We start from the raw sequence: 113136 nt of genomic DNA on the forward strand, positions 1-113136 counted from the left end.
ACGCCCGGTTACATTCCGAACCCGGAAGCTAAGCCTTTCAGCGCCGATGGTACTGCATGGGGGACCGTGTGGGAGAGTAGGACGCCGCCGAACAATATTTCAAGGACCCTTGGTCCCAGCGTTCACGCTGGGACCAAGGGTCCTTTTTGTTTTTTCCGAAGCGCGCCGGTCGACCGGTTGCGCGAGAATGACTGCGGTACCTGAAGACAGGAGTCACGTCGATGTCCACCAACTCTCCCGACGATCGATCGGGTAGCGACCGGGGCGGCTTCCGCCGCGACGACCGGCCGGCGTACCGGCGTGACGACCGTGGTGACGACCGCCGGGGTCCGCGCCGTGAAGGCGACCGTGGTGGACGTCCCAGCGGCGGTGGCTTCCGCCGTGACGACCGTGGTGGCAACGACCGCCCGCGCGGCCCCCGTCGTGACGACGACCGCGGTGGTTTCCGCGGCGGGCGTGACGACCGTGGTGGCCGTCCCGCCGGCGGTGGCTTCCGCCGTGACGACCGCCCCTCCTTCCCGCGTGACGACCGCGCGCCCCGTCGTGACGACGAGCGCGGCGGTTTCCGTCGTGACGAGCGTCGCGATGACCGTCCGTCGTTCCGTCGCGACGACCGTGCCCCGCGCCGTGACGACGACCGTGGTGGCTTCCGTCGCGATGACCGTCGTGACGACCGTCCGTCGTTCCGTCGCGATGACCGCGCGCCCCGTCGTGACGACGAGCGCGGTGGCTTCCGTCGTGACGAGCGTCGTGACGACCGTCCGTCGTTCCGCCGCGACGACGACCGGGGTCCCCGTCGCGATGACGACCGCGGTGGTTTCCGCGGTGGCCGTGACGACCGTGGTGGCCGTCCCGCCGGCGGTGGCTTCCGCCGTGACGACCGCCCCTCCTTCCGTCGTGATGACGACCGCGGCCCCCGTCGTGATGACGACCGTGGTGGCTTCCGTCGCGATGACCGTCGTGACGACCGTCCGTCGTTCCGTCGCGACGAGCGCGCGCCCCGTCGTGACGACGAGCGCGGTCCCCGTCGTGATGACGACCGTGGCGGTTTCCGTCGTGACGAGCGTCGTGACGACCGTCCGTCCTTCCGCCGCGACGAGCGCCGTGACGACCGTGGCCCGCGCCGTGATGACGACCGTGGTGGCTTCCGCCGTGACGAGCGCCGCGATGACCGTGGCCCGCGCCGTGATGACGACCGTGGTGGCTTCCGTCGTGACGAGCGTCGCGATGACCGTCCGTCCTTCCGCCGCGACGAGCGCCGTGACGACCGTGGCCCGCGCCGTGATGACGACCGTGGTCCCCGTCGTGACGACGACCGCGGTGGCTACCGTGGTGGCCGCGATGACCGTGGTGGTCGTCCGGGCGGTGGCGGCTACGGGCGTCGTGACGACCGGCAGGGTGGCGGCGGCTACCGCGGTGGGCGCGACGAGCGCTCCGGTGGGTACGGCCGCCGTGACGACCGGCGTGACGACCGGGACCGCGACCGCGAGCCCGTGAAGCGTCTGCCGATCCCCGACGACGTGACCGGCGACGAGATCGACAAGGACGTCAAGCAGGAGCTCATGAGCCTGCCGAAGGGCCTTGCCGAGGAGGTCGCGCGCAATCTCGTCATGGTGGCGAACCTGCTGGACGAGGACCCGGAGCAGGCGTACGCCTACTCCCGGATCGCTCTGCGCCTCGCGTCCCGCGTCGCCGCCGTGCGTGAGGCCGCCGGCTTCGCCGCGTACGGCACGGGCAAGTACACCGAGGCGCTGGCCGAGTTCCGCGCCGCGCGCCGGATGACCGGTTCCGTCGAGCTGTGGCCCGTGATGGCCGACTGCGAGCGCGGCATGGGCCGCCCCGAGCGCGCGCTGGCCATGGCCGGCGAGCCCGAGGTGCAGAAGCTGGACAAGGCCGGCCAGGTCGAGATGCGCCTCGTCGCCGCCGGTGCCCGCAAGGACATGGGCCAGGCGGACGCGGCGGTCGTGACGCTGCAGAGCCCCGAGCTCGCGTCGAACTCGATCCAGCCGTGGACCGCCCGCCTGCGCTACGCCTACGCCGACGCGCTGCTCGCCGTAGGCCGCGAGGATGAGGCCCGCGAGTGGTTCGCCAAGGCCCTCGAGGCGGACCAGGGCGGCATGACGGACGCCTCCGACCGGCTCGCGGAGCTGGACGGCGTCGAGTTCACGGACGCGCTGGTCGAGGCGGACGAGGACGAGGAGACCCCGGCGGCCGACACCGCCGAGGTGGCCGAGGCCACGGACGTCGTCGAGCAGACCGCCGAAACCCCGGCCGCGGCCCCGCAGTTCGTGGAGCCCGTCATGCCCGAGGAGCCCACCGAGGCCCCCGAGCCCGCCGCGGAGAAGCCGGCCGAGGACAAGGCGTCCGACGACAAGAGCTGACCGCTCGCGCGTCGGCGCACATGACGAAGGGCGGAACCCCCACCGGGGGTTCCGCCCTTCGGCGTTGCGGTGGGCGTCAGTTCAGCGCCAGGCTGCGCAGCACCAGCCCCGTGGCCGGCTTGGGGCCGAACGAGGTGGATTTGCGCGGCATGGTGACGCCCTGTTCCGCCAACTCCCGTACGACGTCCTCGCGGACCGGGTGCATCAGGACCGCCGTGCCGCCGTGCCTTTCGGCCTGTTTGACCGCGGCCGCCGTCTCGTGGATGTAGCCGATGTGCTCGGGGTCGTCCGGGACGTGCCAGATGTGTTCCAGCAGGACCGAGTGCAGGACCGTCGCGTCGAGCGTGCGCCAGGCCTCCGGGCGGTCGCCGGGGACCGTGCGGGCGAGGAGGGCGGGGTCGGGGTTGTCGAGGAGGTGGAAGCGGCGGTCTCCCGCGAGCACGAAGGCGTTGCCGTCCTTGTCAGCCGCCTCCGCGAGCGCCTCCAGGGCCTCCGGGAGGGAGCCTTCGAGGGTGCGTACGCGGAAGGAGGTGCCGACGGCGGCCAGCGCCTCCGCGACCGGCAGGCGGTGCAGCAGGCGGTGGATGGCCCGTACGCGCAGGGGGTAGCGGGCGGTGTCGACGAGGAGGACCAGGCCGAAGTCCCAGGGGCTGTCGGCGGGTTGTTCCGCGCGCAGCCGGAGGTAGGTGGCCCAGCGGTGGTGGCCGTCGGCGATGAGGGCCTGCTGCCGGGAGAGATCCTCGGCGACGAGGCCCAGGTCGGCCGGGTCGGTGATGGACCACAGCCGGTGGGCGTAGCCGTCGTCGGTGGTGGTGGACAGCAGGGGTGCGGTGCGGGTCACCCGCTCGATGACGCCCGCCGCGCCGCCCTCGCCGGCGTCCCCGCGGTAGGAGAAGAGCAGCGGCTCCAGGTTGGCGCCCGTGCCGCGCATCAGGGCCGCGCGGTCCTCGACGATGTGCGGCATAACGTCCTCGTGGGGGAGCACGACGCCCTCCTCGCGGGGGCTGAGGCGCAGGGCCCCGATGAGGCCGCGTTGCAGTATTCCGTCGCCCCGCTGCTCGTAGACGTAGAGCGCGGGCTCGGGGTCGGCGGCGAGGATGCGCTCGTCCTGCCAGCGGCGCAGCGTTTCGGCGGCCTGCCGGTGGCGGTCGGCGGCCGTGGCGGCCTGGGGGAGGATGAGCCGGACGATGTTGTGCGGGTCCGCGGTCTCCAGGTGGCGCAGGCCGTCGGGCCGCACGACGACGTCGTACGGTGGTGACGTCACGGCCGCGAGGCTGCCGACCCGTTCCGGGACATAGCGCAGCCCTCGGAACGGCGCGAGTTCGAGACCCTGCCTTGTATCCCCTGTCCGGCCTGGAGTGCTCATTGGGAAATGTTATGTCTCATGGCCGGATGAGCAATGATCGGGGAAGAGACGTACAGCACAAGGAGTGAGCGCACGATGAACCAGACCGCCCGGATCCGGCCCGACGGCAGCCGCGAGCCGCTGAGCGCGGCCTACGACACGGCGCTGCTGGACCTCGACGGCGTGGTGTACGCGGGCGGCGAGGCCATCGCGTACGCCGTCGAGTCGCTGGGGGCGGCGCGGGACGGCGGGATGCACCTGGCCTATGTGACGAACAACGCGGCGCGTACGCCCGAGGCGGTCGCCACGCACCTGACGGAGCTGGGCGTGCCTGCCGAGCCCTCCGACGTGATCACTTCGGCGCAGGCCGTGGCCCGGCTGATCGCCGATCAGATCCCGTCCGGATCGCGGGTGTTGGTGATCGGTGCGGAGGGGCTGCGGGTCGCGCTGGAGGAGCGCGGGCTGGTGCCCGTGGACTCGGCGGACGACGACCCGGCCGCGGTGGCGCAGGGCTACGGCGGGCCGGACATGCCGTGGTCGCGGCTGGCGGAGGCGTCGTACGCGGTGGCGCGGGGCGTGCCGTGGTTCGCCTCCAACACGGATCTGACGATTCCGAGCGCCCGGGGGATCGCGCCGGGCAACGGCGCGGCCGTGCAGGCCGTGCGGATCGCGACGGGCGCCGAGCCGCAGGTGGCGGGGAAGCCGCTGCCGCCGATGCACCGGGAGACGGTGCTGCGTACGGGCGCGGAGCGGCCGCTGGTCGTCGGTGACCGGCTCGACACGGACATCGAGGGCGCGCATGTGGGGGGTGTGGACTCGCTGCTCGTCCTGACCGGTGTGACCACGGCCGCGCAGCTGCTCGCCGCGCCGCCGGAGCACCGGCCGACGTATGTGGCGGAGGACCTGCGGGGGCTGCTCCAGGCGCAGCCGGAGGTCGGCGACGACTTCCGGTGCGGTGGGTGGACGGCGTCCGCGGAGGGCGGGGAGCTGACCCTGACGGGTTCGGGGGAGCCGGTCGACGGTCTGCGGGCGCTGTGCGGGGCCGCCTGGTCGGCGGCGGGCCAGGGCCGGTGCGAGCTGGACGCGGGGAAGGCGCTGGCCCGGCTGGGGTTCTGAGTCGCGTCCGGGCCCCCGCCCGGGGGCCCGGACGTGTTCTCAGGACAGCGCCGCGAGGAGCTCCTCCTCGGAGGCGCCCCGGCGCCAGTAGCCGGTGAAGGTCACCGCGCGGCGGTCGAAGCCGCGGTCGCCGACCAGGTGGCGGCGGACCGTGCGGACCATGCCGGATTCGCCGGCGATCCAGGCGTAGGGGGTGCCTGCGGGCAGCTCTGCCGCGCGCACCGCGTCGGCCAGTGGGCTCGCGTGGCCGGTGCCCCGTACGAGCCAGGTGATCTCCGCCTCTGCGGCGGTCGGCAGGTCCTGGACGTCGTCGGCGTGCGGCACCTCGATCCAGACCTTCGCCCGGGTGCCCGCGGGCAGCCACGCGAGGATGCCGGCGACGGCGGGCAGGGCGGTCTCGTCGGCGGCGACGAGGACCCAGTCGGTGCCGGCGGGGGGCTGGAAGTCGACGCCGCCGTTGTCCTGCGCGACGGGGCCGAGGATGGCGACGCGGTCGCCGGGGCGGGCGGCCTGCGCCCAGTTGGTGGCCGGTCCGCCGTGGCCGTTCGCGTCGCCGTGGACGGCGAAGTCGACGTCGAGCTCGGCGGGGTCCTCGCGCAGGTCGCGGACGGTGTACGAGCGCATGACGGCGCGTCGGGCCGGGTCCTGGGCGCGCCACCGCGCGTACCAGCCCTCGCCGAGGTCCTCGGGGAGGACGAGGGAGTCCTGGCCGGGCTGCGGCAGGAACAGCTTGAAGCGCTGGTCGCGGCCGCCGCTGACGGCGGCCGCGAGGTCGTCCCCGCCGAAGGTGACGCGGATCATGGCGGGGCTGATCCGGACCGTCCGCAGGACGTGCAGGTCGAAGAAGCGGTACGGGGCGGCTGTGGAGGTGGTGGTCATGCGGGGCGTGATCCTTTCGGCTGGCGCGACGGACACGGCGGTCGGCGGGGCCGACGTGAGGGGCCGTCAGCTGACCTTCTTGGCCTTCTCGACCGCGGCGGCGAGGCTCTCGACGAGCGGGGCGCAGCCGGCGTAGGAGTAGCGCGGTTCGCTGAGCCAGGGGGTGATCTGGCCGGCCTTGACGGCGGGCAGGCCCGCCCAGGTGGGCTTGGCGGCGAGGTCCTTGGGCTGGAGCGTGGCGCTGCGGTTGTCGAGGAGGATCAGGTCGGCGCCGTACTTGCCGGCGTTCTCCCAGCTGAGGCTCTCGAAGAAGCCGCCGGTGACCTTGTCGGGGACGACGAGTTCGACGCCGAGCTGCTTGAAGTAGGTGAGGTCGGCGTAGACGGAGGGGTCGGAGACGTAGAACATGTCGGCGGCGCCGGAGGCGGCGAGGACCTTGAGGCCCTTGTTGTCGCGGGCGGCCTTGCGGAGGGTCTCGGACGCCTTCTCGAAGCGCTGCTTGGCGTCGGTGACGGGCTTCGCCCCGAGGTCGGCGCCGAGGGACTTCGCGAGCTCGGCGTAGCGCCCGATGACGTCGGTGAGCGACTTCTTGGAGGTGCTGATGCCGACGCAGGGGGCGAGGCCGAGGATCTTCTTCTTGCTGTCGTCGGGGACGTACCAGAGTTCCTGACCCTGGATCATGTTGGTGACGAGCAGCTCGGGGCCCATGGCGGCGTACTTCTCGACGTTGAACTCGCCCCAGGTGTTGCCCAGGATCGTCACCTTGTCGACGTCGAGGTCGCCGGCCTGGGGGTCGGGCTTGCCGTCCTTGAGCTTGGTGGGGCCGAAGACGCCGGCGCAGTCGATGCCGAAGTCGTGGAGGGCGGCGGCGGAGCCGGTGAAGGCGACGACCTTCTTCGGCGTCCTGCCCGCCTTGGCCGTCTCGCCGCGGTCGTCCTCGAAGGTCCAGGAGCCGCCGGAGGAGCCCGAGTCCGAGCCTCCCGAGGATTTCCCGCTCCCGCAGGCGCTGAGGAGGGCGCCGGCGCCGAGCGCGCCACCCGCCGTCAGGAGGCCACGACGGGACAGGGAGCTGATGCCTGGGATGCGGGGGGTGCTCATGGATGCGCTTCTCTCGGTACTCACTCGAAGGGACGCTGTCAGGGTAGGCTAACCTAACCGGGTGTTGGTCGACAGTCTCCCCGAATCCCCGGCGGCACCGCCCCGGCCCGCGCCGCCCGGCCGCAACGCGGCCCGCGCCGCAGGACTGTTCGCCGCGCTGGGAGCCCTGCTCCTTGTCGCTGTCGCGAGCGTCGCCGTCGGTGCCCGAGCGATCCCCCTCGACCAGGTGTGGGACGCGCTGTTCCACTCCGCGTCCGGCGCCGACGCCGTGGTCGTCCGCGAAGTGCGCCTGCCCAGGACGCTCCTGGGCATCCTGGTCGGCGCCGCGCTCGGACTCGCGGGCGCGGTGATGCAGGCACTCACCCGCAATCCGCTCGCCGAACCCGGCATCCTCGGCGTCAACGCCGGGGCCGCGGCCGCCGTCGTCTCCGCCATCACCTTCCTCGGCATCGGCACGATCAGCGGCTACATGTGGTTCGCCTTCCTCGGCGCGGCCGTCGTCGCCGTGGCCGTGCACTTCCTCGGCGGCAGCCGCAGCGCGACACCGGTACGCCTCGCGCTCGCGGGCACGGCCGTCACGTACGCGCTGTACGGCTACGTCTATTCCGTCCAGCTGATGGACTCCGCCGCGCTCGACCGGATGCGCTTCTGGACGGTCGGCTCGCTCGCCTCCGCCGACATGGGGACCGTCGGCCGGATCGCGCCCTTCATCGGCCTCGGCGTCGTGCTGGCCCTCGCGCTCGCCCGGCCGCTCAACGCGATGGCCCTCGGCGACGACACCGCCCTCGCGCTCGGCTCCCGGCCCACGCTCACCCGCGTCCTGGCGATGGCCGCCGTCACGCTGCTGTGCGGCGCGGCCACCGCCGCCTGCGGGCCGATCGTCTTCGTCGGCCTGATCGTCCCGCACGTGGTCCGCGCCGTCACCGGCCCGGACCTGCGCTGGATCCTGCCGTACGCGGCGGTCCTCGCGCCGGTGCTGCTGCTCGGCGCCGACGTGCTCGGACGGGTCGTCACCCGGCCCGGCGAGCTCCAGGTCGGCATCGTCACCGCGCTGATCGGCGGGCCCGTCTTCATCCACCTCGTACGCCGCCGGAGGGTGGTCCAGCAGTGAGTGTGTCGTCACCTCCCGAGCCCCGGCGGGCCGCGCCCAGGGTGGTCCGCACCCGCGGCGGCCTCTCGCTGCGCGTGGACACCCGGTCCGTCCTCGTCGTCGCCGCGCTGCTCCTCCTCGCCGCGGCCGCCGCCGTCGCCCTCATCGGCACCGGCGACTTCCCGATGTCACCGGCGGAGGTCGTACGCACCCTCACCGGCGGCGGCACGCCCGCGCAGGAGTTCGTCGTCCAGGACCTGCGGCTGCCGCGGGTGCTCGTCGGGCTGCTCGCCGGGGCCTGTCTGGGGCTGGCCGGCGCGGTGTTCCAGTCGGTCTCCCGCAACCCCCTCGGCAGCCCCGACGTCATCGGTTTCGGCCAGGGCTCGGCGGCCGGGGCGCTCGTCGTCATCGTCCTCTTCCACGGCGACCCCTTCGCCGTCGCGGCCGGAGCCGTGGCCGGCGGGATCGTCACGGGCATCGCCGTCTACCTGCTGGCGTGGAAGAAGGGCGTCCACGGCTACCGCCTCGTCCTCGTGGGCATCGGCGCGGCCGCCGTGCTCACCGGCGTCCGCGACTACCTGATGACCCGGGCCGACCTCGTCGACGCGACCCGCTCGCTGGTCTGGATGGTCGGCTCGCTCAACGGCCGCGACTGGAGCCAGGTATGGCCGCTGCTCTGCGTGGCGGCCGTGCTCTTCCCCGTGGTCATCGGCCACGGACGGGCCCTGCGCATGCTGGAGATGGGCGACGACGCGGCGTACGCGCTGGGCGTACGGGCCGAGCGCACCCGGATCGTGGTGATGGGCGCCGCCGTCCTGCTGACCGCCGCCGCGACCGCCGCCGTCGGCCCCGTCAGCTTCGTCGCCCTCGCCGCGCCGCAGCTCGCCCGGCGGCTGACCCGGGCCCCGGGCCCCAACCTGCCGGCCTCCGCGTGCATGGGCGCCGTCCTGCTCGTCACCGCCGACTGGGCCTCGCAACGGCTCTTCGGCTCCGACCAGCTGCCCGTCGGCGCGGTGACCGGCATGCTCGGCGGCTGCTATCTGCTGTGGCTGCTCTTCACCGAGCGCAAGGCAGGCCGGATATGACGCCGCACACCCTGAACGAACAAGGAGAGACCACCGTGAGCGACGTACGCGAGGCCACCGTGCCCTCGGCGGCCGGGGTGACAGATCAGGCCCGGGAGAGCCGGCTGACCGCCGAGTCCGTGACCCTCGCCTACGACCAGCGGGTCATCGCGGAGAACCTCTCCGTCGCCGTCCCCGACCGCTCCTTCACCGTGATCGTCGGGCCCAACGCCTGCGGCAAGTCCACCCTCCTGCGGGCCCTGTCCCGCATGCTCAAGCCCACCTCCGGAGCCGTGCTGCTCGACGGCGCGGCCATCGACTCGTACCCCGCCAAGCAGGTCGCCCGCACGCTCGGGCTGCTCCCGCAGTCCTCCGTCGCCCCGGACGGGATCACCGTCGCCGACCTCGTCGCCCGCGGCCGCTACCCGCACCAGGGGCTGCTGCGGCAGTGGTCGCGCGAGGACGAGCGGATCGTCGTGGAGTCGATGACCGCGACCGGCGTCGACGGCCTCGCCGACCGCCACGTCGACGAGCTCTCCGGCGGCCAGCGCCAGCGCGTCTGGATCGCCATGGCCCTCGCCCAGCAGACCCCGCTGCTGCTCCTGGACGAGCCGACCACCTACCTCGACATCCAGCACCAGATCGACGTCCTCGACCTGTGCGCCCAGCTGCACGAGGAACAGGGCCGCACCCTCGTCGCCGTCCTCCACGACCTCAACCACGCCGCCCGCTACGCCACCCACCTCATCGCCATGCGCGACGGGCGGGTCGTCGCCGAGGGCGAGCCGCGGGAGGTCGTCACCGCCGAGCTGGTCGAGAAGGTCTTCGGGCTGCGCTGCCAGGTCATCGACGACCCCGAGACGGGCACGCCGCTGGTGGTGCCGGCGGCGCGGCGGCGCCGCTAGGCCGTGGCCGGGCGCTGCGCGGGGACGAGCCCGGCCGTGCACCGCCGACCGTGAGCCGACCGTGAGCCGGGAGACGAGGCCGGGTGGTCGCTACAGCAGGGACCGCAGCCGCAGGACGTCCCGGAGGCTCGCCTGCACCCTGACCCGGCCGGCCGCCCACGCCTTCGCGAAGTTCAGCCGCCCGTCGACCAGGGCCACCAGGTCGTCACCCGACATCGTCAGGGCGATCTCCGCCCGCCGCTCGGGAGTGCCCGGCTGGGTCCGCACGTCCTGGATGCGGCCGCCCGCCAGGTGGCCCGTGAAGGTGACGTCGAGATCGGAGAGGTGGCAGCTGAGCGAGCGGTCGGGCGCGGCGGCGTCCCGCAGGTCGCCGCTCGCCCCCGCGAGATTCCCCGCCAGCCGGTCGAGTGCCTCCCGGCACTCCTCGATGGTCGCCATGGGGAGGGACGCTACCCCAGAGGATCGCGTACGCCGGTCAGGCGCCGGAACGGGGTAGCGTCAAGGACATGACCGACCCGATGACCGGCGCACCGCAGGACGAGCGGGAGGCCGGGCCCCTGCCGCTCGGCGTGGACCGCGAACCCACCGGCGACCCCGCCGTCGACGGCCTGCTGGCCCGGCTGGCCGACGCCGACCACCTCGCCGCGACCGGTCACCTTCAGGTGTACGAGGATGTACACCGGGGCCTGCGCGACGCGCTCACCGCGCTCGACCGGCACCCCGGGCCGACGGCGCCCTCCGGCGCGCCCGCTTCGCACGACAACAGGAGCTGAACCACCCGTGGCAGTGACCCGCCCGCGCCGCAGCCGACTCGACGCCGAGCTGGTGCGCCGGAAACTCGCCCGCTCCCGCGAGCACGCGAGCCAGCTCATCGCGGCGGGCCGGGTGACCGTCGGCGGCGCGACCGCGACCAAGGCGGCCACGCAGGTGGAGATCAGCGCCGCCGTCGTCGTCACGAACGACGAGAACGACCCGGACTACGTCTCCCGCGGCGGCCACAAGCTCGCCGGGGCACTCGCCGCCTTCGTGCCCCGCGGGCTGAAGGTCGAGGGCCGCCGCGCGCTCGACGCGGGCGCCTCCACCGGCGGCTTCACCGACGTCCTGCTGCGCGCGGGCGCCGCCCACGTCGTCGCCGTCGACGTCGGCTACGGCCAGCTCGCCTGGTCGCTCCAGAGCGACGAACGCGTCACCGTCAAGGACCGCACCAACGTCCGCGAGCTGACGCTGGAGCAGATCGACGGCAAGCCCGCCGACATCGTCGTCGGCGACCTGTCCTTCATCCCCCTCGGCCTGGTGCTGCCCGCGCTCGTGCGCTGCTCCGCCCCCGACGCGGACCTCGTCCTCATGGTCAAGCCGCAGTTCGAGGTCGGCAAGGAGCGGCTCGGCAGCGGCGGCGTCGTACGCAGCACCCAGCTGCGGGCCGAAGCGGTCCGCACGGTCGCGGCCCAGGCGGCCGGGCTCGGGCTCGGTGTGCTGGGCGTGACGGCCAGCCCGCTGCCCGGACCCTCGGGCAACGTCGAGTACTTTCTGTGGCTGCGCGCCGGAGCGCCTGAACTGGACCCGGCGGACGTTGACCGTGCAGTGGCGGAGGGGCCCCGTTGACCACTTCAGAAGCAGCATCGACAGCAGTATCCGCACAGACCAGGGCGGCAGCCGAGGGGGAGAGGACGGCGGCCGGCGGCCGCAGGGTCTTCCTGCTCGCCCACACCGGCAGGCCCGCGGCCATCCGCAGCGCCGAACTCGTCGTCCAGGGCCTGCTGCGCTGCGGCATCGGCGTGCGCGTGCTGGCCGAGGAGGCCGCCGACCTGCCGCTGCCGCCCTCGGCCGAGCTCGTCGAGGCCGGACCGGACCGGCCGGACGTCCTGGAGGGCTGCGAGCTGCTGATCGTGCTCGGCGGCGACGGCACGCTGCTGCGCGGCGCGGAGTTCGCCCGGCGCTCCGGGGTGCCGATGCTGGGCGTCAACCTCGGCCGGGTCGGCTTCCTCGCCGAGGCCGAGCGCGACGACCTCGACAAGGTCGTGGACCGGGTGGTGACCCGGGAGTACGAGGTCGAGGAGCGGATGACCCTCGACGTGCTCGTCCGCGCCGACGGACACATCGTGCACACCGACTGGGCGCTGAACGAGGCGTCCGTGGAGAAGGCCGCGCGCGAGCGGCTGCTGGAGGTCGTCACCGAGGTCGACGGCCGGCCCGTCTCCCGCTTCGGTGGCGACGGCGTCGTCTGCGCGACCCCCACCGGCTCGACGGCCTACGCGTTCTCCGCCGGCGGCCCGGTGGTCTGGCCGGAGGTCGAGGCCCTGCTGATGGTCCCCATCAGCGCCCACGCCCTCTTCGCCAAGCCGCTGGTCACCGCGCCGGATTCCGTGCTCGCCGTGGAGGTGCAGCCGGAGACGCCGAACGGGGTGCTCTGGTGTGACGGGCGGCGCACGGTCGAACTGTCGGCGGGGGCGCGGGTGGAGGTGCGGCGGGGGGCTGTGCCGGTGCGGTTGGCTCGGCTGCACCATGCGTCGTTCACGGACCGGTTGGTGGCGAAGTTCGCGCTGCCGGTGGCTGGGTGGCGGGGGGCTCCGCATTAAGTGAGCCGGGGTCGGGTGCGGGTGCGTTGCCGCCTGCGGCGGAGAGCGCCCTGCGGGCGCGTCCTCAAACGCCGGACGGGCTGATTGTGCTGGCTACGGTCCGCACAATCAGCCCGTCCGGCGTTTGAGGACTAACGCGGCGAAGCCGTGTTGTGGGGGTCTGGGGGCTTGCCCCCAGTTTCGGGAAGGGGCGGGTAGGGGAAAAAGCCCGCCGCAGGCGCGACATCAGCCGGAACCCAGCCGCGCAAGCGCCTCCCGCAGCGCCACCTCCGGCCGGACAACGACGTTCGGGGGAATCCCCGCCCCGTCATACGTCGTGCGCCCATCCACCCCGCTCAAGAACTCCTCGTTGGGGAGCCAGAACTGCCAGCCGTTGGGGAGGGTCCGCTCCAGGCGGTCCGAGAAGAGGCCCTGCGTGTTCTCGCCGATGAGCAAAGGCTTCGGGCCCCGCCCGAGCAGCGCCTGGGTGAGGGTCTCGCCCGCGCTCATCGTCAGCCGGCTGGTGAGGACGGCCAGCGGGCCGGTGTAGACGGGGCCGTGCGGGAGGGCGCGTACCGGCTCGGCGGGGGTGAACCGCCGCGGGTCGTCGGCGTCGTCGCGCGCGTGCTTGAGATAGGCCGTGTACGGCCGCCCGGTCAGCCGCTCGGCCACGTCCAGGGAGAGCCGGTCCGAGCCGCCGCCGTTGAGCCGCAGGTCGAGGACCAGGCCGCGCAGGGCGTCCGGGCCGCTCGTGCGGGTGGCGGTGAAGACCTCGTCGAGGGCCTTGCCGAGGGTGGCCGCGTCGGCCTCGTAGCTGTTGCCCTTCGCGTAGCCCAGGAACGTGGTGATGCGGAGGAAGCCGATCCGGCCCGGCAGCTCCGCGTAGGTGATCTTCCCGCCCGCCCAGGACCGTTCGTCCTTGCCGCCGGCCGCCCTGACGCTCTCGGCGGCGGCCCGGTCCATGCGGTTCCGCTCCTGCTCGTCGGGGATGACGGTGTCCTCGCGGTGCCCGGCGAAGTAGCCCTCGGGGTGCTGCGGGTCGACCAGGCCGGTGTGCCCGTCGTGGAGCGGCCGGACCATCTCCGACAGGACCGAGAACAGCTCGTCCGGGCTGGTGGTCGCCGTGACCCGGGGCCGGTAGCGGTCCCGTACGGCGTTCCAGTCGATGCCCCGCGCGGCGAAGAAGGGGTAGTTCTCCGCGTACGTGTGCCAGTAGGTGTCGAAGACCTCCCGCGGGTCCGCCTTCGGGTCCGGGCCGGTCTCGCCGCGGCAGTTCGCGGGCAGTGCGGCGGTCCGGCGCAGTGTGCGGTGCCCCACGTTGTCCCCGAACGCCAGCTCCGCCCGGTCGCGCCCCCGCTGCGTCACCGTGACGGGTGCCTCGCCGTCCGGCCGGAAGGGACCGCCGGCGTCGGAGCGGGTCGCGGTCAGCCCGCCGGGCAGACAGCTGACGGCCGTGGTCTCGTACGTCCGCAGCTTCCTGCCCCCGTCCGCCACGGTGACGACCGTGCCGTAACCGTCCACGCGCCACGTGCCGTCCAGCGCCGCACCGCCCGGCCCGTGGGCCAGCGCGGTCCCGGAGCCGGCGGCGGTGGTCAGGGCGACGGCCGTCGTCAGCAGCAGCGCCGCGATGCGGGGGGTACGGGTGCGTACGGTCATGGGGACCTCATGGGGGGAGCGTTCCGGCGGGACGGGACCAGCCTCTTCGGTAAGGGGCGCGGAGGCCATGGAGGGATCACCCCGACCCGTGGTGGGGTTCTCCCCAGGGCGGCCGATGGGGGTGGCCGTCGCGAGGGGGCCCCGGAACCTCGTATGGTCGTATCCGTGTTGGAGGAGATGCGGATCCGGTCCTTGGGCGTCATCGATGACGCGGTGGTCGAGCTGGCACCCGGTTTTACCGCGGTGACCGGCGAGACCGGCGCGGGCAAGACCATGGTCGTCACCAGCCTCGGTCTGCTGCTCGGCGGGCGGGCCGACCCCGCGCTGGTGCGGACGGGCGCCAAGAGCGCGGTGGTCGAGGGGAGGATCACTGTCGACCGCCGGTCGCCCGCGGCCGTCCGCGCGGAGGAGGCGGGCGCCGAACTCGACGACGGCACCCTGCTCATCAGCCGCACTCTCTCCGCCGAGGGCCGCTCGCGCGCCCATGTGGGCGGCCGGAGCGTGCCCGTCGGCCTGCTCGCCGAGCTCGCCGACGACCTCGTGGCCGTGCACGGGCAGACCGACCAGCAGGGGCTGCTCAGACCCGCCCGGCAGCGGCAGGCGCTCGACCGGTACGCGGGCGACGCCGTGTCCGTGCCGCTCGCCAAATACGCCGGTGCCTACCGCAGGCTGCGGGCCGTCGCCGCCGAGCTGGCCGAGCTGACCACCCGGGCCCGTGAGCGGGCGCAGGAGGCGGACCTGCTGCGCTTCGGCCTGGAGGAGGTCGCCGCAGTCGAGCCGCTGCCCGGCGAGGACACCGAACTGGCCGCCGAGGCCTCCCGCCTGGGCCACGCCGAGGCCCTCGCCTCCGCCGCCACCGTCGCCCACGCCGCGCTCGCCGGGAACCCCGAGGACCCCGAGGGCATCGACGCCGCCACCCTGGTCGCGGGCGCGCAGCGCGCCGTGGAGGCCGTACGCTCCCACGACCCGGCCCTCGCCGGCCTCGCGGACCGGATCGGCGAGATCGGCATCCTGCTGTCCGACGTGGCGGGGGAGCTCGCGGGCTACGCCTCCGACCTGGACGCGGACCCGCGCAGGCTCGCGGCCGTCGAGGAGCGGCGGGCGGCCCTGACGCACCTGACGCGCAAATACGGCGAGGACATCGCGGGCGTCCTGGCCTGGGCGGAGGAGGGCGCGGCCCGCCTCGCCGAGCTGGAGGGCGACGACGACCGCATCGGCGAACTGACCGCCGAACGCGACGCGCTGCGCGCCGAACTGGGCGAGCTCGCCCAGGCGCTGACCGACGCGCGGACGGAGGCGGCCGAGCGGTTCGCCGAGGCCGTCACCGAGGAGCTCGCCTCGCTGGCGATGCCGCACGCGCGCGTGTCCTTCGCGATCCGGCAGACCGAGGTCGCCGAGGCGGAGGTCGACCACGGCATCGAGGTGGGCGGGCGCGCGGTCGCCTACGGCCCGCACGGCGCCGACGAGGTCGAGCTCTACCTCGCCCCGCACCCCGGCGCCCAGCCGCGGCCCATCGCCAAGGGCGCCTCCGGCGGTGAGCTGTCGCGGGTGATGCTCGCCGTCGAGGTGGTCTTCGCGGGCTCCGACCCCGTGCCGACGTATCTCTTCGACGAGGTCGACGCCGGCATCGGCGGCAAGGCCGCCGTCGAGGTCGGCCGCCGGCTGGCGCGCCTCGCGCAGACCGCGCAGGTCGTGGTGGTCACCCACCTTCCGCAGGTGGCCGCCTTCGCCGACCGCCACCTGGTGGTCGAGAAGACCCACGAGGGCTCGGTGACCCGCAGCGGCGTCCAGGCGATGGAGGGGGAGGACCGGGTGCGGGAGCTGTCCCGCATGCTGGCGGGCCAGTCGGATTCCCACCTGGCCCGGGCCCACGCGGAGGAACTGCTGGCGGCGGCGCGCGCACCGCTCCCTCGGGCGTGAGGCCGGCGCGGCGGTGTTCCGCGGGGCGTCGGCGCATTCGATAGCGCATCGCACCGCGGTCGTGTGGGTGGTGGCCAAGAATCACCTATGTGAGTGAATCCGCGGATACGTGGGCGAGGTAAGGCGGCCAACCCGCGAGACGGTGGTGCCGGGATGTCGGTGGAGGCTGGCATTCTGGGCGCGGCACCGCAGCGCCGTCCGTCCCCGCCCGACGCCGAATCAGGAGCTTCACCCGCGTGAGCAGCACACCCGTCTCGCCGCACGGGCGCCCACCCCTGCACGCCGTGCAAGTGCTGGGCGGCGGCGGTTCCGGCAGCGGACCGCACGTGCGGTCGCTGGCCGCCGGGCTGGTGGCGCGCGGGCTGCGGGTGACGGTGTGCGCACCGCGGCGCACGGGCGAAGGGTACGGCTTCACGGGTGCCGGGGCCGTCGGCGGCGCCTCGTTCACGCCGCTGCGGACGGGCCCGGACGCCCTGGCCGTCGCCGGGATCCGGGCCGCGAGCACGGGCGCGGACGTGGTCCACGCGCACGGCCTGCGGTCGGGGGTGCTCGCGGCGCTCGCGCTGCGCGGCCGGCGTACGCCCCTGGTCGTCACCTGGCACACGAGGGCGCGCGCGGCGGGAGCGCGTGCCCAGCTCGTACGGCTGATGGAGCGGCAGGCGGCCCGCGCGGCCGCCGTCGTGCTCGGGGTGACCTCGGAGCTCGTCGACCGGGCGCGCCAGCGCGGCGCCCGGGACGCCCGGCTGGCCCCCGTCGGGGTGCCCGCGCCGCGGCCCGCCCCCGAGGACGACGAACCGGCGCGCAACAAGGCCCGGGCCGAACTCGGCGCCGTCGCCCGCCCCTTGCTCGTCACCGTCGGCAGGCTGGAGGCCGGCCAGGGCCACGGCCCGCTCCTCGACGCGGCCCGCGCCTGGCGCGAACTCGACCCGGAGCCCCTCCTCGTCGTGGCCGGCGAGGGCCGCGAACGGCCCGCCATCCAGCGCAGGATCGAGACGGAGGGCCTGCCGGTCCTCCTGGTGGGGCACCGCGACGACGTACCGGACCTGCTGGCCACGGCCGATGTGGCGATCCTCTCCAGCCGGTGGGAGGCCCGCTCCGTGCTCGCGCAGGAGGCGCTGCACGCGGGCGTCCCCCTGGTGGCGACCGCCGTCGGCGGCGTGCCGGACCTGGTCGGTACGGCGGCCGAGCTTGTCCCGTACGGCGACGCGGCCGCGCTGGCCGCGGTGGTGAGCCGGCTGCTCGCCGATCCGGTCCGGCGGGCGGAGCTCTCTGTGGCGGGCCGGGAGCAGGCGGCGACGTGGCCTACGGAGGATGACACGGTGGCTCATGTGCTCAGCGTCTACGACGAGTTGAGCCGACGGGTTCGGTGAGTGGGTTCGTGCTTCCCTGATGGGTGCGGGTCCGTTGGCGCCTGCGGCGGGCTTTTTTCTCCCCTACCCCGCCCCTTCCCGAACTGGGGCGCTGCCCCAGACCCCGACGTGCGGGCCGGTTCGCCGCCTGCGGCGGAGAGCGGCCTGCGGCCGCGTCCTCAAACGCCGGACGGGCTGAAAAACAAAAGCATGGCGTGCCCCCAAACCCGATGTTGCTCTCCGGTGGGAGGGGGTGGAGTCGGAGGGTGGGGTTCTGGAACGCGGTGCGTCGTTACGGCAATCAATACGGGGCACGGTGCCCGCACCGCGTTCCAGGTCCTCAGCCCGGAGGCGCCGCCCCCGCACCCGCCACAACCCAAGCCCGGCCGGCGTTTGAGGCCGCTCGCCGCAGGCGCACACGACCAGCACCCACCCCCGCAACTACCCCACATGCCGCCGTGCCCGCAGGGCCAGGTTCAGGGAGAGTGCCGTGTGCGGGTCCTCCAGGTCCGTGCCCAGGAGGCGGGCTATGCGGGCCAGGCGGTCGTAGAGCGTCTGGCGGTTGAGGTGCAGTTCGCGTGCCGTCTCCGCTTTGCGGCCCGCGTGGGCCAGATAGGTCTCCAGCGTCGGCAGCAGCGCCTGGCGGGACGCGCGGTCGTGGGCGATGAGCGGTCCGATCACCCGGTCGACGAACGCCGCCAGGCCGCCCTGCGAGCGCAGCCGCCACAGCAGCACGTCCACGTCCAGCTGCCGGACGTCGTGCCAGAGCCGGTCCGGCAGGCCGCGGGCCGCCGTCGCGGCCTCCGCGGCGTGCCGCAGGCCCGCCCCCGCCGCGCCCCACCCGGTCGGCGCGCCCGCCACCACCACGGGCCGGCGCTGCCCCGACCGCTCGGTCCCGGCCCGCAGCGCCCCGGCCACCCGGTCCGCGACGGCGGCGCGCTCCGCCTCCTCCCGCAGCCCCACCAGCAGCGGTATCCGGCCCTCCGGCAGCCGTACGCCCAGCAGCACCGGTGCTCCCACCGCGGCCAGCTCCTCCTGCACCGCGCACACCAGCGCGGCCCAGCTGTCGGGCGGTACGAGATCGGTGGAAAGCCGCAGCACCATCGGCAGCAGCGGGCCCGGCCCCGGCCGGAAGCCGAGCACCCGGGCCTGGGCGGGGGCGTCGGCCGGGTCGACGCGGCCGTCCGCGAGGCCGGAGAGGAAGTCGCCCCGGCCGCGCGCGGCCAGCTCCTCCTCCTGCCGGGCCTGGAGTAGGACGACGGCCAGCAGCCCGGCCGTACGCTCGGCGGCGATCCGGTGCACGGGCGCCAGCGGCGCGTTCACCGGCAGCACGGTCAGCCGGGCCCGGACCGCGCCGGGGCCCGGACCCTGGCCGGGGATGTCGGTGGTCAGCGCGCCCGCGAGGCCCGCGTCGCGCAGCCCTTCCCACACCTGGAGCGGATCGGCGCCCGCCCGGCCCGCGGGCCCCGCCGCGTACAGCAGCCGCCCGTCCGGCGTCTGGAGGAAGACGGGGTTGCCGGTGAAGCCCGCGAACAGCCCCAGCACCTCGGGCACCCCGCCCCCGCCCAGCAGCACCTCCGTGCACTGCCGGTGGACCTCCTCGGCCCGCCGCAGCAGGGCGTAGTGCTCGTTCACCAGCTCGGTGTGGATCTCCTCGGTCACCGCGACGAACGGCACCTCCCGGTGCAGCTGGACCAGCGGCAGGCCCAGTGAGCGGGCCGTGTCCACGACCGCGGCCGGCAGCGTCGCGAACCGCGCGCCCAGCTCCACCACCAGCGCCGCGATGCCCCGCTCGGCCAGGCCCCGGACGAAGCCGCGCTGTTCGGCCGGGCGGCTGCCCAGCCCCAGCCCGGTGGTCAGCAGCAGTTCGCCGCCCTTGAGGAGGGTGGCGATGTGCGGTGCCTCGCCCGCGTGCACCCAGCGCACCGGGCGGTCGAGCCGGTCGCCCGCGGCCAGCACCTCGGGCAGGCCCTTGCGCAGCGCGGGCAGATCGAGCGCCCGCGCCACGGTGATCGTCCCTTGCGGGCCTTGCGCTTCCATGACCGGGAACGCTACTCGGCCCACCCCCGTACGGACCACCGCCGCCGGACCGGCCGGACCTGGTCACGGCCGGTGCCGGGGCGCGCGGGCCGCCCCTACGCTGTCGCGCATGACCGCAGTCCCCGAGTCGGCTTCCGACTCCGCCGACATATCCGGCATATCTCCGGCAGGCGAACGCGCCGCCGTCCAGCGGCACACCGTCAGGGTCCTGATGTCGGCTCAGGTGGCCGCCGGGATCGGGATGGGCTCGATGATCTCCTCCGGGGGAATCCTGATCGAGCGCCTCACCGGCTCCGAGGCCGTCGCGGGCTTCGGCACCACGCTCACGACCCTCGGTGCCGCCCTGCTGTCCGTCCCCCTCGCCACGCTCTCCCGGGCCCGCGGCCGCCGGGCCGGGCTCGGCACCGGCTGGCTGGTCGCGGCCGCCGGGGCGCTGACGGTGCTGCTGGCGGCGGGCGCGGACCTGCCGCCCCTGGTGCTGCTCGGGATGCTGCTCATCGGGGCGGGCACGGCGTCCAACCTCCAGTCCCGCTACGCGGCCACCGACCTCGCCGCACCGCGCACCCGGGCCCGCGCGCTCTCGCTCGTCGTCTGGTCCACCACCGTGGGCAGCGTCCTCGGCCCCAACCTCAGCGGCCCCGGCGCCGTGCTCGGCCGCGCGCTGGGCGTGCCGGAGGCCGCGGGCACCTTCGTCTTCTCCCTCGTCGCCTTCTGCACGGGCGCCGCGATCGTGCACGTACGGCTGCGCCCCGACCCCCTCCTGACAGCCGTCCAGGATGCCGCGAATGCCGCGGGAGACGTCACCGGCCGGGCCCGTTTCCGTACCCGAATGAGCGGAGCCCTGCGTCACGTCTCGGCTTCACCCTCGGCGCTGACCGGGCTGACCGCGCTGGTGCTCGGGCATGCCGTGATGGTGTCGGTGATGACGATGACGCCCATTCACCTCGCCCACCACGGCGCCTCGTTGAGTCTCGTGGGCCTCACGATCAGCCTGCACATCGCGGGGATGTACGGCCTCTCGCCACTGGTGGGGCGGCTCACCGACCGGATCGGCCGGGTGCCGGTGATCCTGCTCGGGCAGGTGGTCTACGTCGCCGCGACGCTGCTCGCGGGCACCGCGGGAAACCGTCGCTGGGCGATCACCGCCGGGCTGCTGCTCCTCGGCATCGGCTGGTCGTGCGCGACCGTCGCCGGGTCCACCCTGCTCAGCGAGTCCGTGGACGCCGAGCACCGGGCGGAGGTCCAGGGGCTCTCCGACACCCTGATGAACCTCGTCGGCGCGGCGGGCGGGGCGCTCTCCGGCGGCCTGGTCGCCGCCGCGGGCTACGGCGGCCTGAACGCCGCGGCGGCGCTTCTGGTGGCTCCGGCCGGTTTCTGCGCGCTGTACTTCGGACTCCGCAGGAGATAGCGCGTCCGGACGGGCCCGGGGCGTGTGCCTTCGGGCCCGTCCGGCGACGCCTCAGCCTCCGAAGGCGCTGGACGCCGTGAGCCGCAGTGCCGTGTCGATCAGCGGAACGTGGCTGAAAGCCTGCGGGAAGTTGCCCACCTGGCGCTGGAGGCGGGGGTCCCACTCCTCCGCGAGGAGCCCCAGGTCGTTGCGGAGCGAGAGCAGCTTCTCGAACAGCTGCCGTGCCTCGTCGACCCGGCCGATCATGGCGAGGTCGTCGGCGAGCCAGAACGAGCAGGCCAGGAAGGCCCCTTCGTCGCCCTCGAGACCGTCCACGCCGCACTCGTCGCCCGCCGTGGGATAGCGCAGGACGAAGCCGTCCGGGGTCGACAGCTCCCGCTGGATCGCCTCGATGGTGCCGATGACGCGCTTGTCGTCGGGCGGCAGGAAGCCCATCTGCGGGATCAGCAGCAGGGAGGCGTCCAGCTCCTTCGACCCGTAGGACTGGGTGAAGGTGTTGCGTTCCTTGTCGTAGCCCTTCTCGCACACGTCGCGGTGGATGTCCTCGCGCAGCTCGCGCCAGCGCTCCAGGGGGCCGTCGACGTCGCCGGACTCGATGAGCTTGATGGTGCGGTCCACCGCCACCCAGGCCATGACCTTGGAGTGGACGAAGTGCCGGCGCGGGCCGCGGACCTCCCAGATGCCCTCGTCGGGCTCGTTCCAGTGGTCCTCGAGGTAGCCGATCAGCCGCAGCTGGAGCAGGCTCGCGTAGTCGTTGCGCGCGAGGCCGGTCATGTGGGCGAGGTGCAGCGCCTCGGTGACCTCGCCGTAGACGTCGAGCTGGAGCTGGCCGGCGGCGCCGTTGCCGATACGTACGGGCCGGGAGTTCTCGTAGCCGGGCAGCCAGGTCAGCTCGGCCTCGCCCAGCTCCCGCTCGCCGGCGATGCCGTACATGATCTGGAGGTTCTCGGGGTCGCCCGCGACCGCGCGCAGCAGCCACTCGCGCCAGGCGCGGGCCTCCTCGCGGTAGCCGGTGCGCAGCAGCGAGGAGAGGGTGATCGCCGCGTCCCGCAGCCAGGTGAAGCGGTAGTCCCAGTTCCGGGAGCCGCCGATGTCCTCGGGCAGGGAGGTGGTCGGCGCGGCGACGATGCCGCCGGTCGGGGCGTACGTGAGCGCCTTGAGCGTGATCAGCGAGCGGATGACGGCGTCCCGGTAGGGGCCGTGGTACGTGCAGTGCTCGACCCACTCCCGCCAGAACTCCTCCGTGGCCACCAGCGACCCCTCCGGGTCGGGCAGCGCCGGGGCGTCGTGGTGCGAGGGCTGCCAGCTGATGGTCAGCGCGACGCGCTCGCCGGGGGAGACGGTGAAGTCGGAGTAGGTCGTGAGGTCCTTGCCGAAGGTGTCGGCGGTGGTGTCCAGCCACACCGAGTCGGGCCCGGCCACGGCCACGCTGCGGTCACCGACCTTGTGCACCCAGGGCACGACCCGGCCGTAGGAGAAGCGCATCCGCAGCGCCGAGCGCATCGGCACCCGGCCGCTGACGCCCTCCACGATCCTGATCAGCTGGGGCGCCCCGTCGCGCGGGGGCATGAAGTCGATCACCCGCACGGTGCCGCGGGGGGTGTCCCACTCGGATTCGAGCACGAGGGAGTCCCCCCGGTACCGGCGGCGGTCGGCCCGCGGTGGCGCGGCCCCCGAGGGGTGCGCGGGGCCGACCCGCCAGAAGCCGTGTTCCTCCGTGCCGAGCAGGCCGGCGAACGCGGCGTGCGAGTCGAAGCGGGGGAGGCACAGCCAGTCGGCCGTGCCGTCCCGGCAGACCAGTGCGGCGGTCTGCATGTCACCGATGAGTGCGTAATCCTCGATACGCCCGGCCACGTCATCTCCAGTCGAACGGCCACGAGACCCCGAAGGGTCCTCTTGCGGTCAAGCGATCTTTAGACGAGCTCTTGTTCCGGAGAGAGGCGTGGGTGGTGCCGTGCCGGCCGGCTCGCTGCATGTGTCCGTGCAGGATACGACGCGGAGTTGGTGTGACGCGCGACGGTCGGGGAACGAATCTGAGCCGAACGGGTGGCCTGGGACAGCGGTGCGGGACGGGGCCGGAGAGCGGGTCCCTGACCACCGCAAAAGGGCCGCGGGAGCGCCCCGGCGGAGGGGGCCCACGCGTCACCGGACGCGTACGGGCCGGGGCGCTGATACCCTGGTACCCCGTGGACCGGTGGGCGCAAGACCCCCCAACCGCAGCGACGGCACCCCCCGAAGAGACCGGGTGGTCGCCGATACGCACCTCACCTCGCGACCACGGGAGCCCCCCTTTGGCCATTGCCGCAAAGCCCACGACGACCAAGCACCTCTTCGTCACGGGGGGTGTCGCCTCCTCGCTCGGCAAGGGCCTGACCGCCTCCAGCCTGGGCGCGCTGCTCAAGGCGCGGGGGCTGCGGGTCACGATGCAGAAGCTCGACCCGTACCTGAACGTCGACCCGGGCACGATGAACCCGTTCCAGCACGGCGAGGTCTTCGTCACCAACGACGGCGCCGAGACCGACCTGGACATCGGCCACTACGAGCGCTTCCTCGACGTGGACCTCGACGGGTCCGCCAACGTCACCACCGGCCAGGTCTACTCCACCGTGATCGCCAAGGAGCGGCGCGGCGAGTACCTGGGCGACACCGTGCAGGTCATCCCGCACATCACCAATGAGATCAAGCACCGCATCCGGCGCATGGCGACCGACGACGTCGACGTCGTCATCACCGAGGTCGGCGGCACCGTCGGCGACATCGAGTCGCTGCCGTTCCTGGAGACGGTCCGTCAGGTCCGGCACGAGGTCGGCCGCGACAACGTCTTCGTCGTGCACATCTCGCTGCTGCCCTACATCGGCCCCTCCGGCGAGCTGAAGACCAAGCCGACCCAGCACTCCGTCGCCGCCCTGCGCAACATCGGCATCCAGCCCGACGCGATCGTGCTGCGCGCCGACCGCGAGGTCCCGACCGCCATCAAGCGCAAGATCTCGCTGATGTGCGACGTCGACGAGGCCGCCGTGGTCGCCGCGATCGACGCCCCGTCGATCTACGACATCCCCAAGGTGCTGCACACCGAGGGCCTGGACGCCTATGTCGTCCGCAAGCTGGACCTGCCGTTCCGCGATGTGAACTGGACCCAGTGGGAGGACCTGCTGGACCGCGTGCACAACCCCGAGCACGAGGTCACCGTCGCGCTCGTCGGCAAGTACATCGACCTGCCCGACGCCTATCTCTCGGTCACCGAGGCGATCCGCGCCGGCGGCTTCGCCAACCGTGCCAAGGTCAAGGTCAAGTGGGTCGCCTCCGACGACTGCAAGACCCCGGCCGGCGCGCAGAAGCAGCTCGGTGACGTCGACGCGATCTGCATCCCGGGCGGCTTCGGCGACCGCGGTGTGAACGGCAAGGTCGGCGCGATCACCTACGCCCGCGAGAACAAGGTCCCGCTGCTGGGCCTGTGCCTGGGCCTGCAGTGCGTGGTCATCGAGGCCGCGCGCAACCTCGCCGGCATCGAGGGCGCCAACTCCACCGAGTTCGACCCGGCCACCGCCAACCCGGTGATCTCCACCATGGCCGAGCAGCTGGACATCGTCGCGGGTGAGGGCGACATGGGCGGCACCATGCGACTGGGCATGTACCCGGCGAAGCTCGCCGAGGGCTCCATCGTCCGCGAGGTCTACGCGGACGAGCCCTACGTCGAGGAGCGCCACCGCCACCGCTACGAGGTCAACAACTCCTACCGCGCGGAGCTGGAGAAGGCCGGCCTGGTCTTCTCGGGCACGTCCCCCGACAACAAGCTCGTCGAGTACGTCGAGTACCCGCGCGAGGCGCACCCCTACCTGGTCGCCACCCAGGCGCACCCGGAGCTGCGCTCCCGCCCGACCCGCCCGCACCCGCTCTTCGCGGGCCTGGTGAAGGCGGCCGTCGAGCGCAAGCAGGGCTGACCTATACGGTTGCCGGGGTGGGGGCCCTTCCGGGCCCCCACCCCGGTTTTCTGTTTTCTGGAGGACATAGCAATGGGCATCAAGGACACTCCCGAGGAGTGGCCGGTCACCGCGACCGCGAACCCCTTCACCGGCAACAAGACGGGCGTGCGCACGGACGAGGTCGTCATGCCGGACGGCTCCACCGTCACCCGTGACTACCAGGTCCACCCCGGCTCGGTCGCCGTCCTCGCCCTCGACGAGCAGGGCCGGGTCCTGGTCCTCAAGCAGTACCGCCACCCCGTGCGCCAGAAGCTGTGGGAGATCCCCGCCGGGCTGCTCGACATCCCCGGCGAGAACCCGCTGCACGCCGCCCAGCGCGAGCTCTTCGAGGAGGCGCACGTCAAGGCCGAGGACTGGCGGGTGCTGACCGACGTCTACACCACGCCCGGCGGCTGCGACGAAGCCGTCCGGGTCTTCCTGGCCCAGGGCCTCTCGGAGGCCGACGGCGAGCGCTTCGAGGTCTCCGAGGAGGAGGCCGACATGGAGTTCGCCCGGGTGCCGCTGGAGGAGCTGGTGCGCGGCGTGCTCGCGGGCGAGCTGCACAACAACTGCCTGGTGGTGGGCGTGCTGGCGCTGACGGCCGCGCTGCGCGAGGGCGCGGCGGGCCTGGCCGCGCTGCGGCCCGCGGACGCGCCGTGGCCGGCCCGGCCCTTCACGGCGTAGCGGCGCCGCCGGGGCCCGCGGATTTTCCCCGGGCTCTTCCTCCGACCGTCCGGAGAACCGAATAGGTGATCTTCACGGAGCGGGCGTCGCGTGTCCGGGACCCCACCGGAGCGTGAACTAGGCTCAGGGCGTGCAGGGAAGAGAGTGGGCCCCGTGACGCAGCCGCGGCGACCGGTGTTCGTCGGGCGCCGCCGTGAGCTGGAGGAGCTGCGGGCCGACATCGACCGCACCGGACTCGACACCCTCGCGGGCCGCAAGTCGCCCCGCAGCAGGGTCCTCCTCATCGCCGGGCGCCCCGGCTCCGGCCGCACGGCGCTCGCCGAGGAGCTCGCCCGCAGACTGGCGGGCGACTACCCCGACGGCGTGCTGCGCGCCCGCCTCACGGGCGCCGACGGCGAGCCCGTGCCCACCGAGCGCACCGCCCGCGCCCTGCTCACCGCCGTCGGCGCGCCCGTGCCCGCCGGTGCGGAGGAGGACGAGCTGACGGCGGCGCTGCGCACCGCGCTCAACGGCCGCAAGGCGCTTCTGTTCCTCGACGACGCGGCGGGCGCCGAGCAGGTGGACCCGCTGCTGCCGGACGAGTCCGACTGCCTGGTCGTGGCCGTCTCCCGGGGGCCGCTGACCGGGGTGCCCGACGTGCGGCCCTGCACCCTGGGCGGCCTGGAGAAGGCGGCGGCCATAGAGCTGCTGGAACGGTACGCCGGGCCGACCCGGATCACCTGCGACCCGGTGGCCGCGAGCGCCGTCGTGGAGGAGTGCGGCGGCCAGCCCGCCGCGCTCGTCCTGATCGGCGGCTGGCTGGCGGCCGACTCCAAGGTCTCCATCGCCGACGTCGCCATCCGGCTGCGCGAGCTGCCGCCCGCCGAGGGCTACGACAGCGCGGGCCGCACGGTGGCGCGTGCCTTCTGGCTCGCCTACGAGGCGCTGCCGCCGCCCGCCGCGCGGATACTGCGGCTGCTGGCGCTGGCCCCGGCCGGTCCGGCCGACGCGCACACCACCTCCGCGCTGGCGGGCTGTTCGGTGGCCGCCGCGCAGACCGCGCTGGAGGACTTCGCCGACCGGGGCATGCTGCGCCCCGAGCCTGCGGTGGGCCATGTGCCGGCGCAATACTGGGTGCCCGGCTGCCTGGCACCGATGCTGCGGTCGCTGCTGGAGACCCAGGAGCGGCCCGCGGAGGTCGAGTTGGCACGGGCCCGGATGCTGGAACGGACGGTGCGTCAGCTGCACTCGTGCCGGGCGACCACCGAGACGGGCGACCCGCTGACCCGCAAGCGGCTCGCCGAGCTGCCGCGGCCGCTGCGCTTCCCGTCGCCGCGGGCCGCCGAGGAGTGGCTGCGGGGACGGCTGCCCGCGCTGCTCGCGGCGGCGCGGCTGGCGGTCGAGGACGGCCGTCTGGACACCCTCGCCCGGCGGCTGGTCTCCGCGCTGACCCGGGCGCTGACGGCCCATCTGGGCGCCGAGGAGGCGGGGCCGGAGCTCTACGGGCTGCACCAGCTCGTGCTGGACGTGGCGCAGCGCTGCGAGATGCCGCTGGAGAAGGCGGCCGCCCTGCTGAACCTCGGCGACCTCGACGCCCGCGCCGGCCGCACCCGCACCGCGCTGGGCCGCTACCGCGAGGCGCTGGACGCGGCGCGCGACGCCGGTGACCCGTACGCCATCAGCCGCTCGCTGGAGTCGATCGCCGCCGCGCAGCAGGAGCTGGGCGACTGGCAGCGGGCCGCCGACTGGTACCGCCGGGCGCTGGAGCTGCGGCTGACGCGCGGTGAACTCGCCGACGAGGCAAGGCTGTACGGGCGGCTGGGCGCCGTCCACGTCTACGCCGGGCAGTGGGGCGAGGCGCTGCGCGACTGGCGCGCGGCGGCGGCCGCCCACCGCAGGCTGCGCGATCTGCCGGGCCACGCCCGCGCGCTGACGGAGATCGCCCGGGTGCAGGAGTACGCGGGCCGCCCGCAGGACGCGCTGCGCACGTGCCGGGAGGCGGTGGAGTGCGCGCGGCAGGCGGGCGACGTACGGCTCCAGGCAGCGGTGCGGCTGCGGCTGGCGGACACCCTGGAGCGGCTCGGGGACCCCACCGCCGCGGGGGTGCACCGGGAGGAGGCCCGGCGGCTGCTGGCGGCGGGCGCGGGGCCGGTCCCCGAGACCGGTGGCGGTGCGATATCCGCTGCCGCGAGCCCGCCCGCGGAGCCTGCCGCGGACCTCCCTGCGAACCCCTCTGCGAACCCCTCTGTGAACCCCACCGCCCCGGCTGCTCGGTGCGAGCCCCCATCAACCGAGGGTTACCTACGAAATCAGTAGTTGATCGCCAGAAGATTGGTGCTTTGCAAGGCTAGACAGGGCGAGATCCTTCATTAGACTGGTTGGGCCGCGAGCGCCGCGGTCTGCTCTGGTGTGCTCCGGCATTTCCGGAATAGCCTGTCATTCTCTGATTCAAGGACCGTGATCGACGTGAAGGTCGGCATCCCCCGCGAGGTCAAGAACAACGAGTTCCGCGTGGCCATCACGCCCGCCGGCGTGCATGAGCTCGTGCGCAACGGCCACCAGGTCTACGTGGAGCAGGGCGCCGGCGTCGGCTCCTCCATCACGGACGCCGAGTACACGGCCGCGGGCGCCAACATCCTGGAGACCGCCGACGAGGTCTGGGAGACCGCCGACCTCCTGCTGAAGGTCAAGGAGCCGATCGCCGAGGAGTACCACCGCCTCCGCAAGGGCCAGACGCTCTTCACCTACCTGCACCTCGCCGCCTCCCGCGAGTGCACCGACGCGCTGCTCGAGTCCGGCACCACCGCCATCGCGTACGAGACGGTCGAGACCGCGAACCGCGCCCTGCCGCTGCTCGCCCCGATGTCCGAGGTCGCGGGCCGGCTGGCCCCGCAGGTCGGCGCCTACCACCTGATGCGCGCGGCCGGCGGCCGCGGCGTGCTGCCGGGCGGTGTCCCGGGCGTCGCCGCCGGCAAGGCCGTCGTCATCGGCGGCGGCGTCTCCGGCTGGAACGCCGCGCAGATCGCCATCGGCATGGGCTTCCACGTCACCCTGCTCGACAAGGACGTCAACAAGCTCCGCGAGGCCGACAAGATCTTCGGCACCAAGGTGCAGACGATCGTCTCCAACGCCTTCGAGCTGGAGAAGGCCGTCGTCGAGGCCGACCTCGTCATCGGCGCCGTGCTCATCCCGGGCGCCAAGGCCCCGAAGCTGGTCACCAACGAGCTCGTCGCCAAGATGAAGCCCGGAAGTGTACTTGTCGACATTGCGATCGACCAGGGCGGCTGCTTCGAGGACTCCCGGCCGACCACCCACGCGGAGCCGACCTTCCAGGTCCACGACTCGGTCTTCTACTGCGTCGCGAACATGCCCGGCGCGGTCCCGAACACCTCGACCTACGCGCTGACCAACGCCACGCTGCCCTACATCGTGGAGCTGGCCAACCGCGGCTGGCAGGAGGCGCTGCGCCGCGACGCCGCGCTCGCCAAGGGTCTCAACACCCACGAGGGACAGGTCGTTTACGGCCCCGTCGCCGAGGCGCACGGGCTGCCGCACCTCGAACTGAGCGACCTCCTCGGCTGAGTCGTCAACACGACACGCCAAGAACGCGCACCCGGCCGGGCCTTGCTCCACAAGGCCCGGCCGGGCCGTTTCGGGGCCGTTCCGGGGGCCCGCGAAACTTCCGGGCAATAGGTCGCACACCCTTGACAGAAGGGTGTTCGATTGCCGACACATCGTGCCGTCTCCGGCGGATTGTGTTGCTGCGGACCGCCGACACGCCATAGAGTCGCCAACCGTCGGCATGGTGCAACGCTGACCTATCTAGATGTTTCCTGGTCACCAAGGAGGTAGGACGACTTGTGAATGAGTCGACATTTGCTCCCGGGGGTGGTCACCCAGGAATGTCTGCGCAGGGCCAGAGTCCCGTGGGACTCCAAGCTGTCGGCTCCGTCGCTGTCCACACCTTCGCGGCACACCAGAACATCGAGAGCACACCGACAGCCCACCAGAGCATGGACGGCCATCACGTGAACGCCATGGCCGGCGACCGCGGCGGAGCGGATTCCGCCCGGCTCGCCGACTACGAGGACGTGCCCGAGGGGCACTTCTACGACCCTGACGCGGAGTACGAGCCCGACCCCGAGTACGCGGCCACCCTCGCGCCCGACGCTGCCCGGCAGCGCCGCGAGCGCATCGGCCCGACCGGGCGTCCCCTGCCGTACTTCCCCATCCCCGGTCCGCTGACCGACCACGGCCCCGCGAAGATCATCGCGATGTGCAACCAGAAGGGCGGGGTCGGCAAGACCACCTCGACCATCAACCTGGGCGCGGCACTCGCGGAGTACGGACGCCGGGTGCTGCTCGTCGACTTCGACCCGCAGGGCGCGCTCTCGGTCGGCCTCGGCGTCAACCCGATGGAGCTCGACCTGACGGTCTACAACCTGCTCATGGAGCGGGGCATGTCGGCCGACGAGGTGCTCCTGAAGACGGCCGTGCCCAACATGGACCTGCTGCCCAGCAATATCGATTTGTCAGCGGCCGAGGTCCAGCTCGTCAGCGAGGTCGCGCGCGAGTCGACGCTCCAGCGCGCCCTGAAGCCGCTGCTGGCCGACTACGACTACATCGTCATCGACTGCCAGCCCTCGCTCGGCCTGCTCACCGTCAACGCGCTGACGGCGGCTCACAAGGTGATCGTGCCGCTGGAGTGCGAGTTCTTCGCGCTGCGCGGTGTGGCCCTGCTCACCGAGACGATCGAGAAGGTCCAGGAGCGGCTCAACCCCGACCTGGAGCTGGACGGCATCCTCGCCACGATGTACGACTCGCGGACCGTGCACAGCCGCGAGGTGCTCGCGCGCGTGGTCGAGGCGTTCGACGACCACGTCTACCACACGGTCATCGGCCGGACGGTCCGCTTCCCCGAGACCACGGTCGCGGGCGAGCCGATCACGACGTACGCGTCCAACTCCGTGGGTGCCGCCGCCTACCGTCAGCTCGCCAGGGAGGTGCTCGCCCGGTGTCACGCCGAGTGAGTCTGCCCGGCGCCGACGAACTGTTCCGCACGACCGGGGGGACCGGGCTGCAGTCCTCCCCCCGCCGGCAGGCGAGCGGCGACGCGGCGCCCCGGGTCCCCGGCCCGGCCGCCGAGCCCGAGGCCGCGGAGAGCGGCGGTGACGAGGGCCGGGCCGAGCACGCCGGGCGGGGCACGGCGGGCACCGAGCGGGAGGCCGCGGGCGAGCGCCGCGCCGCCGCGCAGGCCCCCGACCGCACCCGCGGCGAGCCCGTCGCCCCGGCCCAGGGCCGCCGCCGCGGCCGGGCCGCCAACCGCAGGCCCAGCGGCCGCGAGCGCCACGACGAGAAGATCACCGTCTATGTCTCCGCCGAGGAGCTCATGGACCTCGAACACGCCCGGCTGGTGCTGCGCGGCGAGCACGGCCTGGCCGTCGACCGCGGCAGGATCGTCCGCGAGGCCGTCGCCGTCGTCCTCGCCGACCTGGAGTCGCGGGGCGACGCGAGCATCCTCGTGCGCCGCCTGCGCGGCCGCTGAGCGCGTTCGCCGATAGCCTGCCCGTCCGGAGACCGCGGGACCGCCCCGGCGGCCCGCAGCGGCCCCCACAGGCCCGTACGGGTGCGTACGAGTCGTGGGGCTGCCCCGGACCGGCCCCGTACCACCCCGCGACCCCTGGACAGCGACCGAACCTCATGCCCGCCCCGCCCGCCGTCCCCGCCCCCCAGGCCCGCCGAGCCCTCGGCCACGGGCCCGGCGCGCCCGCCGCCGAGGAGCGGCGGGAGGGCGACGGCCGGTTCACCGTGCGGCTGGACAACTTCGAGGGGCCCTTCGACCTGCTGCTCCAGCTGATCTCCAAGCACAAGCTGGACGTCACCGAGGTCGCCCTGTCCAAGGTCACCGACGAGTTCATGGCGCACCTGCGCGCCATGGGCCAGGACTGGGACCTCGACCAGACCACCGAGTTCCTGGTCGTGGCCGCGACGCTGCTGGACCTCAAGACGGCCCGGCTGCTGCCCGCCGCCGAGGTCGAGGACGAGGCCGACCTCGCCCTCCTGGAGGCCAGGGACCTGCTCTTCGCCCGGCTGCTGCAGTACCGCGCCTTCAAGAGGATCGCCGACATCCTCGGCGAGCGGCTGGCGGCCGAGGAGCGCCGCCACCCCCGTACGGTCGGGCTGGAGCCGCACCACGCCGAGCTGCTGCCCGAGGTCGTCCTCGGCATCGGTCCGCAGGGCCTGGCCGAGCTCGCCGTCAAGGCGATGCGGCCCAGGGCCGCGCCGCAGGTGTACGTCGAACACATCCACGCGCCCCTGGTCAGCGTCCAGGAACAGGCCGCCGTCGTCGTGGCCCGGCTGCGCTCGGCCGGGCGGGCGAGCTTCGGGCAGCTCACCGAGGACGCCCCCGACACCCTGACCGTCGTGGCCCGCTTCCTGGCCCTGCTGGAGCTCTACCGCGAGCGCGCCGTCGCCCTCGACCAGGACGAGGCCCTGGGCGCGCTGACGGTCCGCTGGACCGGCGCGGACGACGAGGGCGAGCCACTGGTGACCGACGAATTCGACCGCGAGAGCACGGCCGACGAGGCCGGGGAGGCCACAGCGTGACCCACGACGCCCACGACCGAGGCACCGGGGAGGCGGCCCCCGCCGGGCTGCGCGACGTGGCCGGGCTCCCGCTGAAGCCCGCCCTGGAAGCCGTCCTCATGGTCGTCGACGAGCCGGTGGGGGAGGACTACCTCGCCCGCGTCCTGGAGCGCGGGCGCCGCGAGGTGGCGGACGCGCTGCGCGAACTGGCCGACGAGTACACCCTCCAGGAGCGCGGCTTCGAGCTGCGGAACGTCGCCGGGGGCTGGCGCTTCGCCAGCCGGGCCGCGTACGCCGACGCCGTCGAGAGCTTCGTCCTGGACGGCCGCCAGGCACGGCTGACCCAGGCCGCGCTGGAGACCCTGGCCGTTGTCGCGTACCGTCAGCCGGTCAGCCGTTCGCGGGTCTCCGCCGTACGCGGGGTGAACTGCGACGGCGTCATGCGCACCCTCCTCCAGCGCGGTCTGGTGGAGGAGACGGGGACGGAACCCGAAACAGGTGCGATCCTGTACAGGACGACGAACTACTTTCTGGAGCGAATGGGCCTGAGGGGCCTGGACGAGCTCCCGGAGCTCGCGCCCTTCCTCCCTGAGGCAGACGCGATCGAGGGCGACACTCAGGAAGGTGTGCCGTCGTTCGATCCGGACGCACCGGACACCGACGCAGACGACAAGACGGAACTTTGATGCGAAGCAGCGGCAGGAACAGCGGAAGCGGCAACCGGGACGACCGGGGCGCCCGAGGAGGGTCCCCCCGGCCGTCGTCCGGGGGCGGCCGCTCCGGCGGCGCGCGCTCGGGCGGCGGACGCTCCGAGGGCGGTCGCTTCGACGGCGGCCGCTCGGGCGGGCGCCCCGAGGGAGGCCGCTCCGGCGGCCGTTTCGACGGCGGGCGCGCCGGTGACCGGCGGGACGACCGCCGCGACGACCGGCGGGGCGACCGCCGCGATGATCGTCGTGACGACCGGCGGGACGACCGCCGTGACGACCGGCCCCAGGAGCGCCCGCGCCGGCCGCGCCCCGAGGAGCGCCGTTACGACGTGGGCCCCGACGCCGAGCGCACCCGCTCCGGCGCCAACAGCGGCCGTACCAGCGGTCCCACCAGCGGCCGCGGCGCGGCCGCCCGCGGTGGCGCCAAGGGCGGCCCGCGCAAGAGCTCCACGGCCGGTTCCGGCGGGCGCAGCAGCGGGCCCGCCCGTGGCCACGGCTATGCCCCGGCCCGCCCGCGCGAGCTCGACGCCAAGATCGAGGAGCGCAACCGGGAGCGGCACAGCAAGCCCCAGGTGAAGACCCCCAAGACCTTCCCCGGCGCCGAGCAGGAAGGCGAGCGCCTGCAGAAGGTGCTGGCCCGGGCCGGCATGGGCTCGCGCCGCGCCTGCGAGGAGCTCGTCGACCAGGCGCGCGTCGAGGTCAACGGCCGGATCGTCACCGAGCAGGGCCTGCGGGTCGACCCGGAGAAGGACGAGATCAAGGTGGACGGCCTGACCGTCGCCACCCAGTCGTATCTCTTCTTCGCGCTCAACAAGCCGGCCGGTGTCGTCTCCACCATGGAGGACCCCGACGGCCGCCAGTGCCTCGGCGACTACGTCACCAACCGCGAGACCCGGCTCTTCCACGTCGGCCGTCTCGACACGGAGACCGAGGGCATCATCCTGCTCACCAACCACGGTGAGCTGGCCCACCGCCTGACGCACCCCCGCTACGGCGTGCAGAAGACCTATCTCGCGGCCATCACGGGCCCGCTGCCGCGCGACATCGGCAAGCAGCTCAAGAGCGGCATCGAGCTCGAGGACGGCTGGGCCCGCGCGGACAACTTCCGCGTGATCCAGCAGACCGGCAAGAACTACCTGGTCGAGGTCACGCTCCACGAGGGCCGCAAGCACATCGTCCGGCGGATGCTGGCCGAGGCGGGCTTCCCGGTGGAGAAGCTGGTCCGCACGTCCTTCGGGCCGATCGCGCTGGGCGACCAGAAGTCGGGCTGGCTGCGCCGCCTGACGAACACCGAGGTCGGCATGCTGATGCGCGAGGTCGAGCTCTAGGCCCCACCACGGGCGCTGCCCACGTGCCGTACGGACCGGTCCACCCGGCCCGTACGGCACGCGTGTCTCAGGACCAGACCGCGAGCCCCGTCGCCCGGCCCTCCTCGTCGCGCTGGATCTCCATCATTCCCTCCACCGCCTCGCGGTTGATCCGGCCGAAGACATGCGGGAAGAGCGTGCCGGGCGCCACACCCGGCGGCGGCGCCGGGTCCGCGGCCTCCCAGCGGACCATCACGTCCAGCTTGTGCTCGTCGATCAGCAGCACCATCAGCGGGCCGGGGGTGTCGCGGTAGAAGGCGGAGGCCACCGCGAGCGTCGTCTCCTCGTCGGGGGAGCAGTGCACGAAGCCGTCGTCGGAGAGGGAGGCGGGGGAGTACGGGCGGTCGGGCACGGCCAGCCAGTCGTCCAGGGGCACCACGTGGTAGATCATGTACATGGTTGTACCGGGTCGCCGCCCTCCGCGGGCGCATCACCGCCGGGTGCCGCGCCGGATGCGATGCGGAGCCCGTGCGCGGGACCCGCCGGGCACGACCTAGGCTGGGCAGGCACTCTCCGCTCTCCGCAAGGACACCGTCTGTGAGAACCGCTCTCGTCATCGGTACCGGACTGATCGGCACCTCGGTCGCGCTCGCGCTCCACAGCCGCGGGGTCCAGGTCCACCTCATGGACCACGACCCCGCCCAGGCACGTACGGCCGCCGCGCTCGGCGCCGGCACGGACGAGGAGCCCGAGGGCCGCGTCGACCTCGCCGTCGTCGCCGTACCCCCCGCGCACGTCGCCGGGACCCTCGCCGAGGCCATCCGCGGCGGCCGGGCCCGCGGCTATCTCGACGTGGCCAGCGTCAAGGGCGGCCCCCGCCGCGACCTGGAGGCGCTGGGCTGCGACCTCAGCGGCTACCTCGGCACGCACCCCATGGCCGGCCGGGAGCGCTCCGGGCCGCTCGCGGGCACCGCCGACCTCTTCGAGGGCCGCCCGTGGGTGCTCACCCCCACCCGCGAGACCGACACCGAGGTCCTCAACCTCGCGCTCGAACTGGTCTCCCTCTGCCGGGCCGTCCCCGTCGTCATGGACGCCGACGCCCACGACCGGGCCGTCGCCCTCGTCTCGCACACCCCGCAGCTGGTCTCCAGCATGGTCGCGGCCCGCCTCCAGGACGCGGACGAGACCGCCGTGCGGCTGTGCGGCCAGGGCATCCGCGACGTCACCCGGATCGCGGCCTCCGACCCGCGGCTGTGGCTCGACATCCTCTCCGCCAACCCCGGCCCCGTCGCCGAGATCCTCTCCGCCGTCGCCGCCGACCTCGACGAGACCGTGCGGGCCCTGCGCGCGCTGGACTCCGCGGACAAGGAGGAGCGGGAGCGGGGCGCGGCCGACGTCGAGGACGTCCTGCGCCGCGGCAACGCGGGCCGCGGCCGGGTCCCGGGCAAGCACGGCGCGGCCCCCACGGCGTACGAGACGGTGACCGTCCTCATCGGCGACCAGCCGGGCGAGCTGGCCCGGATCTTCGCCGACGCGGGCCGGGCGGGCGTCAACATCGAGGACGTCCGCATCGAGCACGCCACCGGCCAGCAGGCGGGTCTGATGCAGCTGATGGTCGAGCCGCGCGCCGTGCCGGTGCTGGTCGCGGCTCTCACCGACCGCGGCTGGTCGATCCGGCAGTAGGCCCGGCGAGAGGACGGGCGGTGAGCCAGTAACCTTGTCCGAGGCTGCAATAGGACTCACCGTCCGCACCGCCGAAACGTAAACCCCCCGTGCACGAGGAAGGTGTCTCACACCGTGAACAACGCCGGCAATGCCGTAACCGCCGCCCGGATCGCACCGGCAGCAGTCGTCGTCGGCATCGACGGTCCTTCCGGCACGGGCAAGTCCAGCACCTCCAAGGCCGTGGCCGCGAAGCTCGGACTGCGCTACCTGGACACCGGCGCCCAGTACCGGGCGATCACCTGGTGGATGCTGAGCAATGGCATCGACGTCGACGACGCCGCCGCCGTGGCCGCCGCCGCGGGCAAGCCGGAGATCGTCTCCGGCACCGACCCGTCCGCGCCGAGCATCACGGTCGACGGTGCCGACGCGGCGGGGCCCATCCGCACCAAGGAGGTCACCTCCGCGGTCAGCGCCGTCAGCGCCGTCCCCGAGATCCGCACCCGGCTGACCGAGCTCCAGCGGGCCATCGCCGCCGAGGCGCCGCACGGCATCGTCGTGGAGGGCCGGGACATCGGCACCACCGTGCTGCCCGACGCCGACCTCAAGATCTTCCTGACCGCGTCGGCCGAGGCCCGCGCCGCGCGCCGCAGCGGCGAGCTCAAGGGCAAGGAGGCCAGTGACCTGGCCGCCACCCAGGCCGCCTTGATCAAGCGGGACGCCGCCGACTCCGGCCGCAAGACCTCCCCGCTGGCCAAGGCCGCGGACGCCGTCGAGGTGGACACCACCGACCTGACGCTCGATCAGGTCATCGAGTGCGTGGTCACCCTCGTCGAGGAGCGGCGGAGCGTGACCGGGAGTGAGTGAGGCGGGCGGCGCGACGGCCTCCGCGTCCGGTGCCGCCGTCGGCCGGCGGATCGGCATCGGCCTCATGTACGGGCTGTGGAAGCCCCGTGTGCTGGGCGCCTGGCGGGTGCCCGCCGCGGGGCCCGTCATCATGGCGGTCAACCACTCCCACAACGTCGACGGCCCGATGCTGATGGGCACCGCGCCCCGGCCGGTGCACTTCCTGATCAAGCAGGAAGCCTTCGTCGGACCGCTGGACCCCTTCCTGCGCGGGATCGGCCAGCTGAAGGTCGACCGCTCGGGCCCGGACCGCACCGCGATCACCGGTGCGCTGGAGGTCCTGGAGCACGGCGGCGTCCTGGGGATCTTCCCCGAGGGCACCCGCGGTGAGGGCGACTTCGCGTCGCTGCGCGCCGGGCTCGCCTACTTCGCGGTCCGCTCCGGGGCGCCGATCGTGCCGGTCGCGGTCCTCGGCAGCGCCGAGCGCCGCAGCCGGGCGATACGGGCCCTGCCGCCGCTGCGCAGCCGCGTCGACGTCGTCTTCGGCGACGCCTTCGAGGCGGGGGACGGCAGCGGACGGCGCACGCGCACGGCGCTGGACCAGGCGACCGTGCGCATCCAGGAGCGCCTCGCCGCGCACCTGGCCGACGCCAGGCGGCTCACCGGCCGCCACGGTGTCATTCCGGGGGAGACCCCCCGGACCCCGCGAGACTTCGAGTAGTGGACCGCGCACAGCGGCCCACCGATGACGATGAACGAGGAACGGACTTCATGAACGACCAGATCCACTCCGGCGACGAGCACGGTGAGCTTGGCGACGCCGAGTTTGCGGAGTTCATGGAGCTCGCGGCGCAGGAAGGCTTCGACGCCGAGGAGATCGAGGGCGCCCTGGTGGAGGCGGGCCATGGCCCGCTGCCCCGGCTCGCCGTCGTCGGCCGCCCCAACGTCGGCAAGTCGACCCTGGTGAACCGCATCATCGGCCGCCGCGAGGCCGTCGTCCAGGACAAGCCGGGCGTCACCCGCGACCGCGTCACCTACGAGGCCGAGTGGGCCGGCCGCCGCTTCAAGGTCGTCGACACCGGCGGCTGGGAGCAGGACGTCCTCGGCCTGGACGCCTCCGTGGCCGCGCAGGCGGAGTACGCCATCGAGGCCTCCGACGCGGTCGTCTTCGTCGTGGACGCCACCGTCGGCGCCACCGACACCGACGAGGCCGTCGTCAAGCTGCTGCGCCGGGCCGGCAAGCCCGTCGTGCTCTGCGCCAACAAGGTCGACGGCCAGTCCGGCGAGGCCGACGCCGCCGCCCTGTGGTCGCTGGGCCTGGGCGAGCCGCACCCGGTCTCCGCCCTGCACGGCCGTGGCACCGGCGACATGCTCGACGCGGTCCTGGAGGCCCTGCCCGAGGCCCCCGCCCAGACCTTCGGCGGCCCCGGCGTCGGCGGCCCCCGCCGCATCGCCCTGATCGGCCGCCCCAACGTCGGCAAGTCCTCCCTGCTGAACAAGGTCGCGGGCGAGGAGCGCGTCGTCGTCAACGAGCTGGCCGGCACCACCCGCGACCCGGTCGACGAGCTGATCGAGCTCGGCGGCGTGACCTGGAAGTTCGTGGACACCGCCGGCATCCGCCGCCGTGTCCACCTCCAGGAGGGCGCGGACTACTACGCCTCGCTGCGCACCGCGGCCGCCGTGGAGAAGGCCGAGGTCGCCGTCATCCTCATCGACTCCAGCGAGTCGATCAGCGTCCAGGACCAGCGGATCATCACCATGGCCGTCGAGGCCGGGCGTGCGATGGTCATCGCGTTCAACAAGTGGGACACCCTCGACGAGGAGCGCCGCTACTACCTGGAGCGCGAGATCGAGACCGAGCTCGCGCAGGTCGCGTGGGCGCCGCGGGTCAATGTCTCGGCGCGTACGGGCCGCCACATGGAGAAGCTCGTCCCGGCGATCGAGACGGCCCTCGCGGGCTGGGAGACCCGCATCCCCACCGGGCGGCTGAACGCCTTCCTCGGTGAGATCGTCGCCTCCAACCCGCACCCGGTCCGCGGTGGCAAGCAGCCGCGCATCCTCTTCGGCACGCAGGCGGGCACCAAGCCGCCGCGCTTCGTGCTCTTCGCCTCCGGCTTCCTGGAGGCGGGCTACCGCCGCTTCATCGAGCGCCGCCTCCGCGAGGAGTTCGGCTTCGAGGGCACGCCGATCCACATCTCGGTGCGGGTGCGGGAGAAGCGCGGGCGGAACAAGTAGCAGAGGGACGGGGCGGGGAGCGCGGCGGAGGCCCGGGCCCCGACGGCCGGGCCCGGGGTGACTCGAGTCCGGCTCAGAAGCCGCGCACGCGGCCGTCCCGCGGAGCGGGCGGCAGCGCGGCGGGCACGTGCCCGCCGCGCTGCCGCCCGTAATACGTGTCCCACGCGGCGGTGTACCCCGAGTGGCCCGGATACGCGGGCTGGCCGCCGAGCTGGCCGAAATGGCCCTGCCCGCCGTACTGGCCGTGGGCGACCAGCTGGTGGCCGAACCCCGAGAACCTCAAGTCCTCCTCGCCCGTCCGGTCGAAGGGCAGCGCCCGGAACGAGCGACGGTACTCGGCGTAGAGCGCATCGTAGATCGGGGTCACCGAGGCGGTGTGGCTCTGCGGGGCGGCGTCGCGGGGTGGGCGCATGCCGGGGATGTGATGGGGGTACGGGATCCGGGGGGCAGGCTCGTATGAGTGCACATCCGAGCCAACGAGTCCGTGGCCCGGGGGATGCGGGCCGGGCCGGGAATGGCCCGTAGCGGTGTGACGCATGGGCAGCGGGAGCGCGGTGTGACTCATGTGCCCGCGAGCGGCATGGACGCCGCGACCAGCTGACCGCGCGCGGCCGCGCGGTCCAGCGCCTCGCGGAGCAGGTCCTCGCGCGGCTGCTGGCCGATCGTGCCGACGGGCGCCGCGAAGACCAGCACCTTCTTGGTCTTGTTGACCGCCGAGCGCCACTCCTGGGCGACCTCCATCGCCTGGTGCGCCTGCCACCACGCCGACGGCGTGCCGCCACCGGTGCCCGGCTGGAGGATGGCGTGCAGCCGGCCGACGGCCAGCAGCACCGACCAGCCCGGGGTGGGCGGCGGCACCTGGTCGATGGCGGCGACCGGGGAGAAGCCCTGCTCGATCAGGAGCGGCAGGAAGACGTCGACCGGGCCGGTGGTGCCCGGCCGGGCGATGGGCGCGAGCGGCTCGACGACCAGCGCGGGGTGCAGGTCACCGTCGATCAGGACGAGCCCGCTGGTCACCCCCAGCTCGGCCTGGACCGGCCCGTCGGTGCCGATGGGCACCACGGGCGGCCCCGCCGGGGCCTGGGCCGCGCCCTCGCCGGTGATGGACCGGACGGCGCCCTGGAGCTGCTCCTCGGAGACGGGGACGACCTGGGAGGGGATGCAGGCGGCGTGCGCGAAGGCGAGCACGGCCGTCTCCTCGCCGACGAAGAGCACCGTGCTGGTGGGCTCCCGCTCGGTGTCGCCCGGTGTGCGGCAGGAGGTGCAGTCATAGCTGCCGGGGGCGTTGTCGCCGCCGAGCAGACGGTCGGCTTCCTCGTCGCCGATCTCGGCGCGGACGTCGTCACTGACGTCGAGCATGCGAGGCACGGGTGGCTCCTCGAACTTGGTGCGTGTGCGCCGGGCGGTTCCCGGCTCTCGGGAAGACAACGGACGATCCGTGGCAGGGGTCACGCTTCCGGGCCGGGCGCCCGGCCCGGCCGGTGACAACGGCCGAAAGTTCCCGCTTCCGCTACCGATTCGCCATCGCTTGCAGAACGAGTTGGTGATCAGGGCCAACCCGCAAGCCTTCCCCACGGTCTAATCTCTCGGTAGGCGGGCTGCACGGAATGTCCGCGGCGAAACGGCTGCATACGGGGACGAATGCACATCTCATTCCTGATTCACAACGCGTACGGCATCGGCGGCACGATCCGCACCACGTACAACCTCGCGGGCACGCTCGCCGAGCACCACGACGTGGAGATCGTCTCCGTCTTCCGCCACCGCGAGGAGCCCGTCTTCGCGCCGAGCCCCAAGGTGCGCCTGCGCCACCTGGTGGACCTCCGCAAGGGCACCCCGGGCTATGAGGGCGACGACCCGGAGTACGAGCGCCCCGCCACCGTCTTCCCCGCCACCGAGGGGCGCTACAAGCAGTACAGCGCGCTCACCGACCGGCGGATCGCCGAGCACCTGCGGAGCCTGGACAGCGACGTCGTCGTCGGCACCCGCCCCGGCCTCAACGTGCACATCGCCCAGCAGGCCCGGCACGGCGTCGCCCGCGTCGGCCAGGAGCACCTGACGCTCGGCACCCACTCCCCGCAGCTGAAGCTGACGCTGCGCACGCACTACCCCCGGCTCGACGCCGTCACCACCGTCACCGAGGCCGACGCCGCGACCTACCGCAAGCTGATGCGGCTGCCCGGTGTGCGGGTGGAGGCCGTCCCCAACAGCATCCCCGCCCCCGCCCTCGCCCCCGCCGACGCCACCGGCAAGTGGGTGATCGCCGCCGGCCGGCTCGCCCCCGCCAAGCGCTACGACCTGCTGATCCGTGCCTTCGAGAAGGTCGTCGCCGAGCGCCCCGACTGGCGGCTGCGGATCTACGGCGCGGGCGCGGAGCGGGCGAAGCTGCGCGCGCAGATCGACAAGCGCGGCCTCTACAACCACGTCTACCTCATGGGCCCCGCCACCCCCCTCGACGCCGAGTGGGTCAAGGGCTCCATCGGCGCCGTCACCTCCAGCCTGGAGTCCTTCGGCATGACCATCGTCGAGGCGATGCGCAGCGGCCTGCCGGTGGTCTCCACCGACTGCCCGCACGGCCCCGGCGAGATCATCGACAACGGTGTCGACGGACTGCTGGTGCCCACCGGCAAGGTCGACGCGATCGCCGCCGGCCTGCTGAAGCTGATCAACGACGACGACCTGCGGCGGCGCATGGGGCAGGCGGCCCTGGCGAGCTCCGCCCGCTTCGACCCGGCCGAGGTCGCCGGCCGCTACGAGGCGCTCTTCACCGACCTGGCCTCGCGCGGCGGTCTGCGCGGCTCGCTGCACCGCACCCGGGGGGCCCTGCTCAGCAGCGCGTTGCGGACCAAGGACAGGAGCCGCACCGCCCTGCGGAAGGCGCGGGCCGCATGACGCCGCCCATCGATCCCGCCGTGCCCCACGGGCACACCTCACCCGACGAACCGACCGGCCCGTCCGCCACCCCGCACGCGGCCAGCACACCCGAGGAGCCCACCATCGTGTCTGCCCCTCCCCAGCCCTTCGGCGTGGAGGATCCGAGCGCCGACTGCATCGCGGACTCCGCGGGCGGGCTCACCTTCGACCTCGACGCCCCCGGCCTCGCCGACGCCCCCGGTGACTGGTCCGCGGCCCTGGTGCTGCGCCGCCGCGGTGCCGAGGAGGCGGGTGAGCACGAGGAGATCAGGCTGCCGCTCGCGCCCGACGGCGACGGCCGGCTGCGCGCCGTCCTGCCCAGCACCGTCGCCCTCCCCGAGGGCCGCTGGGACGTCTACGCCGCCTGCGCCGACGCCGAGCCCAGACGCCTGGTGCCCGGCCTCGCCGACCTCCGCTCGCTGGTCGACCGCAGACCCGGCCCCAGCACCTCCCCGCTGGCGGTCCGTATCCCCTACGCGACCAAGCACGGCAACCTCTCGCTGCGCAGCTGGCTGCGCGGACCCCACGCCGAGGCCGGCGACCTCGTCCTCGACGCCACCGGTCTGACCCTGCACGGCCGCCTCTACCGGGCGGCGGACCCGGCCGCCTGGCTGGCCGGCGCCGTGGTCGAGGCCCGCCTGCGCCGGGACCCCGAGCGGGTGCGTACGTTCCCCGTCGCCCCGGCCAAGGAAGAGGGCGCCGACGACCAGGACTTCACCTGCGCGCTCCCCTTCGCGGCCCTGGCCGAGGAGTGGCAGGGCGGGCCGGACGTCTGGGACCTCTGGGTGCGCGGCGCCGAAGGCGCGGAGACCGCCCGCATCGCCCGCATCCTGGACGACGTCGCCGACAAGAAGCAGATCTTCGTCTACCCGGCGCAGACCGTCGACGCCGCGTACGCGCCCGCGCAAGCCGGCCCGTATTACACGGCCGACAACGACCTCGCGATCCGGGTCGACGAACGCCCGCCCACCGTGCGCTGATCCACCGGCCGGCGGGCCGGCGCGGAGTATGGTTCGAGGGCAGGGGGGCACTCGCATCTATGGAGGTGCGAAACCATGGTTCCTGTCCTTCTCGTCCTGCTGCTGGCCCTGCTGCTCTTCGGGGTCGGCTTCGCCGTCAAGATCCTGTGGTGGATCGCGGTCGCGGTCCTGGTGATCTGGCTCCTCGGCTTCCTCTTCCGGTCCACAGGGGCCGGGGGCACAAGGGGCCGCTGGTACCGGTGGTGAGCGATGGCCCTTGACGACGCGCAGGGGCACGTAAGAACGCGGCCTGCCGCCAAGGACCGTGAGCCGTCCTTCGCGGCAGGCCGACGCGCGCCCGGGGCCTTTCAGGCCCCGGCCGGCCGGGGTGCCGTGACCGGTGGTTCCGCCTCCCGCACCGCCTCCGGGTGGTGCAGGTCGAAGGCCGGTGACTCGGAGCGGATCCGGGGCAGCGCCGTGAAGTTGTGCCGAGGCGGCGGACAGGACGTCGCCCACTCCAGCGAACGGCCGTACCCCCAGGGGTCGTCGACCTCGACCCGCTCGCCGTACCGCGCGGTCTTCCAGACGTTGTAGAGGAACGGCAGCGTGGAGAGGCCCAGCAGGAACGCCCCGATCGAGGACACCGTGTTGAGCGCGGTGAAGCCGTCTGCCGCCAGATAGTCCGCGTACCGCCGGGGCATGCCCTCGACGCCCAGCCAGTGCTGGACGAGGAAGGTGGTGTGGAAGCCCACGAACAGCGTCCAGAAGTGGATCTTCCCCAGCCGTTCGTCGAGCATCTTCCCCGTGAGCTTGGGCCACCAGAAGTAGAAGCCCGCGAACATCGCGAAGACCACCGTCCCGAACACCACGTAGTGGAAGTGCGCCACCACGAAATAGGTGTCCGTGACGTGGAAGTCCAGCGGCGGCGACGCCAGGATCACGCCCGTGAGCCCGCCGAAGAGGAAGCTCACCAGGAAGCCGACCGCCCACAGCATCGGCGCCTCGAAGGACAGCGACCCCTGCCACATGGTGCCGATCCAGTTGAAGAACTTCACCCCGGTCGGCACCGCGATCAGGAAGGACATGAAGGAGAAGAACGGCAGCAGCACCGCGCCGGTGGCGAACATGTGGTGCGCCCACACCACCACCGACAGCGCCGTGATCGCCATCGTGGCGCCGACAAGCATCACGTAACCGAAGATCGGCTTCCGCGAGAAGACCGGGATGATCTCCGTGATGATGCCGAAGAACGGCAGCGCGATGATGTAGACCTCGGGATGGCCGAAGAACCAGAACAGGTGCTGCCACAGCAGCGCCCCGCCGTTCTGCGGCTCGAAGATCTGCGCCCCGAACCGCCGGTCCGCCTCCAGGCAGAGCAGCGCCGCCGCCAGCACGGGGAAGGCCAGCAGCACCAGGATCGAGGTGAAGAGGACGTTCCAGGTGAAGACCGGCATCCGGAACATCGTCATCCCGGGCGCGCGCATCCCGATGATGGTGGTCAGGAAGTTCACCGCGCCCAGGATCGTGCCGAAGCCCGATAGTGCCAGGCCCATGATCCACATGTCCGCGCCGGTGCCCGGTGAACGGACCGCGCTGCTCAGCGGCGCGTAGCCGGTCCAGCCGAAGGAGGCGCCGCCCTCGGGCATCAGCAGGCTGCTCACCACGATCAGCCCGCCGAAGAGATAGAGCCAGTACGCGAACATGTTCAGCCGGGGGAACGCCACGTCCGGCGAGCCGATCTGCAGTGGCATGATCGCGTTGGCGAAGCCCGCGAAGGCCGGCGTCGCGAAGAGCAGCAGCATGATCGTGCCGTGCGCGGTGAACGTCTCGTTGAACTGTTCGTTGGACATGAACTGGAGCCCGGGCCGCGCCAGTTCGGCGCGCATCAGCATCGCCAGCAGCCCGGCCGCCAGGAAGAAGCAGAACGATGTGATCAGATAGAGATGGCCGATCTTCTTGTGATCGGTGGTCGTCAGCCAGTCCACCAGGATCCGGCCGGGCTGCCGCTCCCGCACCGGACCGGCGGCCGCGTGCGCGGTGTCCGTCCCCATCTGCGCTCCCTCGATTGTCTTCGTCGACGGGCTTTCGGGCTCACGCCATGATGCTCGCCGCGCGCCCGTCGCGCGAGGGTGCGTCACGTGCGCCCGGCGGTCAGTCCCGGGGCAGCAGCGGCCCGAGGGGGCCGAGGTCCAGGTTCAGGTCCGAGGCGTCCAGGCCGTAGCGCGCCCGCAGTTCCGCCATCCTCTCGGCCAGCAGCATCAGCGTCAGCCCGATCCGTTCCTCCTGGTCCTCGGTCAGGTCCCCCTGGCCGACGCGGCGCAGCGCCTGACGCTCCATCAGTTTGCGGACCAGCTCGACGAGCGTCAGGACCAGCCGCATCAGATCCCGCTCGACGGTGTCCTCGTCGAGCTCCAGCCGGCGCGTCACGGCGCCACCTCCTTCGCCCACGGCCCCCACGGCGAGGGCAGTTGATCGCCCACCGAGCCGATCACGGCGTGCAGATCGATCCGTACGAGGTCGACGTCGGCTATCCGCAGGGTGAGGTCCCCGGCCACCACGACCCCGCCCGCGAGCAGTCGGTCGAGGACGTCGAGCAGGGACAGCTCCTGCCGCGGGGCGAGCGGGCCGGTCACGGTGTGCCCCGGGTGACGAAGGAGTACGGCGCCCACGGCCCCGAGAGCTCCACCCGCGGGCCGTCCGGGTGTTCCGCGAGCGTCCCCACCGCCGAACGGAACTGGTGGGAGCGCTCGCGGCGCACCAGATAGGCGGCGTTGAGGACGTTGCGGCCGGGGCGCCCGGAGAGCCGGTTGTCCCGGGTGGGGTGCAGGCGGGCCTCCTCGGCGAGGGCGAGCAGTGTGCTGTGGACGCTGTCGGCCGTCTCGTCCGCGTGCCGCCGCGCTGCCTCGCGGGCCCGGGCCTCGGCACCGCGCCGGGCGAGGTAGCCGCGGCCGGAGCGGTCGTCGGTGAGGGGCGACGGCTCCGGCTCGGGGCGCGGCGGGATCCAGACCTTCACGGCCCACTCGTCCCGCCCGTCGAGCCTGCCGAGCGTCGTGGTGAGCTCCTCGTGTCCGGCCGTCAGCATCCGCCGTACGCCCGCCTCGTCGCGGTAGACGGTCGCCAGCCGCAGCGGCAGCACACAGGCCAGGGCCGTGGCCGCGTCGACCACCCGCTGGTGGCCGCGCGCCACGCGCTCCAGCCAGGCGAGGTCCTCCAGGTGCTCCCGCAGGGGCGCCTCGTCGAACTCCGCCGCCGGGACCGGCTCCACCAGGGCCACCAGGTCCCGCTCCCGCACGGCCCGCACGCGCCGGCCCGTCACTCCCTCCACCTCCGTCACCGTGGTCAGCGCGGCCGCCGGCAGGTCGGCGTCCCGGGCCACGGCGTAGGCGTACAGCAGCATTCCGGGTGTCGTGTCCGTGTCCGTGTTCGTGTCCGTCCTCATGTCGTCTCCCGCGCCTCCAGTTCGGCGATACGGGCCTTCAGCCGCTCGTTCTCCGCGCCCAGGCCGCGGCGGTGGGAGCCGCCGGGGGAGAGCGCCGGGTCGTGCTCCCACCAGTCGATGCCCATCTCCTTCGCCTTGTCGACGGAGACCACGATCAACCGCAGCTTGATGGTGAGGAGTTCGATGTCGAGCAGATTGACGCGGATGTCGCCCGCGATCACCACGCCCTTGTCGAGCACCCGCTCCAGGATGTCGGCGAGGTTGGCCGAGCCCGCGGGCGGCTGGGGGTCGGGCAGCCGGCTGGGGAAGGTCATCGGGTCACCCCCCGCCGCCGCCCCTCTTCCAGCCGGTCCAGGAGCGCGTCCTCCTGCCGGTCGAATTCCGCCTCGTCGATCAGCCCGTTCGTCAGTCTCGCCTCCAGCTCCTTGAGCTCGGCCCGGATCGTGGCCGGGTCGTGGTGGATGCGCTCCGCCTCAGCCAGCACCTGGCGCAGCACCCAGCCGATGAACGTCATGACTCGACGAAGCTGTAGGGCGGCAGCGGCCCGTTCACCTTGAGGTCCAGCTGGGGGTGCGCCTCCTCCAGCCGGCCCACCGCGGTGAGCAGTTCCTGGGCGGCGGTCCTCGGCACCAGCAGGGAGAGGTTCACGAACCAGCCCGTGCTCTCCGGGCCCGGCCGGGAGTCCTCGGCCAGCGGCGCCAGCGTGTCCAGGACCAGCACGGCGTCGCGCTTCTCCCGCTCGCGCACGCTCTCGGCGACCAGCTCGCCGAAGCGCAGCCGCTGCTGGTAGGAGCCGCCGCCGGTCGCCCGGTCGGCCTCCGCCAGGGCGCGCAGCTCGGCGTTCTCGGCGAGTACGAGGTGGATCACCGCGTCCTCGCGGTGCACGGCCTTGACGTTGTACTCGACGCGGTCGGTGAGCCGCTCCAGCTGTCCGCGGTAGCGGTCGGCGTGCTCCGCGAGGACGGCGCGCACCTTCTCGTCGCTGTCGGAGACGCTGCCGAACCGCAGGGGCAGCACCGCGGCCCGCTTGCCCACCTCGGCCAGTACCTGCTGGTGGGCCAGCAGGTCGCGGCGCTTGGGCCGCAGCTGCTCGGGGCAGTCGCTGACGACCGCGCACAGCCCGTCCTCGCCGAGGACGCGCACGGGGCGCGGTGGGTCGCCGATGCCGGTGAGTCCTTCGGGCAGGCCGGTCCGCTCGCCGCGCGCGATGCCGTAGACGTAGGTGGTCACTCGCTCTCCTCCTTGTCCTTCCGGGAGCCGGTGGCACGGCGGACGCGGGCCTCGCCCTTGTCCTTCGCCTGGCCCAGGGCGTCGGTGACGGTCTGCGCGGCGCCGGACAGCGCGCCCTTGGTCTTGCCGCGGGCGCCGTTCTCGGTCACCTCGCCGACGAGTTCGGGCAGACCGGCGCTCCGGTGCGGACCGGCCTCCAGGTCGAGGCGGTTGCACGCCTCGGCGAACCGCAGGTAGGTGTCCACGCTGGCCACCACCACGCGTACGTCGATCTTCAGGATCTCGATGCCGACCAGGGAGACGCGGACGAACGCGTCGATCACCAGGCCGCGGTCGAGAACGAGTTCCAGTACGTCGTACAGGCCACTGGTGCCGCCCGCACCCCCGGGCTGCTGCGCCGGGACAACGCTCATGTCGGACACCTTCCTCTCCTCTTCTTCCTCGCGGGTCTTCCTCTCGGGTTCCTCTCGTGACGTGGGGCCGCGTCAGCGGCGGTCGGCCCGGCCGCGTTCGTAGCGGCGGAGGCGGCGGTAGCCGGTGAGGGTGCCGTCGAGGCCGAGGGTCACCTCGTAGAGGGCCACGATGCTCATCGTCTCGGGCACGCGGGTGATCTCCACGACCTCGGCCTCCAGGACCCAGCCGCTCTCCGTGCGTTCGAAGCGGGACACGGTCTCGGGCCGCATGCCGGTCAGTTCGGCGAGCTGATCACGGGCCGCGCGCAGGAGTTCCAGGGGTGCCGGATCCCGGTCCGGTGCCTCTTTGTCCGTCTTGTCGGGTTCATGGGGTGCTTCTGATGTGTCTGTCATGGGGGCCTCGGCGGGCGGGTACCGCGGGGCCGCCCCGCCAAACCCTTCGGCGGCGGGCGAGAGCTCCCGGGCGGGAAAGCCTGCCGGAACAATGCATTCCGGATGGCCGGACCGGCCTCCGGAACGGCAGTACGGCCGATGTCCTGTAAATGCGCAGGAAGTATTTACGTGCGGCAGCGCGCGGGGGAATTCCCGGGGCGATCCTGGTAGTTGTCGAGGACATTCCGGGAAGGCCGCGTGTATTTACGGGCGAAGCCTTGTGAAGGCGGGGCGGGAGGGATGGGAAGGCTCGTACGGGTGATACCGGACCCGGTAAACCGGCGGCAGTTCTCTGTGACAGAAGTGTGACCGGTGACGGACCCGGAGCGCACGGGTCCGTGCCCGCGGGCGTCGCTACCGCCGCCCGGCCACGGCGCCTACGGTGGACGCATGGCACCTCTCCCGAACGTCCCCGCCGATCCCCACGACGACCCCGACGCCTACGTCGGGCTGGAGGTCGCGCACGCCTCCGAGCGGGCCCGGGCCCGTGGCTGGGCGACCGTCCGCGCCTTGCCCCCGGGCGCGATCGTCACCATGGAGTACCAGGTGAGCAGGCTGAACTTCGAGGTCGCGGACGGTGCCGTACGGCGCTGCTGGAAGGGCTGACCCGCAACACCGACGCGGCCCCGGACCCCCTTGCCGGGGGTCCGGGGCCGCGGTGGCTGTGCGTACCTCGGGGGGCGGTCAGCTGCCGACGGTGCGGCCGCGGCCCGTGGCCGGGCCGAGCGGCGCGGTGCGCGGCGTGCGGTCCGGGCTGGGCGGGCGGCGGCTGCCGCTCGGCGTGACCGGCGTCCGCTCGGAGCGGACCGTGTGCGGCTTGGGGGACAGGTGCGGACGGCCGTCGGACACGCGCGTGCCCGTACGGCCGCCGACGCCCACCGGCTCGCGGACGGGACGCTGGTCGTCGGACGCGGGGCGCGGGCCGCCGATCGCGACGGGCGCGGCCGGCGCGGGGAACGAGACGGTGCGGGAGCGCACCTGGTGCCAGGCGGCCAGCAGCCAGGTCTCGGCGCGGGCCATCGGCACCTCGAACCAGGGGAGGGCCAGCAGCACCAGCAGCCCCGCGCTCCAGCCGAGCGTCACATCGCTCATCCAGTGCGTGCCGAGATAGACGGTCGTCATCCCGACGCCGAGCGCCAGCATCGCGGCGATCACCGAGGAGATCCGGCGGGTGCGCGGCGTGGTGGCCAGATAGGCGAGAACGCCCCAGGTCACCACCGCGTTCGCGGTGTGGCCCGAAGGGAATATGTCGCCGCCCGCGAACATCTCGTTCGAGCCGATCGAGGTGGCGTAGTGCGGACCGAGACGCCCCATGCCGAGCTTGGCGGCGCCCACCGTGGCGTTGAGCAGCAGCAGCGAGGTGCCCAGCACCAGCAGCGGCCGCAGCGTCTTCTGCTTGTAGGTGCACCAGCCGAGCCAGGCGGCCACCGCGACGGCGGTCGGGCCGCGCTGGCCCAGCACCACGAAGTAGTCGAGGAAGGTGTGGATCTCCGGCCACTGCTTGTACGGGCGGAAGAGCATGACCTGCCAGTCGAACCGCACCGGCCAGGACGTGGTGAGCACGCCGACCACGATCGCCAGATAGACCACGGAGGTCGCCACGAAGATCCCGAGACGGGTCCGGGTCATCCGCGGCCGCACGGGCTCGGTCGGGGGCTCCTCCGGGTGGACGAGCTCATCGTTGGTACGCACCCAATCGACGTTACATTGCGTGACAGGAGGGTTCGGCCGATCGAGGCTCTTTGTGATGACGATGTGATGTGGAATGCGTCTCAAACATGACTTACGGCACGTTTGATTCCGTGGAATAAGAAGCGCTTAAAGAAGCCCGGATCCAGGGCAGTTGACGGTGTCCTCGGTGAATTGCTTTTGTGCACCGCCGTTTATCGCCGATTGGCCGGTGCGTTCCGTGACGTTTCCCGCGGGCGCCGCTTCAGGACCCGGCGGCCCGTGCGGGGGATTCGATCACGGCGGGCCCGAACCGTGCAGCCAGAACGCGCCGTACACAGCGGACACCAGCACCACAGGAGCCACGGTCAGCACCGCCCGTACCGTCCGTAGCCGGGCGACCGTCACCGCGAGCGGCAGCAGCAGCGGGAAGGCGGGCATCATCAGCCGGGGCTTCGAACCGAAATAGCCCTTCGCCGTCAGCGCGAGCAGCAGCACCGTCCCCGCGTAGACGAGGAGCGGCAGCGGCTGGCGCTGCCGCACCCCCTTCGCGTACAGCCACACCACCAGGGCCACGCCCACCAGCAGCCCGACGCCCGCCGGCCACGCCGGGCCCGCCAGCCGGCCCGCGATGAAGGAGCCGAAGGCCACGCCCCCGTCGAAGCCGTTGCCCCAGCCGCCCTGCACGTCCAGATAGCCGGTCACGCTGCCGGTCCGCACGCCGACCCAGGTGAAGTACGCGAGCCAGCCGAGCGGCGCGAGCAGTACGCCCAGCAGCATCCGGGCGCCGGGCGCGCGACGCTCGCGCCACAGGGTCACCGCCGCCGTGAGCCACACGGCCGCGACCACGGCCGCGCCCACCGGCCGGGTCAGCCCGGCCAGCGCGGCGAGTGATCCCGCCCACACCCACCGCCCGGTGAGCACGCAGTAGACGCTCCACGCCGCCAGCGCGGTGAACAGCGATTCCGAGTACGCCATCGACTGCACGATGCCGACGGGCAGCGCCGCCCACAGCGCCGCCAGCGCGATGCCCGCGCGCCGCCCGTGGCAGCGGTCGCCGATCAGGAAGACCGCCCAGGCCGCGCAGAGCGAGGCCACCGCGCTGACCACGAGACCCGCGTCGGCCGCGGACAGCGGGAAGAGCGCCGACAGCCCCCGCTCCAGCCACGGCAGCAGCGGGAAGAACGCCAGATCCGAGTGGACCTTGTCACCCCCCAGATGAAGGGTGTAGCCGTAACCGTCCTCGGCTATCCGGCTGTACCAGAGCGAGTCCCAGCGCGCCGAGAGGAGCTGGTGCGGGTCCTTGCCCGCCACCGCGCCCCACACCGCCAGCACCACGATGCCCAGCGCGCGCACCCCCGCGTACACCAGCAGGGCGGGGGCGGCGTGCCGCAGCACCCCGCGCACCCGCGGAGCGGCCGTCACGGAGCCCGCCCCGGCGTCCGTACCGGCGGGAGAAACGAGATGAGTCACCCGGCCCATTGTCCAGCACGCGCGACACGCCCCCGGCGGGCGACCACCGAGTGACCGGGAGCACGGATCCGTGCCCGGGACTCGCGTACGCTGTCGACTCACTCGCCCTCGATTCCCGCCGGTCCACGCCCTTCGGGCCCGCGGACGGCCGCGAGCGCACGACACGGAGGTGTGCAATGTCCGGGACGACCACAGCGGGCCCCCTGCGGGCCGCGGGCGTTCCCCGGCAACGGATCCGGCGCGGACAGTGGCTCCAGCCGCGGCCCGGCCGGGAACGCGGCGCGGGGGTCAACCGCTGGACCGTGCTGGTCGTCCTCTGCGTCAGCCTGCTGCTCGTCGCCGTCGACGCGACCGTGCTGCACGTCGCCGTCCCCGCCGTCACCGAGGACCTGCGCCCCGGCGCCGTCCAGCTGCTGTGGATCGTCGACGTCTACCCCCTCGTCTGCGCCTCGCTCCTGATCCTCTTCGGCACCCTCGGCGACCGCGTCGGCCGCCGCCGGGTGCTGCTGCTCGGCTACGGGCTCTTCGGCGTCGCCTCCGCGCTCGCCGCCTTCGCCACGAGCCCCGACGTCCTCATCGGCGCCCGCGCGCTGCTCGGCGTCGGCGGCGCGATGATCATGCCCGCGACGCTCTCGATACTCCGGCAGGTCTTCCCCGACCGGCGCGAGCGGGCCCTCGCCGTCGGCATCTGGAGCGCGGTCGCCGCCGTGGGCGCGGCCTTCGGGCCGCTGCTCGGCGGCCTCCTCCTCGAACACTTCTGGTGGGGCTCGGTCTTCCTCATCAACATCCCGCTGATGGCGGTCAGCCTGCCCGTCGGGCGCCGGCTGCTGCCCGAGTCCACCGGCGAGCGCGACGGGCCGTGGGACGTGCTCGGCGCGCTGATGGCCGCCTTCGGCCTCTTCGGCGTGGTCCTCGCCGTGAAGCGGGTCGGCGGCGGGGAGCCGCCGCTGACCCTCGCGACGATCGTGCCCGGCGCCGTCGGGGCGGCCCTGCTGGCCCTCTTCATCCGCAGGCAGCGGCGGCGCGAGCACCCGCTCGTCGACCTCAGGATGTTCGCCCGGCCCGCCTTCGGCACCTCCGTGGGCTGCATCGTGCTCGCCATGCTCGCGCTCGTCGGGCTGGAGCTCATCGCCGCGCAGTACCTCCAGCTCGTCCTCGGCCTCACGCCCCTGGAGACCGGGCTGCGGCTGCTGCCGCTCACCCTCGCCGCGATGGCCGCCGGCCTCGTGGGCTCCCGCCTGCTGCACCGGCTCGGGCCGCGCCTGATGGTCGGCCTCGGCTTCGTCCTCACCGCCGCCGCCCTGCTCTCCCTCACCGCCATGGGCGCGGACGACCGCCCCAAGGTCCTCGTCGCCGGCTTCGTCCTCCTCGGCTTCGGCCTGGAGACCACGCTCTTCGGGGCCTACGAATCGATGCTCAGCGAGGCGCCGCCGGAATCCGCGGGCGGGGCGGCCGCGATCGGCGAGACCTCCTACCAACTCGGCGCGGGCATCGGCATCGCCCTGCTCGGCAGCGTCATGAACGCCACGTACGCGCCCGGCGTCGCCGGAACGCGGGGAGTGCCGTCCGAGGCGACGACCGCCGCGAGCCACTCCCTCGGCGAGGCGTACGAGGTCGCCGCCACCCTCCCCGCCCCCGAGGGCTCGGCTCTGCGGGCGGCGGCCCGCGACGCTTTCATCCATGGCCTGCATGTGACGTTGTTGCTGAGTGCGGCTCTGCTTCTGGTGGGGGCGGTGGCCGCGCTTCGACTGCCTCGGGCGATGGAGTGTGAGCGGGACGGGGTTGCTGGGGGGTAGGCGGGTGCGGGTTGTGCGCCTGCGGCGGGCTTTTCCCCTACCCGCCCCTTCCCGAACTGGGGCTCCGCCCCAGACCCCGAAGCACGCTTCGCGCGCTGTCCTCAAACGCCGGACGGGCTGAATGGTGCTGACCGTAACCAGCACATTCAGCCCGTCCGGCGTTTGAGGACACGCGGCGCAGCCGCGTTGGGGTCCGGGGTCTCCCCGGTTCCGGGAAGGGACGGGGCTGGGGAACAAGCCCGCGGCAAGCGGAAGCTCACCCCCTGGACGCCCCCGCGGCGAGCGGATTAGCGTGCGGGGCGACCCGAAGATCACCGGAGGCCGGTCATGTCACGTAAGCCGTTCGACCCGCACGACCCCCTCGGCATCGACGACCTGCTGTCGCCCGAGGACCTCGCCGTCCGCAACACCGTGCGCCAGTGGGCCGCCGACCGCGTCCTGCCCCACATCGCCGAGTGGTACGAGCGCGGCGAACTCCCCGTCATCCGTGAACTCACCCGCGAACTCGGCGCCATAGGCGCCCTCGGCATGCCGCTCACCGGCTACGGCTGCGCGGGCGCGAGCGCCGTCCAGTACGGCCTGGCATGCCTGGAACTGGAGGCCGCGGACTCCGGCATCCGCTCGCTCGTGTCCGTCCAGGGATCCCTCGCGATGTACGCGATCCACCGCTTCGGCTCCGAGGAGCAGCGTCTGCGGTGGCTGCCCGGCATGGCCGCGGGCGAGATCATCGGCTGCTTCGCGCTGACCGAGCCCGACCACGGTTCGGATCCGGCCGGCATGCGGACGTACGCCAAGCGCGACGGCACCGACTGGGTGCTGACGGGCCGCAAGATGTGGATCACCAATGGTTCGGTGGCGGGCGTCGCCGTCGTCTGGGCGCAGACCGACGCCGGCATCCGTGGGTTTGTCGTACCGACGGACAGCCCCGGCTTCTCCGCGCCGGAAATCACCCATAAGTGGTCACTGCGTGCCTCGGTTACCAGCGAGCTTATTTTCGACGAGGTGCGGCTCCCCGCCGACGCGATCCTGCCGGAGGCGGAAGGGCTGAGAGGCCCGCTGAGCTGCCTGAGTCATGCCCGCTACGGCATCACCTGGGGTGCCCTGGGCGCGGCCCGTACGAGCTTCGAGACGGCGCTGGACTACGCGCGGACGAGGGAGCAGTTCGGCCGTCCCATCGGTGGTTTCCAGCTCACCCAGGCCAAGCTCGCCGACATGGCCGTGGAGCTGCACAAGGGCCTGCTGCTCGCCCATCACCTGGGGCTGCGGATGGACGCCGGGACGCTGCGCCCGGAGCAGGTCAGCTTCGGGAAGCTCAACAACGTGCGCGAGGCGATCGAGATCTGCCGCACGGCCCGGACGATCCTCGGTGCGAACGGGATCTCCCTCGAATACCCCGTCATGCGGCATGCGACGAACCTGGAGTCCGTGCTCACGTACGAGGGCACGGTGGAGATGCACCAGCTGGTGCTCGGCAAGGCGCTCACCGGCATCGACGCCTTCCGGTGAGCGCTTTTCCCCTGGCGGAGAGCCGCTCGGTTCTGGTTGCGGTGTCCTCCCGGGGGTCCCCCCCGGACCCCCGGCCGGAGACCCAGCCCCCTCAGTTCTGGTTGCTGTGTCTCCCCGGGGGATAACCCCCGGACCCCCAGCCGGAAGAAGCCTCTTCAGTTCTGGTTGAAGAAGCCCCCGTTCGCGCGGCGGCCCGCCGGTTCGCCGCTCAGGACCTGGTAGTCGGCGGGGGTCAGCAGGAAGACGCGGTTGGCCACGCGCTCGATCGAGCCGCGCAGGCCGAACGTCAGCCCGGCCGCGAAGTCCACGACCCGCTTGGCGTCGTTGGGCTCCATGCCGGTGAGGTTCACGATCACCGGGACGCCCTCGCGGAAGAGCTCGCCGATGCCACGGGCGTCCCGGAAGCCGTCCGGGGTGACCGTGGCGATGCGGGTGCCCTGCTCCTGGGCCACCTCGTCCGCCACCCGCACCTTCGGGTTGGTCACCCAGGAGTCGCCGGGCTCGGGCCCCTCGGCGTAGTCGTCGTCGTAATAGCGCTCGTCATCGCTGTCGTCGACGAGGCCGAGCCAGGCACTCGCCTTGCGCACCGATCCCATGGACGCCTCCTCTCACACGCGGTGTGGTCCGACCGCTTCCCTATCGTCGTCCATGTTGTGGATGGTGTGCCAAGTGGATAGCCGCCAAGCGTGGATTTCGTGACGCATCTGGTGCAAAGCGCTTGGCGATGCGTCAGATCGCCCGAGAGGCCCGTCACACACGGGCGGACCTGGGCATATGTGGTGTCCGGGCATGGTCCGCGGGCTGCGGACCGGTGTGGTTGTCCGGTGATTAGGATGCCCGGGTCCTTCCACACCACACACGGGGGCCGGAATTGTTCGGGATCGTCAGGCCATGTCGTCATCGGCTGTCGGAGTCGATGCGCGCGGAGTGGATGGCCCATCTCTGCGGGCTGTGCCTGGCGCTGCGCGGCGACCACGGACAATTCGCCAGAGCAGCCACAAATTATGACGGACTGGTGATTTCGGTTCTGGTCGAGGCGCAGTCGCCGCGCGCCGAGGGCGCGAACGCGTGGCGGCGCACGGCCGGTCCCTGTCCGCTGCGCGGGATGCGGACCGCCTCTGTCGCCCGGGGCGAGGGCGCGCGGCTGGCCGCTTCCGTCTCGCTCGTCCTCGCGTCGGCGAAGATGCGTGACCATGTCGCCGACGGTGACGGGCTCTTGGCGCGGCGTCCGGTCGCCGCGGCCGCCCGCAGGGTCGCCGCGAAGTGGGACCGGGCCGGTGCCCGTACGGGATCCGACCTCGGTTTCGACACGGCGGTGCTGGTCGACGCGGTCGAACGGCAGGCGGGAGTCGAGGCCCTGGCGGGGCCTGGCACCTCGCTGTTGGAGATAACCGAGCCGACCGAGACGGCGACCGCCGCGGCCTTCGGCTACACGGCGGTGCTGGCCGGCCGCCCCGCCAACCGGGCGCCGCTGGAGGAGGCCGGGCGGCTCTTCGGCCGCCTCGCACATCTCCTGGACGCCGTCGAGGACCTGGAGGAGGACGCCGCGGGCGGCGCGTGGAACCCGGTCGCCGTGACGGGGACCGACCTCGCCGAGGTGCGGCGGCTGTGCGACGACGCGGTGCACGGCGTGCGGCTCGCGCTGCGGGAGGTCGACTTCGCGAGCAAGGGGCAGGGCAGGCTCGCCCATGTGCTGCTGGCGCACGAGTTGGGGAGCGCCGTCGACCGCGCGTTCGGCGCGGCCGCGTGCGGTCACGGTCACGGCGCCGAGGCGGACGGTGGCGTACGGCACGGCGCGGACGGCTGGTTCGGCCCGCCGCCGGTCATGCCGCCCCCCGCGCCGCCCGAGCCGCCGAGGCGGCGGCGCGGGCCGGTGCACGGCTGCGCGGTGTGGGCCGCGCTCTTCTGCACCTGCCAGATCTGCTGCACGGACTACCACGACCCCTGGAACGGCAAGAAGCGGGACGCCTGGTGCGACGACTGCGACTGCCCCGATTGCAGCGGCTGCGACGGCTGTGGTGACTGTTGCAATTGCTGTGACTGTTGCGGTAATTGTGACTGCTGCGACTGCGGGTGTGACTGCTGAGCAGCCCCACCCAGCGGTGAGCGGTGTGGTGCGAGGGGAGGGGTGCGGCCGGAGTGCCGCGGTGTGAAGGTGTGGGGCCCGCCGGAAGATGCCGACGGCCCCGCGGGGATCAGGACGCGGTACGGGCGTTGGCCGTACAGGATCCCGCGAAGGGAACAGGGGAGCCCGGACACGAAGCGGACCACACCCGACCGAAGTCGATGTGGTCGCGTGTGACCAGCCGTTGCCCTGAGTGCATGGGCCAAGTGGAACAGCCATCCGTTTCCGCGTCAATGCCGTTGAGACAGGTCGTCCGCATGGTGGACGGTGAAATGGGCATGCTTGACAGCAGGCCAGTTCCCCGGCTTAGCCTCGGGGTCCGGTCGCGCTGAGGGGCGCGTCCCGGTGTGAAGGCGTCAACTCCCGTGTTCGATCCCCGCATCCACGGAGCCTTCGCATGTCCGCGCACCCGGATACCCCCACCCCCGTCCCTTCCCTCGTCGTCGTCGGCGCGGGACCCCGTGGCACCGGCCTGGTCGAGCGCATCGCCGCCAACGCCCCCGAACTCCTCGCGGGCGCCCGCCTCGACCTCCACCTCGTCGACCCGTACCCACCCGGCGGCGGCCGCGTCTGGCGGCGCGACCAGTCGCCGCTGCTGTGGATGAACTCCACGGCCGAGGACGTCACGATGTTCACCGACGAGACCGTGGAACAGCGCGGCCCCGTACGGCCCGGTCCCTCCCTCGCCGAGTGGGCCACCCTCGTCGCCGAAGGCGCCGTCCCGGGCATCGGCCCCGAAGTCGCCCGCGAGGCCGGGGAAGCGAACGGCCGCACCTACCCCAGCAGGCGGCTCCAGAGCGCCTATCTCGCCTGGGTGTACCGCCGGGCCGTGGCCGCCCTGCCGCCCGGCGTCGTCGTGCACGAGCACCGCCGACGCGCCTTACGGCTCTCCGGCCCCCGCGACGGACGCCAGTACGTCCAGCTGGAAGGGCGGGCCGAACCCCTGCCCGCCGACCTCGTCGTGCTCGCCCTCGGCCACCTGCCCGCTGCCCCCGGCGCCGAGGAGGCGGCGCTCGCGGGCTTCGCCGAAAGCCATGGACTCACCTATCTGCCACCGGAGTTCACCGCCGACAGCGACCTGAGCGTGCTGCGCCCCGGCGAGGACGTCCTCGTCCGCGGCTTCGGGCTCGCCTTCGTCGACCTCATGGTGCTGGTCACCGAGGGCCGCGGCGGTACGTACACCGACGACGGCACCGGCACGCTCACCTACCACCCCTCCGGGCGGGAACCCGTCCTGCACGTCGGCTCGCGGCGCGGCGTCCCGTACCGCGCGAAGATCGACTATCCCTGGAGCGGCGAACGGCCGCCGCTGCCCCGCTTCCTGGGGCCGGCCGAGGCCGAGGAGCTGCGCCGCCGCCCCGGCCCGCCCGACTTCCGCCGTGACATCTGGCCGCTGGTCGAGAAGGAGCTGGGCTTCGCCCACTACCACCGGCTGTTCACCGCGCACCCGGAGCGCACCCGCGTCGACTGGGCCGACTTCGAGGCGAAGTACGCGCTGTGCGACCCCGGCAGCCCCGAACTCGACGCGCTCGTGTCCGCCTCGGTCCCCGAGCCCGCCGACCGCCTCGACCTCGCCGCCCTCGACCACCCGCTGGCCGGGCTGCGCCACCACGACACCGAGTCGCTCCAGGCCGGGCTGCGGGCCCACATCGAGGCCGACCTCGCCCGCAGGAGCGACCCCCGCAACAGCCCCGACCTGGCCGTCTTCCTCGGCCTGCTCTCCGCCTACGGGCAGCTCCTGGGCCTGGGCGACATCGGCACCTGGTGGCACGGCTTCTTCAGCTACCTCGCCTCCGGGCCGCCCGGCCCCCGGCTGCGGCAGCTGCTCGCCCTCTCCCGGGCGGGATACGTGCGCTTCCTCGGCGCGGACACCGAGATCACCACCGACCCCGGGCGCGGGACCTTCCGGGCGCACAGCCCGAGCGTGCCCGGCGCGGTGACCGAGGCGCGCGTCCTCGTCGAGGCGCGGCTGCCCGCGCCCTCCGTCGCCCGGTCCGGCGACCGGCTGCTGCGCGGCCTGGCCGACGAGGCCACCGTGACCCCGGCCGGGCTGCTCGCCGTCAGCCCCGACGACGGCCGGATCCTCGACCGGGCCGGCCGCCCGCACCCCCGCCGCTTCGCCCTCGGCCCGCACACCGACGCCCGCGCCGGGGCCGCCTTCACCCGGCCGCGCTCCAACGGCCCCGCGTTCCGGCAGAACGACGCCACGGTACGCGCCGCCCTCGGCGCCGTAAGGGAGTTGTCCCCGTCCGGCGCGGACCGGCCGGCCCCGGCTTCGGCTCGCCCTTCTCCGGAACCGGGGGCCACGCCCCCGGACCCCTGACCGCTGACGCGCGGTGTCCTCATATGCCGTGCGGCCGGGTTGTCGCCCCGACGCCCGGTCACACGGCCGCGCCGTCCGGAGCGCGAGGCCCGCCGCGGGTCCCCGGCCACACCGCCGTGCCTTCCCCCCTCGAATCCCCCTCGAATCCCCCTCGAACCCCTTGACCCGTGCTCCCCGCAGCGGGGGCCATGCCGTCGATATGTCCCTCACACCTCAGGGAACCCCATGTCCTCACCCGTACCCACCCGGCCGCTCCACCTGGCCGTCGCCCTCGACCGGCCCGACGCCCGGGACGCCGAGCCCTTCGCCCGCACGGCGCGCCTCGCCGAGCACGGCAAGCTCGACTTCGTCACCCTCGGCGACACGCTCGGTCCGCCCCGGCGCGGGGCGAGCCGCCTCGACGCCCTCGCCGTCCTCGCGCGGATCGCGCCCGTCACCGAACGGATCGGGCTGGTCCCGACGGTCACCACCACACACACCGAGCCCTTCCACGTCTCCTCGGCCGTCGCCACCCTCGACTGGGTCAGCCGGGGCCGGGCGGGCTGGACCGTCGACGTCTCCTCCGGCGAGGCCGAGGCCCGCCACTTCGGCCGCAAACCCGCCGCGCCCGCCCGCGAACTGTGGCAGGAGGCCGACGAGGCCGCCGACGTCGTCGCCCGGCTCTGGGACAGCTGGGAGGACGACGCCGAGATCCGCGACGTGGCCACCGGCCGCTTCGTCGACCGCGACAAGCTCCACTACGTCGACTTCCAGGGCACCAACTTCAGCGTCCGAGGCCCCTCCATCGTGCCCCGGCCCCCGCAGGGCCACCCCGTCGTCGCCGTCGACGCCACCGGCCCCCTGCCCCGTGCGACCGCCGCCCGCCGCGCGGACGTCGCGTACGTCCGGACCGAGGCCACGGCCGACCCGGCCGCGGTCCGTGCCGTCCGCGACGAACTGCGGCGGCAGGCCCACGCGTCCGGCCGGGACCCCGGGCGGATCGTCGTCCTCGCCTCCCTGCCCGTGGCGCTCCACGCGGCCGCCGACGCCGTGGCCCTCGCCGACCTGGCCGGGGCCTGGTACGCGGACGGCGTCGTCGACGGCTTCCACTTCCGGCCGCAGGACGTCGACCGGGACCTCCCGCTGCTCGTCGACGCCACCGTGCCCGTGCTCCAGCACCGCGGGCTGCTGCGCTCCTTCTACCCCGGCGGCACGCTCCGCGAGCACCTGTGCCTGCCGCGCCCCGCCAACCGCTACGCCACCGCGAGGGAGACCGCATGACCAGCCGCACCGGACGCAAGCGGATGCACCTCGCCGCCCACTTCCCCGGCGTCAACAGCACCACCGTCTGGACCGATCCCGTCTCGGGGAGCCAGATCGACTTCTCCTCCTTCGTCCACCTCGCGCGCACCGCCGAGCGCGGCCTCTTCGACTTCTTCTTCCTCGCCGAAGGGCTGCGGCTGCGCGAGCACAAGGGGCGGATCCACGGCCTCGACGTCGTCGGCCGCCCCGAGTCCCTCACCGTGCTCAGCGCCCTGGCCGCCGTCACCGACCGGCTCGGCCTGGCCGCCACCGTCAACGCCACCTTCAACGAGCCCTACGAACTCGCCCGCCGCCTCGCCTCCTTGGACCACCTCAGCGGCGGGCGCGCCGCCTGGAACGTGGTGACGTCCTCCGACGCCTTCACCGGCGAGAACTTCCGGCGCGGCGGCTACCTCGACCGGGCCGACCGCTACACCCGCGCCGCGGAGTTCGTCGCCACCGCCCGCGAACTCTGGGACTCCTGGACGGCCGGCGGCGTGCCGCGCCCCTTCGCCCACGAGGGCCGGCACTTCCGCATCGCGGGGGAGTTCGACGTGGCGCGCGGCCCCCAGGGCCACCCCGTCGTGATCCAGGCGGGCGACTCCGGCGAGGGCCGCGAGTTCGCGGCCTCCGCCGCCGACGTCGTCTTCACCCGGCACGGCACCCTGGAGGAGGGCCGCGCCTTCTACGCCGACGTCAAGGGCAGGCTCGCCGCGTACGGCCGCGCCCACGGCGACCTGAAGATCATGCCCGGCGTGACCGTCGTCCTCGGTGACACCGCCGCCGAGGCCCAGGAGAAGGCCGCCGAGATCCGCAAGCAGCAGGTCTCCCCGCAGACCGCGCTGCTCACCCTGGAGCAGGTGTGGGGCCGCGACCTGTCCGCCTACGATCCCGACGGCCCGCTCCCCGAAATCGACCCCGACCCCGACGGCGAACTCGCGCAGGGCCGGGTCAAGATCGGCGATCCGTTCGCCGTGGCCGCCCGGTGGCGCGCGGTCGCCGAGGCGAAGGGGCTCTCCATCCGGCAGACGGTGATCGAGACCTCCGGCCGGCAGTCCTTCATCGGCACCCCGGAGGCGGTCGCCGCGCAGCTCGACGAGTTCGTCACGACGGACGCCGCCGATGGCTTCATCCTCATCCCGCACCTCACCCCCGGCGGGCTCGACGACTTCGTCGACCGCGTCGTGCCGCTGCTCCAGGAGCGGGGCGCGTTCCGCACGGAGTACGCGGGCCCGACCCTCCGCGACCACCTCGGGCTCCCGCTGCCCGCAGTGAGGAACTGACGGCCGGGTGCGGGGGGAAACCGGCTCATTGTCGTGCAACTGCCGTGTCAGGAAGTGGAGTTGAGGAAGGTCGTCCGAAAGATGCTCTTGCGCTGTGCGTCACGCTCCCCGAATACTCGCCGGAAGTGCTTGTCAGGGGCACGCAGAATGTGGAACGGCTGTGTCCCCTTGGCGGCGCCTCACCAGACCCCCCACGGGAGGAAGACAACGTGAGGACCGAGCGCACATTCCCCCACCGCACCCCCACCCGCCGGGCCCGGCGCATCGCCGTCGCCGCGGGGCTGCTCGCCGCGTCCGCCCTCGTCGCCACGAACGCCCATGCCCAGGGCGACTCCACGGCCGTGCGGCACTCCGCGGCCCAGCTGTCCGCCGCGAGCGCGGCCGTGCAGGCGGCGGACGTCGCGGGCACGGCGTGGGTGACCGACGGGAGCAGCGGCACCGTCGTCGTCACCGCCGACTCGACCGTCTCCGACGCGGCGATAGCGAGGATAAGACAGCAGGCCGGCCCGGACGCCGGCGCGATACGCGTCGAGCGCACCCCCGGCACCTTCACGAAGTACCTCGCGGGCGGCGACGCCATCTACGCGCCGACGTGGCGCTGCTCCGTGGGCTTCAACGTCCGCAAGGGCAACACCTATTACTTCCTGACCGCTGGTCACTGCACCCAGGGCAAGCCCCCCTACTACACCGACGCCGCGCACCGCACGAGCATCGGCCCGACCACCGGCACCAGCTTCCCCGGCAACGACTACGGCATCGTGCAGTACACCAACGGCTCCGTCGTCCACCCCAGCGCCGTCGACCTCTACAACGGCAGCTCGCAGCGCATCACCGCCGCGGGCAACGCCTCCGTCGGCCAGGCCGTGCAGCGCAGCGGCTCCACGACCCATGTGCACGGCGGCAAGGTCACCGGCCTCAACGCGACCGTCAACTACGGCAACGGCCAGATCGTCCGCGGTCTGATCCAGACCAACGTCTGCGCCGAGCCCGGCGACAGCGGCGGCGCGCTCTTCGCGGGCTCCACCGCCCTCGGCCTGACCTCCGGCGGCAGCGGCAACTGCACCTCGGGCGGCACGACCTTCTTCCAGCCGGTCGGCCCGGCACTCAAGGCCTACGGCGTCAGCGTCTTCTGATCGCCGAAGCCCTCACCGACCCCTGACCGCGAGCGAGCACGGCCCTTCCCCAAGCCTTGCGGCCAGCAGCGGAAGGAGCCCCCGGCCCGGGCCCCGGGCCGGGGGCTCGACCTTGGTCCGGTACGGGCCTACCGTGGAATGTGACACCCGACACGCAGGGCAAGGGGTCGTGCCATGGTCGAGGAACTGGTAGTGGCGGCGGCGGGCGCCGGGTCCGCGTGCGTGGTGTACGCGGCGGCGGCGTCCCGTGTGGTGAAGCAGTACGAGCGCGGCGTCGTGCTGAGGCTCGGCCGGCTGCTCCCGGAGATCAGGAAACCCGGGTACACCATGGTCATCCCGGGCGTCGACCGGCTGCGCAAGGTCAATATGCAGATCGTGACGATGCCGGTGCCCGCCCAGGAGGGCATCACGCGGGACAACGTGACGGTGCGCGTCGACGCCGTCGTCTATTTCAAGGTCGTCGACCCCGCCGAGGCCGTGATCCAGGTCGAGGACTACCGCTTCGCCGTCTCCCAGATGGCCCAGACCTCGCTGCGCTCGATCATCGGCAAGAGCGACCTGGACGACCTCCTCTCCAACCGCGAGAAGCTCAACCAGGGCCTGGAGCTGATGCTCGACAGCCCGGCCATCGGCTGGGGCGTGCACATCGACCGCGTCGAGATCAAGGACGTCTCCCTGCCGGAGACGATGAAGCGCTCGATGTCGCGCCAGGCGGAGGCGGAGCGGGAGCGGCGGGCGCGCGTGATCAACGCCGACGCGGAGCTCCTGGCGTCGAAGAAGCTGGCCGAGGCGGCGGCGACGATGTCGGAGCAGCCGTCCGCGCTCCAGCTGAGGCTGCTCCAGACGATCGTGGCGGTGGCCGCGGAGAAGAACTCCACGCTGGTGCTCCCTTTCCCGGTCGAGCTGCTGCGCTTCTTGGAACGCGCGGGCCACGAGCCGGCGACGCCGGCGAAGCCGGCCCGCCCGGAGGGCGCGGCGCGGGACGATGACGACACGGCCGTGGTGCGGGACACGGACGCGGCGCGGGAAGAACCGGGCACGGAGCAGGTCTGAACCAGGCCGGCCGGATGTGCCGCAAGTCACCGACCGAGTGCGGCCCTTGAGGCCCGCCGGGTGGTTGCGGCTTCCCCGGGCGGGGCATCACACAAGCCACGGCCCCCGGACACACCTCCACGGTGTCCGGGGGCCGCGTGCCTCACGGGGCTCCTTGGGGCCGGGTCCCTCAGAACTCGAAGACCGTGCCCTGGGCCGCCCGCTTCATGCACGGGTTGGCGAAGGTGTGCTCGTAGCTGACCCGCTTGCCCTGCCAGACGCCTTCGGCGGTGACGACGATCGGGTTCCACTCCTTGGTGCAGAAGGTGTCGGCCTTGAGCGCGATCGTCTTGTCGAAGTCGCCGTCGACGGCGCGCAGCTGGTCACAGGCGCCCTTGACGTCCGGGTGCGTGCCGGTCGCCTTCGGCATACAGGTCAGGGTCACGGCGCGCTGCACCCCGGAGCTGTCCCTGTTCTCGCCCTGACCGATCGTCAGGACAAGCGAGGAGGGCGCGAACAGGCTCGTGGGGAACAGACTCTGCGCGTGTGCCGCCGGTGCGGCGGCGGGGGCCGGTGCGGCGCTCGCGGCCGTCGACGTCCCGGCCGCCACCAGGCCGCCCAGTGCCAGCGCGGCCCCCAGTGCGAACCCTCCAGTGATGTACCGCATTCCGAACGCTCCCTTGTGTGTGGTGTCGGATAACGGACCGGAGTCTTGCTGAAGTTGAGCATGAACGCACACCGAACGGACACTTTCGGTCGCTGGTTGAAAACCCTGAGTAGTGGCCTGAACTGGTGTGAGGCAGGTCTCGCGAGAGCCGTCCCGGGCGGGGTGGGGTTCTGCCGCATGCCCGTTTTGCGGGGGAAAGTTGGGAATTAATGTTACAGGGATGTTGACCAGCAAAGATTCCTTGTAATCAACGAATAATTAACAAACACGCCTTCGAAAAGTTCATTTGCGGTGCCTGAAACCATCGGATCTAATGATCCGCACCCCGGGGTGGGCGACCCCCGCACCCCGGCCGAAAAGAGGCCCGCCGAATGACCGGTCGGCGGTCGGAGTGATTCAGGAGCGCGGCAGCAAATGGCCGAAGTGCACTCAGGGAGACCCCCAGGAACGCCTTCCGGAGGCCCTTTCGCCGCCGCCTGCCGGGCCTTCCGGCGTGACCGCACCGGCATGGCCGCCCTCTTCGTGGTCGTCCTCTGCGCCCTGCTCGCGCTCGCCGCGCCCCTCCTCGCGGCCCTCTACGGCAAGAACCCCACCGACCACTACGGGCAGGACGAGCCCGGCCTCCTCAGCGCCGAGGGCCTGCCCGTCCAGCCCAACGGGGGCATCTCCGCCGACCATTGGTTCGGCGTCGAACCCGGCCTCGGCCGCGACGTGCTCACCCAGCTGCTCTACGGCATGCGCACCTCGCTGCTGGTCGCCCTGGCCTCCGTCGCCGTGATCGCCGTCGTCGGCGTCGTCCTCGGCGTGACCGTCGGCTACCTCAGCGGGGTCGCGGACCGCGCCTTCACATTTGTATGCAATGTGATGCTTGCTTTTCCGACACTTCTGCTGCTGCTCGCGCTGAGCCCCGTCATCCAGACGCGCTTCGTCGCACCCGGCGAGAACGAGCCCGTCTGGATGCAGTTCACCTCGCTCATCCTGGTCTTCGCCGCCTTCGGCTGGGTGCCGCTCGCGATGGTGCTGCGCACCGCCGTGCGGAGCCTGCGCGAGCGGGAGTTCGTCGAAGCGGCACGGGCCGCCGGCGCGAGCCGCCGCCACATCGTCCTCCGCGAGCTGCTGCCCAACGTCTGGGCGCCCGTGCTCGTCCACATCACCCTCGCCGTGCCCGGCGTCGTCACCGCCGAGGCCGCGCTGTCCTTCCTCGGGGTCGGCATCAACGAGCCCGTCCCCGACTGGGGCCGCATGATCTCCCGCGGCTCCGAGGTCTTCTACGACGACCCCACCTACATGGTCTTCCCCGGCGTGGCGATCCTCGTCTTCGTCCTCGCCTTCAACCTGCTCGGCGACGCGGTGCGGGACGCTCTCGACCCGCGCACCGCCCGCTGAACCACGCCTCACCCCGCAACGCACCTTCCGATCAACGGAGTTCACCATGCCCCGCTTCCGCACGCGCACCGCAGCCCTGCCGGCTCTCGCCACCGCCGCCGTGATGCTGATGTGCTCCTGCTCGGCGGGCGCGGGCTCCGGGGCGGCCGAGGGCGGGAAGGGCGGCGCGGACGCCGTGCGGAGCGGCAAGCGCCTCACCGCGACCCTCGGCACCGCCGGGGACAGCCGGGGCCCGGCCCCCGCCGACCCGGACGCGCGCTCCGGCGGCACGGTCAGGATCGCCAACCTCAACGACTACAGCCACCTCGACCCGCAGAAGATCTACGCGGGCGAGTCCTACAGCACCTCCCTGCTGTGGGGCCGCCAGCTGACGCAGTATCAAGTGGTGGATGGCAGGCCCAAGCTCGTCGGCGACCTCGCCACCGACACCGGGCAGTCCTCCGACGGCGGCCGCACCTGGACCTACCACCTCAAGGACGGCATCGCCTGGGAGGACGGGCAGCCGATCACCGCCGAGCAGGTGAAGTACGGCATCGAGCGCACCTTCGGGCCCGGCTTCGAGCTCGGCCCCACCTACTGGCCCGAGTGGCTGACCGGCTCCGAGGACCGCACCGCCGCCGTGAAGAAGTACGGCGGCCCCAAGTCCACCGAGAACGCAGACCTCGACGCCATCGAGACCCCGGACGATCGGACCGTCGTCTTCCACTTCCCCGAGCCGCAGTCCGACGTGCCCTACATGGCCGCCCAGTCCTCCTCGTCCCCCGTCCGCAAGGACAAGGACACCGGCACCGACTACGACGTGAAGCCATTCGCCAGCGGCCCGTACCGGATCGCCGAGCACAAGCGGAACCAGAGCCTGACCCTGGAGCGCAACCCGCACTGGAAGCCGGAGACCGACCCGATCCGCCACCAGTACCCCGACCGCTTCGAGTTCACCTTCGGCAAGAAGATCCTCAACACCGCGCAGGAGGTCTTCAACAGCCGCGGCGACGGCGCCGGCACCGTCTCCACCAAGAACGAGGTGCCGCCGGAGCTCTACGCCGAGGCCCGGCGCGACCCGAAGAAGCGCGAACTCCTCGTCGCCGGCAGCCAGGGCGCGTACACCAGCGACCTCTACATCAAGAACAACCGCGTCACCGACCCCGAGGTCCGCAAGGCCATCCACTACCTCTTCCCGCGCGAGCAGGCCCGCCAGGTCCTCGGCGGCCCCCGCCTCGGCGACTTCGCCACCACGCTCTCCTCGCCCGCCGTCGTCGGCTGGAAGAAGTACGACCTCTACCCGGTGCGGCCCGGCGGCGACATCGAGAAGGCCAAGGAGCACCTCGCCAGGGCCAAGGGCAAGGTCACCACGCTGACCTACGCCTACGAGAGCGACGCCCCCGAGAAGGACCGCCTCGCGCAGGTCCTCGTCGACGCCTTCGCCAAGGCCGGCATCAAGCTCGTCACCAAGCCGATGGACAAGGCCGCCTTCAACGACCAGGTCTTCCGCGGCGACGCCCCCTACGACCTGTGGATCTCCACCAACTCCGTGGACTGGCCCACCCCCTCCACGCTGCTGCCCGACAGCTACCACAGCAAGCTCGACGCCCTCGCCAACTCCACCCGCTACAGCAACCCCCAGGTCGACAAGGAGCTGGAGCGCATCGCCACGATCGGCGACGCGCAGCAGAAGGCCGCCGCCCTCATCGACCTGGAGCAGGTCGTCATGAAGGACGTCCCGGTCGTGCCCTTCCTCTACACCAGCGTCACGCAGTTCCGGGGCAAGAACATCGGCGGCGCCGCCATCCACCCGATCTACGGCTCCATCGCGGCCGCCGGGCTGTACGTGAAGAAGTCCTGACGTGATCGCCTACCTGCTCCGGCGGGCCCTCCAGGCAGCGGTGGTGCTCCTCGCGATCACCGCCGTCGCCTTCGGGCTCTTCTACGCCGCCCCCTCCGACCCGGCCCTCATCGCCTGCGGCCCCAAGTGCGACACCGGCCAGGTCGAGGCCGTACGCCACAGCATGGGCCTCGACCAGCCGCTGACCGGGCAGTTCACCGACTACCTGCGCGGACTCGTCGCCGGCCGCACCATCGCCGACGTCGACGGCAGCCCCATCGACTGCTCGGCGCCCTGCCTCGGCTACTCCTACACCCTCCACCAGCCGGTGCTCGACGCCATCGGCGACCGCTTCCCGGTGACCCTCTCGCTCGCGGGCGGCGCGCTCGCCGTGATCGTCGTCCTCGGCATCGGCACGGGCTTCGTCGCCGCCCTGCGCCGCGGCACCGCCACCGACCGGCTGCTGTCCGGCTTCACCCTCGTCGGCGCCAGCGTGCAGATCTACTTCCTCGGCTACGCGCTGCAGTACCTCCTCGTCTACAAGACGGACGTGCTCTCGGTGCCCGGCTACACACCCTTCGCCGACGACCCCGCCGCCTGGGCGGCCGGGCTGGCGCTGCCCTGGCTCGTCCTCGGCTTCGTCAACGCCGCCGTCTTCGCCCGCCTCTCCCGCTCCCAGATGCTGGAGACGATGCACGAGGGGTATGTGCGCACCGCGCGCGGCAAGGGGCTCGGCGCCCTGCGGGCCCACGCGAAGTACACGGCGCGCGGCGCGGCCGCACCGCTGGTGCAGCTCCTCGGGCTGGAGGCGGGCGCCCTGTTCGGCGGGGCGTTCATCACCGAGACCGTCTTCGGCCTCGGCGGCGTCGGCAAGCTCGCCGTCGACTCCGTCGTCCAGAACGACCTGCCCACGGTCGTGGGCACCGTCCTGCTCGCCGCCTTCTTCGTGGTGCTCTTCGTCGCCCTCGCCGACCTGGTGGTGGCCTGGCTCGACCCGAGAGTGAGGCTCGCGTGAGCGTGCTCGACGTACGCGATCTGACCGTCTCCTTCACCGGCAGGGGCACCACGGTCACGGCCGTGGACAACGTCTCCTTCGGCCTCGAACGCGGCGAAGTCCTCGGCCTCGTGGGGGAGTCGGGCTCAGGCAAGTCCACGGTCGGCCTCGCCGCGATGGGCCTGCACGACGCGGCCCGCACGACGGTGACCGGCAGCATCACCGTAGGCGGCACGGAGGTCGTCGGCGCGCCCGACTCCGCCCTGCGCAAGCTGCGCGGCGCGCGGATCGCCATGGTCTTCCAGGACGCGCTGGCCGCGCTGTCGCCCTTCCACACGGTGGGGGCACAACTGGCGGAGGCGTACCGCCTGCACGCGGGGACCGGCCGGGCCGAGGCGCGCGAACGCGCGGCCACCATGCTCGACCGTGTCGGCATCCCGCCCGCCCGCGCCCGCGACTACCCGCACCAGTTCTCCGGCGGTATGCGGCAGCGCGTCATGATCGCCATGGCGCTGGTCAACTCGCCCGACGTACTGGTGGCGGACGAGCCGACGACGGCACTGGACGCGCGCGTGCAGCGGCAGGTCCTCGCGCTCATGGCGGAGCTGGCGCGGGAGAGCGGCACGGCGGTGCTGCTGATCACCCACGACGTGGGGGTCGTCGCGGAGATGTGCGACCGCATGCTGGTCATGCGGGGCGGGCGGGGCATCGAGTCGGGCCCCACCCGCGAGCTGCTCGCGGCCGCCTCCCACCCGTACACCCGCGCCCTGATCGGTGCGGCACCGACGCTCTCGACGGTGCCGGGGTCGCGGCTGCCGACGGTGGACGACCCGGAACCGGCCCGTGCGGTCAGGGATACGGAACGCGCCTCCGGCGAGGGGGCCGTACTGGCCGAGGTCACCGATCTCACGGTCGAGTTCCCCGGCCGCCGCGGCCTCTGGGGGCGCAGGGCACAGCCCGTGGCCGCCGTCCGCGGTGTCAGCCTGCGTGTGCGGCGGGGGGAGACCCTCGGGCTCGTGGGGGAGTCCGGGTCCGGGAAGTCCACCACCGCCCGCGTCCTCGCCGGGCTGCAGCGGCCCACCACCGGAAGCGTCCGCTTCGACGGGCGGGACATCGGCCGGGCCTCCGTCGACACCGCGCTGCGCCGCGAACTGAGCCGCGACGTACAGCTCGTCTTCCAGGACCCGTACGCCTCGCTCAACCCCCGACGCACCGTCGAGGAGATCGTCACCCTGCCCCTGCGCGTGCACACCACGCTCGACGCGGCCGCCCGCCGCGAGCGCGCGGCCGAACTGCTGGGCCAGGTGGGGCTGGACGCGGCACACCTGTCCCGCTATCCGCACGAGTTCTCCGGCGGCCAGCGCCAGCGCATCGGCATCGCGCGGGCCCTCGCCCCGCGCCCCCGGCTGATCATCGCGGACGAGCCGGTCTCCGCGCTCGACGTGTCCGTGCAGGCCCAGGTGCTCAACCTGCTGATGGACCTGCGGGACGAGCTCGGGCTCTCCCTGCTCTTCGTGTCGCACGACCTCGCCGTCGTACGGCACTTCTGCGACCGCGTCGCCGTCATGCGGGCCGGGAGCGTGGTGGAGAGCGGCCCGCGCGACGAGGTCTTCGACGACCCGAAGGCCGACTACACGCGTGAGCTACTCGCGGCCACCATGTAGGGCCCCCGCGCCGCCGCCCGGGGAGCCGCCGCCCGGGGAGGGGACGGGCGGCGGCGCGGGGCGCCGGGGGCGGAGGAGGTCCACGGGGGAGCCGGCGATGTCCTCGGCGAGGCTGATCCTGTGCTCCTCCGCCGGGCACTCCGGCCCCCGTGGCAGGCCGTCCAGCCAGGCGGCGAGGGCCGCGGCGTAGGACGCGGCGCCGGGCGGCAGGGCCCTGCCCGACAGATCCGCCTCCAGGCCGGCGCGCGCGATCCGCAGCGCGTCCGCGCGGGAGGCGAGGAACTCGGCGGAGAACTCCCGCTCGCCGGGGAAGGAGAGCACGGCGGCACGATTGATCTTTTGGATCGACTCCAACTCTCTGGCGCCCGGCGGCAGTTCATGCCCGCACGTGTACTCGACGAGGTCGAGGAGCGGCAGGGCCGGGCCCTCCGCCTTGAGAAGCCACGCATCGATGAACTCGCCGAAGTGCGTACGGAACCTGCGCCGCCACTCCGGCGACATCACCGGGGCCACCATCCGCCAGGCGTCGGCCAGGGCCCGCTCCAGCGCGGTGCGCGGCGGCGGGGTACGGCCGAGATCCACGGGCAGGAAGTCGAGCAGGGCGTACGCGTACGGCGGGGGCAGCGGTGGGGGCTGCCCGCTCGTCCCGCACTCCTCCGGCCACCCGTCGAGGATGAAGAACCACACCAGCCACGCCGCCCCCCGCTGTAACCGCCCGCATTCGGCGTCCGGCATCACCCGCGCCGCGAACGCCGCGCACCCCGCCTTCCTGAACCGCCGCTGTGCGGAGAACGACTGCATGAGCCCCGTCCGCCGCACCCAGCGGTCGATGAACGCCGCGGCCTCCGCGGCACACGGATTGACGCGGAGGCGGGGGGTGGGCGCCGGACTGCTGGGCATGCGGTTCCTCACCGGGTAGTGCGCTCGGGGTTAACAATTTCTACCCGGCGCCGTACGGGAACCACGGCTTGTCAGCGCACTCGGGGGCGCGCGCTCGCGGGCGCGCGCCGCTGTTCCGGGGCCGGGCGCTCACTTCCCCCAGCGCTCGGCGGCGTTGACCTGCCGCACCTTGGCGCTGAGCAGCTCGGAACGGGTGACGGCCCGCACGGCGTCGGGACGCGCCTCCCACTCCTTCCCGCCGTGCGGCGGGCGGAGCTGGAGGTTGGGTCCTTCGTTGCCCATGACCTGCCCGACGCGGTCGGTGCGGGTGTCGATGACGAACATCCCTGTCTCCGGTGGCGGTTGATGCCCGTAGCAGTCACAGGAGGCGAGGGGTGAACTGGGCTTGATGTCGATCCCGTGGGCGGTGGCCCAGATGTAGACGCCGCAGGTGTTGCTGCTTTGGTCGTGGCTGGTGCGGGATGGCTCTGGCGGGGTGGGTTCGCTGATGGGGTGGTCCGGGGTCCCGGCTGCGGGCGCGAATACCTTCCGTACCCGCTCGAAGCAGCGGGAGATAAAGTGACGCATGTCGACGCTCCTTTGTCAGCGTTGGCCATGCCCCGGGGTCGTGTCAGCGGCCGCCGGGGTCTGACGTTTCGTGAACACCCTCAGCAATGAGGGCGGTTCGGTGTGTGACTGCGGCCTCAGCATGGTCTGGAACTCGACCAGATCGCAACTGACTCTTTGGAACTTGACCCATGATTTTTTCGAGCCAGTAGCCTGTGCCCCTGTAGGCCTGCATGGAGGGGGTTCACGTGGCCGAAGTTCGCCCAACCGTTCGACGTCGTCGTCTCGCGGCAATGCTGACCAAGTTCCGTGAAGAGGCAGGTAAAACCCCGGAGCAGGCGGCCGACCGGATCGGATGCCACCGAACGAAGGTCAACCGGATCGAAAATGCGCGCCTTGGGATCTCGTTGGGAGAGCTACGCGATTTGCTCAGCTTCTATGGGGTGAACGACCCGGACCAGATTGACGAAATGGTGTCGCTGGCCCGTCGGGGGCGGGAACCCGGCTGGGTAAGGCGGGCCGGCATTGCCAGGCCGTCCTACTCGGACTACATCGACTACGAGGAGACGGCCGACTACATCCGGACCTATGAGGCAACTCTGGTCTCGGGGCTCTTGCAGACCCCTGACTATGCACGAGCAGTCCTGCAAGCAGCGCCGTCAACCCTCCAGCCCGAGGCCGTTGACGCCTTGGTGACAGCGCGTATGGAGCGTCAGGAAGTGCTGAGGAGAGACCTGCCGCCCCGTTTGTGTGTGATCGAGAGCGAGGCGGCCCTCCGGCTCCAGATCGGCGGAGCGGAAGTGATGCGCAGACAACTCGAACACTTGGAAGAGGCGGCCCAACGTCCTAGCGTGGAACTTCAGGTCATCCCCCACCGCGCAGGGGCACACGCCGGGCTGTTCGGGGCATTCGTGCTGTTCAGTTTCCCCAACCCGGCGTTCTCCGACGTCGTCTGCGTCGAGCACCGAACAGGCACTCTGTACATGGAGACGCCGGAGGAGACCGGGGAATATACGCTGATCTTCGATTCGCTCCGGTCGATTGCCTTGAGTCCGGTGGACAGTCTCGGCCTGATCGCCCGGATACGGCGCGAGATGTAGCAGCGGAAGCAGAGAGGTAGTCAGGGATGTACGCCCCGGAGCTCCGACACTCAAGATGGCGCAAGAGCAGTTACAGCGGACAGGGCGGCAACTGCCTGGAAGCGGGCGGCGGTACCGTCGGCATCATCCCGATACGCGACAGCAAGGCACCCGACGGCCCCACCCTGCTCGTCCCCACCGGCGCCTGGGGCGACTTCATACGCAACGTCAAGGCCGAGCACTTCGGTTGACCCGGCCCAGCCGGCGGCGCATGCGGTCAGCAGTCGACTCCTACGACTCGTACGCCCACGCGCGGCCGGTCTGCCGGTATTCCCCGACCGGGATCGGCTCGACTCCGGGCCGCATCCGGGCGGTGTAGAGGAGGCCGTCGAGGTGGTCGATCTCGTGGTGGATCAGCCGGGCCAGGCCGCGCTCGTACACCGTGATCCGGGTGGTGCCGTCCAGGGCGGTGGCCTCCACGGTGATCCGCAGGGGACGAGGGACCATGCCACGGACGTCGAAGAAGCTGAGGCACCCCTCGTACTGCTCGTCCGTCTCTTCGGAAGTCGCGGTGATGCGCGGGTTGAGGAGCACGATCGGCTCCGCTCCGGCTTCGGTCGGCCGTACGGCCGCGGCCGCGCGGGCGATGCCGATCTGCGGGGCCGCGAGCCCCATGCCCTTGCCGCTGAAATCGTGGGCCCGGGCGATGCGGTCCATGGCGTCGGCCAGCCGCTCGATGACGTGCTCGGCAGCGTCCTTCTCGGCGGGCAGCTCGAAGGGGTCCGCGGGCTCGGCGAGGATATCGGCGCCGTGCTGGACGACACCGAGGTCCCGCATGCGCTGGCTGGGTTGCACCTCGATCACCGCAACTCTCCCTGGTTCGCTTCGGATTCGGGCCTCGCCCGGAACTTCCATTCGAGACGGTAGCGGGCGTGGAGGGCAGGGGTGGACGTGGACCAGGTGAATACGCTGGTCTCACCGTCGTCGTGACGGCTCGGAGCGGTCCGCAGCGGGGCCGCCTCGGCGGTCATGGAGGTCTCGGTGCCCCACACCATCGCGTCGAGCATGACGGGGAAGGCGAGCTGAACCTCCAAGTGCTCGGTGGGCACCCGGACCGCGCGCTGGAACCACCGCCCCCATTTGTGGTCGCTGACGGAGTACGCGTACTCGATCCACACGGACTCGCCCGGGTACAGCGGGAAACGGCCCTGATCGTTCTCGAAGAGGAGCCAGATCTCCTTGAAGGCGTCGCGGTCGTGTTTGGTCTCCCACTTCATCTCCTCTCCTCGGCAGCTAGCGGTCAGCTCGAGTTCGTCCCAGGTCAGGGGGTGCTCGCGGTAGTGGGCGTTGGACCGCTCGGGCTCGCCGGGGTAGCGGTCCACAGAAATCCGGATGAGGTAGCGGGTCACCGGCTCCTCGCCGGTGTTCCGCAGCAGGCGGCGCATGGTGAGCCGGTACATGGAACCGTCGTAGTCCAGGCGGGCTGCGTCATGCTCGACCATGAGCGCTGACCCGGTGGCGTATGGCTGCTCGGCCCGGCGCGGAGTCGGTGGGGTGGCAGGGCTGTGCGCCCGGGCCTTGGCCGCCTCGTACTCGCACCAGCGTTTCCAGATCGCTTTGCCGGCGTTCATGGTCTCGTCCGCGCGGCGGGCGAAGTCCTCGGACGGCTTGGTACGCCCGGCCTCCATGTGGCTGACATAGGACGGCGTGTAGCCCATGGCAGCCGCGAGGGCCTTCTTGGACAGGCCCCGGACCTCTCGCCAGTAGGCGACCTCGGCCGCGAACGCCTCGATGGCTTGCTCGACAGTGATGACGTCGGTCTGCGCATCCATCAATGCCCCTGCCCCGGATGCCGATTGAGTGAGTGAGTGAACGGGTGAGTGATCTCAGTTCACCATTACCTCGCGTGCCCTGACAGAGGTTTGCTTCCCTCGGCCGGACCGGTTCAACTCCCCATGGCTCGGCGAGCTTCCGTGGTCGTTGGCGGCGCAACGTTCGGCTGTGATGAACCAGCGGTGCTGTTCGAGGAGGCCCAGGTTTCCCGGCTCGTTGGGGGCTGGGGTGGTTCAAGTCGTAGGGAGGGGGTGATTTGAGATGACGTTCCTGGACGGTGTGCAGGAGGAAGCGCCGGTCGTGATTGAGCTGGGTGACGCGGCGGCGCTGACGATGGGCAATGAGAACGACAGCGTTGAGAGCAAGCAGGAACCGTACAGCTGATCGCAACGACGGTGGCCTCCCGGCCAGGGAGGTCGCCGTCTTTCTCGTCTGCGGCAAGTGAGGGGAGGCAGCGATGCGTTGGTTTGGAGGGTGTGCTCCTGCTCCTGGCACCCGGCCGGTCATGCCCATGGGTGCTCGGCTGTTGTGGAGTGACCCGCCCGTGTGGATGGTGGGGGCCTGGCCGGATCGTCTGGTGCGGTCGGTGGATGGTGGTGGGGCTCGGATCGCCGTGTTCGGATCTTGTTCTGCGAGTGCGGAGGACGTCGCCCGATTTCTGACCGTGGATGATCTGTCGGCTGCGGTCGACGGGTGGGCTGGGTCGTTCACGGTGGTGCGGGTTACCGGGGACGGCGTGGTCGAGGTGATCGCGGACGCGGCGCATGCCTGTCCCGTGTACACCGCGCGGTTTTCGGGTGGGGTGGTGTGGGGATCCAGCTCGCGGGCTTTGTCTGGCCTGGTCGGCGGGGGTGTCGATGCGGACTGGCTGGCCGCATTTCTGTCGGACAAACGAACTGTGTTGTCTGGGCGTAGCGCTTGGGAGGGGGTCGTGCCGGTCCCGGCGGGGCACTGGTTGATCATGCGGCCAGGTGGTGGGGCTTCGGTGCGGCCGTGGTGGACACCGCGGCTACGCAGTTACACCGAGGCTGTACCGCTGGTGCGCCGGGCGCTGCTGGACGGGGTTCGGGCCCGGGCCGAGGGTGTGGCCGTCTCCAGTGATGTGGCCGGGATGGATTCCACTACCGCGGCTGTCATCGCTTTGCGGTACGGTCCGGTCCTGGGGATGACCGTTCATCCGGAGGGGGTCAGTGAGGGGGGTGATGTGCGGTATGCCCGTGCTCTTGATCTCCCAGGCTTGACGCACACGCTGTTCCCGTTGCGTTCCGAGCATCTTCCGTTCAGTCCGGCGGACGAGCCGTTGTCGGCGACGGATGAGCCTGCCCCGTCGTCCGTTTCGTGGGCGATGCTCTCGGCACAGTTGCGGGCCGTCGCCGATGCCGGGTCGGTCTGTCATCTGACGGGCGATGGCGGTGACAACCTGTTCTTGTCGCCGCCGACCCACCTTGCGGATCTCGTCCGGCGCGGTCGGCTCCTTCGTATGGTGGGGGACGCTCAGGCATGGGCCCGGTTGCGGAAGGTCAGCCCGTGGCCTCTGGTCGCTGCCGCGCTCCGTCAGGACGGCGGGCAGCTGGCGCGGCCATGGCTGTCCCGCCCGCCCTGGCTCCTGACCACTGTCCCCGCGTTGCGCGTTGATGCGTCGGCCGATGCCGGGCTGGTCGCGGGGGTGCGCGGAGCAGCACGTCGTGCCTACGCCGATTCCCAGCTTACCGACGCTTTCGGCCTCGAGCTGCAGAATCCCTACTTCGATGGGGCCGTACTCGACGCCGTAGCCTCCGTACCCTCCTGGGAGCGGTTCAGCGTCTACCGCTGCAAGCCGCTTCTGGTGGATGCGGTCGGAGACCTCCTGCCGGAGCTTCACCGGCGGCGGGTGACGAAGGGGGTGTTCGCCGAGGACTTCCACCGTGGCATTCGGGTCAACCTTCGGCGATTGCTCAGCATGGCGGGTGGGCGGCTCGCCGACTTGGGGCTGGTCGACCCGCTCCCTCTCCGCGCCGCAATTCATGGTGCGGCGCTCGGGGCGAAGACGGTGTGGCCCCCGCTATTGTCCGCGCTGGCGGCCGAGATGTGGCTCGAGGTCGTCGAGACAACACCACCTGTCACATGGGTGTCGATCGAGGAGGGCATCGGATGACCGTCTCGGCCAGGGTCGCTGTGATGACGCCGTTCGCGTACCTGGTCATCGACTATCGCACCGGCCGCACCCAGCTGCTCTCCACGCGACCAGATGGTTCTCGGCTCGCAGCGGGGGCCGCGATCGTCCCTCACCCGGGTGCGTCTCTTTCTTGGGGGACGAACGAGGTACCTGCGGTGTTGGGCCCGGTGCCCTCGGCTTCCCTGCTTTGGAGGCTCGGCGCCGTGCCCGCGCTGATGGTGACGGCTGTAGTCAGTGCCATGGGGTGCCGCCGCGGGAAGTTCTGGCGCATGGTCCGTCTCTCGTGCTGCGGACGCAGGTTTCCTCCGGCGAGCCGGGCCCAGGCCGAGGCCGCTGTTCGCGCGGTCCGCTGGGCTTCGCCGGTGATCCCTGCACGATGGGCTTGCCTGGAGCAGTCGGCCGCAGCGGCAGTGCTCCTGGCTGCGGCCGGGCGGCGCGCGGAGTGGCGGCACGGAGCTGCCCCCGACCCGTGGCGGCTCCATGCCTGGATAGCGGACTCTGCGGGCGTCCCCGTCGAGGAGCCCGCTGACACAGTCCTGTACACCCTGACCTACACACCGGACGGTCCGGTCCGCCGGGCGCCCGAAGGGAGCACCGAATGACCAATCCCCAGATCCTGTTGTCGGGCGAGCAGCTTGGTCTCGCCCAGCCGCGGCGTGAGCTGCTGCCTGAGTATCACCGGTGGGAGAACGACGTGGCCACGGTGGTGGGGTACGGGAACCAGTTCCCCCAGGCGTGGGAGGTTCGTGAGGCCGGCTGGGAGCGGCAGCGGGCGAATCACAATTACGCGCAGTTCGAGGTGGTGCGCCTGGAGGACATGACTGCGGTCGGGATGACGGTGCTGACGGTCAACACCTTTGTCCGTACTGCCGAGTTCGTTCTCGTTATCGCGCCCGAAGCACGCGGGAAGGGGTATGCGACCGAGGCGACCCGTCTCGCGCTCGACTGGGCGTTCCATGTCGGCGGGCTGCGGATGGTGTGGTTGAAGGTGCTGGAGCCGAATCAGGCTGGGGTTACGGCGTATGAGAAGGCCGGGTTCCGGCATGTGGGGCGGCTGCGGCAGTCCGGGTACTGGTTGGGGCAGCCGGTGGATGAGCTGCTGATGGACGCGCTGCCCGCGGACTTGCCCGGGCCGTCAGCAGTACGAGTGGCTCTCGGGGAGAGCGGATGATGTCGGTCGTGGTCTGCGGCGGCCGACGGTGCAGGGCCGACCCAAGGGGAGCGTGACCAGCACAGCGCCGATCGTCAGCCGCCCCCCATCTCGATCAGTCGCCGGGCCGCGGTCAACGCGCCGTCGGTGCGCATGGAATTGGCGACGGTTCGGGCCCTGTCCGCCACCTCGGGATCGAGGGCGTGGCGGAGGGCGGTGAGCAGTGAGTCGGGGGTGGGGGCGCCGGGCGGGAGCGCGGTGCCGATGCCGAGTCGGTCGACGCGGTGGGCGAAGTAGAACTGGTCGAACATCTGCGGGGCGATCACTTGCGGTGTCCCGGACGTCGCGGCGGCGGTGGTGGTGCCGGCGCCGCCGTGGTGCACCACAGCGGCGACCCGCTGGAACAGTGCCCGCTGGTTCACCTCGCCGATCGACAGGCAGTCGGGCTCGTCGTCCACGGGGGACAGGTCGGCCCAGCCGCTTGCGAGGATCACGCGCCGTCCGAGCGAGCGGGCCGCATCGATCATCGCCCTGGTGATGCCCTCAGGCGCGCGCATGCTGCCGAACCCGCAGTAGACGGGTGGTTCACCGGCGTTCAGGAACGCCTCCAGTCCGGCGGACAGCGGCCGGTCGTCCGGCAGCATCCAGGCTCCGGTCTGGACCACGTCCAGTTCGGACGGCTCGGGCGGCTCGGACGGGTCCGGCCAGGGTGCCAGCACCGGGTCCGCGGCCAGCCACGGGCTGTCGGTGAGGATGTGGGAGCGCACGTCCTCGACCGGCGGCAGTCCGATGGCCGCGCGCCGCGCGTCAAGAGCCGTGCGCCATAGGGTGTTCCAGCGCGCGGCGTCCTCGTCCCAGAGCGTGCGGTTGTCGACCGGCCCGTCCGGCGGTTTCTGCCCGAGCATCTTGAAGACGGGCGGTGCGTGGTGCGCGGACGGCAGCGTGATGGGGGCGAACGCGGCGTGGACGTGGCCGATGCCGCGCTGCTCGGCCACCGAGCGGGCGGCGACCGCCAGCCCGCCGCCGCCCACGATGGCGTGGCAGCCCTCGGCGGCCGCGCCGACCGCCTCGAACTGCTCGGCGACCGTGTTCTCGATCATCCGACGCCGCTGCTCGGGTGTGGGGACGGTACCGGCGTTCCGCTTCGCGGTCCCGCGCAGCTCGGGTCCGGCGGAGAGGTACGTGACCCCCAGGGACTCGGCCCATTCGTGGAAGTCGGGGGGCGCGCACACCACGGCGTCGTGCCCCATTGCTTTGAGCTGCACGGCCAGCGCCACGAGTGGCTGGACCTCTCCGCGCGACCCGATCGTGGACAACAGAAAACGCATCTCGCTCCCGTCCCGCGCCGGACCCCTCGGCGCGCGAGAAGCGATTTTCGCCCCTTATGGGGGCCTTGCGGCAAGTCCCCCTGTCCGGTATACGGTTGAAATGCGGGGAGAGGAGAGCCCGGCCCGGCGAACGGGGCGGCCCTTAGGGTTGTCGCCATGAACAGCACACCGCAGGTGACACTGAAGCCCTGGAGCGAAGACGACTTCTGGGTGTTGCGCAGGGCCAACGCGCCCGAAATGACCGAGCACTTGGGCGGGCCCGAGACCGAGGAACAGCTGGTCGCGCGGCACCGGCGGTACGTCGGGCTGAGTGAGCGCGGGCGGATGTACCGGGTCGTGTCGGAGAGCGGCGAGACCGTCGGCTCGATCGGCTTCTGGGAGTCCGACTGGCAGGGCGGCGCGGTGTGGGAGACCGGGTGGTCGGTGCTGCCCGAGTTCCAGGGGCGGGGGCTCGCCGCGGTGGCGGCCGGGGCGGTCGTCGAGGCGGCGCGGGCCGCCGGTCGCCATCGCTATCTGCACGCGTTCCCCGGAGTGGACCACCCCGCCTCGAACGCGGTCTGCCGCAAGGCGGGTTTCGAGCTGCTCGGCGCGGTCGAGGTCGAGTATCCGAAGGGCAGTTGGATGAGGTCCAACAACTGGCGGCTGGACCTCAAGAGCGTGTGACTCACCGCTCCGCCGGGTCGCGTCGGAATGCCGCGCAGGCCATCGTCACCGCCGCCCCCACCGCCGCCCACGCGGACAGCACCAGCAGCGGCCCCGTCAGCGCGTTGCCCCGGAAGTACGCGATGGAGCGCGCCGACCAGGTGCCCGCCCCGGGCGGGAGCGCGGGGCCGATGGCGCGCCAGAAGGGGGGCAGGAGGGGATAGGGATAGGCGCCGCCCGCGCTGGGGTTGCCGAGGACCACGACGATCGCGATGGCCAGGCCGATGCCGATGATGCCCGCCAGCCCCTGGAGCGCGAGGGTCGTGGCGCCGACGGCGAAGACCACCAGCGCCCCCAGCCCCCACAGGCCCGGGACGCTGCCGGGCAGCGCGCCCAGGACGGGGCCCGCGATGACGGCGCCGAGCAGGCCCGCGACGGCGGAGTAGAGCGCGAGCGCGGCGAGGCGGAAGCCCGCTCGCCGGGGGTTCGCGGGGCGGGCGCCGGCGCTGATCGCGAGGATCGCGGCACACAGATAGCCGCCCACGCACCAGCCCACCACCAGATAGAACGAGCTCAGGCCGCGCGAGTCGCCCGCACCGGCCGGAGCGATGTCGGTGACCTTCAGCGAGCGCCGCTGCGCGGCCTCGGCCCGGGTGACGACGGCCTCGGTGGCCTGGGCGAGCGAGGCGCCCGAGCCCCCGGCGACGAGCAGGGTGTCGGTGGTGCCGCGCGGGTCGACGACGAGGGCGGCCTCCAGCTCGCGGTCGTGGATCCGCCGCCGCGCCTCCGCCTCGTCGCGGACCGCGCTCGCGTCCAGAGGGCTGCCGGGCAGCGCGCCCAGCTTGCGCACCAGCTCCCCGCTCAGCTGCGGCGGAGCGGCGACGCCCAGCGCGATGTCCTTCGGCTGCGGGGCGTGGAAGGCGCCGATGTAGGACGTGATGAACGCGAGCTGGAGCACCAGCGCGCCGATCACCAGCAGCGCCGCGCGGACCGTCACCGCCTCCCGCACTTCCTCGGCGAAGGTGGGGGAGGGGCTGTCACCCGGGGTGCGGTCCATGTCCCGAGCCTGCGGGGTCGGGCGGGCGGCCGCAGGCGGTGCGGGCCGTTCGGGCGACCACACGCTGCGTTCGTATGAATGTTCGAGCGAGTGGTTTATGGTGGAGAGGAGGGGCGGAAATCAGCCAGGGGGTGAGCGAGCGGCAGGAGGTGCGATGGCGGGGTTCACGCACCTGCACACCACATCGGGGTTCTCGATGCGGTACGGCGCCGCGCACCCGGAGCGCCTGGCCGAGCGCGCCGCCGAGCGCGGCATGGACGCCGTCGCCCTCACCGACCGCGACAGCCTCGCCGGAGCGGTCCGGTTCGCCAGGGCGGCAGGGGCGGCCGGGGTGCGGCCGCTGTTCGGCGTCGACCTGGCCGTACGGGAGCGGACCCCCGCCCCCGGGCCCACGGTCCGCCGCCGCACCCCCGTGCGCGGTGGCGCCTTCGTCGACGAGTCGGTGCCCCGCGTGACCTTCCTCGCCCGGGACGGCGCGGCCGGCTGGGCGGCCCTGTGCGGGCTGGTCTCCGCCGCGTGGGCCACCGGAAGCGGGACCAGCGGCCACGTCACCGCCCGCCCCGAGCTCGCCCACGAGGACCTCGCGGCCGCCGCCACCGGCATCCGGGCACCCCTGACCGTCCTCCTCGGCCCCTCCTCCGAGGTCGGCCGCGCGCTCGTCGCCGGGCGCCCCGACCGGGCCGCGCGGCTGCTCGCGCCCTGGCGGGAAATGTTCGGTGACTCCCTGCGGCTGGAGGTCGTCTGCCACGGCCGCACCGGCACCGGCCCCGGCTCGCTGCGGCTCGCCGCCCGCACCCTCGGCCTCGCCGCCGAAGCGGGCGTACGCCCCGTGCTGAGCAACGCCGTCCGCTACGCCGACCCCGGCCAGGGGCCCGTAGCCGACGTGCTCGACGCGGCCCGCCGCCTGGTGCCGATCGACCCCCGCAAGCCCCTCGACAGCGGTGAGCGCTGGCTCAAGGGGCCGAAGGAGATGGCGGCCGTCGCCGAGCGGGTCGTGGAGGCCGCCGGGTTCCGCCGCGACGCCGCGCACCGGCTGCTCGCCCTGACCGAGGAGACCGCCGCCGCGTGCCTCGTCGACCCCGAGGACCACCTGGGCCTGGGCTCCGTCCACTTCCCTGAACCCCACCTCGTCGGGGCCGGTCACCGCACCGCCGCGCGCGTGCTGCGCGCCCGCTGCGCCGGGGCCCTGGTGCTGCGCGGCCACGACCGGGACCGCCGCTACTGGGACCGGCTGGACGACGAGCTGCGCATCATCGAACAGCGCGGCTTCCCCTCGTACTTCCTCACCGTCGCCCAGGTCGTCGACGACACCCGCGCCCTGGGCATCCGGGTCGCCGCGCGCGGTTCCGGCGCGGGCTCCCTGGTCAACCACCTGCTCGGGATCGCCCACGCCGACCCCCTCGAACACGGGCTGCTGATGGAGCGCTTCCTGTCGGCCCGCCGGACCGCGCTGCCCGACATCGACATCGACGTGGAGTCCGCGCGCCGCCTGGACGTCTACCGCGCGATCTTCGACCGCTTCGGCGCGGACCGGGTCGCGACCGTCGCCATGCCCGAGACCTACCGCGTGCGGCACGCCGTACGGGACGTGGGCGCCGCCCTCGGCATGGACCCCGCCGAGGTCGACCGGCTCGCGAAGTCCTTCCCGCACATCCGGGCCCGGGACGCCCGCGCCGCCCTGCGGGAACTGCCGGAGCTGCGCGGTGTGGCGGCCGAGGAGCACGGCCGGCTGTGGGAGCTGGTCGAGGCGCTGGACGGGCTGCCGCGCGGCATCGCCATGCACCCGTGCGGGGTGCTGCTGTCGGACGCGACGCTGCGGGCCCGTACGCCGGTCGTGCCGACCAGCGGCGAGGGCTTCCCGATGGCGCAGTTCGACAAGGACGACGTCGAACACCTCGGGCTGCTCAAGCTCGACGTGCTGGGCGTGCGGATGCAGTCGGCGATGGCGTACGCGGTGGCGGAGATCGAGCGGGCCACCGGCCGCCGGGTGGATCTGGACGACCCCGCGCAGGTGCGGCCGGGCGACCGGGCGACGTACGAGCTGATCCGCTCCACCGAGACCCTCGGCTGCTTCCAGATCGAGTCGCCCGGCCAGCGGGACCTGATCGGCCGGCTCCAGCCCGAGACCTTCCACGACCTGGTGGTCGACATCTCGCTCTTCCGGCCGGGCCCGGTCGCCGCCGACATGGTGCGGCCCTTCATCGAGGCCCGGCACGGGCGGGCGCCGGTGCGCTACCCCCACCCGGACCTCGCGGAGACGCTGCGCGAGACGTACGGCGTGGTGGTCTTCCACGAGCAGATCATCGAGATCCTGCGGATCATGACCGGCTGCGACCGGCACTTCGCGGACGAGACGCGCCGCGCGCTGTCGGACCCGGAGCTGGTGGGCCGGGTGCGCGCGGGGTTCGCGGCGGAGGCGGCCGGGCGCGGCCACACCCCCGAGACCGTCCGCCGCACCTGGGAGATCGTGGCGGCGTTCGGCAGCTACGGCTTCTGCAAGGCGCACGCCGTGGCGTTCGCGGTGCCGACCTACCAGTCGGCCTGGCTGAAGGCCCATCACCCGGCGGCCTTCTACGCGGGGCTGCTCACGCACGACCCGGGGATGTACCCCAAGCGGCTGCTGCTCGCGGACGCGCGGCGGCGCGGCGTGCCGATCCTGCCGCTGGACGTGAACCGGTCGGCGGCCGCCTATCGGATCGAACTGGTGTCTGGTGGGTTCGGGATCCGGCTCGCGCTCTCCGAGGTGCAGGGCATCACCGAGGCCGAGACGCGGCGGATCGTCGCCGGGCAGCCGTACACCTCGCTCCAGGACCTGTGGCAGCGCGCCCGGCCCGCCCGGCCCGTCGCCGAACGGCTCGCTCGCGTCGGCGCGTTGGACGCCTTCGGCCCCAACCGCCGCGACCTGCTGCTGCACATCGCCGAACTGCACCGGCAGCGGCGCGGCCCCACCGCCCAGCCGACGCTGGTCGACAGCGCCCGCGCCGCGCCCGTCGGCCTGCCCGACCTCGACGCGGAGGAGCGCCTCGGCGCCGAGCTGAGCGTGCTCGGCATGGACACCTCGCGCCATCTGATGTCCGACCACCGGGCGTTCCTCACCGAGCTGGGCGCCCTCCCGGCGAAGCGGCTGCGCGACGCGCGGCACGGCGAGACCGTCCTGGTCGCGGGCGCCAAGGCCGCCACCCAGACCCCGCCGGTCCGCTCGGGCAAGCGGGTCATCTTCACGACCCTGGACGACGGCACGGGCCTGGTCGACTGCGCCTTCTTCGACGCTCCCCCTAGGCCTGGCGGCCTGGGAGGTGCCCCCAGCCACGAGCGGTGCGCGCACACCGTCTTCCACTCCTGGCTGCTGCTCGTGCGCGGCGTCGTCCAGCGGCGCGGCCCCCGCAGCCTCAGCGTGGTCGGCGCGGCCGCGTGGGACCTCGCGGAGCTCACCAGGCTCCGCGCGGAGGGCGGCCTGGGCGCGGTGGCCGAGCTGCTGGCGAGCCCCGCGGGACCGTCCGCCGCGGCACCGGCCTGCCGCATCCACCTGTCCACCGGCTACGCGATGCACCCCTGGGCCGACCTTAGGCCGGCGGGTGAAGGCGCGCCCACCGGACGGAAGTTGTGGCACGCGAGCCCGGGGAGCGCGGGACGATGACCGAGCGCTCCCTGTCTTCCGTCCCGCCCCTTCCGGTGACTGCCGGCACGGGGGAGACAACAGTCCTGTACGTGCACTTCCACCCCACCGGCGGCGCGCCCGTCGACGAGGAGACCTACGACGGCCTGCTCGCCCTGCTCACCGACGTGACGCCCGTCGTCCAGGCGCTGCCTCCCGACGCCGCGCTGATGGACGTCCGCGGTGCCGTGCGCTACTTCGCGCACGACCCGGCCGAGCTCGCCGGCCTGCTGCGCGTCCGCGCGCTCGCGCGGTACGAGGCCGACTGCACGGTCGGCATCGCGGCCAATCCGATGCTGGCGCGGATGGCCGCGCACGACGGACCCCCCGGGACCGTGCGCGCGCTCCCCGCCGACCCCGCCGCCGTGGCCGCCTTCCTCGCCCGCAAGCCGGCCGCCGCGCTGTACGGCGTCGGCCCGGCGACCGCCCGCACCCTGTGCTCGTACGGGCTCGACAGCGTCGGCCGGATCGCCGCCGCGCCGCTCCCCGCGCTCCAGCGGATCCTCGGGGCGGCCGCGGGCCGGCGGATCCACGAGCGGGCGCGCGGCCTCGACCCGACGCCCGTCACACCGGGGGAGCGGGCCCGGTCGATGGGCGCGGAACACCGCTTCGCCGGGGACGAACTGGACGACGGCCGGCGGCGCCGCGCGCTGCTCACGCTCGCCGACGGGCTCGGGGCGCGGCTGCGGGAGGGTGAGCAGACCGCCCGCGGGCTGACGCTCACCGTCCGCTACGCCGACGGCTCCTCGACCACCCGCACCAGGTCCTTCGCCGAACCGACCGCGCACACCCCGGTGCTGACCGCCACCGCGTACGCGCTGCACGCCGCGCTCGGCCTGCAGCGGGCCCGGGTGCGGGCGGTGGCGCTGCGCGCGGAGGGGGTCGGCCCGGCCGGACTCGCGCCGTACCAGCTGACCTTCGACCCCGCCGACGACAAGGCGCGCCGGATCGAGGCGGCTGTCGACCGGGCGCGGGCGCGCTTCGGGGCGGGGTCGGTGGGGCCTGCGGCGACACTGGACGTGGCGTGAATCTTTCTGTCCAACTCCGTGCATTTGCTTGACGAAAGCAAGAAAGCCCCCGCACCCTACTCGCAAGTAAGTTTACGTCGCCTTAACGCTCCGGTAACCCACCTGCCGGCGCCGTTCCGACGTGCCCCATCCCCCACCTGCGAGGAGTTCAGATGAAGTCGCGCCGCAGACCCTTCCGCGCCCTGCTGCCCGCATTGGCGCTGACCCTGGCGGCTGCCGTCGCCCCGACGCTCGCGACGGCCACCCCGGCCCACGCCGCTCCGGTCAGCAGTGGCTGGAACAACGACTCCTGCAAGCCGTCGGCCGCGCACCCGCGGCCCGTCGTCCTCGTGCACGGCACCCTGGAGAACGGCACGGACAACTGGTTCTCCCTCGCGCCCTATCTGGTCGAACGGGGCTACTGCGTCTACTCCTTCGACTACGGCCAGGTGCTCGGCATCCCCGCCTTCTACGGCCTCGGGCCGATCGAGGAGGGCGCGGGCAAGCTCGCCTCGTTCGTCGATGAGGTGCTGGCCCGGACGGGGGCCGAGAAGGCCGACATCGTGGGCCACTCCCAGGGCGGGATGATGCCCCGCTACTACCTCAAGTTCCTCGGCGGCGCGCCCAAGGTCGGCACCCTCGTGGGTATCGCCCCCAACAACCACGGCACGACGCTGTCCGGCCTGACCAAGCTCCTGGACGTCGTCCCCGGCGCACGCGGGGTCCTCAAGAACTTCACCCCCGGCCTCACCGACCAGGTCGTCGGCTCGGACTTCATGCGCCGCCTCAACGAGGGCGGCGACACCGTGCCCGGCGTCAACTACACGGTGATCGCCACGAAGTACGACGAGGTCGTCACCCCCTACACCTCCGCCTTCCTCTCCGGCCCGAACGTGCGGAACGTCGTCGTCCAGGACCTCTGCCCGGTCGACGTCTCCATGCACCTGACCCTGGGCACGATCGACCGTCTCGCCTTCCACGAGACGGCCAACGCCCTCGACCCGGCGCACGCGACCCCCACCACCTGCAAGACGATGCTCAGCTGACCGGCGCGAAGCCGGGGCGCCCGGGAGAAGTCCCGGGCGCCCGCGGCCTTCGAGCGGCCCGCGGAAAACCGGTGGACCCGGCCCCCGCCCCCGGGAGACGCTGCCGCCGGATCTGGCGGCGAGGAACGCGGAGTTGAGAGCACATGGCAATCCTGACGGCGGGCAGTGACGTGACGGTCACCTTGACGAAGAGGGAGCGGACCAAGGTGCGTTACCCCGCGACCGTCGTCCACGACGACGGCACCCGCCTCGCCGTCCGCGCTCCGTGGGCGGGCGTCGCGGACCGCGACTTCGGCTTCGTCCGCTTCGAGCACGGCGACGTCTTCACCGAGCACTACTGGCGCGACCGCTGGTACGCGGTCAAAGAGGTCCGGTCCGCCGACGGAGCCCTGAAGGGCTGGTACTGCGACATCACCCGCCCCGCGGCCGTCGGGGACGGCACGCTCCTCGTCGAGGACCTCGACCTCGACCTCTGGGTGTCGGCGGACGGCGGCACGGTGCTGCGCCTGGACGAGGACGAGTTCGAGGAGAGCGGCCTGCGGACCCGCGACCCCGAGGCGGCGGACCGGGCCCGCGAGGCGCTGGAAGCGCTGGAGGCGCTGGCCCGCGCGGAGGGGCTCGCCGGGCTGCCGGCCGGCCGGACTCCTGCATAAGGTGTCGTTCGTGATCGATTCCCATGATGTCCGGCGTATCGCGATGGCTCTCCCGGAGACGGTGGAGAAGGAGGCGTGGAGCATGCCCACCTTCCGGGTCGCCGGGAAGATGTACATCACGGTCCCCGACGACGAGACGTCCATCGCCGTCCGCTGCCCCAGGCACGAACGCGCCGAGCTGATCGCCGCGGAGCCGGAGAAGTTCTGGGTCCCGCCGCACGAGGCGGCCTCCTCGTGGGTGCGGGTGCGGCTCGCCGCGCTGGAGGACCTGGCCGAGCTGCGCGACATCATCGTGGACTCCTGGCGGCAGGCGGCGCCGGAGCGGCTGCTCGACGCGGAGGCGGGTGCCTGACGGCAGGCGGAGGTCAGGCCCGTGGCAGGGCCGTGAGGAGAAGGGCCCGGCCGCCGTCAGACGCGGGCGACGGCGAGCAGGTGAGAGCTCGCGGCCAGGAGGTCGGGGTACGGTTCCGCGGCGCGGGCGGCGGAGAGGGCCGCGTTGAAGAGGGGCGTGCCGATGAGCGATGTCCCGGTGTGCTGTTCGGTGGCCTTGAGCAGGGACCAGGTCGGGCCTTCGATCGCGTGGACCGTGACGTCGTGGAAGCCGGCGGCGCGCATTTCCTCGGCCAGTTGGGGGCCGGTGGGGAAGAAGGCCGTGGTGAAGCCCTTGCGGCCCGATTCGTGGACACCCGTCGCGAGGATGTCGGTCACGGCGGCATGCACGTTCTCGCGGTCCAGCCACGTGGTGGCGGTGTGCTCGAAGAGGGACGCGTAGCGGTTGATCGCGGCGACCGCGACCAGCCCGCCCGGCGCCGCGACCCGGCGGGCTTCGGCCAGGGCCTGGTCGCGGTCGGCCCGGTCGGGGAGGTGGTACAGCGGGCCGAGCAGGAGCACCGCGTCGTACGATCCGTCGTCGGCACTGAGGTCGCGCGCGTCGCCGGTCTCGGCGGTGCAGCCGGCGCTTGCGGCCTGGTCGACGTGCCGAGCCACCGGGTCGACGAGATGACCCCGGTAGCCGTCGGCTGTGAGCCAGCGGGCGTGAGCGCCGGGCCCGCCGCCCACGTCGAGGACGGCCGCCGGTGCGGGGGGAAGATGACGCCGGAGGAGCTCCTGGGTACGGACCATCTCCAGCGCGCCGTCCGCCGAGGCCGACAGACGAGTGGCCTCGTCGAACGTCTCGGTGTAGAAGTCGATGATCTCGGAGTCCACTCGGGGGATCGTCATGCCGGGATGCTCCACCTTGACCGGTCCACCTGTCCCGAGACGCAGGAGAATCAGCCATGCCGATGCTGAAGTACGAACAGATCGCCGACTCCTTGCGACACCGCATCACCGAAGGGGAGTTCGGCCCCGGAGATCTCTTGCCCTCAGGCCGTGACCTGTGTGAGCAGTGGGGTGTGTCCCGGGCGACAGTCAACAAGGCGTTCGACGTACTGCGAGCCGATGGAGCGATCGTCGCCCACCAGGGCCTGGGATTTCGTGTCACCGAGATGCCCTTGGCCCGTTCGGCCGGTGGGCGCAGGAGTGACGCCACGCGACTGTCCGGTGGCCGTCCCTTCCGCCGGTTGGGAAAGCCGGTCAGGGAAGTGCCGCCCGCTCATGTCGCCGACGCGTTGGGACTTCATCCCGGAGAGACGGCGCTGCGACGGGATCGGCTGGTGCTCCTTGCCGATGGCTCACCCCTGTCGCTGGTGACCGCGTGGTTCCCGCCGGATGTCGCCGACCGGTGCCCGAAGCTGGCTCAGGCGAAGCCGATCGTCGAGGGGGCCACCCACTACGTCACCCGCCAGACGAGCCGGTCACCGGTACAGGGTACGGATGTGACCACGGTGCGACTGGCGAGGGAGGTGGAAGCCGAAGTGCTCGGGCGCGACCTCCCTCTCGCGGTAGCGGTGGATCTGCATGTTGCGCGTGATGAGACAGGGAACGCTCTGGTTTGTGAGGAAGGAGTGACACCGTCGGACTTGTGGGAGCGGGTCGATAACTACCCGATGGCAACGTGAAGTTGACGCAGGCTTGACTGGTCCGGTTTACCGGTCCAGTGTGGAGGGTGTGGCGCAAGCCACCCCTTTTTCTTGTTGCTGGAGAGGCGATTCGCGCTTGCCGCCGACCGCAATGGGGCGGGTGCGGGTGGTTTTCGCGCCCGGAGTCCCGGGGCCGGGTCGTCACGCCCGCGATATCGCCTCCGTAGCGCCCCCGGCGGCCGCGCCCGTGAACACCGGCCCGGTCGGCCTTCACAGGGCGCGGCCGGGCCGTCCGCAGGGCCTTTTCGCCCTCGAAACGGCGCCAAGGCCATGGCATGGTGATCACCATGACTGCGAACAGCCCTCGTGCGACGGCCCTCGAGATCGTCGGGGCCGCCGTGGACCCCGGCAGCTGGCGGTGCTGGGACGAGCCCGTCGAGGTGACGACCGAGGACGCCGCCTACCGCGCCGACCTCCTCGCCGCCCGGGAGCGCACCGGGCTCGACGAGTCGGTCGTCACCGGCGAGGGCCGCGTCCAGGGGCGCCGAGTGGCGCTGGTGGCCTGCGAGTTCCGCTTCCTGGCGGGGTCGATCGGGGTGGCGGCGGGGGAGCGGCTCGTACGGGCCGTGGAGCGGGCCACGGCCGAGCGGCTGCCGCTGCTGGCGGCGCCCGCGTCCGGCGGCACGCGGATGCAGGAGGGCACGGTCGCCTTCCTCCAGATGGTCAAGGTCGCCGCCGCGATCACCGACCACAAGGCCGCCGGCCTGCCCTACCTCGTCTATCTCCGGCACCCCACGACCGGCGGTGTCCTCGCCTCGTGGGGTTCCCTCGGCCACCTCACCGCCGCCGAACCGGGCGCCCTCATCGGCTTCCTGGGCCCGCGCGTCCACCAGGCGCTCTACGGCGAGGAGTTCCCGCCGGGCGTCCAGGTCGCGGAGAACCTCCTGGCCAACGGCCTGGTGGACGCGGTGCTCCCGCCGTCAAGCCTCCCGGGGGTGGCGGCACGGGCGCTGCGGGTCCTGTGCGGGGACGCCGGGCCGGGGCCGGGGTCCGGCGTGCCCTTCGCGGCGGAATCCGGCGCGGACGTCCCCACCGCCGAATCGATCCGCCGGTCGCGCCTCCCCGGCCGGGCGGGCGTGCGGGAGCTGCTCGCGGCCGCCGCCACCGACGTGACGCCGCTCAGCGGTACGGCGGCGGGGGAGCGCGACCCCGGGCTGATGCTCGCCCTGGCCCGGGTCGGCGGTACGCCCTGCGTCGTCCTCGGCCACGACCGGGGCGAACGCGCCGTACCGGGTGTCGGGCAGGCGCTCGGGCCCGCCGGGCTGCGGGCCGCGCGGCGCGGCATGCGGATCGCCGCCGAGCTGGACCTCCCGCTGCTCACCGTCGTCGACACGGCCGGTGCCGCGCTCTCGCGGGACGCCGAGGAGGGCGGGCTGGCCGGGGAGATCGCCCGCTGCCTCGCCGACCTCGTGACCCTGCCCGCCCCGACGCTCTGCCTGCTGCTGGGGCAGGGCGCGGGCGGCGCCGCGCTCGCCCTCCTGCCCGCGGACCGCGTCGTCGCGGCCCGGCACGCGTGGCTGTCACCGCTGCCGCCGGAGGGGGCGTCGGCGATCCTCCACCGCACGACGGACCGGGCGTACGAGGTCGCCGACCGGCAAGGCGTGCGGTCCGCCGACCTGTCGGCCAATGGCATCGTGGACGTGATCGTGGAGGAGGGGGAGGGGTTCCTCGCCCGTCTCGGTGCGGTCCTCGGGTCCGAACTGACCGCTCTCGCCGCACGTGAGCAGCGGGAACGCCTGTCGGACCGGCGGGCACGCTATCGGAGGATCGGGCTGCCGGGGTGACGCCGCGCAGGGGATGAACGCGACATAAGTCACCGATCCTTTAAGGCGATTGACAAGGTTAGGTTCGCCTAACTTAATGTCTCTCTGTGGTCGAACCAGTGGCTCCGCGAGGTGTCCCCCATAGCCGGACAGACGTGACCAAGCTGCGCGTGCCCGCCGGTGCGCTCCCGCCACCTACGGAACCGGCGGCAAACCGCCGGCGCGGTGCGGCGACCCTCCACCTCCTCGCCCTCAACCCCACCGACTCCGTCACCGAAGGCTTCCTGCCCGCCGCCGCCGCGCTCGGGCTCACAGTCACGCTGCTCACCGACCAGCCGGACGCCCACCGCCGCGCCTGCGCGAAGCGCCCGGAACTGCCGCCGCCGGACGTCGTGGCCTGCGACGTACGGGACTTCCGCGAGGTCGTCAGCCGGACCGACCGGCTCGGCAGGCCCGACGCCGTCTTCACCAACAGCGACCACCTCCAGGTCCAGGCCGCGCTGGCCGCGGACTACTTCGGGCTGCCCGGCAAGGACTGGAGGGCCGCGCTCCGCGCCAAGGACAAGGCGCAACTGCGCCGGAGCCTCGCCGGGACCGGGGCCGACACCGTGCGCTCCGCCGAACTGGGCCCGCACGACGACCCGGCCGGCCCCGCCCTGCGCGGCCTCCCCTTCCCCTGCGTGCTCAAGCCGCGCGAAGGCGTGGCCGGCGAGGACGTCGTCCTGGTCGGCGACGCCGGTGAACTCGCCGTCTGCTGCCGCGAGATACGCGCGCGCAGGCCCGGCGCCGCGCTGGTCGTCGAGGAGTATCTGGAGGGCCCGCTGCGCACCCTGGAGACGCTGGGCGACGGGCACGCCCTGCACACCCTCGCCACCTTCCGCACCGATCTCTCCCCCCTGCCGCACTTCATCGAGGAGCGGCTCACCCTGCTGCCCGGCCCGCCGCTCCCGCACGCCACCGACGCCCTGCGGCAACTGCGTGCGCTCGGCGTCGGGTTCGGCGCCTGCCACACCGAGTACGTCGTGCAGGGCGACCGCGCCCGCGTCGTCGAGGTCAACTACCGCGCCATCGGCGACCAGTGCGACCTGGCGCTCGCCGACGCCCTCGGCATCCCCCTCTTCGAGCACATCCTGCGCACCCACCTCGGCGAGCGGCTGCCCGGCCGGCTGGGCATCCGCGCGGACGGCCGCGTGCGCGTGGAGTATGTCTGCGCCGACCGCGGCGGTACGCTCACAACGGCGCCTTCGGCGAGCGAGACGGAACACGACGGCGTACGGCTGGTGTACCGGCCGTTGCGCGCGACCGGCGAGACGCACCCGCTCCACCGCACCAACCGCGACTATCTCGGGGTACTCCGGGCGACCGGCACCGACCAGGGCCGGATCGACCGTGCCGTCGAGGAATTCCTGGCGGCGCAGCGCTGGGAGATCATGTCATGGGCCTGACCAGCAGTGCCGTACTGGAGGGCGAGCTCCTCCAGCGCGTCCTGTCCACCCTGCTCCGCGAGGACAGCTACGGGCTGCGCAGCCGCGCACGCACCGAACACCGGCCGGACGGCGACTGGCTCCGCCTGCGCGTGGCCGGGGAGAGCCTGCTCCTGCCGGTCGGCCCCGAGGGCTTCCAGTGCGAGATCGGCGCCCGGCGCCCCCTGGTGGAGACCGCCGACGGCACCCTCACCGGACTGCGCCCCGTCCTCACCCGGCTGCGCCCGGCCGTACCCGCGGAGGACCGGGCGGGTTACGACGCCTTCCTCGCCGAGTGCGAGGCGGCCCTGGCCGCGATCCGGCTGCACAGCGAGGTCCGCGACGACGTCGTCGCCCGGCTGACCGCCGCCTACGGACCGCGCACCGACCGCTGGACCGGGCTCCGCCGCTCCCTCGCCTACGACGCGCTCGCCGCCCACCGCGACCACCCCGTCCACCCCACCGGGCGCGCCCGCCACGGACTCACCGAGAGCCAACTACGTGGCCACGCACCGGAATTCCACCCCGCCTTCGCCCTGCGCTGGCTCGCCCTCCCGCGCGAGGAGTTACGCCGCGGCCCCGGTGCGCCGCCGCCCTGGTGGCCCACCCCCACAGCGCTCGGCCTGCCCGGCCTCGACCCCACGCACCTGGCCCTGCCCGTCCACCCGCTCACGGCGGGGCGGCTGCTCGCCGAGGCCCTGCGCGCCTGCGGCCTGGAGCGGACCGCGCACCTCGCGCCCGCCCCCTGGCTGGAGGTGCGGCCGACGCTGTCCACGCGTACGGTCGCCGTCGCCGACGACCCGGCCATCCACCTCAAACTCCCGCTCGCCACCGCCACCCTGGGCCTGCTCAACCGCCGCACCATCAAGCCCGGCACCCTCCACGACGGCGAGGTCACCCAGCGCCTCCTCGAAGAGGTCACCGCCCACGAGCCGCGCTTCGCGGGCACGGTGCTCCTCGCCGACGAACGCGCCCACTTCCAGACCCGCCACGAACTCCTCGCCACACTGGTGCGCCGCTACCCCGCCGGGCTGCGGGACGCCCACGTCGTGCCCGTGGCCGCGCTGCTCGCCCGCGCCCCCGGCGGCGCGCTCGTCGTCGACGAACTCGCCGAGCGCTACTACGGCGGCTCGCTCACCGCCTTCCTCGACGCCTATCTGACCCTGCTCCTCGACTGGCACACCACCCTCTTCTCGTACGGCATCGCCCTCGAAGCGCATCAGCAGAACACCTCCGTCGTCCTCGACGAGACCGGCGGCGGGACCCGGTTGCGGCTGCTGCTCAAGGACAACGACGGGCCGCGCGTGCACCCCGTACGCCTCGCCGCCAGGCTCGGCGGCGAGGCCGCCGAGCTCCTCGGCTTCGGCGACCGGCGGATCCTGGTGACGGGGGACGGGCCGGTCGCCGACGTCTTCGCGACCATCACCGTCCACCTGTGCGCGGGCGCGCTCGCCTTCGAACTCGGCCGCCTCGGCCGCGCCCCCCTGGACGCCCTGCTGCACCGCATCCGCGAGCGCCTGACCGAAGCGGTGGACCGCCTCGCGGCCACAGCCCCCGACGCGGCCGCCGTCCTGCGCGCCCGCGTCCTCGACGCCGACCGCCTCCCCGTCAAGGCCATGATCACCGCAGGCACCCTCCTCACGAAGGAACGCTCGGGGGCGACGGACATCAACAAGCACTATGTGGAGGGCCCCAATTACCTCCGGGAAGTGGGCGGGTGATCCCCCCACCACCGCTTCGAGGCGGTGCCCTCATGTGCCGACCGGGCTGGATATGCCGAGCGTGGCCGGCGAACCATGGTCCGCAGTTCACAAGCCACGGTCCGCCAAATCCAGCCCGGCCGGCGTTCGAGGCCGCCCGCCGCAGGCGCAACGCTCCTGCCCGGGCCCACCGGCAGCCCCACCACCCAGCCCGTCCGGCGCTTGAGGACGCGGCCGAAGGCCGCTCGCCGCCGCAGGCGGCAAAAGACGGCCCGCAGCCGGCAACGAACCCACACCCAGGGAGCCGCCCAAAAATGACCGCACCCCCCACCCTCACCGGCCTCGCCTCCGCCGATCACGTCGTCGCCCACACCCTCCTCAACTGCCTGCTCCGCGAGGTCTCCGGACCCGAGCACCAGACGGCCGTCGCCGACGGCCGTCTGATGCTGCGGCTGCCCCGCGGCGGCACCCTGCTCCGCGTCGGGCTGCGGCGCGCCTCCCTCATCGGCGCCCACCGCTTCACCGGACCGGTCGCCGAACGGCGCGGCGACACCTGGACCGAGCTGACCTGGCAGGCACTCGCCGAGCGCGTCCACCGGGAGCTGGAGCTGCGCACGGGCGTCCGCAACGAGGAGTTCCTCGGGCAGGTGGCCGCCAGCCACGCCGGGGTGAGTGCCGCCCTCGGCTCCCCACGCGGTGCGCCGGGGCCCGACGCCTATCTGGACTCCGAGCAGTCCCTGCTCTTCGGCCACCGCTTCCACCCCACCCCCAAGGCCCGCACCGGCACCGCCGACGACTGGGACCGCTACGCCCCCGAGAACCGCGCCCGATTTCCCCTGCACCACCTGGCCGTACGCCGGGAGCGCGTGCGCGAGGAGGCCGCGACGGACGGCGCGCTGGCCGCCCTTGACCGGCAGCGGCCCGTGCCCGGGGGATACCGCCTGCTGCCCGCGCACCCCTGGCAGTACGCGATGCTCCGCGACCACCCCGCGCTGCGCGCCGCCCTCGCCCGGGGCGACGTCCTCGACCTCGGGCCCGGCGGCGACGGCTTCGCGCCCACCGCCTCCGTGCGCACCCTCTACGACGGCCGGGACTTCCTGAAGTTCAGCCTCAACATCCGCATCACCAACTGCCTGCGCAAGAACGCCGAGTACGAGCTGGCCGGCGCCGTCGCCCTCACCCGGCTCCTGGAGCCCGTCGCCACCGCCCTGGCCGCCCGCTTCCCGGGCGCCGACCTGCTGCGCGAGCCCGGCTACCGCACCCTCGACCTCGGCAGCCGCGAGCTCGCGGAGGGCTTCGGCGTCATCGTCCGCGAGGGGCTCGACGCCCGGCTCGCGCCCGGCGTCACCGGGCTGCTCGCGGCGGCCGTCGCCGACGAGTACCCCACCGGCGGCGCCCACCTCGGCCTGCTCCTGGCCCACGCCGGGCCCGCCGGGGCGCTCGCCTGGTGGGACGCCTATCTCGGGCTGCTCGTGCCGCCGGTGCTCGCCGCCTACTTCGACCACGGCGTCGTCCTCGAACCCCACCTCCAGAACGTCGTCGTGGGCGTCGGCGGCGACGGCATGCCCCGCCAGGTGCTCTTCCGCGACCTCGAAGGCACCAAGCTGCTCCCCGGGCACCACACCGCCGCCCTCGCCGCGCTGCCCGAGGACGTGGCCCGCCCCCTGACCTACGACCGCGAGCGCGGCTGGGACCGGGTCGTCTACTGCCTCCTCGTCAACCACGTCGCCGAAATGCTCGCGGCGCTCGCCGACCTCCACCCCCACCTCGAACCGGAGCTGTGGGCCGCCGTCCGCAGGACCCTGGCCGCCCGCGCCGCCGCGCACGGCGAACCGCCGCTCCTGCGCGCCCTGGTGGCCGGGGTGCCGCTGCCCGCCAAGGCCAATCTGCTGACCCGCTGGGAGCGCAAGGCCGACCGGGACGCGGGCTATGTGCGCATCGCCTCGCCCCTCGTGCCGGACCTGCTGTCCACGCTCACCCGCAACGCCCGCACCGAACCCTGGAGCACCGCACCGTGATCACCCCCCGCGTCGCCGGCCTCGCCGCCCGTCTGCCGGCCACCGAACTGCCCGCGTACGTCCACGACCTCACCGCGCTCGACGGCCACGCCCGCGAGGTGCGCGCCGCGCTGCCGGCGGGCGTCGAGCTGTACTACGCGGCCAAGGCCAATCCCGCGCCGGAGATCCTGCGCGCGCTCGCCCCGCACCTCGACGGCTACGAGGTCTCCTCCGGTGGCGAACTGGCCCACGTCAGAGCGGAGGTTCCCGGGCTGCCGCTCGCCTTCGGCGGCCCCGGCAAGACCGAGGAGGAGCTGCGGCTCGCCCTCGAACTGGGCGTGGAGCGCTTCCACGTGGAGAGCGAGAGCGAGCTGAGACTGCTCGCGGATCTCGCCGACGAGCGGCCCGGCGACGCGCCCACCGACGTCCTGCTGCGCGTCAACCTCCCCGCGGGTGAGGGCGGCGAACTGGCCGGCGCGGTGCTGGCCATGGGCGGCAGGCCAGGGCCCTTCGGCCTCGACCCGCACCGGGCGGAAGCCTGTATCCCGCTGCTGCGCGGCCGCCGGCTGCGGCTGCGGGGCATCCACGCCCACCTCGCCAGCGGGCTCGACGCGGCGACGCATCTCGCCGTCGCGGCACGGGTGGTGAGCTGGGCGCGGTCCCTGGCCGACCGGCACTCGACCGCCCTCACCGAGGTGAACGTCGGGGGCGGGATGGCCGTCGACTACGTCCGCCCGCACACCCGCTTCGACTGGCGGGCCTACGGCGCGGGCCTGCGCGAACTCGCCTCCGCCCACCCCGGCCTCACCCTGCGCGCGGAGCCCGGCCGCTCGCTGGCCGCGCACTGCGGCTGGTACGTCACCGAGGTCCTCGACCTCAAGCACAGCCAGGGGGAGGCGTTCGCGGTCGTGCGGGGCGGCACCCACCACCTGCGCACACCCGCTGCCAAGGGGCACGACCAGCCCTTCACCGTGCTGCCCGTCGAGGAGTGGCCGCGCCCCTGGCCGCGTCCCGCCGCGCTCGACGAGCCCGTGACCCTGACCGGGCAGCTGTGCACGCCCAAGGACGTCCTCGCGCGGCAGGTGCCCGTCGCCGAGCTGCGGGTGGGGGACCGGATAGCCTTCGCGATGGCGGGCGCGTACGCCTGGAACATCTCGCACCATGACTTCCTGATGCACCCGGAACCGACGTTCCACTTTCTGAACTGACGCATCATCAGCGCGCTGTTCCCGCAGGTGGGATGGGTTACCGCCGGTTTCTGATCAGGTCCGAATGTTTTCTCGGTCCATGCATGGTGAATGCACTTATGCAGGCGTATCGTGATCTTCACGGCTCGCCCGAGGATCACGGCGGGCCCGTCACACACGGGGACAGCCGTACCCGGAACCGACCGGCCGGGGCGGCCCAGCGAAGGGGAGCATCGCGAGCATGTGCGGCATCACCGGATGGATCGCCTACGACCAGGACCTCACCACCGCGCGCGGCACGCTCGACGCGATGAACGAGACCCACGTCTGCCGCGGCCCGGACGCCGGCGGCATATGGCTGGACACCCACGCCGCACTGGCACACCGCAGGCTGTCCATCATCGACCTCGACGGCGGCAAGCAGCCGATGCTCGTCGAGCACGACGGCCGCACCCTGCTCGCCACCACCTACAGCGGCGAGGTCTACAACTTCCGTGAGCTGCGCGCCGAGCTGGAGGGCCGCGGCCACACCTTCCGCACCACCAGCGACACCGAGGTCGTGCTGCACGCCTACCTCGAATGGGGCGAGGCCGCCGCCGAGCGCCTCAACGGCATCTACGCCTTCGCGATCTGGGACCCGCGCACCGAGGAGCTCCTCCTCGTCCGCGACCGCATGGGCGTCAAGCCGCTCTTCTACTTCCCCACCCGCGACGGCGTGATCTTCGGCTCCGAGCCCAAGTCGATCCTCGCCCACCCCGACGTCCGCCCCGTCGTCGACGCCGAGGGCCTCGCCGAGATGCTGGCCTTCACCAAGACCCCGGGCCACGGCATCTACAAGGGCATGCGCGAGGTGCGGCCCGGCCACACCGTCCGGGTGCGCCGCGGCGGACTGACCGAACGCGCCTACTGGGCGCTGGAGTCCCACGAGCACACCGACGACCTCGACACCACCGTCGGCCACATCCGTGAGCTGCTGGAGGACATCGTCTCCCGCCAGCTCATCGCCGACGTGCCGCTGTGCACCCTGCTCTCCGGCGGGCTCGACTCCTCGGTCATCACCGCCCTCGCCGCCAAGGGCCTGGCCGACGGCGGCCACGGCCCGGTGCGCTCCTTCGCCGTCGACTTCGCCGGCCAGGCCGAGAACTTCAAGGCCAGCGACCTGCGCGGCACCCCCGACGGCCCGTTCGCGCACGCCCTCGCCGACCACGTACGCGCCGACCACGCCGACATCGTCCTCGACACCGCCACCCTGATGGACCGCGGCAACCGCGACGCCGTGCTCCACTCCCGCGACCTGCCCGTCGGCTTCGGCCAGGTCGACACCTCGCTCTACCTCCTCTTCAAGGCGATCCGCGAGCACTCCACGGTCGCGCTGTCGGGCGAGTCGGCCGACGAGGTCTTCGGCGGCTACCGCTGGTTCCACGACGCCGCGGCCGTGAACGGCGACACCTTCCCCTGGCTGACCGCCCGCATCTTCGACACCGTCTCCGGCGACGGCAGCGGCGACCGCACCGACTTCCTCGACCCCGGCCTCCTCCACAAGATCGACCTCGCCGGCTACCGCGAGAACCGCTACCGCGAGGCCCTCGCCGAGGTCCCCCGGCTCGCGGGCGAGACCGGCCTCGAAGCCCGCATGCGCGAGATCAGCTACCTGCACCTCACCCGCTTCGTGCAGCTGCTGCTCGACCGCAAGGACCGCGTCAGCATGGCCACCGGCCTGGAGGTGCGCGTCCCCTTCTGCGACCACCGCCTCGTGCAGTACGTCTTCAACACCCCCTGGGCGATGAAGACCTTCGACGGCCGCGAGAAGTCCCTGCTGCGCGCCGCCACCCGCGACCTGCTGCCCGCCTCCGTCGCCGACCGCGTCAAGAGCCCCTACCCCAGCACCCAGGACCCGCGTTACCCCGGCGTCCTGCGGGAGGAGCTGCGCCGCGTGCTGGCCGACCGGAACAAGCCCGTCCACGCCCTGCTGGACACCGCGGCCGTCACCGGCTCCCTCGACCAGGGCACGGGCGAGGCGTTCCAGTCCACCACCGAGCTGGTCCTCAGCCTCGACACCTGGCTGACCACCTACGGTGCCTCGCTGGAGCTCTGACACCACCCGGGCACGGTGGGACCGCCTGACGCACAATGGGTGACACAACCCTTCGCCGAACCGGGAGTCCCGCCGTGGCCCTGCACCTGACCGTCGACCCCGACGCGGCCGAGCCGCCCTTCGAGCAGATCCGCGCCGGCGTCGCCGAGCGGGCCCGCTCCGGCGCGCTGCCCGTCGGCTACAAGCTCCCGACCGTACGGGGCTTCGCGGAAGAACTCGGCCTCGCGGCGAACACGGTGGCCAAGGCGTACCGCGCGCTCGAAGCGGACGGCGTCATCGAGACCCGGGGCCGCCACGGCACGTTCGTGGCGGCGCCCGGGGACACGGCGGCGCGGGAGGCGGCGGCCGCGGCCGCGGCCTTCGCGCAGCGCGCCCACCGGCTGGGCCTGGACCGCGCCACCGCCCTGGCCGCGGCCGAGGACGCGCTGCGCGCCACGTACGGCGGGTGAGGCGGGCGCGGGGACCCGGGACGCGCTAGAGATAGAGCCCCGCGTCCAGGCCGTCGTTCTGCGTCGGCACCGACGCCGGACCCGTCCCCCGCCGCAAGGCGAAGAGCTCCGCGAGCGTCGCGCCGTCCCGCCCCACGCCCTCCTCCCGGCCGAGCCAGGCCACGGACTCCTTGCGCGTCAGCGGGCCCACCTCGATGCGCGCCAGGCACCGGCCCGGCCGCACGACCGCGGGGTGCAGCCGCTCCAGATCCTCGTTCGTGGTGACCCCGACCAGGACGTTGCGGCCCTGCCCGAGCAGCCCGTCCGTGAGGTTCAGCAGCCGTGAGAGCGCCTGCCCCGCCGTGTGCTTCGCCTCGCCCCGGATCAGCTCGTCGCAGTCCTCCAGCAACAGCAGCCGCCAACGCCCCTTCGCCGAGCCCTCGTCCTCGCCGATCGCGATGTCCATCAGATATCCGACGTCGTTGAACAGCCGCTCCGGGTCCAGCACGCAGTCCACCTGGCACCAGTCCCGCCACGACCGGGCCAGAGTCCGCAGCGCGGACGTCTTGCCGGTGCCCGGCGGGCCGTGCAGGAGCAGCAGCCGGCCCGCGATGTCGTCCGGGGTGACCTTCATCAGCCGGTCCATCGCGTCGGCGACCGGCGCCGTGTAGTTGGGCCGCACCTCCTGCCACGTGCCGGCCGAGATCTGCCGCGTCGTACGGTGCGGGCCGCGCCGCGGCGAGACGTACCAGAACCCCATCGTGACGTGCTCGGGCTGCGGCTCCGGCTCGTCCTCCGCGTCGTCCACGGCCTGGCCCAGCACCTTCTTGGCCAGCTCTTCGCTGGTCGCGGTCACCGACACGTCCGCGCCCCGGTTCCAGCGGGAGATCAGCAGCGTCCACCCGTCGCCCTCCGCGAGGGTCGCGCTGCGGTCGTCGTCCCGCGCGGCGCGCACCACGCTCGCCGAGGGCGGCAGCAGCGAGGCGCCGGCCTTCACGCGATCCACGGAACGGCTGTGCGCGTACGGCTGTTCCCCGGTGGCGAACCTGCCCAGGAACAGCGCGTCGATGACATCGGACGGCGAGTCGCTGTCGTCCACGTTCAGCCGGAGCGGCAGGGATTTCTCCGCGGGAGTGGGGGCCGGGTCGGTGGGCAGGATCTGCCTCCTGGCTTCGGGACGGACATCGGCACACATGCCGCCCATGATCCGGCACCGGGCCCCCTTGCGCACACAGGTTTTTCCCGGTTGCCGCGACTTCGCGCCGAAGCCCCCGCGGATCGATCCACCCGTGGATACCCTTGCCCGTGATGGCACGTCATGGGGTACGTCGGGCGGTTTTCTCTCGGACAGGGCGGTGGCGGGTCGCCGCACTGCTGGTGAGCGGCGTGCTGGCGCTCGCGCTGCTGGTCGCCGTCCTCAGCGGCGACTGGGACGGCGGCGGCGGATCCGGCGGGCCCGGCGGCTCGGACGGCGACCGGGGCGGCGGCGGTGCGGCCGCCCTGGGCTTCGGCTTCACCCACACCCAGTACAGCGCCGACCACGGCGACGACGGCGCCCGCACCACGGCCGCCAAGCTGCTCACAGGCTCCCGCCTGCCGCAGAACCAGCACATCATGGGCTGGGGCGTCGACAACCCCGAACCCCGGCCCGGCTCGTACAACTTCGGCGACCTCGACCGGCGCGTCGCCCTGATGCGCAAGACCGGCGCGACCCCCGTCCTCACCCTCTGCTGCGCCCCCGACTGGATGAAGGGCGGCACCGCGGGAAAGACCGACTGGTCGCAGAAGTCCCTGGAGAAGGCGCCGCTGCCCAGCCACTACAAGGACTTCGCCCGGCTCGTCGGCGTGATCGCCAAGCGCTATCCGGACATCCACCACTTCGTCGTCTGGAACGAGTTCAAGGGCTTCTTCGACGAGTCCAGGAACCGCTGGGACTACGAGGGCTACACCCAGCTCTACAACCTGGTCCACGCGGAGCTGAAGAAGCAGAACGCCCGCAATCTCGTCGGCGGCCCGTACATCAGCGTGGACAGCCATCCCCCCGACAACGCCACCAACGCCTCTTCGCTGCGCGGCGCGTGGGGCTCGGTCGACCAGCGCGCCGTGGACGCGATCTCCTACTGGAATACGCACAAGAGGGGCGCGGACTTCGTCGCGGTCGACGGCGCCAGCTACACCCGCGAGAACGACCGGCTGCTGCCCGACGAGTTCGGCGCCACCCAGAAGTTCGCCGACGTGACCGCCTGGCTGGCCAGAACCACCGGCTTGCCCGTGTGGTGGTCCGAGTGGTACGTCGAGCCGCCCGACGCCAACGACAACCGCAACGGCTGGACGGAGGAGCACCGCACGGCCGTCCAGGCCACGGCCATGGAGCAGTTGGCCGCCGCCGGGGCCGCGACGGCGTTCTACTGGAACCCGGAATCGACGACGCCCGACTGCCCCGGCTGCCTGTGGCGCAGCACGGAGCTGCCGGACGGCGGCTCGGCGCTGCCCATGCTGGATCTTCTGGCCCGCTTCGCGAAGTCCTTCCCGGCGGGTACGCGGTTCCACTCCGTGGACGTCACCGGGGCGGACGCGGGAACGGTGCGGACGCTGGCGTCGGACACGACGATCCTGGCGGTGAACACCCAGAACCGGCCACTGACCGCGACGGTCGACGGGCACACCCTCGATCTCGGGCCGTACGAGGTGCGGTGGCTGGGCTGAGGCTCCGCGAGCGCTCCGTCTAGGAGATCGTCACCAAGCGCGTCACCAGTGACGCCAGCAGGACCACCAGCAGCGGCAGCGCGAACCAGTAGGAGCTCTGGAGCCGGCGCAGCTGGCGCACTCCGGGCCGGCCGACCACCCGCAGCACCTCGCGCGCGGACAGGAACAGCAGCAGCGCCACCGCCGCCAGTGCGCCGATCACCGAGACCGGTGTCCACGTCACGCGCGGTCCGGGCGGGCCCGGCCGGGGCTGGGCGGCCTCACCCGAGGGCGGGTTCTTCAGCTCGTAGAGCACCGCGTCGTCGTTGGACAGCACCCGCCGCAGCTCCGGCCGCCCGTCCAGGGTGTGCCGCACCCGGGCGTCCCAGTCGGGGGCGTAGCCGGAGTCGAGCTGGAGATAGACCGACTGGCCGCGGTCGACCATGAGGTACGCCCGGGGCCCGGCCTTCCGCAGAGCGGCCACCAGGTCGTCCACCCGCGCGGGATCGCGGGGCGCGAGCGTCGGGTCGTAGAGCACCCGCTCCATGTCGCGGCTGCCCCAGGGCATGGCGGGCGTGACGTTCTTGACGGTGTCGTTGCTCATCCACAGCAGGTGCGCCGTCGGCTCGTCGTGCGCGTACACATAGTCCATCGCGGCGACCTCGCCGGGCCGCACCCGCTCGAAGGACTCGTTGCCCCAGCGGGCCACCAGGAAGCCGAAGACGAGGACGAGCCCGGCCACCAGCGCGGCCACCGGTCCGAGCAGTCGGCCGCGCGCCGTGGCGCGGGTGCGCGGGAAGAGCGCGAGCGCGGCCAGCACGCAGGCGCCCGGCACGGCGAACAGGAAGACGCGCAGGGCGACTTCACCGCCGTACGACTGCATCCCGAAGGCGAGGAACGGCACCGCGGTGAGCAGCAGCAGCGCCAGGTCGCTGATCCCGGCCCGGCGGCGGCGCCACCAGCCGAGCGCGGCGAACGCCAGGACCCCGCCGGCCAGCGCCACCCGGACGTACAGCACCAGCTTGTGCGTGGCGCTGCCGCCCTCGATGCGGCCCGAGACGGACGAGGAGACATTGCCGCCGAGGGATCCAAGGCCGCCGAAGAGCTCGTCGAAGTGGCCCGACCAGTAGGGCTCCGCGAGGAAGCCCACCCACACCGCGAGCATCACCGCGCACAGCAGCGGCAGTCCGCGCAGTGTGCAGCGCCGGGTGACGACCAGCGCGGTCACCACGCCCAGCATCACGAACGGGGTGAGCTGATGGCTCGCGACCGACGCCGCGAACACGGCGAGCACCACCGCGAGCAGGACCCCCAGCTCGCCGCGGCTCGCGGTGGCGACCTCGGCCTCGCCCGGCAGCAGCTTCCCGCGCAGCTGCCGCGGCCAGCGGAACCACACCAGCAGCACGGCCACGAACAGCAGATAGAAGAGGTAGTTGAGCGCCTGCGGCGAGAAATAGTCCTGGCCCACCCAGCCGCAGAGCACGAAGAGCCAGGCCGCCGTCCACTTCGCCCGCCAGCCCGCCCGCACGGCCCGCAGCAGCAGGGCCAGCGGCGCCAGGCTCAGCAGCTGCACGGTCAGCGGCCACCAGCGCAGCACCCCGGAGAGGTCGCTCACCCCGCAGGCCCGCGCGACGAACGCCGCGACGGCGAAGAAGCCCGGCCAGCTCCAGCGGGCGTCGAGGTCGGGCGCCGCCACGCCCGTCCGGTCGATGAAGTCGAGGAAGCCCAGGTGCTGCCACGCCGTCGCGAAGCGCGGCTGCGTCTCCAGCACGGCGGGTGCGGCGTGCAGGGAGACCACGGTCAGCAGCAGCACGGCGGTGAGCAGCCACCGGCGCTGCCGGGCCAGCCCCAGGGCGGCAGCGAACGACACGATCAGCAGGGCGGCGCCCACCAGCGTCGCCACCGGCAGCACGGACACCAGCCCGAGCCCGCCCATGTCGTCCAGGTTCGGCTCGCCGAGGGAGGCCAGCGGCGTCCAGTAGAGCGCGAGCGCGCCGAGGAAGAGCAGCCAGATCCCCGGCTCGGGCCGCCGCCACCAGGGGGTGGCCGGGCGGGGGAGCGGTTCTGCCGTGGCCGGCGGGGAGGTCACGGGCGGGCGCGCCGGGGAAGCTTTCAGCACGGGAGGCCGCGCCGTGGCCTGGCTGTCGGCGGCGGGCCGCTCCTCGGGCGGTGCGGCAGGGTCCGGCTTCGTCACCGGCTCGGCTTTGACCTCGGCCTCGGCGGCGGAGTCCGAGGGCTTCGGCAGCGGTGGCGGCACCGAGGACATCGCCATCCCGTCCGGCGTGTGCCGGAGGTCGGGACGCCGCTCCAAGTGGTCGAAGTCCAACCGCACCCCCAGGGGCATCGTGTCCGCGTCGAGCGCCGCTCTCAGCGCCCAGCGCGTGCCGTACCTCCCGCCCTCGCGCCGCCCGTCGTCCGAGGCCGTCCGGGCCCCTAAGGCCCGCCCGAGGCCCCGCCGGGCCGGGCGCGCCTCGTGCGGGCCGTCCCGCCGGTCACCGCGCACCGCGAGATCCGCGAGGTCACCGTCGGGCGCCACGTCGGGCGCGTAGGCCACCGGGGGGACGGCCCGCGGCGTCGCCGCCTTGAGGATCCTGCGCAGCTTGACCGCGGAGATGGAGACGATCACCGCGAGGCTGGAGATCTCCGCGACCCCGGCGCCCGTGAGGCCCATCCGGGGCAGGAGCAGCAGCGTCAGGCCGAGCACCAGGACGCACAACAGGCCCTGGAGATAGGCCAGTCCGGCCGTGCGGCTCTGGGCCCGCAGCACCGCGAAGTAGGTCTCCATGACCACCCGCAGCGCCGCCCCCACCGCGAACCAGCGCAGCAGCGGCGTCGCCGCGTCCGCGTACCCCTGGCCGAAGACCCGCAGGATGTACGGCGCGAGGGCGAACAGCAGCACACAGACCGGCACCATGATCTTCGCCATCCGGCGCAGCGCCGCCCGGCAGTTCTCCGCCAGCCGCGCCGGGTCGTGCGAGCCCTCGACCGTGAGGGAGGCGCCCATGTTGATCGCGAGCAGGTTCGTGGTGCCGCCGATGGTGGTGGTGATGTAGAAGTACGCGTTGTCGGCGGAGCTGACCTGCGAGGCGATGATCACCGGCACCAGATAGACCACGGCCAGGGAGAACAGCGACCCCGTGTAGTCCCCGGCGAGGAAGCGCCCCATCTCGCGGTACGACGCCGTCCGCGCCGTCGCCTCGGTCGCCGCCACGTGCCGGGGCACCAGCCGCCGGAAGACCAGCCACCCCAGCGGCAGCACCGACACGCCGATGGAGACGACCCAGGAGAGGAACACCCCGGACGTCGGCAGCGCCGCCGACACCCCCACCAGCAGGGCCAGCTTCGCGGCCGAGAAGACCGTGTTGCCCACCGGCACCCAGAACGCGCTGCGCAGCCCGGTCAGCACCCCGTCCTGCAGGGTGAGCACCGACCAGGCCGCGACCGCGACGACGAACCCGAAGCCGTGCAGGGGCCCGTGCAGGAAGCGGTAGGAGGGGCCCCAGAGGTTGAGCGTGAGCAGGAAGACCGTCGCGGCGATCGCGACGACCACCGAACTGCCCGCGTACGTACGGAAGACGAGCCGTCCCGTCATCCGGCCGGCCGTGGGGATGAAACGGGCCAGCGCTCCCGTCAGGGTGACCGCGGTGAGCCCCGCGAGGAGCTTCATCGCGGCGATGGCCGCGGAGCCCTGGCCGACCGCCTCCTCGGAGTAGTACCGGGCGGCGATCAGCCAGTAACCCACACCGAGGACGGCGCTGATGCCCGTGTTGAGCATCAGCGCGAAGGCGTTGCGGAACAGCGGACTTCCGCCGCCCCGCCCGGGCAGCCGCAGCTTGCGGCCGGCCGGCCCCTCCGTCTCCCGTTCCTCGGTGCGGGTGGACGTGTCAGACACGGGCTTCGCTTGCCTTCCTGACGACTTGTCGGGTTCTGCGATATATGGCGTACCCCTTGGTGAGCGTGCGGTCCCGGACGAAGAGCCGGCCGAGTGACCGGCCCTCGACGAGCCGCGCGAACTCGCCGAGTCCGGTCGAACGCCGCACCGTGACCCGCTCCAGGGCGTACGGCCCCTGCGGGCGCGCGGCGAGGGTGTTGCCCACGGCCAGCGAGACGCTGAAGCCCGCCGCCCGGACCGTGCGCCGCACCCGGCGGTCGGAATAACCGTAGGGATAGGCGAAGGACACCGGTGAGCGCCCCAGCTCACCCGCAAGGATCTCCCGGCACCGGTGCACCTCGAACCACAGCCGTTCATCGGCCAGTTGGTCGAGCTGCGGGTGGGTGTGGCTGTGCCCGCCGATCTCCACGCCCGCTCCGGCCAGCTCCCGCACCTGGTCCCAGGTCAGCATCAGGTCGAGCGCGCCGCCCGTCGCGTGCTCCCCGCGCAGCCACCCCGTGGACGCGAAGAGCGTCGCGGTGAAGCCGTGCTCCACGAGCGCCGGGAGGGCGTGCCGGTGCACACCCTCGTAGCCGTCGTCGAAGGTGATCAGCACCGGCTTCGGCGGCAGCACGGCGCTGGTGCGCCAGGCGACGGCGAGCTGCTCGGCCGTCAGCGAGGTGAAACCTCGCTCGGCGAGCAGCCGCATCTGTCCCGCGAAGGAATCGGGGGACACCGACAGGCCGTACGTCGCGCGCGTGGGGGACTCCGCCACCGCGTGGTACATCAGTATCGGGACGGTCTCCGCGCTCATGCGGTGGCCTCCTCGGCGGGAGGGCCCGCTGCCGGGCCGTTCGGACCGTGGCCACCGTGCGGCTCCTCGGCCGCCGTGCCGCCCGCGATCGCCTCCGCGACCGCGAACCTGGCGCCGCCGCGACGGGCCCGCAGGCTGCCGAGGGCGTAGCCCCCGACCGTCACCGCGAGCCCGGCCACGATCGCCCCCGCCCGGCCCGCGCCGCCCGGCCTGCCGAGCAGGGCGTCGCGCACCCCGCGCGCGACGCCCGCGGGCAGCACGCGCGTGGTGTAGCGCCGCTCCGAGGCCAGCCCGGACCGCGTCCCCACGCTCCGGGTGACCAGGGCCTTGGAGAGCCCCTCGGCATAGGCCCGCCTGCGGAAATAGCGGAAGCGCTCGCGCGCCGCGGGCACCCGGTGGTGGATCACCGACCGGTCGTCGATCAGCAGCACCGCCTCCGGCACGGCCCGCGTCAGCCGGATGCACAGCTCCGTCTCCTCGCCGCCCAGCGGCAGCCGGTCGCCGTCCCGGCCGATGCCGCTGGCGAACCCGCCGGCCAGCGTGAACGCCGACCTGCGGAAGGAGGCGTTGCCACCGAGGATGTTGCGCACCCGGACCCGGCCGGGCGCCAGCCCGCGGTAGGAGCAGCCGACGACCCAGTCGAACTCCTCGGGGAACCAGGCGGGCCTGCGCCGGGACTCCCACACCGGCTCCGTACGGCCGCCGACCGCCATCACGCGCGGGTCGGTGTAGGCGAGCGCGAAGTGGCGCAGCCAGTCCCGCTCGGCGACCGCGTCGTCGTCGAGGAAGGCGATCACCTCGCCGGAGGAGGCGGCGATGCCGGTGTTGCGGCCCGCCGAGAGGCCGCGGGGGCCCGTGTTGGCGAGCACCCGCACCCCGGCCGTCGCACCGGCGCCGTCGTCGCCGTAGCGCTTGGCGAGGCGGCGCAGCAGCGCCTCGTTGTGGTCGACGACGACCAGGGTCTCCAGCGCGGGCCAGGACTGGTCGCGCACCGAGGCCACCGCGGCGAGGATGTCGTCCCAGCGGTCCTCGGTGTAGACGCAGATGACCACGGAGACGTCCGGCACGCCGGCCGGGGCGGTAGGGGGTGGGCTGCTCAAGAGATTTCCCTGCGGTTGGCGGCCGGCGCGATGGCGAGGCGGTGCGGGCGCCGGCGGCGGGCCCCGTGCTCCTTGAGAATGACCTTCAGGACTCGCAGCCCGTCGCGCACGGCACGGAGATTGCTGGTGCCGTGGATGCGCACGAACTCATGGCTGGGGATCTCCTGGACGCGCAGACCGGCCTTGACGACTCTGATGTTCATCAGGGTCTCGACCTCGAACCCGGCGCAGTCCAGGGCGATTTCGTCCAGGCAGTGCTTCCAGAAGGCGTTGTAGCCGTAGCACAGGTCGGTGTAACGGGCGCCGAACTTGTGGTTGACCAGGGAGCACAGGACGCGGTTGCCGAGCTTGCGGATGGGTGTCATGTCGTCGGTGCCGCCGCCGTTGGCGAAGCGGGACCCCTTGGCGAAGTCCGCGCCGCCGACGAGCGCGGAGACATAGGTGACGATCTCATTGCCGTCCGCGGAGCCGTCCGCGTCGACCATCACGATGATCTCGCCCGTGCAGGCGGCGAACCCCGTGATCAGCGCGTCGCCCTTGCCCTTGCCGCGCTGCTCGACGACCTTGACGTCGGGCCACAGGCCCCGGGCGACCGCGATGGTGTCGTCGGTGGAATTGCCGTCCACGAGGACGACCTCGTGAATCCAGGCGGGCAGGGTCTTGAAGACGTACGGCAGGTTCTCCGCCTCGTTCATGGCGGGGATCACGACACTCACCGGAGGCGCTATCGCCAGGTGCGAGCTCACCGGGCGGTAATGGCCGGCGGGCGCCGGCTCCTGATCTGTCGCAGGGCGAAGGAAAGAACTCATGAGTCGGATTTCCCTCTCGTCCGGTGGACCGCCCCCCGGCGGTCCAATGGCTGATCCGGTTCGAAAAGGGGGTACTCGCCTCGCCCGCCGCTGCGCGAGGCACCGTACGGACAGGGTGAGTTGACAACGAAGACCGGTCGCGTGGCGTGCGACCCTGCGACCGTGACTACCGAACGCGGCACCCCCCACCGCGCCCCGCCCCCGACACCATCGCGGCGCTTGAGCCCTCCCCTTGAGCCGCTGTAACTGATGGGCCGATGCGGGTGGATGTACGACGGTATTGATGCTTGAGACTGTATGGCAAGAGCTGGTGCGGTGACTCCTCCTTTGGGTGTTTTTTGCGCCCGTTTCACGCGCCAGGTTGACGGAATGCGCCGTTGGCGGCGCACTCGGGGAGCGTGCACCCGCGCCCTCAACTCCCCGCGCGGAACCGCCCCATGCGCTTGAGCAGCCGGTCCGCGCGCTCGAAGAGCTCCGGCCGTGCCAGCACCGTGTTGCGCAGTGCCCGCACCGGCGCGCGCCGGGCCCGGTGTCCCAGTGCCACGGGATGATGGCGCGTCACCCACCCTTCCGAGACGCTCAGTTCACGCGTCTTGAGGGAGTTCTTGTACGCCTTCTCGCCACGCCCCAGATCCAGATAGGCCATGCCCGCGGCGGCGGCCCCCTCGGCCATCCGCAGGTGCAGCACCAGGCCCGGCGAGTATTTGGCGAACGCCGGGTCGTACGCCGGGAACCAGCAGGCGAGCACCGGGCCCGAGGACAGCCCGAAGTGCGCCGCGACCGGCCGGTCGCCGGCGTAGAGCACCGACAGCAGCCCACCGAACGACGCGGTGCGGGTGTGGAAGAGCTGCTCCACCAGATGGGAGATCCAGGGGCGCGCGAAGCGGTCGCTGCGCCCCGTTCTTCGGTACTGCGCGGACTTCCAGCCGATCAGGGTGTGCAGCACGGACGGGTCCCGCTCGTCGTGCACATAGCGCACCTCGCCGACGTCCCGGCCGAGCTTGCGCTCCTTGGCGAGGGTGGTGCGGGTGAACTTCGGCGACTGCTTGCGCAGCGCCGCCAGATAGGAGTCGAAGCCCTGCTCGACGTCGACCACCGGCGAGCCGTACGACCCGGAGGCGCCGACCTCGAAGGGCTTCTGGCCCTCCACCAGGTGGTCGAACTCCCACACCGACAGCCCGCACGCGAGCAGCAACTCCCGTGCGTCCCACTGGAATCCGGGCCGGTGGACCAGGCCCTGGGCGTCCGAGACGCCCAGGCCGATGGCCCGGCCCACGCCCAGCGGGGAGCGCTGGTAGGGGAAGAACGCCACCGGCTCGCCCTCCTCCCGCACGACCGCGACCCGCACCCCGTGCCGGCAGCGGCTCACCGCCAGGGCGAACTCCGGTGCCAGGAACGGGTTCGCGAGCTGGTGCGAGCCGTCCTCGAAGGCCTGTGACTGCAGGGCGGACCAGGCCGCCCGGTCGGCCGCGGTGAGCTCGCCGGGGCGGTACACGCTGATGTTCACGTCAGGAGGCCCGACTTTTCGCCGCGCGGCCCCGGCGGTGCCGCGCGTGTGCCAGCAGGAACATCAGGAGGCTGACGGCCGCGACGGCGGCGACGCCGCCCCGCACCGTCCAGGTGTGCAGCGCGAGCATGACCTGTGCGATCAGCAGGTCGACGGCGACGGCACCACCGGCCGCCACCACGGACCGGCTGAGCGGGTCGAGGCCGCGCAGGGCGGCCCCGACGGCGCACGCCGGCGCCACTATCAGGAAGAACAGCGTGAAGGGCGCGCGCAGTGGCGAGCCGATGTCGGCGAGCGCGAGCGCGGCGCCCACCCCCGCGATGGCCGTCGCGGCCCCCGCGATCATGGGGAGGGAGTCCCCGGCCGACGGTATCCCGCCGGCGGTGGTGTACTCCTGGGCCGCGGTGGCCGTCCCGTCGGCCACGCGGGGCCCGCAGGACTCGTCAGGTTCGGAAAGCTCAGACAGATCGGTCAGCTCGCTCACGCCAGTTGGATCGGTGAGACCGGTGGGATCAGTGAAGCTCTGCATTGGCGACTTTGCCCCCCGAAGCGCCGGATGCCAAGTTTCAATGTCGCGCAATCGGCGGAGGCACGTCAAGATGTGAAGGCCGCGCATACAGACTCCGGTTACGCCATAGGGGAGCGAACCGGAGTCTTTCCGTCAGGGCGGCCCTCACCGGAATCTGTCGATCCGTCAGAAGATCTCCACGAGACGATCGTCAAGCATTCACCCATTCAACGGTCTTGGCATGGACACTTCCAGCGCATGCGGGCGACTGCTACCACGGAGTAAGTAGCGCCCCTGGTAAAGGAGGTTCCATGAAACTGTCCAGAGTCGTGGGTTCCGTATCCGCGCTGGCGCTCACCGCCACCCTCGCCCTCCTCGGCGCCGGGCCCGTCCAGGCCGCCGAGAAGACCGCAACTCCCGGCTATGTGGCCCTCGGCGACTCCTACTCGGCCGGAGTGGGGGCCGGCAGTTACGACTCGGGGAGCGGGAACTGCAAGCGCAGCACCAAGGCGTACCCCGCGCTCTGGGCCGCCGCGCACACCCCCGCGAGCTTCGCGTTCACCGCTTGCTCGGGCGCCCGAACGGGTGATGTTCTCACCGGGCAGCTCGGCCCGCTCAACGCCTCCACCGGACTCGTCAGCATCACCATCGGCGGCAACGACGCCGGATTCGCCGACACCATGACCACCTGCGTGCTCAACTCCGAGAGCGTCTGCCTGGACCGGATCGCCCAGGCCCGCGCCTACGCCCGGAACGTCCTGCCCGCCCAGCTGGACGGGGTCTACTCCGCCATCAGCGGCAAGGCGCCCTCCGCCCACGTCGTCGTCATCGGCTACCCGCGCTTCTACAGACTCGGCGGGAGCTGTTTCGGCGGGCTCAGCGAGACCGTGAGATCCGCGGTCAACGACGCCGCCGACGCCCTCGACACCGTCATCGCCAAGCGCGCCGCCGACCACGGCTTCACCTACGCCGACGTCAACACCACCTTCGGCGGCCACGAGATCTGCTCCGGCAGCCCCTGGCTCAACAGCGTGACCCTGCCCGTCGACGAGTCCTACCACCCGACCGCCGCCGGCCAGGCCCAGGGCTACCTGCCCGTCTTCGCCTCAGCCGCCTGATCCGTACGGGGCCGTCTCGCCGTACGTACCGCCGTAGCCGCCACCGCCCGGGGTCGAGCCGCCCGCCGAGGGCGACCGGCCCGGTGACCGGGAAGGGCCGGGTGACGCCGAGGGGCTGCCCGGCGACGGCTTCTCGCACCGCACCGTGAACGACACATGAGAGGAGGTCAGCTGCTGCGGGCTCTTGACCTCGACGGCGATCCAGTCGTCACCCGCGTCCGACGGGCCGCGGTCCGACTCCACATGACCGAGGGTCTGGGTGCGGGCGGTGGTGAAGCGGAGTGTCCGCCAGCCGCCGTCCGTGACCTTGCCGCTGCCCGTCACCCAGCGGTAGACGACGTCCACCGGGGTGCGCCCCACGGCGACGGCCACCCGGAACGACGGCGCGGCCCCCGCCGACGGCGGGCAGGCGCCGGTGTACTGGTCGCGCTGCGCGGTGACCGTGACCCGCACCCCGTAGTCGGCGGAGTTGCCCGGCGAGGCGCCGGAGCTCCCGGAGCCCGCGGCCGGCGGCGCGCCCCCGTCCCGGCTGTCGGCCGAGGAGGCGCCGCCGCCGGACGACGTACTGCCGGAGTCGCCGCCGCCCCGGGTGAGCGCCCACACCAGGCCGCCCACCAGCAGCGCGGCCACGAGCGCCGCGACGGCGAGCACCCTGAGGGTCCGCCGGTGCTGCCCGTCGTCCGGCCGGGGCTCCGCATCCGGGGCGCCGG

Annotated in this window: 101 protein-coding genes and 1 rRNA gene (1 of these 102 only partly in view); 64 read left to right on the forward strand and 38 right to left on the reverse strand. The window is 72.8% G+C overall.

The window, feature by feature from the left end:
- The 3 genes from rrf to ACFY1P_RS16815 all read left to right on the forward strand — a co-directional run.
- Nucleotides 1-93 (forward strand): 5S ribosomal RNA (gene rrf, locus ACFY1P_RS16805); the annotation flags it as partial.
- A 207-nt stretch (nt 94-300) separates the two neighbouring features.
- Complete coding sequence (locus ACFY1P_RS16810) at nt 301-1497, forward strand: hypothetical protein (RefSeq protein WP_390750986.1); 1197 nt, start codon at nt 301-303, stop codon at nt 1495-1497.
- 65 nt (nt 1498-1562) lie between these two features.
- Complete coding sequence (locus tag ACFY1P_RS16815; protein ID WP_361535709.1) at nt 1563-2381, forward strand: hypothetical protein; 819 nt, start codon at nt 1563-1565, stop codon at nt 2379-2381.
- Between the two features lie 76 nt (nt 2382-2457).
- Here ACFY1P_RS16815 and ACFY1P_RS16820 read toward each other — a convergent pair whose 3' ends face one another.
- Nucleotides 2458-3747, reverse strand: coding sequence for a DUF1015 family protein (locus ACFY1P_RS16820; RefSeq protein ID WP_390750987.1), 1290 nt, complete (start codon nt 3745-3747; stop codon nt 2458-2460).
- Between the two features lie 75 nt (nt 3748-3822).
- On the opposite strand from ACFY1P_RS16820, the gene ACFY1P_RS16825 reads away from it, so the two are divergent.
- Nucleotides 3823-4842, forward strand: a complete 1020-nt coding sequence (locus ACFY1P_RS16825; protein WP_361533045.1) for an HAD-IIA family hydrolase — start codon at nt 3823-3825, stop codon at nt 4840-4842.
- 39 nt (nt 4843-4881) lie between these two features.
- On the opposite strand, the gene ACFY1P_RS16830 is transcribed toward ACFY1P_RS16825, so the two are convergent.
- Together ACFY1P_RS16830 and ACFY1P_RS16835 are read right to left on the reverse strand one after the other, a co-directional pair.
- Complete coding sequence (locus ACFY1P_RS16830; RefSeq protein WP_390750988.1) at nt 4882-5721, reverse strand: siderophore-interacting protein; 840 nt, start codon at nt 5719-5721, stop codon at nt 4882-4884.
- 66 nt (nt 5722-5787) lie between these two features.
- Nucleotides 5788-6819, reverse strand: coding sequence for an ABC transporter substrate-binding protein (locus tag ACFY1P_RS16835; RefSeq protein ID WP_361533051.1), 1032 nt, complete (start codon nt 6817-6819; stop codon nt 5788-5790).
- Between the two features lie 64 nt (nt 6820-6883).
- Between ACFY1P_RS16835 and ACFY1P_RS16840 the strand changes: the two genes are divergently transcribed.
- From ACFY1P_RS16840 to ACFY1P_RS16850, 3 genes are read left to right on the forward strand one after another with little or no spacing between them, the layout of a single operon-like run.
- A complete protein-coding gene (locus ACFY1P_RS16840; protein ID WP_390751080.1) occupies nt 6884-7930 on the forward strand; it encodes a FecCD family ABC transporter permease in 1047 nt (348 codons plus the stop codon).
- Nucleotides 7931-7932: 2 nt separating this feature from the next.
- On the forward strand, nt 7933-8994 hold the full coding sequence (locus ACFY1P_RS16845; protein ID WP_390751081.1) for a FecCD family ABC transporter permease: 1062 nt from the start codon (nt 7933-7935) through the stop codon (nt 8992-8994).
- A complete protein-coding gene (locus ACFY1P_RS16850; protein WP_390750989.1) occupies nt 8991-9878 on the forward strand; it encodes an ABC transporter ATP-binding protein in 888 nt (295 codons plus the stop codon). The genes ACFY1P_RS16845 and ACFY1P_RS16850 overlap by 4 nt, the downstream gene beginning before the upstream one ends.
- A 90-nt stretch (nt 9879-9968) precedes the next feature.
- Here ACFY1P_RS16850 and ACFY1P_RS16855 read toward each other — a convergent pair whose 3' ends face one another.
- Complete coding sequence (locus ACFY1P_RS16855; protein WP_361533060.1) at nt 9969-10316, reverse strand: SCP2 sterol-binding domain-containing protein; 348 nt, start codon at nt 10314-10316, stop codon at nt 9969-9971.
- Nucleotides 10317-10384: 68 nt separating this feature from the next.
- Between ACFY1P_RS16855 and ACFY1P_RS16860 the strand changes: the two genes are divergently transcribed.
- Genes ACFY1P_RS16860 through ACFY1P_RS16870 form a run of 3 tightly spaced genes read left to right on the forward strand, consistent with a single transcriptional unit; the run spans nt 10385 to nt 12454 of the window.
- A complete protein-coding gene (locus ACFY1P_RS16860; protein WP_390750990.1) occupies nt 10385-10651 on the forward strand; it encodes a hypothetical protein in 267 nt (88 codons plus the stop codon).
- Between the two features lie 13 nt (nt 10652-10664).
- On the forward strand, nt 10665-11480 hold the full coding sequence (locus ACFY1P_RS16865) for a TlyA family RNA methyltransferase (protein WP_361533072.1): 816 nt from the start codon (nt 10665-10667) through the stop codon (nt 11478-11480).
- Nucleotides 11477-12454 carry an NAD kinase gene (locus ACFY1P_RS16870; protein WP_361533066.1) on the forward strand — a complete coding sequence of 326 codons (978 nt, stop codon included), beginning with the start codon at nt 11477-11479 and terminating at the stop codon, nt 12452-12454. The genes ACFY1P_RS16865 and ACFY1P_RS16870 overlap by 4 nt, the downstream gene beginning before the upstream one ends.
- 225 nt (nt 12455-12679) lie before the next feature.
- Here the strand turns inward: ACFY1P_RS16870 and ACFY1P_RS16875 are convergent, their stop codons facing one another.
- Nucleotides 12680-14089, reverse strand: coding sequence for a S41 family peptidase (locus tag ACFY1P_RS16875; RefSeq protein ID WP_390750991.1), 1410 nt, complete (start codon nt 14087-14089; stop codon nt 12680-12682).
- A gap of 153 nt (nt 14090-14242) precedes the next feature.
- Here ACFY1P_RS16875 and recN point away from each other — a divergent pair, with 153 nt between their 5' ends.
- Both recN and ACFY1P_RS16885 read left to right on the forward strand, forming a co-directional pair.
- The gene (gene recN / locus ACFY1P_RS16880; protein WP_361535322.1) at nt 14243-16009 is read left to right on the forward strand and encodes a DNA repair protein RecN; all 1767 of its coding nucleotides are present in this window, start codon (nt 14243-14245) and stop codon (nt 16007-16009) included.
- A gap of 236 nt (nt 16010-16245) precedes the next feature.
- The gene (locus tag ACFY1P_RS16885) at nt 16246-17379 is read left to right on the forward strand and encodes a glycosyltransferase family 4 protein (protein WP_390750992.1); all 1134 of its coding nucleotides are present in this window, start codon (nt 16246-16248) and stop codon (nt 17377-17379) included.
- A gap of 420 nt (nt 17380-17799) precedes the next feature.
- Here the strand turns inward: ACFY1P_RS16885 and ACFY1P_RS16890 are convergent, their stop codons facing one another.
- On the reverse strand, nt 17800-19398 hold the full coding sequence (locus ACFY1P_RS16890; protein WP_390750993.1) for a PucR family transcriptional regulator: 1599 nt from the start codon (nt 19396-19398) through the stop codon (nt 17800-17802).
- 109 nt (nt 19399-19507) lie between these two features.
- Between ACFY1P_RS16890 and ACFY1P_RS16895 the strand changes: the two genes are divergently transcribed.
- On the forward strand, nt 19508-20806 hold the full coding sequence (locus ACFY1P_RS16895) for an MFS transporter (protein ID WP_390750994.1): 1299 nt from the start codon (nt 19508-19510) through the stop codon (nt 20804-20806).
- Nucleotides 20807-20857: 51 nt separating this feature from the next.
- On the opposite strand, the gene ACFY1P_RS16900 is transcribed toward ACFY1P_RS16895, so the two are convergent.
- On the reverse strand, nt 20858-22660 hold the full coding sequence (locus tag ACFY1P_RS16900) for a glycoside hydrolase family 15 protein (protein ID WP_361534101.1): 1803 nt from the start codon (nt 22658-22660) through the stop codon (nt 20858-20860).
- Nucleotides 22661-23097: 437 nt separating this feature from the next.
- Here ACFY1P_RS16900 and ACFY1P_RS16905 point away from each other — a divergent pair, with 437 nt between their 5' ends.
- The 9 genes from ACFY1P_RS16905 to ACFY1P_RS16945 all read left to right on the forward strand — a co-directional run bounded on the left by ACFY1P_RS16905 (nt 23098) and on the right by ACFY1P_RS16945 (nt 34051).
- Nucleotides 23098-24747, forward strand: a complete 1650-nt coding sequence (locus ACFY1P_RS16905; protein ID WP_390750995.1) for a CTP synthase — start codon at nt 23098-23100, stop codon at nt 24745-24747.
- Nucleotides 24748-24819: 72 nt separating this feature from the next.
- A complete protein-coding gene (locus ACFY1P_RS16910) occupies nt 24820-25452 on the forward strand; it encodes an NUDIX domain-containing protein (RefSeq protein WP_390750996.1) in 633 nt (210 codons plus the stop codon).
- Between the two features lie 144 nt (nt 25453-25596).
- On the forward strand, nt 25597-27747 hold the full coding sequence (locus tag ACFY1P_RS16915) for a tetratricopeptide repeat protein (RefSeq protein ID WP_390750997.1): 2151 nt from the start codon (nt 25597-25599) through the stop codon (nt 27745-27747).
- A gap of 150 nt (nt 27748-27897) precedes the next feature.
- Nucleotides 27898-29013, forward strand: coding sequence for an alanine dehydrogenase (gene ald / locus ACFY1P_RS16920; RefSeq protein ID WP_361534922.1), 1116 nt, complete (start codon nt 27898-27900; stop codon nt 29011-29013).
- Nucleotides 29014-29333: 320 nt separating this feature from the next.
- The gene (locus ACFY1P_RS16925) at nt 29334-30461 is read left to right on the forward strand and encodes a ParA family protein (RefSeq protein ID WP_361534919.1); all 1128 of its coding nucleotides are present in this window, start codon (nt 29334-29336) and stop codon (nt 30459-30461) included.
- On the forward strand, nt 30446-30976 hold the full coding sequence (locus ACFY1P_RS16930; protein WP_390750998.1) for a hypothetical protein: 531 nt from the start codon (nt 30446-30448) through the stop codon (nt 30974-30976). The genes ACFY1P_RS16925 and ACFY1P_RS16930 overlap by 16 nt, the downstream gene beginning before the upstream one ends.
- Nucleotides 30977-31131: 155 nt before the next feature.
- Nucleotides 31132-32037 carry a segregation/condensation protein A gene (locus ACFY1P_RS16935; protein WP_361535765.1) on the forward strand — a complete coding sequence of 302 codons (906 nt, stop codon included), beginning with the start codon at nt 31132-31134 and terminating at the stop codon, nt 32035-32037.
- Nucleotides 32034-32702, forward strand: coding sequence for an SMC-Scp complex subunit ScpB (scpB, locus tag ACFY1P_RS16940; RefSeq protein ID WP_361535762.1), 669 nt, complete (start codon nt 32034-32036; stop codon nt 32700-32702). Before ACFY1P_RS16935 ends, scpB begins: the two co-directional genes overlap by 4 nt.
- Entirely contained in the window at nt 32702-34051 is a 1350-nt protein-coding gene (locus ACFY1P_RS16945) for a pseudouridine synthase (protein WP_390750999.1), read from the forward strand. The genes scpB and ACFY1P_RS16945 overlap by 1 nt, the downstream gene beginning before the upstream one ends.
- A 67-nt stretch (nt 34052-34118) precedes the next feature.
- On the opposite strand, the gene ACFY1P_RS16950 is transcribed toward ACFY1P_RS16945, so the two are convergent.
- Nucleotides 34119-34481: a DUF952 domain-containing protein gene (locus ACFY1P_RS16950; RefSeq protein WP_229324618.1), complete on the reverse strand. Its 363-nt coding sequence runs from the start codon at nt 34479-34481 to the stop codon at nt 34119-34121.
- Between the two features lie 146 nt (nt 34482-34627).
- Here ACFY1P_RS16950 and ACFY1P_RS16955 point away from each other — a divergent pair, with 146 nt between their 5' ends.
- From ACFY1P_RS16955 to der, 4 genes are all read left to right on the forward strand, one after another.
- Complete coding sequence (locus tag ACFY1P_RS16955) at nt 34628-35713, forward strand: prephenate dehydrogenase (RefSeq protein ID WP_361534678.1); 1086 nt, start codon at nt 34628-34630, stop codon at nt 35711-35713.
- Nucleotides 35714-35827: 114 nt separating this feature from the next.
- Nucleotides 35828-36559, forward strand: a complete 732-nt coding sequence (gene cmk / locus ACFY1P_RS16960) for a (d)CMP kinase (protein ID WP_361534681.1) — start codon at nt 35828-35830, stop codon at nt 36557-36559.
- A gap of 64 nt (nt 36560-36623) precedes the next feature.
- Complete coding sequence (locus ACFY1P_RS16965; RefSeq protein ID WP_390751082.1) at nt 36624-37259, forward strand: lysophospholipid acyltransferase family protein; 636 nt, start codon at nt 36624-36626, stop codon at nt 37257-37259.
- A gap of 50 nt (nt 37260-37309) precedes the next feature.
- Nucleotides 37310-38773, forward strand: a complete 1464-nt coding sequence (gene der, locus ACFY1P_RS16970) for a ribosome biogenesis GTPase Der (protein ID WP_361534687.1) — start codon at nt 37310-37312, stop codon at nt 38771-38773.
- 73 nt (nt 38774-38846) lie between these two features.
- Here der and ACFY1P_RS16975 read toward each other — a convergent pair whose 3' ends face one another.
- Both ACFY1P_RS16975 and ACFY1P_RS16980 read right to left on the reverse strand, forming a co-directional pair.
- The gene (locus ACFY1P_RS16975) at nt 38847-39185 is read right to left on the reverse strand and encodes a hypothetical protein (RefSeq protein ID WP_390751000.1); all 339 of its coding nucleotides are present in this window, start codon (nt 39183-39185) and stop codon (nt 38847-38849) included.
- A gap of 149 nt (nt 39186-39334) precedes the next feature.
- Nucleotides 39335-40141, reverse strand: coding sequence for a hypothetical protein (locus tag ACFY1P_RS16980; RefSeq protein WP_361533162.1), 807 nt, complete (start codon nt 40139-40141; stop codon nt 39335-39337).
- 273 nt (nt 40142-40414) lie between these two features.
- On the opposite strand from ACFY1P_RS16980, the gene ACFY1P_RS16985 reads away from it, so the two are divergent.
- The 3 genes from ACFY1P_RS16985 to ACFY1P_RS16995 all read left to right on the forward strand — a co-directional run bounded on the left by ACFY1P_RS16985 (nt 40415) and on the right by ACFY1P_RS16995 (nt 42912).
- Nucleotides 40415-41665, forward strand: coding sequence for a glycosyltransferase family 4 protein (locus ACFY1P_RS16985; RefSeq protein WP_390751001.1), 1251 nt, complete (start codon nt 40415-40417; stop codon nt 41663-41665).
- Nucleotides 41662-42666, forward strand: a complete 1005-nt coding sequence (locus ACFY1P_RS16990) for a hypothetical protein (protein WP_361533168.1) — start codon at nt 41662-41664, stop codon at nt 42664-42666. The genes ACFY1P_RS16985 and ACFY1P_RS16990 overlap by 4 nt, the downstream gene beginning before the upstream one ends.
- A 75-nt stretch (nt 42667-42741) precedes the next feature.
- Entirely contained in the window at nt 42742-42912 is a 171-nt protein-coding gene (locus ACFY1P_RS16995) for a hydrophobic protein (protein WP_361533171.1), read from the forward strand.
- A 101-nt stretch (nt 42913-43013) separates the two neighbouring features.
- Here ACFY1P_RS16995 and ctaD read toward each other — a convergent pair whose 3' ends face one another.
- From ctaD to gvpO, 9 genes are all read right to left on the reverse strand, one after another.
- The gene (ctaD, locus tag ACFY1P_RS17000; protein WP_361533174.1) at nt 43014-44696 is read right to left on the reverse strand and encodes a cytochrome c oxidase subunit I; all 1683 of its coding nucleotides are present in this window, start codon (nt 44694-44696) and stop codon (nt 43014-43016) included.
- Between the two features lie 100 nt (nt 44697-44796).
- Nucleotides 44797-45072 carry a gas vesicle protein K gene (locus tag ACFY1P_RS17005; RefSeq protein WP_361533177.1) on the reverse strand — a complete coding sequence of 92 codons (276 nt, stop codon included), beginning with the start codon at nt 45070-45072 and terminating at the stop codon, nt 44797-44799.
- Complete coding sequence (locus ACFY1P_RS17010) at nt 45069-45278, reverse strand: gas vesicle protein (protein ID WP_390751002.1); 210 nt, start codon at nt 45276-45278, stop codon at nt 45069-45071. Before ACFY1P_RS17010 ends, ACFY1P_RS17005 begins: the two co-directional genes overlap by 4 nt.
- Nucleotides 45275-46084 carry a GvpL/GvpF family gas vesicle protein gene (locus ACFY1P_RS17015; RefSeq protein WP_361533183.1) on the reverse strand — a complete coding sequence of 270 codons (810 nt, stop codon included), beginning with the start codon at nt 46082-46084 and terminating at the stop codon, nt 45275-45277. The genes ACFY1P_RS17010 and ACFY1P_RS17015 overlap by 4 nt, the downstream gene beginning before the upstream one ends.
- Nucleotides 46081-46398 carry a gas vesicle protein gene (locus tag ACFY1P_RS17020; RefSeq protein WP_361533186.1) on the reverse strand — a complete coding sequence of 106 codons (318 nt, stop codon included), beginning with the start codon at nt 46396-46398 and terminating at the stop codon, nt 46081-46083. Before ACFY1P_RS17020 ends, ACFY1P_RS17015 begins: the two co-directional genes overlap by 4 nt.
- Nucleotides 46395-46598, reverse strand: coding sequence for a gas vesicle protein GvpG (locus tag ACFY1P_RS17025; RefSeq protein ID WP_390751003.1), 204 nt, complete (start codon nt 46596-46598; stop codon nt 46395-46397). The genes ACFY1P_RS17020 and ACFY1P_RS17025 overlap by 4 nt, the downstream gene beginning before the upstream one ends.
- Complete coding sequence (locus ACFY1P_RS17030; protein WP_361533192.1) at nt 46595-47314, reverse strand: GvpL/GvpF family gas vesicle protein; 720 nt, start codon at nt 47312-47314, stop codon at nt 46595-46597. Before ACFY1P_RS17030 ends, ACFY1P_RS17025 begins: the two co-directional genes overlap by 4 nt.
- Nucleotides 47311-47727 carry a gas vesicle structural protein GvpA gene (locus tag ACFY1P_RS17035; RefSeq protein ID WP_361533195.1) on the reverse strand — a complete coding sequence of 139 codons (417 nt, stop codon included), beginning with the start codon at nt 47725-47727 and terminating at the stop codon, nt 47311-47313. Before ACFY1P_RS17035 ends, ACFY1P_RS17030 begins: the two co-directional genes overlap by 4 nt.
- Before the next feature lie 72 nt (nt 47728-47799).
- On the reverse strand, nt 47800-48120 hold the full coding sequence (gene gvpO / locus ACFY1P_RS17040) for a gas vesicle protein GvpO (RefSeq protein WP_390751004.1): 321 nt from the start codon (nt 48118-48120) through the stop codon (nt 47800-47802).
- Between the two features lie 429 nt (nt 48121-48549).
- Here gvpO and ACFY1P_RS17045 point away from each other — a divergent pair, with 429 nt between their 5' ends.
- Entirely contained in the window at nt 48550-48765 is a 216-nt protein-coding gene (locus ACFY1P_RS17045) for an I78 family peptidase inhibitor (protein ID WP_361533201.1), read from the forward strand.
- Between the two features lie 78 nt (nt 48766-48843).
- On the opposite strand, the gene ACFY1P_RS17050 is transcribed toward ACFY1P_RS17045, so the two are convergent.
- Nucleotides 48844-49851, reverse strand: coding sequence for a phosphatase PAP2 family protein (locus ACFY1P_RS17050; RefSeq protein WP_361534230.1), 1008 nt, complete (start codon nt 49849-49851; stop codon nt 48844-48846).
- A 273-nt stretch (nt 49852-50124) separates the two neighbouring features.
- Nucleotides 50125-51300: a hypothetical protein gene (locus ACFY1P_RS17055; RefSeq protein WP_390751005.1), complete on the reverse strand. Its 1176-nt coding sequence runs from the start codon at nt 51298-51300 to the stop codon at nt 50125-50127.
- A gap of 176 nt (nt 51301-51476) precedes the next feature.
- Between ACFY1P_RS17055 and ACFY1P_RS17060 the strand changes: the two genes are divergently transcribed.
- Both ACFY1P_RS17060 and ACFY1P_RS17065 read left to right on the forward strand, forming a co-directional pair.
- Nucleotides 51477-53096, forward strand: a complete 1620-nt coding sequence (locus tag ACFY1P_RS17060; RefSeq protein WP_390751006.1) for an MFS transporter — start codon at nt 51477-51479, stop codon at nt 53094-53096.
- A gap of 327 nt (nt 53097-53423) precedes the next feature.
- Nucleotides 53424-54602: an acyl-CoA dehydrogenase family protein gene (locus ACFY1P_RS17065; RefSeq protein ID WP_361534224.1), complete on the forward strand. Its 1179-nt coding sequence runs from the start codon at nt 53424-53426 to the stop codon at nt 54600-54602.
- Between the two features lie 155 nt (nt 54603-54757).
- Here ACFY1P_RS17065 and ACFY1P_RS17070 read toward each other — a convergent pair whose 3' ends face one another.
- Nucleotides 54758-55198, reverse strand: coding sequence for a cell division protein SepF (locus tag ACFY1P_RS17070; RefSeq protein ID WP_361534221.1), 441 nt, complete (start codon nt 55196-55198; stop codon nt 54758-54760).
- A 275-nt stretch (nt 55199-55473) separates the two neighbouring features.
- Between ACFY1P_RS17070 and ACFY1P_RS17075 the strand changes: the two genes are divergently transcribed.
- The 6 genes from ACFY1P_RS17075 to ACFY1P_RS17100 all read left to right on the forward strand — a co-directional run bounded on the left by ACFY1P_RS17075 (nt 55474) and on the right by ACFY1P_RS17100 (nt 63800).
- Nucleotides 55474-56688, forward strand: coding sequence for a DUF5685 family protein (locus tag ACFY1P_RS17075; RefSeq protein ID WP_390751007.1), 1215 nt, complete (start codon nt 55474-55476; stop codon nt 56686-56688).
- A 436-nt stretch (nt 56689-57124) separates the two neighbouring features.
- Nucleotides 57125-59050, forward strand: coding sequence for an FAD/NAD(P)-binding protein (locus tag ACFY1P_RS17080; RefSeq protein WP_390751008.1), 1926 nt, complete (start codon nt 57125-57127; stop codon nt 59048-59050).
- Nucleotides 59051-59275: 225 nt separating this feature from the next.
- Nucleotides 59276-60310, forward strand: a complete 1035-nt coding sequence (locus ACFY1P_RS17085; protein WP_361531777.1) for an LLM class flavin-dependent oxidoreductase — start codon at nt 59276-59278, stop codon at nt 60308-60310.
- Entirely contained in the window at nt 60307-61614 is a 1308-nt protein-coding gene (locus ACFY1P_RS17090; RefSeq protein ID WP_390751009.1) for an NtaA/DmoA family FMN-dependent monooxygenase, read from the forward strand. The genes ACFY1P_RS17085 and ACFY1P_RS17090 overlap by 4 nt, the downstream gene beginning before the upstream one ends.
- 209 nt (nt 61615-61823) lie before the next feature.
- Complete coding sequence (locus tag ACFY1P_RS17095; RefSeq protein WP_361531771.1) at nt 61824-62747, forward strand: S1 family peptidase; 924 nt, start codon at nt 61824-61826, stop codon at nt 62745-62747.
- Between the two features lie 174 nt (nt 62748-62921).
- On the forward strand, nt 62922-63800 hold the full coding sequence (locus ACFY1P_RS17100) for a slipin family protein (protein WP_390751010.1): 879 nt from the start codon (nt 62922-62924) through the stop codon (nt 63798-63800).
- A gap of 169 nt (nt 63801-63969) precedes the next feature.
- Here the strand turns inward: ACFY1P_RS17100 and ACFY1P_RS17105 are convergent, their stop codons facing one another.
- A complete protein-coding gene (locus tag ACFY1P_RS17105) occupies nt 63970-64446 on the reverse strand; it encodes a subtilase-type protease inhibitor (protein WP_361531765.1) in 477 nt (158 codons plus the stop codon).
- Nucleotides 64447-64860: 414 nt separating this feature from the next.
- Here ACFY1P_RS17105 and ACFY1P_RS17110 point away from each other — a divergent pair, with 414 nt between their 5' ends.
- Genes ACFY1P_RS17110 through ACFY1P_RS17125 form a run of 4 tightly spaced genes read left to right on the forward strand, consistent with a single transcriptional unit; the run spans nt 64861 to nt 70309 of the window.
- Nucleotides 64861-65832, forward strand: coding sequence for an ABC transporter permease (locus ACFY1P_RS17110; RefSeq protein WP_390751011.1), 972 nt, complete (start codon nt 64861-64863; stop codon nt 65830-65832).
- A gap of 46 nt (nt 65833-65878) precedes the next feature.
- The gene (locus ACFY1P_RS17115; RefSeq protein ID WP_390751012.1) at nt 65879-67672 is read left to right on the forward strand and encodes an ABC transporter substrate-binding protein; all 1794 of its coding nucleotides are present in this window, start codon (nt 65879-65881) and stop codon (nt 67670-67672) included.
- 1 nt (nt 67673) lies between these two features.
- Entirely contained in the window at nt 67674-68666 is a 993-nt protein-coding gene (locus tag ACFY1P_RS17120; RefSeq protein ID WP_390751013.1) for an ABC transporter permease, read from the forward strand.
- Nucleotides 68663-70309: an ABC transporter ATP-binding protein gene (locus tag ACFY1P_RS17125; protein ID WP_390751014.1), complete on the forward strand. Its 1647-nt coding sequence runs from the start codon at nt 68663-68665 to the stop codon at nt 70307-70309. The genes ACFY1P_RS17120 and ACFY1P_RS17125 overlap by 4 nt, the downstream gene beginning before the upstream one ends.
- Here the strand turns inward: ACFY1P_RS17125 and ACFY1P_RS17130 are convergent.
- Nucleotides 70289-71209, reverse strand: coding sequence for a hypothetical protein (locus ACFY1P_RS17130; protein WP_390751015.1), 921 nt, complete (start codon nt 71207-71209; stop codon nt 70289-70291). The two genes, ACFY1P_RS17125 and ACFY1P_RS17130, sit on opposite strands and share 21 nt — an antisense overlap.
- Before the next feature lie 129 nt (nt 71210-71338).
- The gene (locus tag ACFY1P_RS17135; RefSeq protein ID WP_390751016.1) at nt 71339-71776 is read right to left on the reverse strand and encodes a hypothetical protein; all 438 of its coding nucleotides are present in this window, start codon (nt 71774-71776) and stop codon (nt 71339-71341) included.
- Nucleotides 71777-72048: 272 nt separating this feature from the next.
- On the opposite strand from ACFY1P_RS17135, the gene ACFY1P_RS17140 reads away from it, so the two are divergent.
- Both ACFY1P_RS17140 and ACFY1P_RS17145 read left to right on the forward strand, forming a co-directional pair.
- A complete protein-coding gene (locus tag ACFY1P_RS17140; RefSeq protein WP_390751017.1) occupies nt 72049-72855 on the forward strand; it encodes a helix-turn-helix transcriptional regulator in 807 nt (268 codons plus the stop codon).
- A 26-nt stretch (nt 72856-72881) separates the two neighbouring features.
- Complete coding sequence (locus ACFY1P_RS17145) at nt 72882-73085, forward strand: DUF397 domain-containing protein (protein WP_390751018.1); 204 nt, start codon at nt 72882-72884, stop codon at nt 73083-73085.
- Between the two features lie 40 nt (nt 73086-73125).
- Here the strand turns inward: ACFY1P_RS17145 and ACFY1P_RS17150 are convergent, their stop codons facing one another.
- Entirely contained in the window at nt 73126-73698 is a 573-nt protein-coding gene (locus ACFY1P_RS17150; protein WP_390751019.1) for a peptide deformylase, read from the reverse strand.
- A complete protein-coding gene (locus ACFY1P_RS17155; protein ID WP_390751020.1) occupies nt 73695-74666 on the reverse strand; it encodes a helix-turn-helix domain-containing protein in 972 nt (323 codons plus the stop codon). The genes ACFY1P_RS17150 and ACFY1P_RS17155 overlap by 4 nt, the downstream gene beginning before the upstream one ends.
- Before the next feature lie 262 nt (nt 74667-74928).
- On the opposite strand from ACFY1P_RS17155, the gene ACFY1P_RS17160 reads away from it, so the two are divergent.
- The 4 genes from ACFY1P_RS17160 (at nt 74929) to ACFY1P_RS17175 (ending at nt 77993) form a co-directional block, all read left to right on the forward strand.
- On the forward strand, nt 74929-75051 hold the full coding sequence (locus ACFY1P_RS17160; RefSeq protein WP_361527590.1) for an albusnodin family lasso peptide: 123 nt from the start codon (nt 74929-74931) through the stop codon (nt 75049-75051).
- Between the two features lie 73 nt (nt 75052-75124).
- Nucleotides 75125-76801, forward strand: coding sequence for an albusnodin/ikarugamycin family macrolactam cyclase (locus ACFY1P_RS17165; RefSeq protein ID WP_390751021.1), 1677 nt, complete (start codon nt 75125-75127; stop codon nt 76799-76801).
- 23 nt (nt 76802-76824) lie between these two features.
- Nucleotides 76825-77424 carry a lasso peptide biosynthesis B2 protein gene (locus ACFY1P_RS17170; RefSeq protein WP_390751083.1) on the forward strand — a complete coding sequence of 200 codons (600 nt, stop codon included), beginning with the start codon at nt 76825-76827 and terminating at the stop codon, nt 77422-77424.
- Nucleotides 77421-77993: a GNAT family protein gene (locus tag ACFY1P_RS17175; RefSeq protein ID WP_361527584.1), complete on the forward strand. Its 573-nt coding sequence runs from the start codon at nt 77421-77423 to the stop codon at nt 77991-77993. Before ACFY1P_RS17170 ends, ACFY1P_RS17175 begins: the two co-directional genes overlap by 4 nt.
- Nucleotides 77994-78067: 74 nt before the next feature.
- Here the strand turns inward: ACFY1P_RS17175 and ACFY1P_RS17180 are convergent, their stop codons facing one another.
- On the reverse strand, nt 78068-79300 hold the full coding sequence (locus ACFY1P_RS17180) for a glycosyltransferase (RefSeq protein WP_390751022.1): 1233 nt from the start codon (nt 79298-79300) through the stop codon (nt 78068-78070).
- A gap of 156 nt (nt 79301-79456) precedes the next feature.
- On the opposite strand from ACFY1P_RS17180, the gene ACFY1P_RS17185 reads away from it, so the two are divergent.
- Nucleotides 79457-79963: a GNAT family N-acetyltransferase gene (locus ACFY1P_RS17185; RefSeq protein WP_390751023.1), complete on the forward strand. Its 507-nt coding sequence runs from the start codon at nt 79457-79459 to the stop codon at nt 79961-79963.
- A gap of 1 nt (nt 79964) precedes the next feature.
- Here ACFY1P_RS17185 and ACFY1P_RS17190 read toward each other — a convergent pair whose 3' ends face one another.
- A complete protein-coding gene (locus ACFY1P_RS17190) occupies nt 79965-80999 on the reverse strand; it encodes a DUF3533 domain-containing protein (protein WP_361527576.1) in 1035 nt (344 codons plus the stop codon).
- Between the two features lie 154 nt (nt 81000-81153).
- On the opposite strand from ACFY1P_RS17190, the gene ACFY1P_RS17195 reads away from it, so the two are divergent.
- The 5 genes from ACFY1P_RS17195 to ACFY1P_RS17215 all read left to right on the forward strand — a co-directional run bounded on the left by ACFY1P_RS17195 (nt 81154) and on the right by ACFY1P_RS17215 (nt 87712).
- Nucleotides 81154-84636: a DNA polymerase III subunit alpha gene (locus ACFY1P_RS17195; RefSeq protein ID WP_390751024.1), complete on the forward strand. Its 3483-nt coding sequence runs from the start codon at nt 81154-81156 to the stop codon at nt 84634-84636.
- Nucleotides 84633-85682: a hypothetical protein gene (locus tag ACFY1P_RS17200; protein ID WP_361527572.1), complete on the forward strand. Its 1050-nt coding sequence runs from the start codon at nt 84633-84635 to the stop codon at nt 85680-85682. Before ACFY1P_RS17195 ends, ACFY1P_RS17200 begins: the two co-directional genes overlap by 4 nt.
- A gap of 152 nt (nt 85683-85834) precedes the next feature.
- Nucleotides 85835-86707 (forward strand): esterase/lipase family protein, encoded by an 873-nt coding sequence (locus tag ACFY1P_RS17205; protein WP_390751025.1) that lies wholly within the window; start codon nt 85835-85837, stop codon nt 86705-86707.
- Between the two features lie 143 nt (nt 86708-86850).
- Nucleotides 86851-87360, forward strand: coding sequence for a DUF402 domain-containing protein (locus tag ACFY1P_RS17210; RefSeq protein ID WP_390751026.1), 510 nt, complete (start codon nt 86851-86853; stop codon nt 87358-87360).
- A gap of 43 nt (nt 87361-87403) precedes the next feature.
- The gene (locus ACFY1P_RS17215) at nt 87404-87712 is read left to right on the forward strand and encodes an MmcQ/YjbR family DNA-binding protein (RefSeq protein WP_390751084.1); all 309 of its coding nucleotides are present in this window, start codon (nt 87404-87406) and stop codon (nt 87710-87712) included.
- A 56-nt stretch (nt 87713-87768) separates the two neighbouring features.
- Here the strand turns inward: ACFY1P_RS17215 and ACFY1P_RS17220 are convergent, their stop codons facing one another.
- A complete protein-coding gene (locus tag ACFY1P_RS17220; protein ID WP_390751027.1) occupies nt 87769-88581 on the reverse strand; it encodes a class I SAM-dependent methyltransferase in 813 nt (270 codons plus the stop codon).
- Between the two features lie 56 nt (nt 88582-88637).
- Here ACFY1P_RS17220 and ACFY1P_RS17225 point away from each other — a divergent pair, with 56 nt between their 5' ends.
- The 8 genes from ACFY1P_RS17225 to ACFY1P_RS17260 all read left to right on the forward strand — a co-directional run bounded on the left by ACFY1P_RS17225 (nt 88638) and on the right by ACFY1P_RS17260 (nt 100035).
- Nucleotides 88638-89360 (forward strand): GntR family transcriptional regulator, encoded by a 723-nt coding sequence (locus ACFY1P_RS17225; protein ID WP_390751028.1) that lies wholly within the window; start codon nt 88638-88640, stop codon nt 89358-89360.
- A gap of 308 nt (nt 89361-89668) precedes the next feature.
- Nucleotides 89669-91165: a carboxyl transferase domain-containing protein gene (locus ACFY1P_RS17230; RefSeq protein WP_390751029.1), complete on the forward strand. Its 1497-nt coding sequence runs from the start codon at nt 89669-89671 to the stop codon at nt 91163-91165.
- A gap of 263 nt (nt 91166-91428) precedes the next feature.
- The gene (locus tag ACFY1P_RS17235; RefSeq protein WP_390751085.1) at nt 91429-92589 is read left to right on the forward strand and encodes an acetyl-CoA carboxylase biotin carboxylase subunit family protein; all 1161 of its coding nucleotides are present in this window, start codon (nt 91429-91431) and stop codon (nt 92587-92589) included.
- A complete protein-coding gene (locus ACFY1P_RS17240; protein WP_390751030.1) occupies nt 92580-94328 on the forward strand; it encodes an IucA/IucC family protein in 1749 nt (582 codons plus the stop codon). Before ACFY1P_RS17235 ends, ACFY1P_RS17240 begins: the two co-directional genes overlap by 10 nt.
- Before the next feature lie 293 nt (nt 94329-94621).
- Nucleotides 94622-96325: an IucA/IucC family protein gene (locus tag ACFY1P_RS17245; RefSeq protein ID WP_390751031.1), complete on the forward strand. Its 1704-nt coding sequence runs from the start codon at nt 94622-94624 to the stop codon at nt 96323-96325.
- Nucleotides 96322-97512, forward strand: coding sequence for a type III PLP-dependent enzyme (locus ACFY1P_RS17250; protein WP_390751032.1), 1191 nt, complete (start codon nt 96322-96324; stop codon nt 97510-97512). The genes ACFY1P_RS17245 and ACFY1P_RS17250 overlap by 4 nt, the downstream gene beginning before the upstream one ends.
- A 220-nt stretch (nt 97513-97732) precedes the next feature.
- The gene (asnB, locus tag ACFY1P_RS17255) at nt 97733-99586 is read left to right on the forward strand and encodes an asparagine synthase (glutamine-hydrolyzing) (RefSeq protein WP_390751033.1); all 1854 of its coding nucleotides are present in this window, start codon (nt 97733-97735) and stop codon (nt 99584-99586) included.
- A 74-nt stretch (nt 99587-99660) separates the two neighbouring features.
- The gene (locus tag ACFY1P_RS17260) at nt 99661-100035 is read left to right on the forward strand and encodes a GntR family transcriptional regulator (protein ID WP_390751034.1); all 375 of its coding nucleotides are present in this window, start codon (nt 99661-99663) and stop codon (nt 100033-100035) included.
- 25 nt (nt 100036-100060) lie between these two features.
- Here the strand turns inward: ACFY1P_RS17260 and ACFY1P_RS17265 are convergent, their stop codons facing one another.
- Complete coding sequence (locus ACFY1P_RS17265) at nt 100061-101218, reverse strand: DUF5925 domain-containing protein (protein ID WP_390751035.1); 1158 nt, start codon at nt 101216-101218, stop codon at nt 100061-100063.
- A 104-nt stretch (nt 101219-101322) separates the two neighbouring features.
- Between ACFY1P_RS17265 and ACFY1P_RS17270 the strand changes: the two genes are divergently transcribed.
- Nucleotides 101323-102720, forward strand: coding sequence for a xylan 1,4-beta-xylosidase (locus tag ACFY1P_RS17270; RefSeq protein ID WP_390751036.1), 1398 nt, complete (start codon nt 101323-101325; stop codon nt 102718-102720).
- A 19-nt stretch (nt 102721-102739) separates the two neighbouring features.
- Here the strand turns inward: ACFY1P_RS17270 and ACFY1P_RS17275 are convergent, their stop codons facing one another.
- The 6 genes from ACFY1P_RS17275 to ACFY1P_RS17300 all read right to left on the reverse strand — a co-directional run bounded on the left by ACFY1P_RS17275 (nt 102740) and on the right by ACFY1P_RS17300 (nt 111284).
- The gene (locus tag ACFY1P_RS17275) at nt 102740-106591 is read right to left on the reverse strand and encodes a lipopolysaccharide biosynthesis protein (RefSeq protein ID WP_390751037.1); all 3852 of its coding nucleotides are present in this window, start codon (nt 106589-106591) and stop codon (nt 102740-102742) included.
- Nucleotides 106584-107384 (reverse strand): polysaccharide deacetylase family protein, encoded by an 801-nt coding sequence (locus ACFY1P_RS17280; RefSeq protein ID WP_361534215.1) that lies wholly within the window; start codon nt 107382-107384, stop codon nt 106584-106586. Before ACFY1P_RS17280 ends, ACFY1P_RS17275 begins: the two co-directional genes overlap by 8 nt.
- Nucleotides 107381-108484 carry a glycosyltransferase family 2 protein gene (locus ACFY1P_RS17285; protein WP_390751038.1) on the reverse strand — a complete coding sequence of 368 codons (1104 nt, stop codon included), beginning with the start codon at nt 108482-108484 and terminating at the stop codon, nt 107381-107383. Before ACFY1P_RS17285 ends, ACFY1P_RS17280 begins: the two co-directional genes overlap by 4 nt.
- The gene (locus ACFY1P_RS17290) at nt 108481-109293 is read right to left on the reverse strand and encodes a glycosyltransferase family 2 protein (protein ID WP_361534813.1); all 813 of its coding nucleotides are present in this window, start codon (nt 109291-109293) and stop codon (nt 108481-108483) included. The genes ACFY1P_RS17285 and ACFY1P_RS17290 overlap by 4 nt, the downstream gene beginning before the upstream one ends.
- Nucleotides 109294-109705: 412 nt before the next feature.
- Entirely contained in the window at nt 109706-110800 is a 1095-nt protein-coding gene (locus ACFY1P_RS17295; RefSeq protein WP_390751039.1) for a GNAT family N-acetyltransferase, read from the reverse strand.
- A gap of 1 nt (nt 110801) precedes the next feature.
- A complete protein-coding gene (locus ACFY1P_RS17300; RefSeq protein WP_390751040.1) occupies nt 110802-111284 on the reverse strand; it encodes a hypothetical protein in 483 nt (160 codons plus the stop codon).
- A gap of 335 nt (nt 111285-111619) precedes the next feature.
- On the opposite strand from ACFY1P_RS17300, the gene ACFY1P_RS17305 reads away from it, so the two are divergent.
- Nucleotides 111620-112426 (forward strand): SGNH/GDSL hydrolase family protein, encoded by an 807-nt coding sequence (locus ACFY1P_RS17305; protein WP_390751041.1) that lies wholly within the window; start codon nt 111620-111622, stop codon nt 112424-112426.
- Here ACFY1P_RS17305 and ACFY1P_RS17310 read toward each other — a convergent pair.
- Nucleotides 112415-113136 carry the 3' portion of a serine/threonine-protein kinase gene (locus ACFY1P_RS17310; protein ID WP_390751042.1) on the reverse strand. It continues 946 nt past the right edge of the window, so the window shows 722 of its 1668 coding nt (coding positions 947-1668); its start codon lies off the right edge, out of view — the gene reads right to left on this strand; the stop codon is at nt 112415-112417. The genes ACFY1P_RS17305 and ACFY1P_RS17310 overlap by 12 nt on opposite strands.

This window comes from Streptomyces sp. NPDC001407 (assembly GCF_042895325.1).
Classification (GTDB): Bacteria; Actinomycetota; Actinomycetes; order Streptomycetales; family Streptomycetaceae; genus Streptomyces.

Coding starts and splice junctions, on each gene's coding strand:
- ACFY1P_RS17240 (WP_390751030.1), top strand. CDS start 92,580: ATGGGCCTGACCAGCAGTGCCGTACTGGAGGGCGAGCTCCTCCAGCGC.
- ACFY1P_RS17190 (WP_361527576.1), bottom strand. CDS start 80,999: ATGGACCGCACCCCGGGTGACAGCCCCTCCCCCACCTTCGCCGAGGAA.
- ACFY1P_RS16875 (WP_390750991.1), bottom strand. CDS start 14,089: ATGACCGTACGCACCCGTACCCCCCGCATCGCGGCGCTGCTGCTGACG.
- ACFY1P_RS17185 (WP_390751023.1), top strand. CDS start 79,457: ATGAACAGCACACCGCAGGTGACACTGAAGCCCTGGAGCGAAGACGAC.
- ACFY1P_RS17270 (WP_390751036.1), top strand. CDS start 101,323: ATGGCACGTCATGGGGTACGTCGGGCGGTTTTCTCTCGGACAGGGCGG.
- ACFY1P_RS17215 (WP_390751084.1), top strand. CDS start 87,404: ATGGCTCTCCCGGAGACGGTGGAGAAGGAGGCGTGGAGCATGCCCACC.
- ACFY1P_RS17015 (WP_361533183.1), bottom strand. CDS start 46,084: ATGAGGACGGACACGAACACGGACACGGACACGACACCCGGAATGCTG.
- ACFY1P_RS17170 (WP_390751083.1), top strand. CDS start 76,825: ATGACGCCGTTCGCGTACCTGGTCATCGACTATCGCACCGGCCGCACC.
- ACFY1P_RS17140 (WP_390751017.1), top strand. CDS start 72,049: ATGCTGACCAAGTTCCGTGAAGAGGCAGGTAAAACCCCGGAGCAGGCG.
- ACFY1P_RS17290 (WP_361534813.1), bottom strand. CDS start 109,293: ATGAGTTCTTTCCTTCGCCCTGCGACAGATCAGGAGCCGGCGCCCGCC.
- ACFY1P_RS17035 (WP_361533195.1), bottom strand. CDS start 47,727: ATGAGCGTTGTCCCGGCGCAGCAGCCCGGGGGTGCGGGCGGCACCAGT.
- ACFY1P_RS16990 (WP_361533168.1), top strand. CDS start 41,662: ATGACGCCGCCCATCGATCCCGCCGTGCCCCACGGGCACACCTCACCC.
- ACFY1P_RS17280 (WP_361534215.1), bottom strand. CDS start 107,384: ATGAGCGCGGAGACCGTCCCGATACTGATGTACCACGCGGTGGCGGAG.
- ACFY1P_RS17080 (WP_390751008.1), top strand. CDS start 57,125: ATGTCCGCGCACCCGGATACCCCCACCCCCGTCCCTTCCCTCGTCGTC.
- gvpO (WP_390751004.1), bottom strand. CDS start 48,120: ATGACAGACACATCAGAAGCACCCCATGAACCCGACAAGACGGACAAA.
- ACFY1P_RS17210 (WP_390751026.1), top strand. CDS start 86,851: ATGGCAATCCTGACGGCGGGCAGTGACGTGACGGTCACCTTGACGAAG.
- ACFY1P_RS16825 (WP_361533045.1), top strand. CDS start 3,823: ATGAACCAGACCGCCCGGATCCGGCCCGACGGCAGCCGCGAGCCGCTG.
- ACFY1P_RS16860 (WP_390750990.1), top strand. CDS start 10,385: ATGACCGACCCGATGACCGGCGCACCGCAGGACGAGCGGGAGGCCGGG.
- ACFY1P_RS16950 (WP_229324618.1), bottom strand. CDS start 34,481: ATGATCTACCACGTGGTGCCCCTGGACGACTGGCTGGCCGTGCCCGAC.
- ACFY1P_RS16850 (WP_390750989.1), top strand. CDS start 8,991: ATGACGCCGCACACCCTGAACGAACAAGGAGAGACCACCGTGAGCGAC.
- ACFY1P_RS16895 (WP_390750994.1), top strand. CDS start 19,508: ATGACCGCAGTCCCCGAGTCGGCTTCCGACTCCGCCGACATATCCGGC.
- ACFY1P_RS17165 (WP_390751021.1), top strand. CDS start 75,125: ATGCGTTGGTTTGGAGGGTGTGCTCCTGCTCCTGGCACCCGGCCGGTC.
- ACFY1P_RS16835 (WP_361533051.1), bottom strand. CDS start 6,819: ATGAGCACCCCCCGCATCCCAGGCATCAGCTCCCTGTCCCGTCGTGGC.
- ACFY1P_RS17065 (WP_361534224.1), top strand. CDS start 53,424: ATGTCACGTAAGCCGTTCGACCCGCACGACCCCCTCGGCATCGACGAC.
- ACFY1P_RS17245 (WP_390751031.1), top strand. CDS start 94,622: ATGACCGCACCCCCCACCCTCACCGGCCTCGCCTCCGCCGATCACGTC.
- ACFY1P_RS16910 (WP_390750996.1), top strand. CDS start 24,820: ATGGGCATCAAGGACACTCCCGAGGAGTGGCCGGTCACCGCGACCGCG.
- ACFY1P_RS16965 (WP_390751082.1), top strand. CDS start 36,624: ATGTACGGGCTGTGGAAGCCCCGTGTGCTGGGCGCCTGGCGGGTGCCC.
- ACFY1P_RS17115 (WP_390751012.1), top strand. CDS start 65,879: ATGCCCCGCTTCCGCACGCGCACCGCAGCCCTGCCGGCTCTCGCCACC.
- ctaD (WP_361533174.1), bottom strand. CDS start 44,696: ATGGGGACGGACACCGCGCACGCGGCCGCCGGTCCGGTGCGGGAGCGG.
- ACFY1P_RS17160 (WP_361527590.1), top strand. CDS start 74,929: ATGACGTTCCTGGACGGTGTGCAGGAGGAAGCGCCGGTCGTGATTGAG.
- ACFY1P_RS16945 (WP_390750999.1), top strand. CDS start 32,702: ATGCGAAGCAGCGGCAGGAACAGCGGAAGCGGCAACCGGGACGACCGG.
- ACFY1P_RS16815 (WP_361535709.1), top strand. CDS start 1,563: ATGAGCCTGCCGAAGGGCCTTGCCGAGGAGGTCGCGCGCAATCTCGTC.
- ACFY1P_RS16830 (WP_390750988.1), bottom strand. CDS start 5,721: ATGACCACCACCTCCACAGCCGCCCCGTACCGCTTCTTCGACCTGCAC.
- ACFY1P_RS17105 (WP_361531765.1), bottom strand. CDS start 64,446: ATGCGGTACATCACTGGAGGGTTCGCACTGGGGGCCGCGCTGGCACTG.
- ACFY1P_RS17130 (WP_390751015.1), bottom strand. CDS start 71,209: ATGCCCAGCAGTCCGGCGCCCACCCCCCGCCTCCGCGTCAATCCGTGT.
- ACFY1P_RS17135 (WP_390751016.1), bottom strand. CDS start 71,776: ATGCGTCACTTTATCTCCCGCTGCTTCGAGCGGGTACGGAAGGTATTC.
- ACFY1P_RS17110 (WP_390751011.1), top strand. CDS start 64,861: ATGGCCGAAGTGCACTCAGGGAGACCCCCAGGAACGCCTTCCGGAGGC.
- ACFY1P_RS17195 (WP_390751024.1), top strand. CDS start 81,154: ATGGCGGGGTTCACGCACCTGCACACCACATCGGGGTTCTCGATGCGG.
- ACFY1P_RS17070 (WP_361534221.1), bottom strand. CDS start 55,198: ATGGGATCGGTGCGCAAGGCGAGTGCCTGGCTCGGCCTCGTCGACGAC.
- asnB (WP_390751033.1), top strand. CDS start 97,733: ATGTGCGGCATCACCGGATGGATCGCCTACGACCAGGACCTCACCACC.
- ACFY1P_RS17230 (WP_390751029.1), top strand. CDS start 89,669: ATGACTGCGAACAGCCCTCGTGCGACGGCCCTCGAGATCGTCGGGGCC.
- ACFY1P_RS16890 (WP_390750993.1), bottom strand. CDS start 19,398: ATGGAAGCGCAAGGCCCGCAAGGGACGATCACCGTGGCGCGGGCGCTC.
- ACFY1P_RS17045 (WP_361533201.1), top strand. CDS start 48,550: ATGGCACCTCTCCCGAACGTCCCCGCCGATCCCCACGACGACCCCGAC.
- ACFY1P_RS17200 (WP_361527572.1), top strand. CDS start 84,633: ATGACCGAGCGCTCCCTGTCTTCCGTCCCGCCCCTTCCGGTGACTGCC.
- ACFY1P_RS16985 (WP_390751001.1), top strand. CDS start 40,415: ATGCACATCTCATTCCTGATTCACAACGCGTACGGCATCGGCGGCACG.
- ACFY1P_RS16995 (WP_361533171.1), top strand. CDS start 42,742: ATGGTTCCTGTCCTTCTCGTCCTGCTGCTGGCCCTGCTGCTCTTCGGG.
- der (WP_361534687.1), top strand. CDS start 37,310: ATGAACGACCAGATCCACTCCGGCGACGAGCACGGTGAGCTTGGCGAC.
- ACFY1P_RS16925 (WP_361534919.1), top strand. CDS start 29,334: ATGTCTGCGCAGGGCCAGAGTCCCGTGGGACTCCAAGCTGTCGGCTCC.
- ACFY1P_RS17085 (WP_361531777.1), top strand. CDS start 59,276: ATGTCCTCACCCGTACCCACCCGGCCGCTCCACCTGGCCGTCGCCCTC.
- ACFY1P_RS17220 (WP_390751027.1), bottom strand. CDS start 88,581: ATGACGATCCCCCGAGTGGACTCCGAGATCATCGACTTCTACACCGAG.
- ACFY1P_RS17175 (WP_361527584.1), top strand. CDS start 77,421: ATGACCAATCCCCAGATCCTGTTGTCGGGCGAGCAGCTTGGTCTCGCC.
- recN (WP_361535322.1), top strand. CDS start 14,243: ATGGTCGTATCCGTGTTGGAGGAGATGCGGATCCGGTCCTTGGGCGTC.
- ACFY1P_RS17090 (WP_390751009.1), top strand. CDS start 60,307: ATGACCAGCCGCACCGGACGCAAGCGGATGCACCTCGCCGCCCACTTC.
- ACFY1P_RS17025 (WP_390751003.1), bottom strand. CDS start 46,598: ATGACGTTCATCGGCTGGGTGCTGCGCCAGGTGCTGGCTGAGGCGGAG.
- ACFY1P_RS17305 (WP_390751041.1), top strand. CDS start 111,620: ATGAAACTGTCCAGAGTCGTGGGTTCCGTATCCGCGCTGGCGCTCACC.
- ACFY1P_RS17225 (WP_390751028.1), top strand. CDS start 88,638: ATGCCGATGCTGAAGTACGAACAGATCGCCGACTCCTTGCGACACCGC.
- ACFY1P_RS16975 (WP_390751000.1), bottom strand. CDS start 39,185: ATGCGCCCACCCCGCGACGCCGCCCCGCAGAGCCACACCGCCTCGGTG.
- ACFY1P_RS17060 (WP_390751006.1), top strand. CDS start 51,477: ATGTCCGGGACGACCACAGCGGGCCCCCTGCGGGCCGCGGGCGTTCCC.
- ACFY1P_RS17020 (WP_361533186.1), bottom strand. CDS start 46,398: ATGACCTTCCCCAGCCGGCTGCCCGACCCCCAGCCGCCCGCGGGCTCG.
- ACFY1P_RS17100 (WP_390751010.1), top strand. CDS start 62,922: ATGGTCGAGGAACTGGTAGTGGCGGCGGCGGGCGCCGGGTCCGCGTGC.
- ACFY1P_RS16820 (WP_390750987.1), bottom strand. CDS start 3,747: ATGAGCACTCCAGGCCGGACAGGGGATACAAGGCAGGGTCTCGAACTC.
- ACFY1P_RS17155 (WP_390751020.1), bottom strand. CDS start 74,666: ATGGATGCGCAGACCGACGTCATCACTGTCGAGCAAGCCATCGAGGCG.
- ACFY1P_RS17265 (WP_390751035.1), bottom strand. CDS start 101,218: ATGGGCGGCATGTGTGCCGATGTCCGTCCCGAAGCCAGGAGGCAGATC.
- ACFY1P_RS17180 (WP_390751022.1), bottom strand. CDS start 79,300: ATGCGTTTTCTGTTGTCCACGATCGGGTCGCGCGGAGAGGTCCAGCCA.
- ACFY1P_RS17145 (WP_390751018.1), top strand. CDS start 72,882: ATGTACGCCCCGGAGCTCCGACACTCAAGATGGCGCAAGAGCAGTTAC.
- ACFY1P_RS16935 (WP_361535765.1), top strand. CDS start 31,132: ATGCCCGCCCCGCCCGCCGTCCCCGCCCCCCAGGCCCGCCGAGCCCTC.
- ACFY1P_RS16855 (WP_361533060.1), bottom strand. CDS start 10,316: ATGGCGACCATCGAGGAGTGCCGGGAGGCACTCGACCGGCTGGCGGGG.
- ACFY1P_RS17205 (WP_390751025.1), top strand. CDS start 85,835: ATGAAGTCGCGCCGCAGACCCTTCCGCGCCCTGCTGCCCGCATTGGCG.